This window comes from Nocardiopsis sp. iso_25, from assembly GCF_056173305.1.
Genome location: NZ_CM149667.1, coordinates 1,196,422 through 1,309,065 on the forward strand (window position 1 = coordinate 1,196,422; position 112,644 = coordinate 1,309,065).

Annotated in this window: 101 protein-coding genes, 1 tRNA gene, 3 rRNA genes, 1 pseudogene and 1 riboswitch (1 of these 107 only partly in view); of the genes and pseudogenes, 63 read left to right on the forward strand and 43 right to left on the reverse strand. The window is 70.6% G+C overall.

The features are described 5' to 3' along the window. Window positions 1-884: the 5' portion of a cell wall protein gene (locus tag AC0VX6_RS05415; RefSeq protein ID WP_475467549.1), read on the reverse strand. It extends 610 nt beyond the left edge of the window; the window shows 884 of its 1,494 coding nt (coding positions 1-884); the start codon lies at window positions 882-884; its stop codon lies off the left edge, out of view. A 248-nt stretch (window positions 885-1,132) separates the two neighbouring features. Between AC0VX6_RS05415 and AC0VX6_RS05420 the strand changes: the two genes are divergently transcribed. From AC0VX6_RS05420 to AC0VX6_RS05455, 8 genes are all read left to right on the forward strand, one after another. Then, window positions 1,133-2,260, forward strand: a complete 1,128-nt coding sequence (locus tag AC0VX6_RS05420; RefSeq protein ID WP_475467551.1) for a heme/hemin ABC transporter substrate-binding protein — start codon at window positions 1,133-1,135, stop codon at window positions 2,258-2,260. Continuing rightward, window positions 2,257-3,477: a FecCD family ABC transporter permease gene (locus tag AC0VX6_RS05425; RefSeq protein WP_475467553.1), complete on the forward strand. Its 1,221-nt coding sequence runs from the start codon at window positions 2,257-2,259 to the stop codon at window positions 3,475-3,477. The genes AC0VX6_RS05420 and AC0VX6_RS05425 overlap by 4 nt, the downstream gene beginning before the upstream one ends. Next, window positions 3,474-4,355 carry a heme ABC transporter ATP-binding protein gene (locus AC0VX6_RS05430; protein ID WP_475467555.1) on the forward strand — a complete coding sequence of 294 codons (882 nt, stop codon included), beginning with the start codon at window positions 3,474-3,476 and terminating at the stop codon, window positions 4,353-4,355. The genes AC0VX6_RS05425 and AC0VX6_RS05430 overlap by 4 nt, the downstream gene beginning before the upstream one ends. Window positions 4,356-4,396: 41 nt before the next feature. Then, window positions 4,397-5,206: a class E sortase gene (locus tag AC0VX6_RS05435; RefSeq protein WP_274976468.1), complete on the forward strand. Its 810-nt coding sequence runs from the start codon at window positions 4,397-4,399 to the stop codon at window positions 5,204-5,206. Window positions 5,207-5,215: 9 nt separating this feature from the next. Next, window positions 5,216-5,446 (forward strand): hypothetical protein, encoded by a 231-nt coding sequence (locus AC0VX6_RS05440; RefSeq protein WP_274976469.1) that lies wholly within the window; start codon window positions 5,216-5,218, stop codon window positions 5,444-5,446. 158 nt (window positions 5,447-5,604) lie between these two features. Next, on the forward strand, window positions 5,605-7,329 hold the full coding sequence (locus tag AC0VX6_RS05445) for a DEAD/DEAH box helicase (RefSeq protein ID WP_475467557.1): 1,725 nt from the start codon (window positions 5,605-5,607) through the stop codon (window positions 7,327-7,329). A 135-nt stretch (window positions 7,330-7,464) separates the two neighbouring features. Then, window positions 7,465-8,451 (forward strand): zinc metalloprotease, encoded by a 987-nt coding sequence (locus AC0VX6_RS05450; RefSeq protein ID WP_274978058.1) that lies wholly within the window; start codon window positions 7,465-7,467, stop codon window positions 8,449-8,451. Between the two features lie 88 nt (window positions 8,452-8,539). Beyond that, window positions 8,540-9,547 carry a tryptophan--tRNA ligase gene (locus tag AC0VX6_RS05455; RefSeq protein ID WP_274976471.1) on the forward strand — a complete coding sequence of 336 codons (1,008 nt, stop codon included), beginning with the start codon at window positions 8,540-8,542 and terminating at the stop codon, window positions 9,545-9,547. Between the two features lie 55 nt (window positions 9,548-9,602). On the opposite strand, the gene AC0VX6_RS05460 is transcribed toward AC0VX6_RS05455, so the two are convergent. Both AC0VX6_RS05460 and AC0VX6_RS05465 read right to left on the reverse strand, forming a co-directional pair. Then, window positions 9,603-10,172 (reverse strand): nicotinamidase, encoded by a 570-nt coding sequence (locus tag AC0VX6_RS05460; RefSeq protein WP_212641270.1) that lies wholly within the window; start codon window positions 10,170-10,172, stop codon window positions 9,603-9,605. A 133-nt stretch (window positions 10,173-10,305) separates the two neighbouring features. Further along, window positions 10,306-11,607 carry a nicotinate phosphoribosyltransferase gene (locus tag AC0VX6_RS05465; RefSeq protein WP_274976472.1) on the reverse strand — a complete coding sequence of 434 codons (1,302 nt, stop codon included), beginning with the start codon at window positions 11,605-11,607 and terminating at the stop codon, window positions 10,306-10,308. 133 nt (window positions 11,608-11,740) lie between these two features. On the opposite strand from AC0VX6_RS05465, the gene AC0VX6_RS05470 reads away from it, so the two are divergent. The 11 genes from AC0VX6_RS05470 to AC0VX6_RS05520 all read left to right on the forward strand — a co-directional run bounded on the left by AC0VX6_RS05470 (window position 11,741) and on the right by AC0VX6_RS05520 (window position 26,445). Continuing rightward, the gene (locus AC0VX6_RS05470) at window positions 11,741-12,175 is read left to right on the forward strand and encodes a M67 family metallopeptidase (protein WP_017567443.1); all 435 of its coding nucleotides are present in this window, start codon (window positions 11,741-11,743) and stop codon (window positions 12,173-12,175) included. A 95-nt stretch (window positions 12,176-12,270) separates the two neighbouring features. After that, window positions 12,271-12,549, forward strand: coding sequence for a MoaD family protein (locus AC0VX6_RS05475; RefSeq protein WP_274976473.1), 279 nt, complete (start codon window positions 12,271-12,273; stop codon window positions 12,547-12,549). 7 nt (window positions 12,550-12,556) lie between these two features. After that, complete coding sequence (locus AC0VX6_RS05480) at window positions 12,557-13,504, forward strand: PLP-dependent cysteine synthase family protein (protein ID WP_274976474.1); 948 nt, start codon at window positions 12,557-12,559, stop codon at window positions 13,502-13,504. Between the two features lie 347 nt (window positions 13,505-13,851). Then, window positions 13,852-14,604 (forward strand): MBL fold metallo-hydrolase, encoded by a 753-nt coding sequence (locus AC0VX6_RS05485; protein ID WP_274976475.1) that lies wholly within the window; start codon window positions 13,852-13,854, stop codon window positions 14,602-14,604. Window positions 14,605-14,678: 74 nt separating this feature from the next. Next, window positions 14,679-15,398, forward strand: coding sequence for a ribonuclease PH (gene rph / locus AC0VX6_RS05490; RefSeq protein WP_274976476.1), 720 nt, complete (start codon window positions 14,679-14,681; stop codon window positions 15,396-15,398). A 56-nt stretch (window positions 15,399-15,454) separates the two neighbouring features. Beyond that, complete coding sequence (gene rdgB / locus AC0VX6_RS05495; RefSeq protein WP_274976477.1) at window positions 15,455-16,060, forward strand: RdgB/HAM1 family non-canonical purine NTP pyrophosphatase; 606 nt, start codon at window positions 15,455-15,457, stop codon at window positions 16,058-16,060. Between the two features lie 688 nt (window positions 16,061-16,748). Further along, window positions 16,749-18,281, forward strand: a 16S ribosomal RNA gene (locus AC0VX6_RS05500). A gap of 318 nt (window positions 18,282-18,599) precedes the next feature. After that, a 23S ribosomal RNA gene (locus AC0VX6_RS05505) occupies window positions 18,600-21,697 on the forward strand. Between the two features lie 103 nt (window positions 21,698-21,800). Next, window positions 21,801-21,916 (forward strand): 5S ribosomal RNA (gene rrf / locus AC0VX6_RS05510). Together the 16S, 23S and 5S rRNA genes form the textbook arrangement of a ribosomal RNA operon. 315 nt (window positions 21,917-22,231) lie before the next feature. Then, window positions 22,232-22,870, forward strand: a complete 639-nt coding sequence (locus tag AC0VX6_RS05515) for a class I SAM-dependent methyltransferase (RefSeq protein ID WP_475467561.1) — start codon at window positions 22,232-22,234, stop codon at window positions 22,868-22,870. 215 nt (window positions 22,871-23,085) lie between these two features. Further along, window positions 23,086-26,445, forward strand: a complete 3,360-nt coding sequence (locus AC0VX6_RS05520) for a transglycosylase domain-containing protein (protein ID WP_475469264.1) — start codon at window positions 23,086-23,088, stop codon at window positions 26,443-26,445. 205 nt (window positions 26,446-26,650) lie between these two features. Here the strand turns inward: AC0VX6_RS05520 and AC0VX6_RS05525 are convergent, their stop codons facing one another. From AC0VX6_RS05525 to AC0VX6_RS05535, 3 genes are all read right to left on the reverse strand, one after another. Continuing rightward, window positions 26,651-27,736, reverse strand: a complete 1,086-nt coding sequence (locus AC0VX6_RS05525) for a glucosidase family protein (RefSeq protein ID WP_475467563.1) — start codon at window positions 27,734-27,736, stop codon at window positions 26,651-26,653. Then, window positions 27,736-28,398, reverse strand: coding sequence for a class I SAM-dependent methyltransferase (locus AC0VX6_RS05530; protein ID WP_475469266.1), 663 nt, complete (start codon window positions 28,396-28,398; stop codon window positions 27,736-27,738). The genes AC0VX6_RS05525 and AC0VX6_RS05530 overlap by 1 nt, the downstream gene beginning before the upstream one ends. Window positions 28,399-28,566: 168 nt before the next feature. After that, window positions 28,567-29,940 (reverse strand): glycosyltransferase family 4 protein, encoded by a 1,374-nt coding sequence (locus AC0VX6_RS05535; protein WP_475467564.1) that lies wholly within the window; start codon window positions 29,938-29,940, stop codon window positions 28,567-28,569. A gap of 480 nt (window positions 29,941-30,420) precedes the next feature. Between AC0VX6_RS05535 and AC0VX6_RS05540 the strand changes: the two genes are divergently transcribed. Then, complete coding sequence (locus tag AC0VX6_RS05540) at window positions 30,421-31,032, forward strand: TetR family transcriptional regulator (protein ID WP_274976482.1); 612 nt, start codon at window positions 30,421-30,423, stop codon at window positions 31,030-31,032. A gap of 34 nt (window positions 31,033-31,066) precedes the next feature. Here the strand turns inward: AC0VX6_RS05540 and AC0VX6_RS05545 are convergent, their stop codons facing one another. Both AC0VX6_RS05545 and nadA read right to left on the reverse strand, forming a co-directional pair. Further along, window positions 31,067-32,521 carry an RNA polymerase sigma factor gene (locus AC0VX6_RS05545; protein WP_475467566.1) on the reverse strand — a complete coding sequence of 485 codons (1,455 nt, stop codon included), beginning with the start codon at window positions 32,519-32,521 and terminating at the stop codon, window positions 31,067-31,069. Between the two features lie 133 nt (window positions 32,522-32,654). Then, window positions 32,655-33,653: a quinolinate synthase NadA gene (nadA, locus tag AC0VX6_RS05550; protein ID WP_212641259.1), complete on the reverse strand. Its 999-nt coding sequence runs from the start codon at window positions 33,651-33,653 to the stop codon at window positions 32,655-32,657. A 139-nt stretch (window positions 33,654-33,792) separates the two neighbouring features. Between nadA and AC0VX6_RS05555 the strand changes: the two genes are divergently transcribed. The 6 genes from AC0VX6_RS05555 to AC0VX6_RS05580 all read left to right on the forward strand — a co-directional run bounded on the left by AC0VX6_RS05555 (window position 33,793) and on the right by AC0VX6_RS05580 (window position 39,197). Next, window positions 33,793-34,524 (forward strand): NUDIX hydrolase, encoded by a 732-nt coding sequence (locus AC0VX6_RS05555; RefSeq protein WP_047869876.1) that lies wholly within the window; start codon window positions 33,793-33,795, stop codon window positions 34,522-34,524. 145 nt (window positions 34,525-34,669) lie between these two features. After that, entirely contained in the window at window positions 34,670-35,341 is a 672-nt protein-coding gene (locus AC0VX6_RS05560) for an HAD family hydrolase (protein ID WP_475467568.1), read from the forward strand. Window positions 35,342-35,532: 191 nt separating this feature from the next. Beyond that, a complete protein-coding gene (locus AC0VX6_RS05565) occupies window positions 35,533-36,642 on the forward strand; it encodes an ABC transporter ATP-binding protein (RefSeq protein ID WP_274978060.1) in 1,110 nt (369 codons plus the stop codon). Next, window positions 36,639-37,532 (forward strand): ABC transporter permease, encoded by an 894-nt coding sequence (locus AC0VX6_RS05570; protein WP_274978061.1) that lies wholly within the window; start codon window positions 36,639-36,641, stop codon window positions 37,530-37,532. The genes AC0VX6_RS05565 and AC0VX6_RS05570 overlap by 4 nt, the downstream gene beginning before the upstream one ends. 2 nt (window positions 37,533-37,534) lie before the next feature. After that, on the forward strand, window positions 37,535-38,212 hold the full coding sequence (locus tag AC0VX6_RS05575) for an ABC transporter permease (RefSeq protein ID WP_274976485.1): 678 nt from the start codon (window positions 37,535-37,537) through the stop codon (window positions 38,210-38,212). A gap of 82 nt (window positions 38,213-38,294) precedes the next feature. Beyond that, entirely contained in the window at window positions 38,295-39,197 is a 903-nt protein-coding gene (locus AC0VX6_RS05580; protein WP_475467571.1) for an ABC transporter substrate-binding protein, read from the forward strand. Between the two features lie 151 nt (window positions 39,198-39,348). Here the strand turns inward: AC0VX6_RS05580 and AC0VX6_RS05585 are convergent, their stop codons facing one another. Together AC0VX6_RS05585 and sppA are read right to left on the reverse strand one after the other, a co-directional pair. Further along, window positions 39,349-39,807: a flavin reductase family protein gene (locus AC0VX6_RS05585; RefSeq protein WP_274978062.1), complete on the reverse strand. Its 459-nt coding sequence runs from the start codon at window positions 39,805-39,807 to the stop codon at window positions 39,349-39,351. 14 nt (window positions 39,808-39,821) lie between these two features. Continuing rightward, window positions 39,822-41,510: a signal peptide peptidase SppA gene (gene sppA / locus AC0VX6_RS05590; RefSeq protein ID WP_274976487.1), complete on the reverse strand. Its 1,689-nt coding sequence runs from the start codon at window positions 41,508-41,510 to the stop codon at window positions 39,822-39,824. Window positions 41,511-41,635: 125 nt separating this feature from the next. Between sppA and AC0VX6_RS05595 the strand changes: the two genes are divergently transcribed. The 4 genes from AC0VX6_RS05595 (at window position 41,636) to AC0VX6_RS05610 (ending at window position 46,771) form a co-directional block, all read left to right on the forward strand. Further along, complete coding sequence (locus AC0VX6_RS05595) at window positions 41,636-42,304, forward strand: hypothetical protein (protein WP_274976488.1); 669 nt, start codon at window positions 41,636-41,638, stop codon at window positions 42,302-42,304. A 153-nt stretch (window positions 42,305-42,457) separates the two neighbouring features. Continuing rightward, window positions 42,458-43,786, forward strand: a complete 1,329-nt coding sequence (locus AC0VX6_RS05600) for a M16 family metallopeptidase (RefSeq protein WP_274976489.1) — start codon at window positions 42,458-42,460, stop codon at window positions 43,784-43,786. A 42-nt stretch (window positions 43,787-43,828) separates the two neighbouring features. After that, window positions 43,829-45,262 (forward strand): M16 family metallopeptidase, encoded by a 1,434-nt coding sequence (locus AC0VX6_RS05605; protein ID WP_475467574.1) that lies wholly within the window; start codon window positions 43,829-43,831, stop codon window positions 45,260-45,262. A gap of 252 nt (window positions 45,263-45,514) precedes the next feature. Then, complete coding sequence (locus AC0VX6_RS05610) at window positions 45,515-46,771, forward strand: serine/threonine-protein kinase (protein WP_475467575.1); 1,257 nt, start codon at window positions 45,515-45,517, stop codon at window positions 46,769-46,771. 133 nt (window positions 46,772-46,904) lie between these two features. On the opposite strand, the gene AC0VX6_RS05615 is transcribed toward AC0VX6_RS05610, so the two are convergent. Then, a tRNA-Leu gene (locus AC0VX6_RS05615) sits at window positions 46,905-46,979 on the reverse strand. A gap of 91 nt (window positions 46,980-47,070) precedes the next feature. After that, the gene (gene bcp, locus AC0VX6_RS05620) at window positions 47,071-47,553 is read right to left on the reverse strand and encodes a thioredoxin-dependent thiol peroxidase (protein ID WP_274976492.1); all 483 of its coding nucleotides are present in this window, start codon (window positions 47,551-47,553) and stop codon (window positions 47,071-47,073) included. Between the two features lie 310 nt (window positions 47,554-47,863). Between bcp and AC0VX6_RS05625 the strand changes: the two genes are divergently transcribed. Next, window positions 47,864-48,982 (forward strand): CDP-alcohol phosphatidyltransferase family protein, encoded by a 1,119-nt coding sequence (locus tag AC0VX6_RS05625; protein WP_248773773.1) that lies wholly within the window; start codon window positions 47,864-47,866, stop codon window positions 48,980-48,982. Window positions 48,983-48,997: 15 nt separating this feature from the next. Beyond that, the gene (locus tag AC0VX6_RS05630) at window positions 48,998-49,396 is read left to right on the forward strand and encodes a DUF3618 domain-containing protein (protein WP_013151464.1); all 399 of its coding nucleotides are present in this window, start codon (window positions 48,998-49,000) and stop codon (window positions 49,394-49,396) included. A 117-nt stretch (window positions 49,397-49,513) separates the two neighbouring features. Here the strand turns inward: AC0VX6_RS05630 and AC0VX6_RS05635 are convergent, their stop codons facing one another. Further along, entirely contained in the window at window positions 49,514-50,740 is a 1,227-nt protein-coding gene (locus tag AC0VX6_RS05635; protein WP_475467577.1) for an amino acid deaminase/aldolase, read from the reverse strand. Between the two features lie 178 nt (window positions 50,741-50,918). Here AC0VX6_RS05635 and purU point away from each other — a divergent pair, with 178 nt between their 5' ends. The 8 genes from purU (at window position 50,919) to AC0VX6_RS05675 (ending at window position 55,194) form a co-directional block, all read left to right on the forward strand. Next, complete coding sequence (gene purU, locus AC0VX6_RS05640; protein WP_274976494.1) at window positions 50,919-51,806, forward strand: formyltetrahydrofolate deformylase; 888 nt, start codon at window positions 50,919-50,921, stop codon at window positions 51,804-51,806. A gap of 355 nt (window positions 51,807-52,161) precedes the next feature. Then, entirely contained in the window at window positions 52,162-52,632 is a 471-nt protein-coding gene (locus AC0VX6_RS05645) for an Asp23/Gls24 family envelope stress response protein (protein WP_212641247.1), read from the forward strand. Beyond that, window positions 52,632-52,952 (forward strand): hypothetical protein, encoded by a 321-nt coding sequence (locus AC0VX6_RS05650; RefSeq protein WP_274976495.1) that lies wholly within the window; start codon window positions 52,632-52,634, stop codon window positions 52,950-52,952. Before AC0VX6_RS05645 ends, AC0VX6_RS05650 begins: the two co-directional genes overlap by 1 nt. A gap of 37 nt (window positions 52,953-52,989) precedes the next feature. Beyond that, a complete protein-coding gene (locus tag AC0VX6_RS05655) occupies window positions 52,990-53,163 on the forward strand; it encodes a hypothetical protein (RefSeq protein ID WP_212641245.1) in 174 nt (57 codons plus the stop codon). A 17-nt stretch (window positions 53,164-53,180) separates the two neighbouring features. Beyond that, complete coding sequence (locus AC0VX6_RS05660; protein ID WP_274976496.1) at window positions 53,181-53,549, forward strand: Asp23/Gls24 family envelope stress response protein; 369 nt, start codon at window positions 53,181-53,183, stop codon at window positions 53,547-53,549. 1 nt (window position 53,550) lies between these two features. After that, window positions 53,551-54,156 carry a DUF6286 domain-containing protein gene (locus AC0VX6_RS05665; RefSeq protein ID WP_248773778.1) on the forward strand — a complete coding sequence of 202 codons (606 nt, stop codon included), beginning with the start codon at window positions 53,551-53,553 and terminating at the stop codon, window positions 54,154-54,156. A 2-nt stretch (window positions 54,157-54,158) separates the two neighbouring features. Continuing rightward, window positions 54,159-54,749 carry an alkaline shock response membrane anchor protein AmaP gene (locus AC0VX6_RS05670; protein ID WP_475467581.1) on the forward strand — a complete coding sequence of 197 codons (591 nt, stop codon included), beginning with the start codon at window positions 54,159-54,161 and terminating at the stop codon, window positions 54,747-54,749. Window positions 54,750-54,792: 43 nt separating this feature from the next. After that, on the forward strand, window positions 54,793-55,194 hold the full coding sequence (locus tag AC0VX6_RS05675) for a VOC family protein (protein WP_274976498.1): 402 nt from the start codon (window positions 54,793-54,795) through the stop codon (window positions 55,192-55,194). A 39-nt stretch (window positions 55,195-55,233) separates the two neighbouring features. On the opposite strand, the gene AC0VX6_RS05680 is transcribed toward AC0VX6_RS05675, so the two are convergent. Continuing rightward, entirely contained in the window at window positions 55,234-56,490 is a 1,257-nt protein-coding gene (locus tag AC0VX6_RS05680; RefSeq protein WP_274976499.1) for a metal-dependent hydrolase family protein, read from the reverse strand. A 120-nt stretch (window positions 56,491-56,610) separates the two neighbouring features. Between AC0VX6_RS05680 and AC0VX6_RS05685 the strand changes: the two genes are divergently transcribed. The 3 genes from AC0VX6_RS05685 (at window position 56,611) to AC0VX6_RS05695 (ending at window position 59,477) form a co-directional block, all read left to right on the forward strand. Then, window positions 56,611-57,444 carry a MurR/RpiR family transcriptional regulator gene (locus tag AC0VX6_RS05685; protein ID WP_248773784.1) on the forward strand — a complete coding sequence of 278 codons (834 nt, stop codon included), beginning with the start codon at window positions 56,611-56,613 and terminating at the stop codon, window positions 57,442-57,444. A gap of 187 nt (window positions 57,445-57,631) precedes the next feature. Next, on the forward strand, window positions 57,632-59,062 hold the full coding sequence (locus tag AC0VX6_RS05690) for a sodium:solute symporter family protein (RefSeq protein WP_274976500.1): 1,431 nt from the start codon (window positions 57,632-57,634) through the stop codon (window positions 59,060-59,062). A 130-nt stretch (window positions 59,063-59,192) separates the two neighbouring features. Next, window positions 59,193-59,477 carry a hypothetical protein gene (locus AC0VX6_RS05695; RefSeq protein WP_274976501.1) on the forward strand — a complete coding sequence of 95 codons (285 nt, stop codon included), beginning with the start codon at window positions 59,193-59,195 and terminating at the stop codon, window positions 59,475-59,477. 179 nt (window positions 59,478-59,656) lie between these two features. Here AC0VX6_RS05695 and AC0VX6_RS05700 read toward each other — a convergent pair whose 3' ends face one another. From AC0VX6_RS05700 to AC0VX6_RS05725, 6 genes and pseudogenes are all read right to left on the reverse strand, one after another. Continuing rightward, window positions 59,657-60,295, reverse strand: a complete 639-nt coding sequence (locus AC0VX6_RS05700; RefSeq protein WP_274976502.1) for a restriction endonuclease subunit S — start codon at window positions 60,293-60,295, stop codon at window positions 59,657-59,659. Further along, window positions 60,283-61,950, reverse strand: coding sequence for an N-6 DNA methylase (locus tag AC0VX6_RS05705; protein ID WP_475467585.1), 1,668 nt, complete (start codon window positions 61,948-61,950; stop codon window positions 60,283-60,285). Before AC0VX6_RS05705 ends, AC0VX6_RS05700 begins: the two co-directional genes overlap by 13 nt. A gap of 11 nt (window positions 61,951-61,961) precedes the next feature. After that, complete coding sequence (locus AC0VX6_RS05710; RefSeq protein WP_274976504.1) at window positions 61,962-62,612, reverse strand: hypothetical protein; 651 nt, start codon at window positions 62,610-62,612, stop codon at window positions 61,962-61,964. Between the two features lie 274 nt (window positions 62,613-62,886). Beyond that, window positions 62,887-62,997 (reverse strand): annotated as a pseudogene (locus AC0VX6_RS05715) (L-serine ammonia-lyase, iron-sulfur-dependent, subunit alpha); the annotation flags it as partial. A gap of 960 nt (window positions 62,998-63,957) precedes the next feature. After that, window positions 63,958-64,149: a DUF397 domain-containing protein gene (locus tag AC0VX6_RS05720; protein WP_475467587.1), complete on the reverse strand. Its 192-nt coding sequence runs from the start codon at window positions 64,147-64,149 to the stop codon at window positions 63,958-63,960. Beyond that, window positions 64,146-64,949: a helix-turn-helix domain-containing protein gene (locus AC0VX6_RS05725; protein ID WP_475467589.1), complete on the reverse strand. Its 804-nt coding sequence runs from the start codon at window positions 64,947-64,949 to the stop codon at window positions 64,146-64,148. Before AC0VX6_RS05725 ends, AC0VX6_RS05720 begins: the two co-directional genes overlap by 4 nt. Window positions 64,950-65,790: 841 nt before the next feature. On the opposite strand from AC0VX6_RS05725, the gene AC0VX6_RS05730 reads away from it, so the two are divergent. Both AC0VX6_RS05730 and AC0VX6_RS05735 read left to right on the forward strand, forming a co-directional pair. Beyond that, window positions 65,791-66,051 (forward strand): hypothetical protein, encoded by a 261-nt coding sequence (locus AC0VX6_RS05730; protein WP_475467591.1) that lies wholly within the window; start codon window positions 65,791-65,793, stop codon window positions 66,049-66,051. Between the two features lie 133 nt (window positions 66,052-66,184). Beyond that, window positions 66,185-66,373: a helix-turn-helix domain-containing protein gene (locus AC0VX6_RS05735; RefSeq protein ID WP_475467593.1), complete on the forward strand. Its 189-nt coding sequence runs from the start codon at window positions 66,185-66,187 to the stop codon at window positions 66,371-66,373. Window positions 66,374-67,304: 931 nt separating this feature from the next. Here AC0VX6_RS05735 and AC0VX6_RS05740 read toward each other — a convergent pair. The 6 genes from AC0VX6_RS05740 to gcvT all read right to left on the reverse strand — a co-directional run bounded on the left by AC0VX6_RS05740 (window position 67,305) and on the right by gcvT (window position 74,946). Next, window positions 67,305-68,825, reverse strand: coding sequence for a hypothetical protein (locus AC0VX6_RS05740; protein ID WP_475467595.1), 1,521 nt, complete (start codon window positions 68,823-68,825; stop codon window positions 67,305-67,307). Continuing rightward, window positions 68,822-70,513 (reverse strand): recombinase family protein, encoded by a 1,692-nt coding sequence (locus AC0VX6_RS05745; protein ID WP_475467597.1) that lies wholly within the window; start codon window positions 70,511-70,513, stop codon window positions 68,822-68,824. Before AC0VX6_RS05745 ends, AC0VX6_RS05740 begins: the two co-directional genes overlap by 4 nt. A gap of 15 nt (window positions 70,514-70,528) precedes the next feature. Beyond that, window positions 70,529-71,941: an L-serine ammonia-lyase gene (locus AC0VX6_RS05750; protein ID WP_475467599.1), complete on the reverse strand. Its 1,413-nt coding sequence runs from the start codon at window positions 71,939-71,941 to the stop codon at window positions 70,529-70,531. 77 nt (window positions 71,942-72,018) lie between these two features. Beyond that, window positions 72,019-73,287 (reverse strand): serine hydroxymethyltransferase, encoded by a 1,269-nt coding sequence (gene glyA, locus AC0VX6_RS05755; RefSeq protein WP_475467601.1) that lies wholly within the window; start codon window positions 73,285-73,287, stop codon window positions 72,019-72,021. 7 nt (window positions 73,288-73,294) lie between these two features. Then, on the reverse strand, window positions 73,295-73,675 hold the full coding sequence (gene gcvH / locus AC0VX6_RS05760; RefSeq protein WP_274976507.1) for a glycine cleavage system protein GcvH: 381 nt from the start codon (window positions 73,673-73,675) through the stop codon (window positions 73,295-73,297). Window positions 73,676-73,833: 158 nt separating this feature from the next. Next, the gene (gene gcvT, locus AC0VX6_RS05765) at window positions 73,834-74,946 is read right to left on the reverse strand and encodes a glycine cleavage system aminomethyltransferase GcvT (protein WP_274976508.1); all 1,113 of its coding nucleotides are present in this window, start codon (window positions 74,944-74,946) and stop codon (window positions 73,834-73,836) included. A gap of 144 nt (window positions 74,947-75,090) precedes the next feature. Beyond that, window positions 75,091-75,192: riboswitch (glycine riboswitch) on the reverse strand. Between the two features lie 225 nt (window positions 75,193-75,417). Here gcvT and AC0VX6_RS05770 point away from each other — a divergent pair. Beyond that, window positions 75,418-76,347: a penicillin-binding transpeptidase domain-containing protein gene (locus AC0VX6_RS05770; RefSeq protein ID WP_475467604.1), complete on the forward strand. Its 930-nt coding sequence runs from the start codon at window positions 75,418-75,420 to the stop codon at window positions 76,345-76,347. 290 nt (window positions 76,348-76,637) lie between these two features. Here AC0VX6_RS05770 and AC0VX6_RS05775 read toward each other — a convergent pair whose 3' ends face one another. Together AC0VX6_RS05775 and AC0VX6_RS05780 are read right to left on the reverse strand one after the other, a co-directional pair. After that, a complete protein-coding gene (locus AC0VX6_RS05775; protein ID WP_274976510.1) occupies window positions 76,638-77,693 on the reverse strand; it encodes a 3-deoxy-7-phosphoheptulonate synthase in 1,056 nt (351 codons plus the stop codon). Between the two features lie 232 nt (window positions 77,694-77,925). Beyond that, the gene (locus AC0VX6_RS05780) at window positions 77,926-79,644 is read right to left on the reverse strand and encodes an AMP-binding protein (protein WP_475467606.1); all 1,719 of its coding nucleotides are present in this window, start codon (window positions 79,642-79,644) and stop codon (window positions 77,926-77,928) included. 237 nt (window positions 79,645-79,881) lie between these two features. Between AC0VX6_RS05780 and AC0VX6_RS05785 the strand changes: the two genes are divergently transcribed. Both AC0VX6_RS05785 and pip read left to right on the forward strand, forming a co-directional pair. Next, window positions 79,882-80,763 carry a DUF4429 domain-containing protein gene (locus AC0VX6_RS05785; protein ID WP_475467608.1) on the forward strand — a complete coding sequence of 294 codons (882 nt, stop codon included), beginning with the start codon at window positions 79,882-79,884 and terminating at the stop codon, window positions 80,761-80,763. 185 nt (window positions 80,764-80,948) lie between these two features. Then, window positions 80,949-81,905 (forward strand): prolyl aminopeptidase, encoded by a 957-nt coding sequence (pip, locus tag AC0VX6_RS05790; protein WP_274976513.1) that lies wholly within the window; start codon window positions 80,949-80,951, stop codon window positions 81,903-81,905. A gap of 185 nt (window positions 81,906-82,090) precedes the next feature. Here pip and AC0VX6_RS05795 read toward each other — a convergent pair whose 3' ends face one another. Continuing rightward, entirely contained in the window at window positions 82,091-82,225 is a 135-nt protein-coding gene (locus tag AC0VX6_RS05795; protein WP_274976514.1) for a hypothetical protein, read from the reverse strand. Window positions 82,226-82,565: 340 nt separating this feature from the next. Between AC0VX6_RS05795 and AC0VX6_RS05800 the strand changes: the two genes are divergently transcribed. Then, entirely contained in the window at window positions 82,566-82,757 is a 192-nt protein-coding gene (locus AC0VX6_RS05800; RefSeq protein ID WP_475467610.1) for a ferredoxin, read from the forward strand. Here the strand turns inward: AC0VX6_RS05800 and AC0VX6_RS05805 are convergent. Together AC0VX6_RS05805 and AC0VX6_RS05810 are read right to left on the reverse strand one after the other, a co-directional pair. Then, window positions 82,741-84,012: an NAD(P)/FAD-dependent oxidoreductase gene (locus AC0VX6_RS05805; RefSeq protein WP_475467612.1), complete on the reverse strand. Its 1,272-nt coding sequence runs from the start codon at window positions 84,010-84,012 to the stop codon at window positions 82,741-82,743. The two genes, AC0VX6_RS05800 and AC0VX6_RS05805, sit on opposite strands and share 17 nt — an antisense overlap. A 43-nt stretch (window positions 84,013-84,055) precedes the next feature. Beyond that, window positions 84,056-85,018: an asparaginase gene (locus AC0VX6_RS05810; protein ID WP_274976517.1), complete on the reverse strand. Its 963-nt coding sequence runs from the start codon at window positions 85,016-85,018 to the stop codon at window positions 84,056-84,058. Between the two features lie 305 nt (window positions 85,019-85,323). Here AC0VX6_RS05810 and AC0VX6_RS05815 point away from each other — a divergent pair, with 305 nt between their 5' ends. Continuing rightward, window positions 85,324-86,343, forward strand: a complete 1,020-nt coding sequence (locus AC0VX6_RS05815) for a 3'-5' exonuclease (RefSeq protein ID WP_475467614.1) — start codon at window positions 85,324-85,326, stop codon at window positions 86,341-86,343. Here the strand turns inward: AC0VX6_RS05815 and AC0VX6_RS05820 are convergent. The 3 genes from AC0VX6_RS05820 to AC0VX6_RS05830 form a co-directional block, all read right to left on the reverse strand. Next, window positions 86,324-86,587 (reverse strand): hypothetical protein, encoded by a 264-nt coding sequence (locus AC0VX6_RS05820; protein WP_274976519.1) that lies wholly within the window; start codon window positions 86,585-86,587, stop codon window positions 86,324-86,326. The two genes, AC0VX6_RS05815 and AC0VX6_RS05820, sit on opposite strands and share 20 nt — an antisense overlap. Before the next feature lie 153 nt (window positions 86,588-86,740). Then, the gene (locus AC0VX6_RS05825; RefSeq protein ID WP_475467616.1) at window positions 86,741-87,400 is read right to left on the reverse strand and encodes a TetR/AcrR family transcriptional regulator; all 660 of its coding nucleotides are present in this window, start codon (window positions 87,398-87,400) and stop codon (window positions 86,741-86,743) included. Window positions 87,401-87,547: 147 nt separating this feature from the next. After that, the gene (locus AC0VX6_RS05830) at window positions 87,548-88,429 is read right to left on the reverse strand and encodes an alpha/beta fold hydrolase (protein WP_475467618.1); all 882 of its coding nucleotides are present in this window, start codon (window positions 88,427-88,429) and stop codon (window positions 87,548-87,550) included. 107 nt (window positions 88,430-88,536) lie between these two features. Here AC0VX6_RS05830 and AC0VX6_RS05835 point away from each other — a divergent pair, with 107 nt between their 5' ends. Next, entirely contained in the window at window positions 88,537-89,040 is a 504-nt protein-coding gene (locus AC0VX6_RS05835) for a CGNR zinc finger domain-containing protein (RefSeq protein ID WP_475467620.1), read from the forward strand. A gap of 18 nt (window positions 89,041-89,058) precedes the next feature. On the opposite strand, the gene AC0VX6_RS05840 is transcribed toward AC0VX6_RS05835, so the two are convergent. Further along, window positions 89,059-89,766 (reverse strand): biliverdin-producing heme oxygenase, encoded by a 708-nt coding sequence (locus AC0VX6_RS05840; protein ID WP_274976522.1) that lies wholly within the window; start codon window positions 89,764-89,766, stop codon window positions 89,059-89,061. A 586-nt stretch (window positions 89,767-90,352) separates the two neighbouring features. Between AC0VX6_RS05840 and AC0VX6_RS05845 the strand changes: the two genes are divergently transcribed. From AC0VX6_RS05845 to AC0VX6_RS05875, 7 genes are all read left to right on the forward strand, one after another. Beyond that, entirely contained in the window at window positions 90,353-91,618 is a 1,266-nt protein-coding gene (locus AC0VX6_RS05845) for a PP2C family protein-serine/threonine phosphatase (RefSeq protein ID WP_274976523.1), read from the forward strand. 26 nt (window positions 91,619-91,644) lie between these two features. Continuing rightward, a complete protein-coding gene (locus AC0VX6_RS05850; RefSeq protein WP_475467623.1) occupies window positions 91,645-93,570 on the forward strand; it encodes a sensor histidine kinase in 1,926 nt (641 codons plus the stop codon). A gap of 28 nt (window positions 93,571-93,598) precedes the next feature. Next, window positions 93,599-94,033, forward strand: a complete 435-nt coding sequence (locus AC0VX6_RS05855; RefSeq protein WP_013151498.1) for a response regulator — start codon at window positions 93,599-93,601, stop codon at window positions 94,031-94,033. A gap of 226 nt (window positions 94,034-94,259) precedes the next feature. Continuing rightward, window positions 94,260-94,787, forward strand: a complete 528-nt coding sequence (locus tag AC0VX6_RS05860) for a low molecular weight protein-tyrosine-phosphatase (protein ID WP_274976524.1) — start codon at window positions 94,260-94,262, stop codon at window positions 94,785-94,787. A gap of 23 nt (window positions 94,788-94,810) precedes the next feature. Beyond that, complete coding sequence (locus tag AC0VX6_RS05865; RefSeq protein ID WP_475467625.1) at window positions 94,811-95,737, forward strand: fructosamine kinase family protein; 927 nt, start codon at window positions 94,811-94,813, stop codon at window positions 95,735-95,737. A gap of 264 nt (window positions 95,738-96,001) precedes the next feature. Next, a complete protein-coding gene (locus tag AC0VX6_RS05870; protein WP_475467627.1) occupies window positions 96,002-96,694 on the forward strand; it encodes a haloacid dehalogenase type II in 693 nt (230 codons plus the stop codon). 495 nt (window positions 96,695-97,189) lie between these two features. After that, complete coding sequence (locus AC0VX6_RS05875) at window positions 97,190-97,567, forward strand: VOC family protein (RefSeq protein WP_013151502.1); 378 nt, start codon at window positions 97,190-97,192, stop codon at window positions 97,565-97,567. A gap of 248 nt (window positions 97,568-97,815) precedes the next feature. Here the strand turns inward: AC0VX6_RS05875 and AC0VX6_RS05880 are convergent, their stop codons facing one another. Beyond that, window positions 97,816-98,748 carry a zinc-binding dehydrogenase gene (locus AC0VX6_RS05880; protein ID WP_475467629.1) on the reverse strand — a complete coding sequence of 311 codons (933 nt, stop codon included), beginning with the start codon at window positions 98,746-98,748 and terminating at the stop codon, window positions 97,816-97,818. Between the two features lie 148 nt (window positions 98,749-98,896). Between AC0VX6_RS05880 and AC0VX6_RS05885 the strand changes: the two genes are divergently transcribed. The 4 genes from AC0VX6_RS05885 to AC0VX6_RS05900 all read left to right on the forward strand — a co-directional run bounded on the left by AC0VX6_RS05885 (window position 98,897) and on the right by AC0VX6_RS05900 (window position 104,238). Continuing rightward, window positions 98,897-99,538, forward strand: coding sequence for a TetR/AcrR family transcriptional regulator (locus AC0VX6_RS05885; protein ID WP_274976528.1), 642 nt, complete (start codon window positions 98,897-98,899; stop codon window positions 99,536-99,538). 79 nt (window positions 99,539-99,617) lie between these two features. Continuing rightward, window positions 99,618-100,709, forward strand: coding sequence for a Gfo/Idh/MocA family oxidoreductase (locus AC0VX6_RS05890; RefSeq protein WP_475467632.1), 1,092 nt, complete (start codon window positions 99,618-99,620; stop codon window positions 100,707-100,709). Between the two features lie 158 nt (window positions 100,710-100,867). Continuing rightward, entirely contained in the window at window positions 100,868-102,235 is a 1,368-nt protein-coding gene (locus AC0VX6_RS05895; protein ID WP_274976530.1) for a four-carbon acid sugar kinase family protein, read from the forward strand. 1,277 nt (window positions 102,236-103,512) lie between these two features. Next, the gene (locus tag AC0VX6_RS05900) at window positions 103,513-104,238 is read left to right on the forward strand and encodes an Atu4866 domain-containing protein (RefSeq protein ID WP_475467634.1); all 726 of its coding nucleotides are present in this window, start codon (window positions 103,513-103,515) and stop codon (window positions 104,236-104,238) included. A 95-nt stretch (window positions 104,239-104,333) separates the two neighbouring features. On the opposite strand, the gene AC0VX6_RS05905 is transcribed toward AC0VX6_RS05900, so the two are convergent. Beyond that, entirely contained in the window at window positions 104,334-105,563 is a 1,230-nt protein-coding gene (locus AC0VX6_RS05905; RefSeq protein ID WP_475467636.1) for a serine hydrolase domain-containing protein, read from the reverse strand. Window positions 105,564-105,607: 44 nt separating this feature from the next. After that, the gene (locus AC0VX6_RS05910; RefSeq protein WP_475467637.1) at window positions 105,608-106,273 is read right to left on the reverse strand and encodes a DUF4097 family beta strand repeat-containing protein; all 666 of its coding nucleotides are present in this window, start codon (window positions 106,271-106,273) and stop codon (window positions 105,608-105,610) included. A gap of 244 nt (window positions 106,274-106,517) precedes the next feature. On the opposite strand from AC0VX6_RS05910, the gene AC0VX6_RS05915 reads away from it, so the two are divergent. Next, complete coding sequence (locus AC0VX6_RS05915; RefSeq protein ID WP_475467639.1) at window positions 106,518-107,273, forward strand: GbsR/MarR family transcriptional regulator; 756 nt, start codon at window positions 106,518-106,520, stop codon at window positions 107,271-107,273. 206 nt (window positions 107,274-107,479) lie between these two features. Here the strand turns inward: AC0VX6_RS05915 and AC0VX6_RS05920 are convergent, their stop codons facing one another. The 5 genes from AC0VX6_RS05920 to AC0VX6_RS05940 all read right to left on the reverse strand — a co-directional run bounded on the left by AC0VX6_RS05920 (window position 107,480) and on the right by AC0VX6_RS05940 (window position 112,588). Further along, window positions 107,480-108,379, reverse strand: coding sequence for an alpha/beta fold hydrolase (locus tag AC0VX6_RS05920; protein ID WP_274976535.1), 900 nt, complete (start codon window positions 108,377-108,379; stop codon window positions 107,480-107,482). 91 nt (window positions 108,380-108,470) lie between these two features. Then, entirely contained in the window at window positions 108,471-108,896 is a 426-nt protein-coding gene (locus tag AC0VX6_RS05925) for a DUF4873 domain-containing protein (protein ID WP_274976536.1), read from the reverse strand. Next, the gene (locus AC0VX6_RS05930; protein ID WP_475467641.1) at window positions 108,880-110,439 is read right to left on the reverse strand and encodes a flavin-containing monooxygenase; all 1,560 of its coding nucleotides are present in this window, start codon (window positions 110,437-110,439) and stop codon (window positions 108,880-108,882) included. The genes AC0VX6_RS05925 and AC0VX6_RS05930 overlap by 17 nt, the downstream gene beginning before the upstream one ends. A 368-nt stretch (window positions 110,440-110,807) precedes the next feature. Continuing rightward, window positions 110,808-111,719 carry an AurF N-oxygenase family protein gene (locus AC0VX6_RS05935; RefSeq protein ID WP_274976538.1) on the reverse strand — a complete coding sequence of 304 codons (912 nt, stop codon included), beginning with the start codon at window positions 111,717-111,719 and terminating at the stop codon, window positions 110,808-110,810. 14 nt (window positions 111,720-111,733) lie between these two features. Beyond that, window positions 111,734-112,588: an SDR family NAD(P)-dependent oxidoreductase gene (locus AC0VX6_RS05940; protein WP_475467643.1), complete on the reverse strand. Its 855-nt coding sequence runs from the start codon at window positions 112,586-112,588 to the stop codon at window positions 111,734-111,736. Between the last annotated feature and the right edge of the window lie 56 nt (window positions 112,589-112,644).

Here is a 112,644-nt window from a genome sequence, read left to right on the forward strand (position 1 = left end):
CCGGAGCCGGTGACCGTGACGGTCTCGCCCGCGGGGTCGAGTCCGCTGGTCTTGGAGACGCTCAGGGTCGGGTCGCCCGGCTCACGGGGCACGGGGGCCGCGGGTGCGGCGGGCACGGCGGCCTGCGGCCGGCTCTGCGGGCCGGTGCGGGGCCCGGTCCGCGGCGCGGGGGCCGAGAAGGCCACCGGGACCTTGCCCACGACCGCGTCGGGGGCCGGTGCCGAGGGCAGGGCCACCGGGGCGCTCCTGCCCGGTCCGGCGAGGACCTCCGCAGCTCCGGGGGAGGCGTCCCCGTCCCGGGCGCCGTCGGCCGCACCCGCCGGGTGGGCGTCGGTCGCGCCGGTCGTCTCCGCCGGGGCGCGGTCCTCCCGGGGGGACTCCGTGCCCGCGTCGGGCCCCGGAGCCGGGGGAGCGCCCCCGGCGGGGTCCTCGCCGTCCGGCTCGGTGCCGCTCTCCACCAGGCGCACCTCGAAGGGGGCGTCGGAGGCGTCCAGGCCGGCGTCGGCGGCGAACCCGGTGCCGGTGCCCAGGCTGAGGCTGAAGGTGCCGCGCTCGTCGACCTCGACGGTCACCGCGTTCGCGGTGTCGGCGACCGGTTCGCCCTCCGCCTCCGGGACGGCCCAGGTGGCGGCCTCCAGCAGGGAACCGGGCTCGTGGCCGATCCCGGAGACGGTGACGGTGTCGCCCCCGGGGTCCAGGCCCCGGGTCCGGTCCACGGTGGTGACGCGTGGACGGACGGGTTCCTGGTCGGGGGAGGGGCCGGGCACGGGCTGGGCGAGCGCCGCCGCCGGGGCGGACAGCACCAGCGCGGCGGTGACGGCCAGGGGCGGGACGAGCCCGCGGCGCCGCCCGTTCCTCGGGCGGAGGGATAGCGCTGCTTGCATCGGGGGCCTTCGCGTTCGTGCGGGTTCGGTCGGGGTCCACCACCCGCGTGAGGGAAACTTCGGTGAGGTTATGCTTGCCTTGGCGAAGTGAGCCTTACCTAACCTGAAGTTCGCGCCGGAACAGTTGAACACCGAACCATCGGGCTTGTCAAGATGATGACGAGGTGTCATAAAAAGCGTTGACGCATCCCGCTCTCCCGGCGACAGCGCCCGTGCCCCCGGCACACGGAACCCCGAAAGCGACCGCCATGCCCCACACCGTCCCCCGACCCCTCCCGCGCGAACGCTCCCGTCCCACCGCCCCGCGCGTCCGCCCCACAGCTCCCCGCGCCCTCGCCGCCGCCTGCGCGCTCGTGCTCGCCCTGGCCGGGTGCACCGGCGTCGCCCCCGCAAACGGGGACCCCGCCGCCTCCGGCGACGCGCCCGGTATCCCCGACCTCGCCGAGAACCGCCTCCAGATCCTGGAGGAACCCGCGGAGCCCCGACTGCCCGTGACCGTCGACTCGGTGGTCCTGGACCCCTACCGCACCAGCTCCGACCCCCTGGAGTACGAGCGGGTCGAGGTCACCGACACCAGCCGAGTCCTCCCGCTCACCGGCAGCCTCGCCGAGATCGTCTTCACCCTGGGCCTGGGCGACAACGTCGTCGGCCGCGACGTCGGCGCCACCTTCGAGGAGGCCGCCCACCTGCCCACGGTCAGCGAGGCGCACGAGGTCTCCGCCGAGAGCGTGCTGTCCCTGGAGCCCACGGTGGTCCTCGCCGACACCCAGACCGGACCGCCCGAGGCCATCGAGCAGATCCAGAACTCCGGCGTCCCCGTCGTCATCGTGGAGGAGGCCTGGTCCATCGACGAGATGTACCCGCGCTTCGAGCGCGTGGCCGAGGCCCTCGGCGTCCCGGCCGCCGGCACGGCCCTGGCCGAACGCACGCGCGAGCAGATGGCCGAGGTCCGCGCCGACTCCACCGCGGTCAGCGGCGATCCCCTCGTCGCCTTCCTCTACCTGCGCGGCACCGCCGGGGTCTACCTCCTGGGCGGACCCGGCTCGGGCGCCGACGCCATGCTGACCGAGCTCGGCGCCCGCGACGCCGGGGTCGAGATGGGCCTGACCACACCCTTCACCCCCATCACCACCGAGGCCCTCATCGCCGCCCAGCCCGACGTGCTCCTGGTGATGACCAAGGGGCTGGAGTCGGTCGGCGGGATCGAGGGGCTCGTCCAGATCCCCGGCGTCGCCCAGACCCCGGCCGGAGCCGCGCGCGCCGTCGTCGACTTCGAGGACGGCGTCCTGCTCAACTTCGGCCCCCGCACCCCGCAGGTCGTCGCGGCCCTCGCCGACGAACTCGCCGCCGTCAGCGCGGGGGAGGTGGGACGGTGACCGCTCCCGGCAGGCCCGCGGACGACGGCACGCCCTCCCCCGGGCCGGGCGGAACCAGTGCCTCCGAACCCGCTCCTCCCGCAGCACCGTCAGGCGCATCGTTCACCCGGGCCACCCCGCAGGCCCCTTCCGGAGCAGCCGCCGCCACGACCGCACCGGCCGCCCCGCGGAACCGGCGCGCCCTGCGCCGTCTGCGCGCCGTGCTCCTGTTCGCCTCGCTCGCCGGCGGCCTCGTCGTGGTCGGGATCGTCGCCGCCGGGGCCGGGGCCTACCCCATCCCGCCCGGCCAGGTCGCCGGCTCGCTCCTGCACGCCCTCGGCCTGGAGGCGGGCACCCTGCCCGACCGGATCGGCCACACCGTCCTGTGGGACGTGCGCCTGCCCCGCGTCGTCCTGGCCGTCATGGTCGGCGCCGCCCTGGGCGCGGCGGGCGCCATGATGCAGGGCGTCTTCGGCAACCCCCTGGCCGAACCCGGCGTCATCGGCGTCTCCTCCGGTGCGGCCGTCGGCGCGATCGCCGTCATCTTCACCGGCCTGACCGTCCTCGGCCACTGGACGATCATCGCCTCCTCCTTCGTGTTCGGCCTGGCCACCACCCTGTTCGTGTACGTGTTCGCGCGCTCGCGCGGACGCACCGAGGTCGTCACCCTGCTGCTCACCGGGATCGCCGTCAACGCGATCGCGGGTGCGGCCATCGGCCTGATGACCAACTTCTCCCAGGACGCCGAGATCCAGACCATCACCTTCTGGCAGCTCGGCAGCGTCTCCACCGCCACCTGGGCCAAGGTCGTCGCCATCGCCCCGTGCCTGCTGCTCGGCCTGTCCGCCATCCCCTTCCACGCGCGCCGCCTGGACCTGCTCGCCCTCGGGGAGGGGCCCGCCCGCCACCTGGGCGTGGACGTGGAGCGCACCCGCCTGGTCCTGATCTGCGCCATGGCCCTGCTCACCTCGGCCGCCGTCGCCTTCGCCGGGATCGTCTCCTTCGTGGGCCTGGTCGTTCCGCACATCATCCGCATGGTCACCGGGCCCGGGCACCGGGTCCTGCTGCCCGCCAGCGCCCTGGGCGGCGGCCTGCTCCTGCTCGCCGCCGACCTGCTCGCCCGCACCGTCGCGGCCCCCGCCGAGATCCCCCTGGGCGTGGTCACCGCGGCCCTGGGCGGGCCGTTCTTCTTCTACCTGCTGTACCGCACCCGTGCCCGGCAAGGAGGCTGGTCGTGAGCGCCCTCGTCCGACTGCGGCGGCGGGTCGTCGCCGCCGCCTCCCCGCTGTACGGGCCGCCCGCTCGCCCCGTCCCCGTCCCGCACGGAGAGGAGATCCTCCGGGCCGAGGGCATCACCGTCCGCCGGGGCGGCCGCGCCCTGCTCGACGGGGTCGACCTCACCGTGCGGGCCGGGGAGCTGCTGGCCCTGGTCGGGCCCAACGGGGCGGGCAAGTCCACACTGCTCGCCGCCCTGTCGGGGGACGTCACCGGGGCGCCCGGCCGGGGGGAGGCCGATGCCGGGACCGTCCGCGTCCACGGCCGCCCGCTCACCGACTGGACGCCCCCCGAACTGGCGCTGCGCCGCGCGGTCCTGCCCCAGGAGGCGTCGGTCAGCTTCCCGTTCCCCGTCGCCGACATCGTGTCCATGGGCCGTGCCCCCTGGGCGGGGCTGGCCGCCGCGGCCGAGGACGAAGTCCTCACCGCCGCCGCGATGGAGAGCACGGGCGTGTCCGACCTGGCCGAACGGCGCTTCCCCACCCTCTCGGGGGGCGAACGCGCGCGGGTGATGCTCGCCCGCGTCCTGGCCCAGGACACCCAGCTGCTCCTGCTGGACGAGCCGACCGCAGCCCTGGACATCCGGCACCAGGAACTCGTACTGGATCTGGCTTCCCAACTCGCGGAGCTCGGCGGTGCGGTTATCGTGGTCCTGCACGATTTGGGGCTTGCGGCAGCCTACGCCCATCGTGTGGCGATACTCTCCCGAGGGCGGGTCGCCGCTCAGGGCTCCCCCGCCGACGTGTTCACCGCGTCGCTGCTCAGCTCCGTCTACCAGCACGAGGTCGAAGTCCTACCGCACCCGCGTACCGGAGTCCCGCTGGTCGTCCCCCTCAGATAGGGGACGGGTGCACACGGAAGCGTCCACAGGAGTAGGTCGTATTGGTGTCCACAACTGAACGGCAGTTCCACGAGGGTTCCCCCCGGCCCGGACGCGGGGAGGGGCGTGGACGTCGGGCCTCCGGCGGCCGACGGCGCCGCCGCCCCAAGCCCAGGGCCACCCCCGGCGACGTCGTGCGCGGCATCGTCCGGTTCTTCGGCGAGATCATGCTGACCGCCGGTCTGCTCATGCTCTTCTACGCCGGATACGAGGTGTACGGCTCCCAGTGGGAGACCGACCGCGAACAGCAGGACCTGGCCCAGGGGCTGGAGGAGGCCTGGTCCGCCGAACAGGCGGCCGCGCAGGCCGGTCCGGACTCCGAGCCCCTGCCGGGCAGCGCCGACAGCCGCCTGTACGTGCCGAGCCTCGACCTGGACTGGGTGGTGGTCAACGGCACCACGCAGGACGACATCCGCTACAGCCCGGGCCACTACACCGAGTACCCCAGCGCCCCCGGCGGCGAGGGCAACTACGCCGTGGCCGCCCACCGCACCCCCGGCCTGTTCTGGGACCTGGACCTGCTCCGGAACGGCGACGTCATGGTGCTGGAGGACGGGGAGAACTTCTACACCTACGAGGTCTTCCGCGACGAGACGGTCCTGCCCACCGACGTGTGGGTGATCGAGCCGGACCCGTTCGACGACGCCACCGACGAGGAGCCGGGCAGGTCCCTGCTCACCCTCACCACGTGCGCGCCCAAGCTGAACAACACGCACCGCCTCATCGTCTGGGCGGAGCTGGTGGAGACCACGCCCAAGTCCGAGGGGATGCCCGACTCGATCGCGCACATGGCTCCCCAGGCCAGCGAGTAAGGAACGCGAATGTACGGTCTGATCTGGCGTGTCCTGCCCGGTCCGTGGGTCTCCAAGCTCATCCTGGCGCTCGGACTGGTGGTGGGCGCCGCCCTGCTGCTGTGGTTCTTCGCCTTCCCGGCGATCTCGCCGCACATGCCCTTCAACGACGGCGCCGTCGACGTGGAGGGCTCCCAGACCGGGAGCGGCGCGGAGCCCGGGGGCGGCGGGGAAGCGGGGACGGACGGGGCGTCCGGGTAGTCCGGGACGTGTGTGGACGACGGGGCGACCGGCGGGAACCGGCGGCCTTCCGGGCGGCCGGGACACGCCGTGTGCGCGGCGCCACTGGCCTGCCTCCCGGAACGGTCCACGGTGCCCGCTAACCTCGTGGGGGTGATTAACGGGGGACGGTTCGCAGCATGACGGTGACGCAGACCACGACGGAGGACCGGCTCAGAGGCCTCCGCGCATGGCAGCGGGAGGCGTTCGAGGAGTACTTCCGCCGGGAACCGCGGGACTTCCTCGCCGTGGCAACCCCCGGTGCGGGCAAGACCACCTTCGCCCTCACCCTGGCCAGCGAACTCCTCCAGCGGCACACGGTGCGCGCCATCACCATCGTGTGCCCCACCGACCACCTCAAGAAGCAGTGGGCCGAGGCGGCCGCCCGGTTCGGCATCGCCATCGACCCCGACTTCCGCAACGGGCAGGGCGCCCTGGGCCGCCAGTACGTCGGCGTGGCCGTCACCTACGCCCAGGTCGCCGCCCACCCGATGCTGCACCGCAACCGGACCGAGGCGCGCAAGACCCTCGTCATCTTCGACGAGGTGCACCACGCCGGGGACGCCCTGTCCTGGGGCGACGCGGCCCGCGAGGCCTTCGACCCGGCGGGGCGCCGCCTCTCCCTGACCGGAACCCCGTTCCGGTCCGACATCAACCCCATCCCCTTCGTCGACTACGTCCAGGACGGCGCCGGGGTCCGCCGCTGCTCCTGGGACTACAGCTACGGGTACGGGCCCGCCCTGTCCGACGGGGTCGTGCGCCCCGTCATCTTCATGGCCTACTCCGGCGAGATGCGCTGGCGCACCCGCGCGGGCGACGAGCTCGCCGCCAGGCTGGGCGAACCCCTCACCCAGGACGCGCTCTCCCAGGCGTGGCGGGCCGCCCTGGACCCCAAGGGCGACTGGATCAAGCGGGTGCTCCAGGCCGCCGACCGCCGCCTGACCGAGGTCCGCAAGACCCACCCCGACGCGGGGGCCCTGGTCATCGCCAGCGACCACGAGAACGCCCGCGCCTACTCGCGCATCCTGCGCCAGATCACCGGCAAGGGCGCCACGGTCATCCTGTCCGACGACCCCGGGGCCTCCAAGAAGATCTCCCGGTTCGCCGCGGGCGACGACCGCTGGATGGTCGCGGTGCGCATGGTCTCCGAGGGAGTGGACGTACCCCGGCTGATGGTGGGCGTGTACGCCACCTCCACCAGCACGGCGCTGTTCTTCGCCCAGGCCATCGGCCGTTTCGTGCGCGTGCGCCAGCGCGGCGAGGTCGCCTCGGTCTTCCTGCCCTCCGTGCCCACCCTGCTGGAGTACGCGGGCGAGATGGAGCGCGAGCGCGACCACGTGCTCGACCGGACCCCGGGGGAGGGCGACGAGTACCCGGAGGAGGACCTGCTCCGGGAGGCCAACAAGAAGCGGGACACCCCCGACGCCGGGGAGGAACTGCCCTTCGAGACCATGGAGTCGGCGGCGGAGTTCGACCGCGCCCTCTACGACGGGGCCGAGTACGGCGGCGCTCCGGGCTCCACGGAGGAGGAGGACTTCCTGGGCCTGCCCGGTCTGCTCGACCCGCAGCAGGTCTCCCAGCTCCTGCGCAAGCGCAAGGCCGACCTCAAGGCGAGCGAGGTCAAGGCCCGCAAGGTGGAGGAGCCCGCCGAGGAGGACGGGCCCACCCACCAGGTCCTGGCCGACCTGCGCCGCGAGCTGAGCGGCCTCGTGGGCGCCTGGCACCACCGCACCGGCAAGCCGCACGGGGTGATCCACAACGAGCTGCGCCGCGCCTGCGGCGGGCCGCCCGTCGCGCAGGCCACCCCGGCGCAGATCCGCGAGCGGATCGCCAAGATCCGCGTCTGGGCCGTCGGCGGGCGGTAGACCACCCGAAACGGGCAAACACTTCGCAAGCTCGCGCATGTCCCATAAGCCCTTCGTGTCCGCTTCATTACCTTGTGTGAGATGAGTGGACACAGCCCTCGCGGCGGCTCAGCCGCGCTCTGCACCGGACTTCTGATGTGCGGGTTCGCCCTGGCCGGAATGGTCACGGTCACGGCGCCCGGCACCGTAGCGACCGACTCCCCGCGCGCCCAGTCGGCGCAGGGGGAGTCCGAACCGCTGGAGCCCTGCCTGCCAGGCGCCGCCAGGGTCACCGACCCGGACGCGGCCGGTCGGCCCACCGGCGGCAGCGAGGTGACGCCGCGTCAGGCGGCCCTGTACGAACAGCAGCTCCAGGAGGCACTCGTGCCCCTGCGGGGGCAGGAGCTCCAGCCGCCCCACACCGTCCCGGTCGTGGTGCACGTCATCTCCGCCGAGGACGGCCGCGGCGAGGTCAGCGACGAACGCGTCCAAAGGCAGATCGACGTCCTCAACGCCGCCTACGGCGGCGACACCGCCGCGGACCCGGCCCAGGCCGCCGAGGCGGCCCGCCGGGCGGGGGGCGCGGGCGCCGCCGCACCCATCGACACCGGCTTCCGCTTCGAGCTCAGCGAGGTCACCCGCACCACCAACGACGAGTGGTTCACCAGCTTCGCCGAACACCGCGACACCGTCCACGCCGAACTGCGCCGGGGTGACGCGGAGACCCTCAACATCTACACCTCGAACCTGGGCACCGGCCTGCTCGGCTACTCCTCCTTCCCCCAGGACTACGAGGACGCGCCCGAACAGGACGGCGTGGTGATCTCCCACGACACCCTGCCCGGCGGCGACCGCGACCGGTTCAACCTCGGCCACACCGGTACCCACGAGGTGGGCCACTGGCTCGGGCTCTTCCACACCTTCCAGAACGGCTGCTCCTCGCCAGGCGACTACGTGGACGACACCGCCTACGAGCGCGAGGCCGCCTCCGGCTGCCCCGAGGGCCGCGACACCTGCCCCGAGCAGGAGGGCGAGGACCCCGTCACCAACTTCATGAACTACAGCGACGACGCCTGCATGACCCACTTCACCGAGGGCCAGGCCGCGCGCATGGTCGAGCACTGGGCGGCCTTCCGCGCCTGACGCGGCGGCGGTCCCGGGCGCGGGCCGCCTCCCGCCGGGCGCGTGGCCGGGGCCGTGCGCGGGCCCGGCCGCCGCTAGGCTTGGCCCCATGGCAGCGAACACGTACCTGACCGGGATCAAGCCCACCGGCGACTTCCACCTGGGCAACTACATCGGCGCGATCAAGCCCGCCCTGAGCGCGGCCACGGCCTACGACACCTACTACTTCATCGCCGACTACCACGCGCTCAACACCATCAAGGACGCCGACGAGCTCCGCCACAGCATCCGGTCAGGCGCTGCCACCTGGCTCGCGTGCGGGCTCGACCCCGAGCGGACGATCGTCTACCAGCAGTCCCGGGTGCCCGAGACCTTCGAGCTCACCACCGTCCTGAGCGCCCTGACCCCCAAGGGCCTCATGAACCGCGCGCACGCCTACAAGGCCGCCCGCGACCGCAACAACGAGGCCGGGATCACCGACCTGGACGCCGGGATCAACATGGGGCTGTACAACTACCCCATCCTCATGGCCGCCGACATCCTCGTCATGGAGGGCACCCACGTCCCCGTGGGCCGCGACCAGTCCCAGCACATCGAGTACACCGCCGACATCGCCGGGTACTTCAACCACCGCTTCGGCGGGGCCTACAGCTTCCCCGTCCCCAAGGGCGTCATCGACGACAGCGACGCGAGCATCCTGCCCGGCGTCGACGGCCGCAAGATGAGCAAGTCCTACGACAACCACATCCCGCTCTTCCTGCCGGAGAACAAGCTCAAGAAGGCCGTGCGCCGCATCCCCACCGACTCCACGCCGGTCGAGGATCCCAAGGACCCCGACAGCTCGGTGCCCTTCCAGCTGCTCACGCACTTCGCCGACGCCCAGAAGGTCTCCGAGGTGCGCAAGCGCCTGGAGGCGGGCGGCATGGGCTGGGGCGACCTCAAGAACGAGCTGTTCGAGGCGATCAACGCCGAGCTGGGCCCCAAGCGGGAGCGCTACGAGGAGCTGATGGCCGACCCGTCCCGGATCGACGCCGTCCTGGCTGCCGGGTCCGAGCGCGCCCGCGAGCGCGCCCGCGCCACCCTGGAGCGCGTGCGCGCCGCCGTCGGCGTCGTCTGACACGCGGGGGCGGCGTCGCGCGCCGCCGCCCCTGCCCTCTGCCCCGGACGGGGCCTCAGCCGACCAGCGGCTCGCCCTCCAGCTCCACGCCCGCCTCGCGCAGCCGCTCCAGCGCCGCGTCCACGGTCGGGCGCGACACCCCGGCGGTCAGACCGAGCAGCACCCGCGTGCGCAGACCCTCGGCCACCGCGTCCAGGGCGGTCGCCTTCACGCAGTGGTCCATGGCGATGCCCACCACGTCCACCTCGTCCACGCCGCGCTCGCGCAGCCACGAACCCAGCGTGACCCCGCCCTCCCCGGTCACGCCCTCGAAACCGCTGTAGGCGGCCGTGTAGTGCCCCTTGTCGAAGACCTCCTCGGCCAGCGAGGCGTCGAAGCCGGGGTGGAACTCCACCCCGGGCGTGCCCGCCTCGCAGTGGCGCGGCCAGCTGTCCACGAAGTCGGGCTCCTCCGAGAAGTGCTTCCCCGGGTCGATGTGGAAGTCGCGCGTGGCCACCACGTGGTCGTAGTCGCTCGCACGGGCGTACTCGGTGACGGCGGCCGCGGTGCTGGCCCCGCCCGCCACCCCCAGGTTCCCTCCCTCACAGAAGTCCTTCTGCACGTCCACCACGATGAGCGCCCTCACAGCGGCACCCCTTTCCTTGTCGTCGGATCCGCCCTGGTCCGTGCACCACCGCCGGTCCGACCCGCGCCGACCCCCGTGTCGGAGGTCACCCGGACGGCCGTCCGCCGGTGCGCGGGCCCTCACGCGACATCCTCTAGTGGAACACCGTCGGCAGCGCGGCCTCGCCGCGCGACATCCGCAGGGCTTCCTCGGGCAGCTCCGCCACCGCCGCCCGGTGCCGCTCCCGGGCCTCGTGCACGCTCTCGTGGCCCACCACCGTGCCGTCGGCGACCAGGGGCCGCAGCAGCGGGCGCGTTCCCACCTGCGGGGACGGAGGGTGGGGGTAGACGTCCTCGGACACGGCCGTCCCCTTGTCGTCCAGCCGCCGCGACGCCCACTTGCGCCCGCCCCGGCTCGGCTTGCCCACCGAGCGCTTGGCCACCGGCTCCAGCGGTGCGTCCTCCTCCAGGCCGCGCGCCCGCGCCACCAGCTTGTACACCAGGGACACCGTCGGCGCGCCCGAACCGGTCACCAGGGAGGTGCCCACCCCGTAGCCGTCCACCGGCGCCACCGCCAGGGCCTGGATGGAGTGCTCGTCCAGGTCCCCGGTCACCACGATGCGGGTGTCCGTCGCGCCCAGGGAGTCCAGCTGCGCCCGCACGCGCCCGGCGTGGGCGGCCAGGTCGCCCGAGTCGATCCGCACCGCGCCCAGCCCGGGCCCGGCCAGCTCCACGGCGGTGCGCACCGCGCGCTCCACGTCGTAGGTGTCCACCAGCAGGGTCGTCCCCTCGCCCAGGGACTCCAGCTGCGCCTTGAACGCGTGCCGCTCGCTGTCGTGCAGCAGCGTGAACGCGTGCGCGGCCGTTCCGCCGGTGGGCACGCCGTGGGAGCGCCCGGCCTCCAGGTTGGAGGAGGTGGCGAACCCCGCGACGTAGGCGGCGCGGGCCGCGGCGACCGCGGACCGCTCGTGCGTGCGCCGCGAACCCATCTCGATCAGCGGCCGACCGCCCGCCGCCACCGCCATCCGCGTCGCGGCCGAGGCGATCGCGCTGTCGTGGTTGTACACCGACAGCGCCAGCGTCTCCAGGAGCACGGCATCGGCGAAGGAGCCCTCCACCACCAGGATCGGCGAGCCGGGGAAGTACACCTCGCCCTCGCCGTAACCCCACACGTTGCCCGAGAACCGGTAGTCGGCCAGCCACTCCACGGTGCGCTCGTCCACGACCCCGTTGTCGGACAGGAAGTCGAGTTCCTCCGTGCCGAACCGGAACCGCTCCAGCAGCTCCAGGAAGCGGCCCGTTCCGGCCACGACCCCGTACCTGCGCCCCTCCGGCAGCCGTCGGGCGAACATCTCGAACACCGAGTGACGGGCGGCGGCGCCGCTGTGCAGCGCCCCCTGGAGCATCGTCAGTTCGTAGTGGTCGGTGAGCAGCGCGCTGCTGCTGTCCTCGCTCATGCGCACGAGCCTAATCCGTGCCGGGTGGGACGGACGAGGTCGCCCCCACCAGCACCGGGCCGCCGCGGCCTCGGCGTTCGCCAACAATACCCATTTGGTTGGTAGGGAACCGGATGTAGGTACCCTGGTGAGCATGCTGAGGATTGATCGCGCGATCTACGACAGGATCGTCGCACACGCCCGCCGCGACCACCCGGACGAGGCGTGCGGCGTCGTGGCCGGACCCGAGGGCTCCGACAGCCCCGAACGCCTCGTCGAGATGGTCAACGCCGAACGGTCGCCGACCTTCTACCGGTTCGACTCCCTCGAACAGCTCAAGGTCTGGCGGGAGATGGACGACCGCGACGAGGAACCCGTCGTGATCTACCACTCCCACACCGCGACCGAGGCCTACCCCTCGCGCACCGACGTCTCCTACGCGTCCGAGCCGGGCGCCCACTACGTGCTCGTGTCCACGCGCGAGCCCGACACCGTCGAGTTCCGCTCCTACCGGATCGTCGACGGCCAGGTCACCGAGGAACCGGTGGAGGTCACCGGGCCCGGCGACGGCGCCGCGACCGCCCCTTAGGTTCCACACCACACCGGGCGGCGCCCAGGAATGGGCACCGCGCGCCCCCTGTTGGCAATGAACGCACACCAACGACCGCTAACGGAGAAACCCTCATGGCCATCGAGGTCCGCATTCCGACCATCCTGCGCAACCTGACCGACGACGCCAAGGTCGTCGAGGGGTCCGGCGACACCCTCGGCAAGCTGTTCGCCGACCTGGACAGCCGCTACCCCGGCATCGCCGAGCGCCTGGTGGCCGACGGCAAGCTGCGCCGCTTCGTCAACGTCTACCTCAACGACGAGGACGTGCGCTTCGTCGGCGGTCTGGAGGCCGAGCTCTCCGACGGCGACAACGTGACGATCCTGCCGGCTGTGGCCGGCGGAAGCCGCTAGGCCGCACATGCGCTACGACTCCCTGCTCGACTCCCTCGGCGGCACGCCGCTCGTCGGCCTGCCCCGGCTCTCGCCCTCGCCGCAGGTCCGGCTCTGGGCGAAACTGGAGGACCGCAACCCCACCGGCTCGATCAAGGACCGCGCCGCGTTCTTCATGATCGAACAGGCCGAGAAGGACGGGCTGCTCTCCCCGGGGTGCACCATCCTGGAGCCGACGTCGGGGAACACCGGCATCTCGCTGGCCATGGTCGCCAAGCTGCGCGGCTACCGCATGGTCTGCGTCATGCCGGAGAACACCTCCGCCGAGCGCAAGCAGCTGCTGGCCATGTGGGGCGCCGAGGTCCACTTCTCCGAAGCCGCGGGCGGCTCCAACGAGGCCGTCCGCGTCGCCAAGGAGATGGCCGCGGCCCACCCCGACTGGGTGATGCTCTACCAGTACGGCAACCCGGCCAACGCCCGGGCCCACTACGAGACCACCGGGCCCGAGATCCTCGCCGACCTGCCGGGGATCACCCACTTCGTGGCGGGGCTGGGCACCACCGGCACCCTCATGGGCGTGGGCCGCTACCTGCGGGAACACCGGCCCGGCGTGCAGATCGTGGCGGCCGAGCCCCGGTACGGCGAGCTGGTGTACGGGCTGCGCAACCTCGACGAGGGGTTCGTGCCCGAGCTCTACGACGAGTCCGTGCTCACCACCCGCTTCTCCGTGCCCTCCGAAGCCGCCCTCAGGCGGACCCGGGAACTCCTGGACAAGGAGGGCATCTTCGCGGGAGTCTCCACCGGCGGCGCCCTGCACGCCGCGCTGGGCATGGCCCGCAAGGCCGAGAAGGCGGGGGAGAGCGCCGACATCGCGTTCGTCATCGCCGACGCCGGGTGGAAGTACCTGTCCACCGGCGCCTACGAGGGCACGCTGGAGGAGGCAGAGGAACGCCTCGACGGCCAGCTCTGGGCCTAGGCTCCGGAGCCTGGACGACCCGTCCGGTGCCCGTCGCGACGCGTACGGGAGCGGCGGTCCGGGCCCTGCGGAGGCCGGCACCTTCGGGTGCCGGCCTCCGCGCCGTTCTGAACACCGTGGAAACACGCCTCGAACAAACAAGACATACGTCGTCAAGCGGTGTGAAAAATTCACACGTGATCGAGGTCGCGTGAGACGCGGGCCACATTTTGTACCACCCGGGCGGGCATTGGGGTACACCCGTAACAACGGGACATCCGCAGAACCAGCCGCCATCCGCACTCCGCACAGACTCTCGACGGGAGTGCCACGGACGCCGCGCGGCCCATCGAGAAGGCGACGACGACGTGCGACTCACGATTATCGGGTCCTCGGGGAGCTTCCCCGGGCCGGACAGCCCGGCTTCCTCCTACATGCTCGAAGCGGACGGCTACCGCCTCCTGCTCGACATGGGCAACGGCGCGCTCGGAACTCTCCAGCGGCACGTCGACATCTACTCCGTCGACGCCGTCTACCTGAGCCACCTGCACGCCGACCACTGCTTCGACCTGTGCTCGTACTGGGTGGCCAGGGCCTACCACCCGGGCGGCGCCAAACCCCGCATCCCGGTCTACGGGCCCGGGGGCGTGGCCCGGCGGATGGCCGAGGCCTACGGTCTGGAGCCCGACCCGGGCATGACCGAGGTGTTCGAGTTCCACGAGCTCTCCCCCGGCCCGTTCCGGATCGGCCCCTTCCAGGCCCGTGTCGACCACGTCAACCACCCGGTGGAGGCCTTCGGCATCCGCCTGGAGCACGGTGGCGCGTCCATGGCCTACTCCGGTGACACCGGGGTGTGCGACTCCCTGGTGGACCTGGCCGCCGACACCGACCTGTTCCTGTGCGAGGCCGCCTTCCAGGACCACCTCGACCACCCCAAGGACATGCATCTGACGGGCAGCGAGGCGGGCGAACACGCCAGCCGGGCCCGCGCCCGCAGCCTGCTGCTGACCCATCTGGTGCCGTGGAACGACGACGACGTCACCCTCACCGAGGCGCGCTCCACCTACGCCGGGCCCATCGGTCTGGCCCGCAGCGGCCAGGTGCACACGGTCGGCGGCTGACTGGGGACGGGGGTCGGCCGCGCGGTTGCGCACTCCAGCACCGCGGGGCACTCCACGGATATACGCTCTTGTCCATGGCCCGACCTGACGGACGCGTTCCGACCCAACTCCGCCCTGTGACCATCACCCGCAACTGGCTCCGCCACGCGGAAGGCTCCGTACTCGTCGAGTTCGGGGACACCCGCGTGCTGTGCGCCGCCAGCGTCGAGGACGGCGTCCCGCGCTGGCGCCGGGGCACCGGAGAGGGGTGGGTCACCGCCGAGTACGCGATGCTCCCCCGCTCCACCGACACCCGGGGCTCCCGCGAGTCGGTCCGCGGCAAGATCGGCGGCCGCACCCACGAGATCTCCCGCCTGGTCGGCCGCTCCCTGCGCGCCGTCGTGGACTTCAAGGCGATGGGCGAGCACACCATCACGCTGGACTGCGACGTGCTCCAGGCCGACGGCGGCACCCGCACCGCCGCGATCACCGGCGCCTACGTGGCGCTCGCCGACGCGATGAAGTGGCTGCGCAAGCGCCGCAAGCTCAAGAACAACCCGCTGACGGGCTCCCTGGCCGCGGTCAGCGTTGGCGTGGTCCAGGGCCAGCCCCGGCTGGACCTGAACTACCTGGAGGACTCGGTCGCCGACACCGACATGAACGTCGTCATCACCGGCGACGGCAGGTTCATCGAGGTGCAGGGCACCGCCGAGGGCGCCCCCTTCGACCGGGACCTGCTCAACCAACTGCTCGACCTCGCGGTCTCCGGCTGCGGGGAACTGACCGCGATCCAGAAGAAGGCACTGTCGGAGTGACCGCCACCCCACGGGCCGGTGCCCGTACCGGCGGTGCGCCCCGGGGAGGGGGAACCGTGAAGATCGTCCTGGCCACGCGCAACGCGAAGAAGGTCCCGGAGATGCGGGCCATCCTGGCCGACGCCGGAGTGGAGGCCGAGGTGCTCTCCCTCGACGCCTTCCCGGACGCGCCGGAGGTGCCCGAGACCGAGGCGACCTTCCTGGGCAACGCGCTGCTCAAGGCGCGGGCCATCGCCGGGCACACCGGGCTGCCCGCCGTCGCCGACGACTCCGGCATCGCCGTGGACGAACTGCGCGGGATGCCCGGAGTGCTGTCCGCGCGCTGGGCCGGCCGCTTCGGCGCGGGCGACCAGGACCGGGCCAACCTGGACCTGGTCCTGGACCAGATGGCCGACACCCCGGCCGAGCGCAGGGGCGCCGCGTTCGTGTGCGCGGCGGTGCTGGTGATGCCGGACGGGACCGAGGCCGTCGCCGAGGGCGTGCTGCGCGGCCGTCTGGTGCGCGAGCGCCGCGGGGAGAACGGCTTCGGGTACGACCCGGTGTTCGTCCCCGAGGGGGAGAGCCGCACCACGGCGGAGCTGTCCCCTGAGGAGAAGAACGCGATCAGCCACCGCGGGATCGCCTTCCGCAAGCTCGCCCGGGAGCTGGCGGACATCCTCTGAGGCCCCCGGACGTGTTCGGGGGGCCGCGTCGGCCCCCGTCCCCGGGGCGGTCCCGCCCCGGGGACGGAAAATCTCGACCTCCCATGTTTGGGCCCGCTGGCCACGGGAAGGGTCAGTGACAGACGACAAGCAAGCCGACGAACGACCAGGCCCCGGGCTGGAGTCCCCTCCGAGCTCAGGCGGATTTGACGCCGCCGCTGAGGTTGCCTAAAATCGATCGGGTCGCTGCGGGACGGCGAGACACCCCACGGGGTCGACTCGGAACCGGGCCGCTGTTCTGACCTCCTCTCCAGGGCTTCGATGGTTCGAGCATGTGCTCGGGGCGTGTAGGCTCGGGGAGTTGCCTCGAAAGAGGAACCGGTCTTCTTGATCCGGTGCAATTTCGCAAAAACCGCCGATTTGGCGGGGCGCGGAACACCTGATAAAGTAAAGACACAACAAAGCGGAAACGCACAACGCCTTCGGCGGAAAAGCTCACAGCAGCTTGTACGCGAAGAGCGGTTGTTTCTTGAGAACTCAACAGCGCGTGTTTGATTTTCTTTAAGCCATGTTTGTTTTGGCCCCGTCACACAGAACCATTCCGGTTCGTGTGCGGAGGTTCCTTTGATTAGCCGGGGTAACCCGGTTGGTCAGGATTACTTCTAGGTTTACCCGCCCAGGCCTCACGGCCGGGTCGGGTTGAGTGACCTTTATGGAGAGTTTGATCCTGGCTCAGGACGAACGCTGGCGGCGTGCTTAACACATGCAAGTCGAGCGGTAAGGCCCTTCGGGGTACACGAGCGGCGAACGGGTGAGTAACACGTGAGCAACCTGCCCCTGACTCCGGGATAAGCGGTGGAAACGCCGTCTAATACCGGATACGACCCGCCACCTCATGGTGGAGGGTGGAAAGTTTTTCGGTCAGGGATGGGCTCGCGGCCTATCAGCTTGTTGGTGGGGTAACGGCCTACCAAGGCGATTACGGGTAGCCGGCCTGAGAGGGCGACCGGCCACACTGGGACTGAGACACGGCCCAGACTCCTGCGGGAGGCAGCAGTGGGGAATATTGCGCAATGGGCGAAAGCCTGACGCAGCGACGCCGCGTGGGGGATGACGGCCTTCGGGTTGTAAACCTCTTTTACCACCAACGCAGGCTCGAAGTTCTCTTCGGGTTGACGGTAGGTGGGGAATAAGGACCGGCTAACTACGTGCCAGCAGCCGCGGTAATACGTAGGGTCCGAGCGTTGTCCGGAATTATTGGGCGTAAAGAGCTCGTAGGCGGCGTGTCGCGTCTGCTGTGAAAGACCGGGGCTTAACTCCGGTTCTGCAGTGGATACGGGCATGCTAGAGGTAGGTAGGGGAGACTGGAATTCCTGGTGTAGCGGTGAAATGCGCAGATATCAGGAGGAACACCGGTGGCGAAGGCGGGTCTCTGGGCCTTACCTGACGCTGAGGAGCGAAAGCATGGGGAGCGAACAGGATTAGATACCCTGGTAGTCCATGCCGTAAACGTTGGGCGCTAGGTGTGGGGACTTTCCACGGTTTCCGCGCCGTAGCTAACGCATTAAGCGCCCCGCCTGGGGAGTACGGCCGCAAGGCTAAAACTCAAAGGAATTGACGGGGGCCCGCACAAGCGGCGGAGCATGTTGCTTAATTCGACGCAACGCGAAGAACCTTACCAAGGTTTGACATCACCCGTGGACTCGCAGAGATGTGAGGTCATTTAGTTGGCGGGTGACAGGTGGTGCATGGCTGTCGTCAGCTCGTGTCGTGAGATGTTGGGTTAAGTCCCGCAACGAGCGCAACCCTTGTTCCATGTTGCCAGCACGTAATGGTGGGGACTCATGGGAGACTGCCGGGGTCAACTCGGAGGAAGGTGGGGATGACGTCAAGTCATCATGCCCCTTATGTCTTGGGCTGCAAACATGCTACAATGGCCGGTACAATGGGCGTGCGATACCGTAAGGTGGAGCGAATCCCTAAAAGCCGGTCTCAGTTCGGATTGGGGTCTGCAACTCGACCCCATGAAGGTGGAGTCGCTAGTAATCGCGGATCAGCAACGCCGCGGTGAATACGTTCCCGGGCCTTGTACACACCGCCCGTCACGTCATGAAAGTCGGCAACACCCGAAACTTGCGGCCTAACCCCTTGTGGGAGGGAGTGAGTGAAGGTGGGGCTGGCGATTGGGACGAAGTCGTAACAAGGTAGCCGTACCGGAAGGTGCGGCTGGATCACCTCCTTTCTAAGGAGTCTTTGCAGGTCGGCATTACTTCTACAGCCGGCCGGACTCGAAAGTGGACCTGGTGCTGCGTGCAGTATCCAGGATGGCTCAAAGACAAATTGAACTTGACCTCGGGCGACTAGAAGCGTCCGGGGGCGCGCTGTTGGGTGTCTGAGGAAACAACCTCTGCTCCGTTGTGGAGTGGGTGTTGGTTCCCGCGGACCGCCTCTGAGAACTCTCGGTTCCTTGCCGTTGTGGCTGGGGATGTGAGTGGTGTTGGGGTATGCGGTTGGTGTTTTGATTTGTGAATAGTGTGCGCGAGCATCTTATTATCTGTAGTGGCCAAGTGATAGTGGCACACGGTGGATGCCTTGGCACCAGGCGCCGATGAAGGACGTGGGAGGCCGCGATAGGCCACGGGGAGCTGTCAACCGAGCTGTGATCCGTGGGTGTCCGAATGGGGAAACCTAGCCCGAGTTGTGTCGGGTTGCCGCCATCTGAATGTATAGGGTGGTTGGTGGTGACGCGGGGAAGTGAAACATCTCAGTACCCGTAGGAAGAGTAAACAACAGTGATTCTCCTAGTAGTGGTGAGCGAACGGGGAAGAGGCTAAACCGTAGGCGTGTGATAGACGGCAGTCGTTGCGTTTGCGGGGTTGTGGGATGCGTCTGTCTGGGTCTGCCGACCTGGAGCGCTGAGTGGTTCTTGTAGCTGAAGCCGTTGGGAAGCGGTACCGGAGTGGGTGAGAGTCCCGTAGGTGTAGGAAGAACCTAGGTGTTGGATGTATTCCCGAGTAGCGCGGAGCCCGTGAAAGTCCGTGTGAATCTGGCAGGACCACCTGCTAAGCCAAAATACGTCCTGGTGACCGATAGTGCACTAGTACCGTGAGGGAAAGGTGAAAAGTGCCCCGGTGAGGGGTCGTGAAATAGTACCTGAAACCGTGTGCTGTCAAGCCGTCAGAGCTGAACTTCGTGTTTGGTGATGGCGTGCCTTTTGAAGAATGAGCCTGCGAGTCATGGTGTGTGGCGAGGTTAACCCGGGTGGGGTAGCCGTAGGGAAACCGAGTCTGAATAGGGCGATTTGAGTCGCATGCTGTGGACCCGAAGCGGAGTGATCTACCCATGTCCAGGGTGAAGCGGGGGTAAGACCTCGTGGAGGCCCGAACCCACCAGGGTTGAAAACCTGGGGGATGAGGTGTGGGTAGGGGTGAAAGGCCAATCAAACTCCGTGATAGCTGGTTCTCCCCGAAATGCATTTAGGTGCAGCGTCGCGTGTTTCTTGCTGGAGGTAGAGCTACTGTTTGGCTGATGGGCCCGACAAGGTTACTGACGTCAGACAAACTCCGAATGCCGGTTAAGTGAAGCGTGGCAGTGAGACTGCGGGGGATAAGCTTCGTAGTCGAGAGGGAAACAGCCCAGATCATCAGCTAAGGCCCCTAAGCGTGTGCTAAGTGGGAAAGGTTGTGGAGTTGCTGAGACAACCAGGAGGTTGGCTTAGAAGCAGCCATCCTTTAAAGAGTGCGTAATAGCTCACTGGTCAAGTGGTTCTGCGCCGATAATGTAGCGGGGCTAAAGCACACCGCCGAAGCTGTGAAGCTCAAGACTAGTTTCTTGGGTTGGTAGGGGAGCGTCGTGCGTCCGGTGAAGCTGCCGAGTGATCGTGTGGTGGAGGGCGTGCGAGTGAGAATGCAGGCATGAGTAGCGAAAGCAACGTGAGAAACGTTGCCGCCGATTGACTAAGGGTTCCTGGGGCAGGTTAATCCGCCCAGGGTGAGTCTGGACCTAAGGCGAGGCCGACAGGCGTAGTCGATGGATAACGGGTTGATATTCCCGTACCCGTGCACGAGCGTCCAGTACTGAATCAGGTGATGCTAACCACGCTGGTGGTCTTGGGTCCCTTCGGGGAGCTTTGACTTACTGGTCTGGGAACCGAGCTTGTAGTAGGTAAGTGATGGGGTGACGCAGGAGGGTAGCTCTACCCGGCGGTGGTTATCCGGGGGTAAGCGTGTAGGCTGAGAGGTTGGCAAATCCGCCTCTCATGTGAGCTGAGACGTGATGCCGAGCCGTTTTTGGTGAAGTGAGTGATCCCATGCTGTCGAGAAAAGCCTCTAGCGAGTTCGTGTGTGGCCAGTACCCTAAACCGACGCAGGTGGTCAGGTAGAGAATACCGAGGCGTTCGGGTGAACCATGGTTAAGGAACTCGGCAAATTGTCCCCGTAACTTTGGGAGAAGGGGAGCCCTGTCTGGTGACGGATCTTGCATCCTGAGCTGGGTGGGGTCGCAGATAGCGGGGGGAAGCGACTGTTTATTAAAAACACAGGTCCGTGCGAAGTCGTAAGACGCTGTATACGGACTGACGCCTGCCCGGTGCTGGAACGTTAAGAGGACTGGTTAGTGGGGGTTCGCCCTTGCGAAGCTGGGAATCTAAGCGCCAGTAAACGGCGGTGGTAACTATAACCATCCTAAGGTAGCGAAATTCCTTGTCGGGTAAGTTCCGACCTGCACGAATGGCGTAACGACTTCCCCACTGTCTCAACCATGGGCCCGGTGAAATTGCACTACGAGTAAAGATGCTCGTTTCGCGCAGCAGGACGGAAAGACCCCGGGACCTTCACTATAGCTTGACATTGGTGTTTGGGATGGTTTGTGTAGGATAGGTGGGAGCCGGTGAAGCTGTCACGCTAGTGGCGGTGGAGGCGTTGGTGAAATACCACTCTGACTGTTTCGGGCATCTAACTTTGGACCGTGATCCGGTTCGGGGACAGTGTCTGGTGGGTAGTTTAACTGGGGCGGTTGCCTCCCAAAGAGTAACGGAGGCGCCCAAAGGTTCCCTCAGCCTGGTTGGTAATCAGGTGTTGAGTGTAAGTGCACAAGGGAGCTTGACTGTGAGACGGACGTGTCGAGCAGGAGCGAAAGCTGGGACTAGTGATCCGGCACCGGCGTGTGGAAGCGGTGTCGCTCAACGGCTAAAAGGTACCCCGGGGATAACAGGCTGATCTTCCCCAAGAGTCCATATCGACGGGATGGTTTGGCACCTCGATGTCGGCTCGTCGCATCCTGGGGCTGGAGTTGGTCCCAAGGGTTGGGCTGTTCGCCCATTAAAGCGGCACGCGAGCTGGGTTTAGAACGTCGTGAGACAGTTCGGTCCCTATCCGCTGTGCGCGTTGGAGACTTGAGAAGGGCTGTCCCTAGTACGAGAGGACCGGGACGGACGAACCTCTGGTGTGCCAGTTGTCCTGCCAAGGGCATGGCTGGTTGGCTACGTTCGGGAGGGATAACCGCTGAAAGCATCTAAGCGGGAAGCTTGCTTCGAGATGAGGTCTCCTGCCTCCTTGAGGGGGTAAGGCTCCCTATAGACGATGGGGTTGATAGGCCGGGTGTGGAAGCCTTGTGAGGGGTGGAGCTGACCGGTACTAATAGGCCGAGGGCTTGTCCGCTGCAGATAATTGGATGTTCGCGCACACTTTTCACGGAGTTTACTGCTCACTGTGATTCCCTGCCCTGTGGGGTGGGTGGAGTTGGGTGGGTGGTGTGTGGTTTCCGTGGTGGTTATTGCTGGAGGGTCACACCCGGTCTCTTTCCGAACCCGGTCGTTAAGTCTCTTTGCGCTGATGGTACTGCCCTGTGGTGGGGTGGGAGAGTAGGTCGCTGCCACGGTTTTTCTTGAAGGAGGGGTGGGGTTGCCTGTTAGGGGCGGCCTCACCTCTCTTTTTTTGTGGGGGTGGGGTGCCTGTTAGGGCGGGTCCGCCCCTTTTTTTGTGTGGGGGTTTGTGCGTTTGTGAACGTTGGGGTGGGTGTGCGGGGGTGTGGGTGCCTGGGTGGGCCCCCCTGTTTCCAGTCAACCGGATGCGGGCGTGTCGGTGCCAGGGCCTGTTGCGTGCTGTGGACAACCAGCCGCCCCCTCGAAGACGCGGTAGTTCGCCCGCGCTGTCCACTGTCCGTTCCTGTTTTCGCCGGTGGGACAATTTCCGCATGACGAAGACGATCCCCTCAGCGCTTCTGGCCGCCGCGGAGGCCGCGAAGGGCTTCATGCCCACGGACGAGGGCACCGCCCTCTTCGAGACCGCCGTCGACTACGCCCGGGTCGGGCCGATCGTGGAGATCGGCACCTACTGCGGTAAGTCCACGATCTTCCTCGGCGCGGCCGCCCGTGCCACCGGGGTCAAGGTCCTCACGATCGACCACCACCGGGGCTCGGAGGAGCACCAGGAGGGTTGGGAGTACCACGACGCGTCCCTGGTGGACGAGGCGACGAGCAGGTTCGACACTCTTCCGTGCTTCCGGCGCACGATCACCCGAGCGGGCCTGGACGACGAGGTGATCGCGCTCGTGGGCCGGTCCACCGATGTCGCGGCTGTCTGGGGCACCCCGCTCGGCATGGTCTTCATCGACGGCGGCCACAGCGAGGAGGCCGCCCAGAACGACTACGCTGGTTGGAGTCCGCACGTCGCCCCCGGCGGGGCCCTCGTCATCCACGACGTGTTCCCCAACCCCGAGGACGGCGGCCGACCGCCCTACAACATCTACCGGAAGGCCCTCGACTCGGGGGAGTTCGAGGAGATGCGAGCGGTGGGCTCCCTGCGGGTGCTCGAACGCACCCGGGGGAAGTGAGCGGACTAACAGTCTTTCCGATACACAACTGCCCGGGGTAAGCCTTGGGTAAGAAGTGACAGTACGCTTACCTGCTCGGACTTGACATGGTTACGGGCGGGTATCGTGGCCTTGAGGGCTGAGCGATGGCGGCGTTATTCCCCGAATTACCGCTTCGGTCCTGACTCGAACTGAACGATCCCGGGCACTTGCGCGTCCAACACCAGGACGGCAGGGTGCCGGACGTGATTTGCCATGGGGGCGGGGAACTGAGCGAGAGCACACACGGCGAAAGCGGGGCGGGTGGACAGCGTCCCAAGGACACGCCGGACAACAGGAACACCTCTGCCGAAGAGCTGTCCAACAAGCACACTCCCGAGGGTGGAGTACCCACCAGCGAGGGGAACCAACCCACTCATGACACTCCTGGAGGAGAGGAAAGCGTAGGAGAGCAGCCCGAACCGGAGTTCATCAACCCGGTCACCTTCAAGACCAGCGGTACCTTCCTGCGTGACAAGGTCGCCCAGAGCCTCGCGGAACAGGGTTTCGGTTCCGACGACACCGGCGACGACGCAGCGGAGGAGACCTCCGGCGTCCCCGCCGACGCGCACGGTTCCGACGCCTCCCCCGCAGCCGGCTCCCCCGCCTCGGCCGACCGCGCGGGTGCGGAGGAGTCCGACGCGCGTGAGGACGGCGTCCGGGGGGACGGACGGTCCTCCCAGGCGGCCTCGCCCTCCGCGGCCGACGACACGTCCGTCGACCAGGACGGTAAGGCCGGCGCCGACGAGCCCCCATCGCCGGTGTCCGACCGGACCGAGCCCATCTCGCTCGACTCCGTCCGCGCGGCCGCCTCCGCGGAGGCGGCGCAGACGTCCGACGACGCCTCCGGGAACGCCGACACCAAGGGGGGCGGGACAGACCTCTGGAGTCCCCGCGGGCAGGAGCACACGGGAGTTCCCAAGAGCCCCGTGGCCGGTACCGTGACCGACGTCCAGGACTTCGAGGACGGTTCCGCCGGAGCCGCCGCGTCCGCTGTGCCCGCCGCTCCGGACGCCGTCGCTCCGGACCGTGACGGAGAGCAGAGGATCGACGAGTCCTCCGCGGCCGAGACGGCGTCCCTGTGGCCCGAGCCGCGTCGCCTCTCCTCCTACGTGACCGAGTCGCCCTCCGAGGGGCAGGACCGGGGCGCCCGCCCCGGTGCCACCGCGGCCGGTGCCGCGGCGGCGGCCGGAGCGGCGGGTGCCGCGGGAGCGGGCGCCGCCCACTCCGGGGCGCACGGCGGCCCCACCGGCCTTGGTGACACCACCAGTTCCAGCAACTCCGGCGGCCCCAGCGGTCCCACCGGCCCTGGCGGCCCCAAGGGCCCGGCTGGCCCCGGCGGTACCGGGCCCGGCGGCCCCAAGGGCCCGGGTGACCCCAAGGCCCGGGGCAAGAAGAACGGCGCCGGTCAGAAGGCCAAGAAGCCCCTCTGGTGGAGGATCCTGCGGGTCTTCCTCATCGTCACCGGCGTGTTCTTCATCATCGGGTGCGGTGTCTTCGCCTTCTTCTACAGCACCGTGGAGGTCCCGGACGCGGCCAAGGCCGACGTCCTGGAGGAGGGTTCCACCTTCTACTTCGCCGACGGCGAGAGCGAGTTCGCCTACCGGGGCACCCACCGGGAGATCCTGTCCTACGACGAGATGACCTCGGGCGGCGAACACGTCGTCGAGGCGGTCATCTCCGCGGAGGACCGCGGTTTCTGGACCGAGCCCGGAGTGTCCGTGAGCGGCACCGCCCGCGCGGTGTGGTCCACCGTCACCGGCCAGCAGGTCCAGGGCGGTTCCACCATCACCCAGCAGATGGTGCGCAACTACTACGAGGGCATCTCCCGGGACGTGTCCATCACCCGCAAGGTGCGGGAGATCATCATCGCCCTCAAGGTCGATCGGAGCGAGTCGAAGGAGTGGGTGATGGAGCAGTACCTCAACACCATCTACTTCGGTCGCAACGCCTACGGAGTCCAGGCCGCCTCGCAGGCGTACTACCACAAGGACGTCCAGGACCTGGAGCCCGCCGAGGCCGCGTTCCTCGCCGCCGCCATCCAGCAGCCCACCCCCTTCGGTGAGGCCGACGTGGAGACCACTCCCTCGATGGAGCGGCGCTGGGAGTACGTCGTCAACGGCATGGTCACCACGGAGGCCATCACCCAGGCCGAGGCCGACGCGATGGAGTTCCCGGCTCCCGAGCCCGAGCGGCCGAGCGAGGGCACGGACCTGAGCGGCTACAAGGGCTACATGCTCCAGGAGGCCATGAACGAGCTGGAGCGGCTCGGCTACACCGAGGACCAGATCAACCGCCAGGGCTACAGGATCGTCACCACGTTCGACCAGGACATGATGGACGCCGCCTACGCCGCTGTGGAGGAGATGGTCCCGCCCGAGGACCGGCCCGAGGGCGTCAACGTCGGTCTGACCACCATTGACCCGGCGACGGGCGAGGTCCTGGCCTTCTACGGCGGGCACGACTACTGGGAGAACCAGTACGACAGCTCCTTCCTCGGCGCCGCGCAGACCGGTTCGGCGTTCAAGCCCTACGTGCTCGCCACCGCACTGGAGCAGGGCTACAGCCTCAACTCCACGGTGGACGGGCGCGGTCCGCGCACCATCGCGGGCTCGCGCATCCAGAACGCGGGCAACTCGCCGGGCGGCGTCATGACGCTCACGCAGGCCACCCAGGTCTCCAACAACCTCGGCTTCATCGAGCTGGCCCAGGAGGTCGGTTTCGAGAACGTGCGCGACACCGTCTACGCCGCGGGGTGGCCCGAGGGGAGCGTGCCCGACAGCCAGCTGGTTCCGGTCATGCCGCTGGGCGCCTCCAGTGCCCGCACGGTCGACCAGGCCAGCGGGTACGCCACCTTCGCCAACGGCGGCGTGCACGTCGAGACGCACGTGGTGCGGGAGATCATCGACTCCGAGGGCGAGAACGTGCGCCCGGAGGTGGAGAGCAACAGGGCCCTGGAGGAGGCGACCGCGGCCGACGTCACCTACGCCCTCCAGCAGGTGGTCAACGGCGGTACCGGTACGGCGGCGCGGCTGGCCAACCACCCCACCGCGGGCAAGACCGGTACCACCGACGGCAGCGTCGCGGCCTGGTTCGTCGGCTACACCCCGCAGCTGTCCACGGCGGTGGGGATCTACAGCGGCAACAACGAGAGCTTCAGTATCCCGGGATACGGCTCCCTGTCGGGCGGTACGCTCCCGGCGTCGCTGTGGAACCGGTACATGGGCACCGCGATGGAGGGTTACGAGCCTGGTTCGTTCCCGAGTCCGGCCTTCAGCGGCACCACCGAGAACTGGGCTCCGGACGTGTCCACCGAGCAGCCCCAGCAGCCGCAGCAGCCGGAGGCGCCCGCGGAGCCGGAGACGCCGGCCGAGCCGGAGGAGCCCACCACGCCCGAGACGCCCGTGGAGCCGGAGGAGCCCACCACGCCCGAGTGGCCGGAGATCCCCGGCCCGGGGACCGAACCGGGCCCCGGTGATGGCGGCGGCGGAGAGGAAGGCGGCGGCGGTGGCGGCGGTGGTGAGAGCCCGCCGGCCAGACGCGACGACCTCTGGTGAGGTCCGGTTCCGGTGGTGACCGGAGCCGGTGAGAACGGGGGAGGGCCCGGCGGCGCGCCGCCGGGCCCTCCCCCCGTGTTCCGGGTCCTCCGTGTCGGGCCCGCGCCGGTCGGCGGAGCGGGCCCTGTCGGCCCGAACCGGTCTCGGCCCGCGGGGGCGAACGCCCATCGGGGGCTGGATGTGGCGCGGGTCCGGGGTAGGCCTCCTAGTCGGAGGGGCCACCGTCCCAGGTGTGCAGGAAGACCCGCGAGCCCGGCGTGGTCCCGGTGAGCGCGTCCGCCGCCAGGATCACGGCGGCCGACGTCCACGTGCTGCGCTCCACCGGCCAGCGCACCTGCTCGGCGAACTGGTAGCCCGTCCAGTACACGCCGTCGTCGGCGTCGCGCAGGTGCTGCACGTCCCGCAGGAGGCGCACGCCCGCGTCCACGTCGCCGACGGCGGCCAGGGCCAGCACCAGCTCCGAGGTCTCCGCCGCGGTCACCCACGGCTGGTCGCTCACGCAGCGCACGCCCAGCCCGGGCACCACGAAGCGGTCCCAGCGCTCGGCGATGCGCTCCTTGGCGGCGGCCCCGCGCACGGCGCCGCCCAGGACGGGGTAGAACCAGTCCATCGAGAAGCGGCCCCGGTCGGCGAACAGGTCCTCGTGCCCGTTGATGAGCACCGCGAGGCGGTCGGCGGCGGCCGTCCACGCGGGGCGGGAGCGGCCCAGGCGCGCGGCCAGGGCGGCGCCGCAGCGCAGCGCGTGGTGCGCGCTCGCGCACACCGTCAGCAGGGCGTGGTCCCCCGGGGCGCCGTTCTCCGAGCGGGCCCACAGGATCTCGCCGTGCTCACCGCGCAGGGCCAGGACGAACTCCAGGCCCTCCTCGACCACCGGCCACATCCGCTCGGCGAACGCGGTGTCGCCGGTGACGAGCAGGTGGTGGAACAGGCCCACCGCGGGGTAGGCGGCGTGGTTGGCCTCGCGCAGCGGCGTCACCGGGACGCCCTGGCGGAACTTGGCGGGCCACCCTCCCCCGGGCGCGCGGCTGTCGGCCAGCCACAGGTAGGCGCGCCGGGCCGCCTCGGCGTGTCCGGGCGCGCTGCGGCCGGTCACGGTCAGGGCCATGGCGCACTCCACGTGGTCCCACACGTCGGTGTGCCCGCCGGGGAACCACGGGATGGCCCCGCTGTCCTCCTGGCAGCGTGCGAGGTAGGAGGCGGAGCGGTGCAGCTGCTCGGCGTTGAGCACGCCGGGCAGGCTCAGAGCGTCGTGGAGGGCCGTTCCGGTCGTGGGTGCGGGGGTGACGGACATCAGGCGTCGTGCGGTTTGCGCACGTACACGACCACGCTCTTGCCGATGACCGGGTTGAGCAGGCGCTCGGCGACGCGGGTCACGGCGGGGGCCTTGAGCATGTCCCACACCAGCATGTCGTGGTAGGCCTTGGCGAGCGGGTGGTCGTCCCGGTCGGTGCCCACCGCGCACTTGATCCACCAGTAGGGGGCGTGCAGGGCGTGCGCGTGGTGGTGCGGGCCGACCTCGAAGCCGGTGGCCTTGAGCTTGGCCTCCAGCTCGGCGCGTGTGTAGATGCGGATGTGCCCGCCCTCGTTGGTGTGGTACTCCTCCGACAGGGCCCAGCACAGGCGCTCGGGCAGGAAGCTGGGCACGGTCACCGCGGCGATGCCGCCGGGCCGCAGCACCCGGAAGAGCTCGGCCATCGCGGCGGTGTCGTGCGGGATGTGCTCGAAGATCTCGGCCGCGACCACGCGGTCGAAGCTGGCGTCGTCGAAGGGCATGTCCAGGGCGTCGCCCTTGACGGTCTCGGCCCTGGCCTCCTCGGGAGCCTCGCCCTCGTGGCGCATCGCGGCGAACATGGTCTCGACCTCGGCGAGGTCGGCGACGTTCTGGTCGAAGGCCACGATGTCGGCGCCGCGTCGGTAGACCTCGAAGGCGTGGCGGCCGCCGCCGCAGCCCAGGTCGAGCACGCGGTCGCCCGGGCCGACGGGGAACAGGTTGAAGTCGACGGTGATCAGTGGAGGCTCCCTGGGGATCTGGCTCGGGGATCTGGTCTTGGGGCTCCGCGGCCGCGGGCGCGGGGCGGTGGGTCGCGCGGGGCCCGCGGGGCGGCGCGCTGTCCGGGCCGGTCAGGCGCCGTTGGCGGGGGCCCGATCGGGTGCCGGCGCGGACGCGGGCTCGGCGGGCCCGGGTTGCGCGCCGCCGTCGGCGGGGCGGTTGCCCCGCACGGCGTCGACGGTGGAGGCGTAGCGGCGCGCGGTCAGTTCGGCGACGGCCCTCCAGGTGAAGCGCTCCTGGACCCGGCGCCATGCGGCGGCGCCCATGCGTTCGCGTTCGGCGTCGTCGTCGAGCAGGGCGGCCAGCGCCTCGGCGAGCACCTCGGGGTCGCCCGGGGGCACCAGGCGCCCGGCGTCCCCGTCGGTGCCCACGACCTCGGGCAGTGCTCCGGCGCGGCTGGCCACCAGCGGCGTCGCGCAGGCCATGGCCTCCACGGCGGGCAGGGAGAACCCCTCGTAGAAGGACGGGACGACCGCCACCTGCGCGCTGGCGATGAGTTCGGCCAGGGCTGTGTCGTCGATGCCGCTGACGAACTCGACGCGGTCGCGCAGGCTCAGCTCGTCCACCAGCTGGTCGGTGGGGCCGCCGGGTTTGGGTCTGCTGACGACGGTCAGGGTGATGTCGCGTTCGGTGGCGAGTTTGGCCGCGGCGCGCAGCAGGACGGCCACGCCCTTGAGGGGGCTGTCGGCGCTGGCGGTGCACACGATGCGTCCCGGTACGCGCTCCAGCGCGGGGCGCGGGTGGAAGTGGCGGGTGTCCACGCCCAGCGGGGTGACCTCCATGGCGGCGGGGGAGACGCCGAACTCGCGGGCGATGTCGTCGGCGGAGGACTGGGAGGGCACCAGGATCGGGTCGAGTCGGCGGGCGACCCTGGCCTGCATGCCCACGAACCCGTACCAGCGGCGTTTGGTGAGCTTGTGCAGGCCCCGGGCCTCGGACAGTTCGATCCTGCGGTCCACGCTGATGGGGTGGTGGATGGTGGTGACCAGGGGCAGTCCGGCGGACCTGATGCCGAGCAGTCCCCAGCCCAGCGTCTGGTTGTCGTGGACGACGTCGAAGTCGTCCAGGCGGCGGCGCAGTTCGCGGTTGGCGCGCAGGGAGAAGGTGAGGGGCTCGGGGAACCCGGCGGTCCACATGGTGGCGACCTCCAGGGCGTCGATCCAGTCGCGCCACTCGCGCACGGGCGGTGCCTTGAAGGGGTGGGCGTCGTTGTACAGGTCCAGGGAGGGGACCTTCTCCAGGGTCACGCCCTCGTCCAGCACGGGGTAGGGCTGGCCGGAGAGGACGGTGACCTCGTGGCCCAGGGCGGCCAGTTCGCGTGAGAGGTGGCGGACGTACACGCCCTGTCCGCCGACGTGCTGCTTGCTGCGGTAGGACAGCAGGGCGACGCGCAGGGGGCGCTCGGCACGGGGCCGGGGGCTCGGTGTGGTGCCCGACTGGGTCAAGAGTCCACCTCTTCGTTGGGTCGCGGGCCCGGTCGCCGTGGGCGCGGACGCCGTCGGCCGGTGACAGGCGTGCGCGTGCCTATGTTACTCGGCAGTTGTGTTCGGACCGGCGTCGGGCCGGTTGGTAAGGGATCCTATGTCGGGTGCCCTGCGGCGGTGCTCCGGCGGGGCGCGTCGCCGTGTTCGGCGCGGCGGGCGTCCGGACGGTCGGAGGAGGGGTGGTGTTCATGCGCGGTACACAAATGAGAACAAATTCTACAAAGCCTGTCAGGCGATCCGAAAACCCCGGTCCGCTTTTCGTATTGCTACTGCTACGTCGGGCGATGAGGTGAGGATCATGGGCTTGACCGGCCGTCTTCGGGGGAATCGGTTGGATAACGTGTTCTCGTAACAGCCGCCGCCTCCGGGTGGGCGTCGGCGACGGGCTTCAGCGCCGCGGCGAGCGGGCAGCGCGCGGGCTGACGACGAAGGGGAGATCCTGTGCCGGTGCAGGCGGCGAGCGGAACGATGTCACGAAGTCAGACCCAGCGCCGCAAGCGCATCGTGCAGACCGCGGCCGCGCTGGCCGTGCGCGGTGGTGTGGAGGCCATGCAGATGCGTTCGGTGGCCGAGCGCGCGGGTGTCGCCCTCGGCACGCTCTACCGGTACTTCCCCTCCAAGATGGATCTGGTGGTGGCCGTGGTCACCGAGGAGCTGGACCTGCTGGAGGGCGGTATCGTGCGCCGTCCGCCCACCGCCGACACCCCCGCCGAACGCGCGGTCGACGTCCTGCTGCGGGCCACGCGCGGGCTGATGCGCGAGCCGGAGCTGGCCGACGCGCTGGTGCGCTCGCTCATCATGGCCGAGGTCAAGATCGAGCTCGACCTGCGCATCTCCGACCTGGTGTGGCGGGTGGCCACCGGCAACCTGGAGGGCGCCGAGGAGGAGGGCGGCACCGGGGTGGACCGCGACAGCACCGGCTACGTCCTGGTGGGCTCGCTGACCAGCGTGTGGATCTTCGAGCTGGTGGAGGTCCTCAAGGGGCGCCGTGACGTGGACGAGGTGGAGCGGCGGCTCCAGGCCGCGGCCGAGCGCCTGCTCGCCCCGTTCTGACCCGCCCTTCCCCCGCGTCGGCGGGGGACCGGCGTCAGCCACCGCCGAAGAGCAGGCCCAGCAGCCCGTCGAGCAGACCTTTGCCGCCCCCGTCGTCGTCCCCGTCCTCCTCGGGCGGGCCGCCGGGGGCGTCGTCGTCTCCGGACTCCTCCTCCCCGGGCGCGCCCGGAGCGCCGTCGGGCCCCTCGCCTCCGGAGGGCGGGCTCGCCTCCTGCGGGGGCGGTGCGGGCGTGGTCCGCTCCGGAGCCGGGTCGGGGGCCTGGTGCCCGCTGCCGCCGCCGTCCTCCTGCCGCTGCTCCGCCTCGGCCCCGGGTTCGGTGGGCTCCGTCGGCGCGGTCGGGGGCTCCGGGGTCGGTCCGGCCTCCGGTTTGGTGTCCGCGCTGGTCGCGTCGGTCTCCACCTGCGGGACCAGCGGTCCGCGCTCGGTCTCGTCGGGCCCGGCGCCGATCATCGTGGAGGGGCCGCCCACGGCGCTGGCCCAGCCCCACAGCGCGACCGCCAGTACCACGGTGGCGAGGCCGGAGACGGCGGCCGTCGGCCAGCGGCGGCGGGCGGTGCGCCGGTCGTCGGGACCGTCACCGGAGTCGTCGGGCACGGCAGGCGAACCGGGTCCGGCCAGCGGGGTGACCGCTTCGTCGCGCACCGGGTGGTCGCGCGTGGTCAGCCGGTCGCCTGGCAGGGCGCGGGGCGGCGCCTCGGGGCCGGGCTCGGCCGCCTCGTTCTCCTCCTCGGCCGCCCCGGCGGCGCGGGAGCGGTGCATCGGGTACCCCTCGCCGGTGAGGGGGTGCATCTGCGCGGCGATACGCTCGCGGGCCGCGGCCAGGTCGGGATCGGTGCAGGTGCGCACCACCGCCTCGCGAAGGCCGGGCGGCGGGCCGGGCGGGCGCAGCAGGGCCAGTGCCTGGGAGACGTCGTGCACCTGGGCGCGCCAGGCGGCGGTGCCCGGGCCGCCGGTGTCCCCGGCACCGCCGGAGGCTCCTGCCTCCCGGGAGGTTCGTGGGTCGGGGACGCGGTGGTCGCCGTCGCGGCCGTCCAGGTTCTCCGCGGCGCGGCGGATCGCCGAGCGCGTCAGCTCGCCGCAGATCTGGGGGTCCAGGCCCAGGACGCGCGCGACCGCGGAGGTGGGCAGGGCGTGCCGCAGGTTCAGCTCCACCAGTTCGCGGTGGCTGGCGGGCAGCCGGGAGAACATGCGGGCCACCGGCTCCTCGGCGGGCACCGTGGCCAGCCGGGTGTAGGGGCTCGCGTGGGCCAGGCCGCGGCGCTGGCAGGCCGAGCGGACCAGGGCGTACAGCCAGGAGCCGAGGTCGGCCGGGTCCGCGCGCCGCGAGTCGAGGACGACACCGGCGACGAGGCCGTCGTGCACGGCCTCGGCCGTCTGCCCGGTGTCCTCACCCAGTAGCGACCAGGCGTACCGGTACAGGGACGGGGCGAAGGCGTCGTAGAGCGCCTCGACCGTCGACGGTTCGCCTGGTTCGCTACCTCTGGTCACTTTTCTAACCCCCCGTTCCCCGCGACGGTAGCGAGGGGAGAGGCGACGCGTGGGTGAATCGTCTACCTGTGTCTTGAAGGTAAGTCTTCCGTAACCTCGGGGCCGGTTGCGGGACCCGACGGTCGCGGATCGGCTACTCTCCGCCGCGTGAGGGCGACCCGATGGCGATCATCCGCTCGACGGAGCGGCGGGCGCGCGCGGAGGTGTCGGCGTCGACCGTGATCTCGGTCGTGCCGAACCGCAGCGCGTTGAGCAGCTTGTCCGCGTCGATCATCTTCATGTAGTGGCACTCGGCGCGCGAGTTGACCGCCTCGAACTCCGTGTTCGGGTTGGCGTTGCGCAGCTGGTGCAGCATGCCGGTCTCGGTCGCGATGAGGACCTTCTTGGCGCTGGTGTTCTCCGCGGCGGTCAGCATCCCGCCGGTGGAGAGGACCTTGACGCGCTCCTGCGGGACGGCGCCGCTGCCCACGAGGTAGAGGGCGGAGGTGGCGCAGCCGCACTCGGGGTGGACGTAGACCTCGGCGTCGGGTTCGGCGGCGACCCGCTCGCGCAGGGTGTGCCCGTCGATTCCGGCGTGCACGTGGCACTCGCCCATCCACACGTGGATGTTGTCGCGGCCGGTGACCCGCTTGACGTGGGCGCCCAGGAACTGGTCCGGCAGGAAGAGGATCTCGCGGTCCTCGGGGATGGAGCGGATGACGTCCGCGGCGTTGGAGGAGGTGCAGCAGATGTCGGTCTCGGCCTTGACCGCCGCGGTGGTGTTGACGTAGGCGACCACGACCGCGTCGGGGTGCTCGGCCTTCCAGGCGCGCACGTCCTCGGCGGTGATGGTGTCGGCCAGCGAGCACCCGGCGGCGGGGTCGGGCAGCAGGACGGTCTTCTGGGGGGCGAGGATCTTGGCGGTCTCGGCCATGAAGTGCACGCCGCAGAAGACGATGGTGCTCGCGTCGACACCGGCGGCCAGGCGGGAGAGCGCCAGGGAGTCGCCGGTGTGGTGGGCGACGTCCTGGATTTCCGGGCGCTGGTAGTTGTGCGCGAGGATGACAGCGTCGCGCTCCTTCGCCAGGCGGTGGACCTCAGCGGCCCATTCCTGCCTGGTCATGGTGTCCGCCGTGGCGGTGACCGGTGCCATGTCCAACTACTTCCTTGAGGCTGTGGGCAACGCCGCGCGGGCGCCGTGCCGTGGAGGGTCGGTGCGGGCGGGGACAGGTTTTTGTCTGTCAGGCACAAACCTGGTGAAGCTTAACATGACGGGTAACGGAAGGGACAGGGTGGACATCCCTCAGGAAAACGGACAGGTCGCGGCGTCCGTCTGCTCCGCGTCCGACCACGCGGAGCTGTCGGTGCACGAGGCTCTCGCGGTCGTGCTCCAGATCCGCGCCGGAGAACTGTGCGTCCTGCTGTGGCGCAGGGCCCTGCCGCCCTGCGAGGGCGCCTGGGCGCTGCCCGGCGGCAGGCTCGGCCGGGGGGAGAACCTGGGCGCATCCATCCGGCGCCAGCTCGCCCAGAAGGTCGACGTGAGGGATCTGTCACACCTGGAGCAGCTGGAGACCCGCAGCGACCCCGACCGCGTCCCCCGGCGCCGCACCCTGGCCACCGCCTACGTGGGGCTGGTCCCCGCCGACGTGGACCCGGTCGTGCCCGGCGACACCGGCTGGCACCCGGCCGCCGACCTGCCGACCATGGCCTTCGACCACGCCTCCATCGTCCGCTCCGGACGCCAGCGGCTGCGCGCCAAGCTCAGCTACACCAACGTCGGGTTCGCCCTCGCCCCGCCGGAGTTCACGATGTCGGAGCTGTCCGGCTACTACCGGGCCGCGCTGGGCCACGACGTGGCCGCCACCAACCTGCGCCGCGTCCTGCTGCGCCGGGGCCAGATCGAGGAGACCGGCCGCTCGGTTCCCTCGGGCCGCTCCGGGGGCAGGCCCGCCGCGCTCTTCCGGTTCCGCGAGCGCGGCCTCCAGATCACCGACGCCTTCGCGGTGCTGCGCCCGCCCAGCTGAAGGCCAAGCGTGGGCCCGCCCGGTCCCGCCCCCGGGAACCCGTCCGCCCGGCCGGGCGGCCGGGAGCGCACCGCCCGCGCGGTTCGGGCCGCGGCCCCTTCCCCCGTCCGGGGGCCGTCGTCGGCGGCTTGTACACTCCCTGACCGTGGCAATTCGTACTGCGGTCTTCGACGTCGGCGAGACACTCGTCGACGAGACCCGGATCTTCGCGCGCTGGGCCGACCGCTTCGGCATCCCGCACATGGCCTTCTTCGGGACCATCGGCGGCGTGCTCGCCTCCGGAGGCACCCTCACCGACGGCTTCCGCCTGCTCGTGCCCGGGTTCGACCTCGCGGCCGAGAGCGCGCGCTGGCGCGCCGAGGACCCCGACGGCGAACGCGAGCACTTCGGCGAGGCCGACCTGTACCCCGACGTGCGCCCCGCCTTCGCGGCCATGCGCGCCTCCGGCATCTCCCTGGTCATCGCGGGCAACCAGCCGCCCGAGGCCGGACCCGCCCTGACCGCCATGGACCTGGGCGTGGACGGCATCGGCATCTCCGACGACTGGGGTGTCAAGAAGCCCGAACCCGCGTTCTTCGACCGGGTCCTGGCCCTGGTCCGGGCCGCCAGCCCCGGCACCGAACCCGGCGAGATCGTCTACGTCGGCGACCGCGTCGACAACGACGTCCTCCCCGCCCGCGCCGCCGGGATGCGCGCCGTCCTGCTGCGCCGGGGTATCTACGGCTACCGCCACGCCGCCGCCGAGGAGGCGGCCCGCGCCGACGCCGTCCTGGACGACCTCCACCAGCTCGCCGACTGGATCGGCCGTCAGAACTGAGGCGGCACGCCGAGGGGCCGGGTCGTGGGACCCGGCCCCTCGGCGCGCCCGCCGCCTTCGGTCCCGGTACGGTCACGGCCTCCACCCCACGGTTTGACCAGCGCGCCCGGGGGTAACGTGCGAACGGCCTGCCCCTCGCCACACCTCACCTTCCGGACCCTCCGGTTCCCCGAATGGAGACGACACCGCCGATGATCGCGTTCGAGGGCGCCGCCAAGCTCTATCCCGACGGCACGGTGGCCGTCGACCAGCTGGACCTGACCGTCGAGACCGGCCAGACCACGGTCTTCGTGGGTCCCTCCGGAAGCGGCAAGACCACGTCGCTGCGGATGATCAACCGCATGGTCGAACCGACGGGGGGCACCGTCCGCATCGACGGCGAGGACGTGCGCCAGCGCGACCCCGCGGCGCTGCGCCGCTCCATCGGCTACGTCATCCAGCAGGCCGGGCTCTTCCCGCACCGCACCGTGCGCGACAACATCGCCACCGTGCCCCTGCTGCTCGGCTGGGGCCGGGCCAAGGCCAGGGCGCGCGCCGCGGAGCTCATGGAACTGGTCGGTCTGGAGCCCGCCCAGGCCCGGCGCTACCCCCACCAGCTCTCCGGGGGCCAGCAGCAGCGCGTCGGCGTCGCCCGCGCACTGGCCGCCGACCCGCCCATCCTGCTGATGGACGAACCCTTCAGCGCCGTGGACCCCGTCGTGCGCGCCAGCCTCCAGGACGAGCTCCTGCGTCTGCAGAAGGAGCTGCACAAGACCATCGTCTTCGTCACCCACGACATCGACGAGGCCGTCCGGCTCGGTGACCGCATCGCCGTCTTCCGCCCCGGCGGGAGGCTCGCCCAGTACGACACCCCCCAGAACCTGCTGGCCGCGCCCGAGGACGCCTTCGTGGAGTCCTTCATCGGCTACGACCGGGGCGTGCGGCGCCTGTCCTTCTTCCCGGCCGACAGGCTCTCCCCGCGCCAGGACGCCGTCCTGGAAGAGAGCGTGCGCGCGGGCGCCGCGGCCGCCTCGCTCGGGGACGAGCCCTGGGCCCTGGTCGTCACCGGCGACCGCATGCCCCTGGGCTGGGCCAGCGCGCGGCAGCTGGCCGACGCGCCCGCGGACACCGCCCTGGGCTCGCTCGAACTCGCGCCCTTCGGCCACACCTTCGCCGTGGGCACCGACTCCCTGCGGGCCGCCCTGGACGCGGCGGTGCTCTCGCCCGCGGGCCGCGCGGTCGGCGTCGACGCCGACGGCCGGGTGGTCGGCGTGGTCTCGCAGGACGACCTGGGCGCCGCTCTGTGGTCGGTGACCGAGTGATCGCCGAGGCCGTCGCCGGGGTCTGGGGCGCCGGGTCCGCGGCCGGACCGTCCGGCACCGGGGCGCTCGCCGGGGCGTGGGACTGGGTCGTGCGCGTCGTGGACTGGGGCGTCGCGAACTGGAGCCACCCCGGCGACCCGGACCGGGGCGTCCTGCCCCGCCTGACCGAGCACATGCGGCTGTCCTACCTGTCCATCCTCATCGGACTGGCGGTCGCCCTGCCCCTGGGGCTGGCGTGCGCGCGCTGGAAGCGCCTGTACCCGCCGGTGCTGACGGGCGTGAACGTGCTCTACGCGGTGCCCTCCATCGCCCTGTTCTTCCTCATGCTGCCCTACACCGGGTTCAGCGACTGGACGGCCATCGTGCCGCTGGCCCTGTACACCCTGGTGATCCTGCTGCCCAACGTGGTGGACGGGCTGCGCCAGGTCCCCGACCACGTGCGCCAGGCCGCCGTCGCCATGGGCTTCGGCCCGCTGCGGCGCCTGCTGTACGTGGAGATGCCGGTGGCCGTGCCGGTGGTCATCGCCGGGCTGCGGGTGGCCTCGGTGGCCACCATCAGCATGGTCAGCGTCGCCTCGCTGGTGGGCCTGGGCGGTCTCGGCCGGCTCATCCTCAGCGAGGGCTTCCGGCGCCAGTTCGACGCGCCCATCGTGGTCGGCATCGTGCTCACCGTGGTCCTGGCGTTCGTCACCGACGCGGTGCTGGTGCTCGCCCAGCGCCTGCTCACCCCCTGGTCGCGCCGCGACGGCGCCGTGCCACGGCGCAGGCGCCGGGCGGTCGCGGCGGAGGCCGCCGCGGCGGACCCGGCGGCGGACCCGCGGGCCGCGACCCCAGCGGGGGGACGGTCGCCAGCGGACCCGGGCACCGGTGACACGGCGGGGGAGAGGTAACCATGGACATCCTCAACGACCTGGTCGCGTGGTTCGCCGACCCCGCCCAGTGGACCGGCGCCGCGGGCATCCCCGCGCGTCTGGGCGAACACGTCTACTACTCGCTGCTCGGACTGCTGCTGTCCGCCGCCGTCGCGGTCCCCCTGGGGCTGCTCACCGGGCACACCGGTGTGGGCGGCTTCCTGACCACCAGCCTCGCCAACTTCGCCCGCGCCCTGCCCACCATCGGCGTCCTGTTCCTCATCGTGCTGGCCGCCGGGATCGGGATCGTGCCCGTGCTGTGCGCGCTGGTGGCGCTGGCCGTGCCCCCGATCCTGGTCAACACCCACGAGGGCGTGCGCGGTGTGGAGCCCCGGCTCAGGGACGCCGCCGTCGGGATGGGCATGCGCGGCCACCAGGTGCTGCTGCGCCTCGAACTGCCCGTGGCCACGCCGCTCATCCTCATCGGCATGCGCACCGCCGCCGTCCAGGTGGTCGCGACCGCGACCATCGCCGCCTACGTGGGGGTCGGGGGGTTGGGCCGCTACATCGTGGACGGCCAGGCACGCCAGGACCTGACGATGATGCTCGGCGGATCGGTGCTGGTGGTGCTGCTCGCGGTCCTGACCACGCTCGTGTTCGCCGGACTGCGGCGGCTCCTGGTCGCCCCCGGTCTGCGCCTGGCCGCGCCGCAGGGCTAGGGCCGGACCGCGCCGCGGAGCCGGGCCACACCACAGAACCGGGCCGGGTCACAGGGCCAGGCCACCCCAGAGAGAAGGTTCCATGTACAAGAGAATCGCCCTGCCCCTGGCCGCGCTGCTCCTGACCGGGTGCGGCGCCAGCGACCCCTACACGGAGGAGGGCGGGGGTGAGTCCGGCGGCGGCTCCGGCGGCGCGGTCGTCATCGGCTCCGCCGACTTCCCCGAGTCCACCCTGCTCGCCGAGGTCTACGGCCGGGCCATGGAGGCCGAGGGCGTGGAGGTCGAGTACCAGCTCGGCATCGGCAGCCGCGAGGTCTACTACTCGCAGATCGAGTCCGGCAACCTGTCGGTGTTCCCCGAGTACAACGGCGCGATCCTGGCCTACCTCGACGAGAACGCGCCCACCGGCAGCAGCGAGGAGACCAACCAGAGGGTCACCGAGGCGCTGCCCGAGGGCCTGGAGATCCTGGACTCCTCCAGCGCGGAGAACAAGGACTCGGTCACCGTCACCAGCGAGGTCGCCGAGGAGCACGACCTGGCCAGCCTGGAGGACCTGGCCGACGTCGCGGGGGAGCTGACCCTGGGCGGGCCGCCGGAGTTCGAGACCCGCCAGCAGGGCGTGGTGGGCCTGGCCGACGTCTACGGGGTGGAGTTCGGCGAGTTCCGGTCCCTGGAGGTGGCGCTGCTGACCCAGGCGCTCCTGGACGGTGATATCCAGGCGGCCAACCTGTTCACCACCGACCCGCAGATCACCGCGAACGACTTCGTGATCCTGGAGGACCCGGAGAACCTGTTCGGCGCGCAGAACGTCACCCCGCTGGTCAACAGCGAGCAGGTGGACGAGACCGCCCGGGGTGCGCTGAACGCCGTCTCCGCCGCCCTGACCACCGAGGCCCTCACCCAGCTCAACGAGCGGGTGGTCATCGGCAACGAGAACGCCGCCGACGTCGCCCAGGAGTGGCTGGAGCAGGAGGGGCTGGCCTGAGCGGTCGGCTCCCGCCGGTCGCGGGAGAGCCGGGGCCGAGGCGGCGTCGGGTTCCGCGCGCCTCGGCCCCGCGGGGGCGAGCCGCCCACGCGCGCCCACCCCCCCGGGGCCCCGTCGTCCACCGCACCGGCCCGTCTGCTGAACCGGCCGCCTACTCCACCAGCCGGTACCGGCCGGAACGGCGGGCCAGGGCCGGGCCCTCGCCCCGGACCTCCGGCAGGTCGGTGACGTCGGCGAAGAAGACCACGTGGTCGCCGACCAGCACCCGCTGGCGCACGGAGCACTCCAGCGCTGCCAGGGCCTCGTCCAGCACGATCGCGCGGGTGCGCTCGCCCCGGTGGTGGGGCTGGTCCGTCACCAGCAGGCGCGCGCTGGGACGGCCCTCGGCGGAGAACCGCCCGGCCAGGGCCCGCTGGCCGCCCCCCAGCACGTTGACGGCGAAGGCGCCGACCTCCTCGATCACCTCGGCCATGTAGCCGCTGGCGTCCACGCTGACCGACACCACGGGCGGGTCGGCCGAGACCGACCCGAAGGCGCTGACGGTGGCCCCCACGTCGTCGCGGCCGTCGGCGACGGTCACCACCGTGACGCCCACGGGCAGCAGGGCCATCGCGTCCAGGTACGTCAACGGATCTCCCACAGCCCCGGCATCATCAGCGGGCCGCCGACCGGCAGCCCCATCGCCACGGCCACGTGCTCCAGGGGCCCCCAGGCGCTGACCACGGTCTGCGGGCCCGAGGCCCCCACGTCCTCGCTGGACTCGTGCTGGCGGATCCGGTCGAGCGGGTGCGCGCGGGGGAAGGGCCGCAGCGGAAGCGGCCCCGCACCGGCCTTCTCGCGGGCCAGCCGAACGGCGGTCTCCAGGCCGCCCACTTCGTCCACCAGACCGCGCTCGTGGGCGTCGCGGCCGGTCCACACCCGGCCCCGGGCCACCTCGTGCACCTGCTCGCGGGTCATCCCGCGCGCGGCGGCGACCTTGCCGGTGAAGTCCTCGTAGATCTCGTCCAGGAGGGCGTTGACCCGCTCCCACTCGGACTCGGTGAAGGGCCGGTCGGTGTCGAACATGCCCGCGTGCTCGCCGGTGCGCACGGAGTCGCTGGTCACGCCGTACTGCTCCTTCAGCGCACCCAGGACCGGTTTGCCGGTGATCACGCCGATGGAGCCGGTCAGCGTGCCCGGCTGTGCGACGACCGCGTCGGAGCCCAGGGTCACGTAGTAGCCGCCGGAGGCCGCGACGTCGCCCATCACGGACACCACGGGGATGCCCGCCTTGCTGGTCAGCTCGCTCTCACGGCGGATCGCGTCGGAGGCGGTGGGGGAGCCTCCCCGGCTGTCCACCCGGAACACGACCGCCTTGACCCGGGGGTCCTTGCGCGCGGCGCGGAAGGCCGCCGCCACGGTGTCCGAGCCCATGACGGTGCCGCCGCCCAGGGGCGAGCGCCGGGTCCGGCCCAGGCTGATCGTCCCGGTGGCCGAGATCAGCGCGATGTGGCCCCCGGTGTCGCGGGAGAGCTGCTGGGGGGCGGTGTGCCTGCGGTGGTAGCGGGTGACGAACTGCAACCGCGGTTCGCCGCTCAGCTCCTCGAACAGCCGTGCGTACACCTCGTCCCGGTGGGCGAGTCCGTCGACCAGCTTGTGCTCGACCGCCTCGCGGGCCAGGAACGGGCCCTTGGAGACGAGCGCGCGCACCTCCTCCTCGGGCAGCCCCCGGGCCCGGGAGACGGCTTCGACGACCTGGTCGCCCAGAGAGGTGACGATCCGGTCGCTGGCCTCGCGCTGGGCGGCGGTGTAACCGGTCTCGGTGACGCTGTTCATCGCGTTCTTGTACTCGTGGCGCGCGCCCACCTCGTAGGACACGTCCAGCTTGTCCAGGGCGCCCTTGACGAAGGTCGTGCGCATCATCAGGCCGGTCAGGCCGAGCACGCCGGTGGGCGCCATGACCACGCGCGAGAACGCGCAGGCCAGGTAGTAGGGCAGGTTCCCCTCGCCGGTCTCGCCGAAGGAGTCGGCCCAGGCCACCGCGGGCTTGCCCGCCGCACGGAAGTCGGCGACGGTGTCGCGCAGCTCCTGGACCTTGGCGAATCCCAGGGACCGGGCGTCCACCCGGACCAGGAGAGCCGCCACCCGCGGGTCGCGCGCGCCGCGGCGGATCCCCTCCAGGACGTCCAGGTACTGCTGCCTGCGCCGGTTCATGATCTGGCTGAACGGGTCCCCGGGGGCCTGGTCGGCGACCCCCTCCGTCAGGTCCAGCTCCAGCACCAGCGGCCCCTGGGGGCCCTGTCGGGTCTTCATGATCTTCGCGAGGTCCACCATGGGCCCAGCGTAGTGCTCCGGGGTGTGGAACGCCGTCCGGAACGTGCGGAATCGGGCGATGCGGTCGCCGGGCGCGCTAAGGTCAACGGTGGTTCGAGCACGGGATCCACGAGAGGGACGACGGCATGGCGGGCATCCACGGGCGACGGCGGCGGGCGCGCGCCGCACGCGTCGGCACGGGAACGGTCGCGGCTGCCGCGGCGCTGCTGCTCCTGTCGGCCTGCTCCGGAGGGAGCGAGGCCGAACTGCAGCTCGGCGAGAGCGGGACCCTGCCCGCGGCGGAGCCCCCGGCGCCGGAGGAGTTCGCCACCGAGAGCATCGAGGGCGTGTCCCTGCAGGTCCCCGAGGGCTGGCAGACCCAGAACGAGGGCGGTGTGCTCTGCGTGAGCCCGCCCGGACAGGAGCCCTGCGGGTACGGCTCCGTGCAGCTGACCCCCCACGCGGTCGAGAAGCACCCCCAGGGCTGGCCGGGCGAGGGCGAGGCGTTCAGCAAGGAGGGCGGCTGGGCGGCCGAGACCGGCAGCTGCCGCAGCCTCAACACCGCCGCCTCCGGGGGCATCGGCGTGGAGGGGGCCGAGCTCGCGGTCTCCGGTTTCACCGACCACGCCGACGGACTCACCTCGCACCACTCGGTGTGGAACGTGGCGTGCGTCAACGGCGACACCTTCGAGGTGCGCATGTGGTTCCTGCCGGTCAGCGACGTCCTGCTCTACGTGTGGTCGGCCGACTCCCAGTACTCCGCCGTCTACGACGAGATCGCCCTGTCCATGGACACCAGCGACTACCAGAGCTGACCGCCCGGAACCGACCGCCGCGGTTTCGGTTCGACCGATTACCCGAACGGGTGTCCCCGCGGTCCGATGAGGCCGTAGGGTCGTACTCGTTACGACGACGGCCGCCCGCGCGGGCGGCGCGGTCGCAGGCGACGTGAATCGGGGGCAGCACTGGTGACCACCATCGGAGCGGCGGGACGTGTCGTTCAGTACACGCTCGACAACGGATTGCGTCTGGTGACCGCTGCGGCCTCCACGGGCCAGGTCGCCTCCGTGAACCTGTGGTACGGCGTGGGGTCCCGGCACGAGGTCCCCGGGCGCACGGGGTTCGCGCACCTCTTCGAGCACCTGATGTTCCAGGGCAGCGGCGGCGTCGCCAAGGGCGAGCACTTCGAGGAGGTCGAGCGGCTCGGCGGCGACATCAACGCCTCCACCTCGACCGACCGCACCAACTACTACGAGACGGTCCCCGAGCACGCCCTGGACCGGATCCTGTGGCTGGAGGCCGACCGGCTGGCGACCCTGCGCGAGGGCATGACCCAGGAGGTCCTGGACAACCAGCGCGACGTCGTCAAGAACGAGCGCCGCCAGCGCTACGACAACCAGCCCTACGGCACCGCCCTGGAGCGCATCCTGCGCCTGGCCTACCCCGAGGGCCACCCCTACCACCACCCGACCATCGGCTCCATGGCCGACCTGGACGCCGCCGACCTCGACTACGTCAAGTCGTTCCACAAGGCCCACTACGGCCCGGACAACTGCGTGCTCACCGTGGTCAGCGACCTCGACCCCGAGGACGTCCGGGGCCGCGTGGAGAAGTTCTTCGGTCCCATCCCGGCCCGCGAGAGCCTCCCCGAGGCGCCCGACGCCGCCCTGGAGGCCCCGCTGGGCGGCCCGGTCCGCGACGCGGTCACCGAGACCGTGCCCGCCGCCGGGGTCTTCCTCGGGTTCCGCGTCGCCCCCTACGGCGAGCGCGGGTTCGACGTCATGCACCTGGCCTCGGCCGTCCTGGGCCAGGGGCAGGGCAGCCGCCTGTACCGCTCCCTGGTGGTGGACCGCCCCATCGCCGCCGACGACGGCGGCGGCGCGGCCGACATCCTGCCGTTCCGCTACACCGACAGCCTGATGCTGGTGAACATGCTCTCCCGCGAGGGCGTCAGCGGCGACGTGCTGGAGGAGGCCATGCGCGAGGAGATCGCCAAGCTGGCCGCCGGGATCACCGAGGAGGAGCTGGACCGGGCCCGCGCCGTCCTGGAGCGCGACCACCTCCAGTCCATCTCCAGCCCCTCCGGGCTCGCCGACAGCATCAGCAGCTGCACCCAGCTGTTCGACGACCCCGAGCTGGCCTACACCTGGCCCCGGCGCTGGGACGACATCACCGCCGAGGAGGTGCGGGCCGCCGCCGAGCGCGTGCTGGTCGACGACAACCTGCTCGTCGTCCGCTTCGACCCCGAGGAGTCCGAGGCCGCCGAGGCGGCCGGGGCCGACACCGTCGACGCCTGATCCGGGTTCCGTTACCGCAAGCCGCAGAAAGAGCCGCAGAGCATGCCGCAGACACGCCCGCCCGTCGCCCTCCACCGCCCCTGGGTCCGCTTCGCGGAGGGGGAGGGGCCACCCTCAACGGACGGCCTCTGGCCGCGGTTTCGCCCCAACCTCGGTGCCGTAGCGTCCTACACCTTTCCCAAGCCCCGCCGCCTCACCGTCGGCGGCGGCACGGTCGTCGCCGTCGACGTACCCGGCCAACAGCTCGTCTCCCTCCGCCTCGTGCACCCGCGCGGCGGCGCCGCCGAGCCGCTCGACGCCATGGGCGTCAGTGCTCTGACCAGCGAGGTCCTGGAGGACGGCCCCGGAGGCAACAGCTCCCTGGCGCCCGCCCTGGAGCGCCACGGCGCCGAATGGGTCTCCCGCGTCAACTGGGACGCCTTCATCACCGGCCTGGACGCCCCCGCGGGCCGCCTGCCCGAGGCGGTGCGCCTGTTCGCCGACGCGGTGCGCCGTCCCGCGCTCAACCCCGACGACGTCGTCCGCCGCCGCGACCAGCTGCTGGAGCGGTTCTGGCTGGAGGCGGCCTCGGCCGGAACCCTGGCCATGCGCAGCCTGGGCGGGCAGCTGTTCACCGGCCGTTACGCCACGCCGCTCGCGGGCGGCCCGGTCAAGCTGGCCGACGTCACCCCCGAGACCGTGGCGGCCTTCCACGCCGACTCCGTCGCCTCGGTGGCCGGGACCCTCGTGGTCGTCGGCGACCTCACCGGGATCGACCTGGAGGACCTGGGCAAGACCGTGTTCGGCGACGCCGCGGCCGTGCGCGCGCCCGAGCCGACCGAGCCCGCCCCGCCGCCCGGGGAGCTGCCCCGCGTCCTGATCGTGGACCGGCCCGGCTCCGTGCAGTCCGCACTGGTCATCGCGCACCGCGCCCCCTCCCGCTCGCAGGTGGACCTGCCGCGCGCCGAGGGCGTCAGCGAGGTCCTGGGCGGCATGTTCACCTCCCGGCTCAACCTGGAGCTGCGCGAGCGCCTGGGCTACACCTACGGCGCCGGGTCCCGTTTCGACCTGCGCCGCGACAGCGGGGTGTTCTTCATGTCCGCCCAGGTCGAGGCGGACACCACCGCCCACTCGGTCACCTCCTCGCTGGAGCAGGTCGCCAAGCTGCGCGAGTCGGGGGTCACCGAGGAGGAGCTGTCCGCCGTGCGCGACTCCAACACGGTGGGCCTGCCGGTCACCTACGCCACGGCGCGCGCCATGGCCGGGGCCCTGGTCGACATGGTGGTGCACGACCTGCCCGAGGACCACGTGGACCGCGTCCGGTCCGGTTACGAGAGGCTCACCAAGGAGTCCCTGGACAGCGCCGCCACCGAGTACCTGCGCCCCGAGGAGTCGGTTGTGGTGGTCGTCGGCGACGCCGAGCGCCTGCGCCAGCCGCTCACCGACACCGGGGTCGGCCCGGTCGAGGTGCGCACCCCGGACTCGCTCTGGACCTGAGGCCGACGGGTGCGCGGGCGGTCGGCCCGCGCACCCGCGCCGTCCCCGCCGACAGGCACGGGAGCCTCGGAGTGAGACCTACGTCACTGCATGCTCGGGTCGTCGCCGGACATAACGAAAGCGAACCTATGTGTCCGTGATGTGGCAACCACCAGCATGGATCCGGCGTCCTGCTGGTATAACGAGTGATCCGTGCACCTACGTGGTGACAGCGACCGCAATGCTCCCGCAGGAGGCCACCATGGCCGGTGAATGGACCCGTGGATAACCGTGTCCTCCCTAGAGAACCCCCACACGCAGCGCCCTGAGGCGTCGCCCTCCTCCGCACGGGCGGAGACGGCCGACACGGCCGAGCCCCGTCCCGAGGGGCGCCTGCTCAAGGGGCGCTACCAGTTGGTGTCGGAGATCGCCCGGGGCGGTGTCGGCACGGTCTGGCGCGCCACCGACCTGGTCATCGACCGCGAGGTGGCCGTCAAGGAGCTGCGCCTGCCCGCGGACCTGAGCCGTTCCGAGCGCGAGTCGCTCCTGCAGCGCACCACCCGCGAGGCCCGCGTCGCCGGACGCCTCACCCACCCCAGCCTGGTCACCGTCCTGGACGTCGTGGACGAGGACGACCGCCCCTGGATCGTCATGGAGCTGGTGGAGGCCTCCACCCTGGAGGAGCTCATCCAGGTGGGCGGCCCGCTGCCCTACCAGCGCGTGGCCGAGATCGGACTCCAGCTCATCGACGCGCTCAAGGTCGCGCACGCCGAGGGCATCGTGCACCGCGACGTCAAGCCCGACAACGTGATGATCAGCCAGGCGGGGCGGGTCGTGCTCACCGACTTCGGGCTGGCCGCCTGGAACGGCGAGTCGGCGCTGAGCGCGTCCGGGCGCATCATCGGCTCCCCGGCCTACATCCCGCCGGAGCGGGCCAAGGCGGGTCCGGTGGGACCCGAGTCCGACCTGTGGTCCCTGGGCGCCACCCTGTACGCGGCGGTGGAGGGGCACCCTCCCTACGACCGCAAGGGCTACATCAAGATCCTGCGCCAGGAGCAGCTGGACGAGCCCGCCGAGGCCGCGAGCGCGGGGCCGCTGGCGCCGGTGCTGGCCGGTCTGCTGCGGGTGGAGCCCTCGGAGCGGCTGACCGCCGAGAACGCCACCAAGATGCTGCGGATCGCGGCCCTGGCGCCGTGGGCGCCCGAGACGAGCCCGGAGACGGCCGCGCAGGGCACCGCCACGCCCGCCGAGCCCCGCCCCGAGGGCGAGGAGCGCGAGTCGGCCCGCGAGCACTTCAAGGCGGGCGCGCACGTGCTGGCGGAGTCCATCAACGAGCGGCTGCGCAACAGCCCCGAGGCGATGAACTCGATCATGACCTCGATCCGCGAGTCCACGGACACGCTGGGGCTGACCAGTTCGGGCAAGCACGCCGAGCGCAGCCGCCTGCCCGCTGTGGCCACCATCGCCGCGGTCTCCCTCGGCGTCCTGGTGCTGCTCGCGGTCATGCTCTGGGCGCTGCTCGGCCGTTAGCGCCGCCTCGCGAGCCGTTGGCCGACCGGCCGGGACCGCTGTCGGGGGGTTCGGGGGGTCGTCCCCCCGGTGGGGGTGGCGAGGCGTTCCGGTGAGCGGGCGCGGCCCGCGAACGCAGTTCCCCCGAGCCGAGTGGGGCCGGCGGGATTCGAACCCGCACTGTACAGCACCTAAAGCTGCCGTCTCCTGCCAGTTGGACTACGGCCCCTCGCGCACAACTGTACCGGTGCCGGGCGCGGGGCCCGGCACCGGCGGGCGCACGGGCCCGCCGCGGCCGGGGGCCGCCCCCGGCACCCGTGTCACAGGCCCAGTTCCCGCTTGATCCGGTCGACGTGTCCGGTGGCCTTCACGTTGTAGAAGGCCTTCTCCACCCGCCCGTCGGTGCCCACGACGACGGTGGAGCGGATGACGCCCTGCACGACGCGGCCGTAGTTCTTCTTCTCGCCGAAGGCGCCGTAGGCGCGCAGGGTGTCCTTGTCCGGGTCGCCCAGCAGCGGGAAGGTCAGCCCCTCCTTGTCGCGGAACCTGGCCAGCTTGTCGCTCGTGTCCGGGGACACGCCCAGGACGGTCAGGCCCGCGGAGTCGAAGTCGCGCAGGTTGTCGCGGAAGTCGCAGGCCTGCGTGGTGCACCCGGGGGTCATGGCCGCCGGGTAGAAGTACAGGACGACGCGCTTGCCGGTGGAGGCCAGCACCTCGCTCAGGGTGACGGGCTTGCCGTCGGCGTCGTCGAGGGTGAAGTCGGGCGCCTGGTCGCCGGGCTCCAGACGGATCGGGTCGCTCACGTGGTGTCCCCCTTGGGTTCGCGGGCGGGGCGCCGCCCCGCCGACTCTCGCCCTCACCCTAACCACCCCCGCCTTCCGGTGCCCCGGGAGTCGCCGCTTCGCGGGCTGTGCCAGGCTGGGGGTACGGTGTTCGGTTGCGATTCCGGTTCGGTTCGCCCGCATCCGGAGTGACCAGCGGCGCGATCACCTATTGTTGACCGCACTCGTCCTGTCGTTCGGCCCCGGCGACGTCCGCCGCACCGGAGACGCCGCGTCGGCGGCGCCCGGCGGGCCGGAACACACCCGCTTCGCTTGGAGAGTATTGGCGACGATGCCTGGATTCACACTCGACGAGGTCAGGGCCCGGACCCTCAAGGAGCGCGACTCCTGGTGGACGGTCTACCTCGTGGACCCCATCGCGGTCCGGCTCGTGCGCCTGGTGGCCAACCGCACCTCGATCACACCCAACCAGCTGACGGTGGTCGCGCTCTTCCTGGGGCTCGGCGCGGCCGTCTGCTTCTCGCTGGGCTACCGCCACTTCCTGGCGCTGGGCGCGCTGCTGTACCTGTTGTCCTTCCTGATGGACTGCACGGACGGCAAGCTGGCCCGGCTCACCGGCTCGGAGTCGCTGTTCGGTTCGTGGATGGACTACGTCTCCGACCGGTTCCGGGTGCTGGTGTGCGTGGTCGCCCTGATGGGCGGACAGTACGTCGTCGCCGAGAACGCCGAGGGCGACGGGCCGGTGTGGTTCGTGTGGCTGGCCCTGGTCGTGGTGTTCCTGGACATGCTGCGCTACCTCAACGCGCTCCAGGTGTACAAGGTCCGCAGGGAGATGCGCTCGCACCTGGCCGCCGCCCTGGAGAGGGCCCGCGCCACCCTGTCGATGCTGGAGCCGGAGGAGGACGACACCGGCTCGGCCACCGGCGCGGGCGGGCGGACGATGAGCGACGGCGGCGAGCAGGCGGTGCTGCGCCACGGCATCGGCGTGCTGGAGCAGATCCTGCACAGCCAGAACGAGCGCGAGGCCCGCAACCAGCGCTCGGCGGGCAAGCAGCCCGACCTCACCCTGCCCAAGGTGGACCTGCACCAGGAGTTCCGCAACCGCTTCCCGTGGTACCAGCGGTTCTGGTCGGCCCTCAACGCCAGACGGGTCAGAACGCACCTGGTGGGCGGCATCGAGTTCCAGATGTCGGTGTTCGTGATCGCGCCGCTGGCGGCCGCCGTGTTCGGCGCGCCGTCCCTTATCGGGTGGATCACCGCTGTGGCGGGTGTTTTGCTCCTCGCGTTCGAGATCGCCATCATCTATAAACTGTGGTTGTCCACGCGGGACTTCTTCCGCGTGGTCGACGGAATCGACAGCGCGCTGAGATTCTCCGGTCCGTCCGACGGCGCGGAGGAAGGGAGCCGGGACACCGGCTCGGACACGGGTTCTCAGACGACCCTGCGCTAGTGGAGAGAGGCACCCATGACGGGACGTGACACCGAACCGCGCCTGACCCCGGCGGACGTCGTCGCCGAGATCAACCGCGAACAGCGCCAGCTCGCCGAGACCCTGGACGAGTTGAGCGTGCAGGCCCGGCCCGCCAACATCGCCCGCAAGCAGATGGAGAGGGTCCGCGAACGCGGCGCCCGGATCGTGGACGAGGCGCGCGCCCTGGTGGTCGGGGGCGGCGCGGTGCGCGTGGAGAGCCACCCGGTGGAGCCCGAGGAGGGCAGCATCGTCGTCAAGGGCGACGGCCACGTCGTCACCACCTACCAGTCGCGCGGTCAGCTCCCCCCGGAGGCGCTGCTGCTCGCGGTCGGCGTCGGCGCGGTCGTCGCCGTGGGCGTGGTGGCCTGGGCGGTGCACCGCAGGAGGAAGTAGCGCCGGACCGGCGCACGTTCGGAGGGGTCCGCGTCAGCGGGCCCCTCCGTGTGTCGCGGGGGTGTCCGAGGCGGTGCCCGGTAGGGGCCGCGGCCGCGCGCGGGTTCCGGGCGGCGCCTAGAGGAAGGTCTGGCCCTCGCCCCGGTAGGTGGGCACGGCACCCGCGTACTCCCCGGTGTCGGAGTCCACCAGGTGCAGGGTGTCGAAGCGCTCGCACAGCTCTCCCGCCTTGGCGTGGCGCATCCACACCCGGTCGCCGACGGACAGGCCGTCGGCCGCGGCGCCGAGCAGGGGCGTCTGCACCTCGCCCGCGCCCTCGTTGACGCTGTAGGAGAGACCGGCGGGCAGGTGGGGGAGCGGGGCGCGGTGGGCGTTCACGGGGCCCGAGGCGGGGTAGCCGCCGCCGAGGGCGGTGGCCACGCCCGGCCCGGGGCGGCGCACGACGGGGAGCGCGAACAGGGCGGCGGGGCGCCCGCCGAAGGAGCGGTAGTGGTCGAACAGGTGCGGGTGGTAGAGCCCCGAGCCCGCCGCCAGCTCGGTCACGGCCTTCTCCCTGCCGGTGGTGTGCAGGCTGCCGGTGCCGCCGCCGTTGACGAAGCGCAGGTCGGCGACCTCCCTGACGGCGTGCACGATGGCGGCGCGGCGCTTGGCCAGCTCCACGGCCGAGCGGCGCTGGACGGCGCGCAGGAGGCGTCCGTAGAGCGGCCTGCCGGGCGGGGCGTCGCCCACCCCGGCGATCTGGCCCTCGTAGGCCATGATCCCGTCCAGCTCCAGTCCGGGTCGGGCCGCGACCGCGCGGGCGAACGCGGCGGCCTGGGCCGGGGTGCGCACGGGGGAGCGGTAGGTGCCCACGCGCAGGCGCGGTCCCACGGGCTGCCAGCTGGTGTCCACGTCCAGGCACACCCGGACCGGCGGGGCGTCGGGTCCGCGGGATTCGGCGGCCTCGGCGACGGCCGCGCCGATCAGGTCCAGGTGCGCGGTGTCGTCCACCATCAGGGTGACGGCGCGGGCGGCGCGGGGGTCGCGCACGAGTCTGGCCAGGGCCTGGCGGTCGACGGTGGGGTAGGCGACGAGGACGTCGTCGCTGAGGGGGCGGTCGCCGGTGGCCAGCCAGAGGGCCTCTGGCAGGGTGAAGGCCATGATCCCCGCGTAGCCGGGCAGGGCGAGGACGGTGCGCAGCAGTTCGCGGCTGCGCACGGACTTGCTGGCGATCCGGATGGGCCTGCCGTGGGCGCGGCGGGTCAGGTCGGCCGCGTTGGCGCGCAGGGCGGCGAGGTCGACGAGGGCGAAGGGGGCTTCGAGGCCGCGTGTGGCGGACTCGTACGTTTCGCGCAGACTTGTCATGTCCTGAGCATGCCAGAACATGAATGTCTTTCATATTCTCGACGCAAAAGGGGACGCGGTATCCCCGCGGCGGGCGGTCCGCGGGCGGCTTCGCGATAACCGGCCCCCGGTGTTGCGGGGGCGATACCCTGGGGTGTCACGGCTGATCAGCCGTCCGACCCCGGGAGTGGTTCTTTCCATGAGTGAGCGTGAGTACGTCCTGACCCTTTCGTGCCCCGACAGCCGGGGCATCGTCGCCGCTGTGGCCAACCTGCTGTCCGACCACGGTTGCAACATCACCGAGAGTCAGCAGTACGGCGACCACTACACGGGACGATTCTTCCTGCGGATGCAGTTCGTGGCCGAGCGGGGCGGCGACGGCGTGGCCGGGGAGGACGTCCTGCGCGGCGCCTTCGCGGCGCTGGCGGGGGACTTCGGCGGCGGGAACGGCGACGCGTTCGTGGAGTGGACCCTCAACCGCCGCGACGTGCGCCCGCGCATGATCGTGATGGTGTCCAAGTTCGGCCACTGCCTCAACGACCTGCTCTACCGCCAGCGCAGCGGCCTGCTGGACGCCGACATCGCCGCGGTGGTCTCCAACCACCCCGACCTGGAGTTCCTCGCCGACTCCTACGGCGTGGACTTCCACCACCTGCCGGTCACGGCCGGAAGCAAGAAGGAGCAGGAGGCGCGCCTGCTGGAGCTGGTCGACTCCTACGACGTGGACCTGGTGGTCCTGGCGCGCTACATGCAGGTGCTCTCCGAGCAGCTGTGCACCAAGATGTCCGGCCGGATCATCAACATCCACCACTCCTTCCTGCCCAGCTTCAAGGGAGCCCGGCCCTACCACCAGGCCCACGCGCGCGGCGTGAAGCTGATCGGCGCGACCGCCCACTACGTCACCGCCGACCTCGACGAGGGCCCGATCATCGAGCAGGAGGTGTCGCGGGTGGACCACACGCACAGCCCGGAGCAGCTCACGGCGATCGGCCGGGACCTGGAGTCGGTGGCGCTGGCGCGCGCGGTCAACTGGCACGCGCAGCGCCGCGTGCTCCTCAACGGGGACAAGACCGTCATCTTCGGCTGAACCGGACGCCCGCCGTGCGGCGGGGGTGCGGTCCGCGCACGGGGGCGCCTGCGGGCGCCCCCGTGCGTTTTCCTGGCCCGACCGGCTTCTCGACGCTGTTTTGGGTCGGAGATGGGACGCACGTTGCCCGTTCCGACCAGGAAAAATTACTCACAGTGCTTTGTCGGATACAGTGTGTATGTATATGGTGTGATCAGTTCGACATCCTTCCGGCCATGACACGGGCCCGGGTTTCGGTCCGGCCCTCTGGGAGGGCACATCCGCCGGGAAAGCGCGGGGAGCGGTCCGGGGGCGCCTTCGGCGCCGCGACCGCCCGTGCGGCCCGCACACTGCGTAGGGGGACCCAGTGACGGACATGAGGACCGAGACCAAGGTGCCGGGAGCCCGCGAGTCGGGCCGGACGAACCGGGGGGACTCCTCCCGCGAGGAGGGCGGGCGCACCCAGATCGCCGACGGCGTGGTCGCCAAGATCGCCGGCATGGCCGCGCGTGAGATCGGCGGCGTCCACGCCATGGGCGGCGGGACCGCGCGGGCGGTCGGCGCGGTCAGGGACGTCGTGACCCGGGGCGGCGACAGCGGCTCGGTCGCGCGGGGCGTCTCGGTCGAGGTGGGCGAGCGCCAGGCCGCCGTCGACATCGACCTCGTCGTCGAGTACGGCGCCGCCATCCAGGACCTGGCCGCGGCCGTGCGCCGCAACGTCACCTCGGCGGTGGAGCGCATGACCGGGCTGGAGGTCACCGAGATCAACATCCGGGTGGACGACATCCACCTGCCCGACGACGACCGCGGCGAGGACGACGGCGAGTCCGCGCCCCGGGTCCAGTGATGGCGGTCGCCGACGCGGACCCGGGCGAGGTCGCCCGGCGCCTGGCGGGGGAGGCCGAGCGCTTCCCGGACGTGGTGGAACTGTCCTCGGGGGGTTTCGGCACGCTGACCACGCCCGTCCCCGGTGGACGGGTCCTGGGGGTGGCGGTACGCGCCGACAGCGTCGAGGTCGGCGTCGTGGTCCGGTTCGGGCGGCCCCTGCCGGAGATCGCCGCCGAACTGCGCCGCGTCCTGACCCCGGTCGCCGGGGGCCGCACCGTCCACGTGTCGGTGGAGGACGTGGTCGCCGGTCTGCGGGACGGCGCCCGTACGGGTGGTTGAACAGGCAGCATCGGGTGCTGGACAAGAGGGGGAAGCCATGTGGCCCATCGTCGGACTGTCCTACGGGACGGTACTGGGTCTGGCCGCCGCGTTCGGCGGTTTCACGGCCTTCGCGCTGGTCCTGATCCTGGGGATCGCGGGGTTCGTCGCCGGTCGGGCGATGGAGGGCGAGATCGACCTCACCGCGATGTTCTCGCGGCGCTCTGCCTGAGACGTGAGGGAGCGGACGTGGCCGAAGTGCGGACCAGTACGGTTCCCCGACAGCGGGAACGCCCGGGCGACGAGGTCGCCCGGGAGCGGAGCGGGGCAGACCGCGACCCCGGCGGCCGCACCGTCATCGAACCCGGTGTGGTCGAGAAGGCGGCCGCGCGCGCGGTCCGCGAGGTCCCCGGCGCCCTCCCCGCCCGGTCGCGCACGGCGCGGGCCCGGGTGAGCGGCGAGGTCGTGCTGCTCAGGCTGCGGGTCGGCGTCCGCTACCCGCACTCGGTGCGCGAGGTCGCCGCACGGGTGCGCGGGCACGTCGGGCGGCGGATCGAGCGGATCACCGGCAAGCGGGTCCACCACATCGACATCGAGATCGCGGAGTTGGTGCGCTGACATGACCACCGTGGAAGAGGTGCTCGGACGCCCCGACCAGGGCGTCGACCGCCGGGCCAGGCGGGTGGCCGTCCACACGTTCCGTCCGCGGCGGTCCTGGCCCGCGGTGATCACGGGCCTCGTGATCCTCCTCGTGGCCGTCGTGGCCGCCGCCGAGGTGATCTCGGCCCTGGCGGGGAGCCCGCTGGGGCTGATCCCGGTCGGCGCGGCCAGCGGTTACGCGGCGACCACGACCTGGTCGATGCCGTCGGTGCAGATCGCCTCGGCGGTCCTGGCGCTGATCGGACTGGCCCTGATCGTGGCAGCCCTGGCCCCCGGGCGGGGGCGCTGGACGGCCCTGCGCACCGATGACCCCGCCCTGGTGGTGGGGCTGACCCGGCCCGCGCTGCGCCGGGCGGTGGCCGCCGCGGCCGAGGGCGTCAGCGGCGTCGAAGGCGTGCACGTGACGGTGCGCGGAAACAGGATCCGGGTGCACGCGCGCACCGGGATGCGAGGGTCGGCGGGACTGCCCGCCGAGGTGACCGCGGCCGTGGAGCGGCGGTTGGAGGAGCTGGCGCCGCTGCGCAGCATGCGGATCGCCACCCACGTGCGGTACGCGGAGGGTTGACCATGGCTGGTGACAGGTCGCGCAGGTCGGCGCGGGGGAACCGGTGGGGGCTGGCGGTCGTGGGGGCGGTGCTGCTCCTCGCGGGGCTGGCGTCGCTGGCCGCGGGGCGCGGCCTGTTCGGCGGGGGAGCGGCCGACAGCGTTCTGCTCGGTCCCGGGGTCCGGGAGGCGCTGGACCAGCAGTGGGTGCCCTACGCGGCGGTCGCGGTGGCCTTCGTCGCCGGTTTCCTGGCCCTGCGCTGGCTGATGTCCCAGGGGCTCAACGACACGGTGGGGCGCCTGGTCCTGGAGCGCGGGGAGCAGGGGCGGGTGGAGATGTCGGAGAACGTGGCCCGCGGTGCCCTGGAGCAGGAGGTCGCCGACTACCCGGGCGTGCGCCGCGCCCGCGCGCGGCTGACCGAGTCCGCCGAGGCGCCGCACCTGCGCCTGGCGCTGACCCTGGACGACGACGCCGACGTGGCCGGGGTGTGGCGGCGGGTGAGCTCGGAGGGGCTGGCGAACCTGCGCCGGGCGCTGGACCTGGAGCAGGTACCGGCCGTCGTGCGGATGTCGATGACGGCACCGGCCAAGAACCCGCGGCGCAGTCTGGCCTGAGCCGTTGCCGCCGATTGTCGGCATTCGCTGTTAGCTTCGCCACATGACTCGAATGACCTTCGTGAACTTGCCCGTCAAGAGCGTCGACGCCACCCGGGAGTTCTTCAGCGCGCTGGGCTTCGGCTACGACGAGGCCTTCTCCGGCGACAGGGCGCTGTGCATGGTCGTCAGCGACCAGTCGCGCGTCCTTTTCCTGTCCGAACCCTTCTTCGCGGAGTTCACGCCCTCGGGGACGGCCGACACCTCCGCGGGCGCGGAGGTGATCACCTGCCTGACCGCCGACAGCCGCGAGGACGTGGACCGGATCGCGGAGGCCGCCGCCGTGGCCGGGGCGACCCACGCCAGGACCACCGAGCACACCGGCATGTACTCGCGCTCCTTCGCCGACCCCGACGGCCACCTGTGGGAGTTCCTGTACATGGACGCGACCGCCACCATCTCCTGAGCGTCGGCGGGTGCGGGCCCCGGGCCCGCACCCGCCGCGTCAGCGCACGGCGTCGCGCTCGTGGCGGATCCGGCCGTCGCGCAGCACGGTGCGCACGCTCGTCTCCGGCGAGGCCAGGACCCCGATGTCGGCGAGCGGGTCGCCGTCGACCACGACGAGGTCGGCCCGCGCCCCGTCGCGCAGGGTGCCGACGACCCCCTCCAGCCCCAGCAGCCGGGCGGCGTTGACGGTGGCGGCGCGTAGCACGTCCGCGGCGGGCTGGACCCGGCCGCGGATGGCGAACTCCTGGCTCTGGCGGTCCTGCATGCCGCCGAGCAGGTCGCTGCCGAAGACCAGGTTCACCCCGGCCTCGTGGGCCATGCGCAGCGCGTCCAGCCCCCGGTCGAGCACGGTGTCCACCTTGGCCTGGCTGGCCGCGGGCAGCCCGTTGGCGGCCCCCTGCAGGGAGAGCTCCTGGTAGGTGACCAGGGTGGGCACCAGGTAGGCGTCGTGCTCCAGGAACAGCTCGATGCTGCTCTCGTCGATGAGGTTGCCGTGCTCGATGCAGCGCACGCCCAGGCGCAGCCCGCGGTTGACGGCGCGGGCGGTGTAGGCGTGGCCGGTCACGTAGCGGTTGGCCGCCTCGGCCTCCTCCACCACGGCCCGGATCTCGTCCTCGGAGGACTGGGTGGAGTCGATGCGGTCGGTGGGGGAGGCCACGCCGCCCGAGAGCATGATCTTGAGGTGGTGGGCTCCGGTGCGCAGCTGCTCGCGGGCCGCGCGGCGGAACTCCACGGGCCCGTCGCAGACGATGCCCGCGCCGGGGCAGCAGGCGTGGGTGTCGTTGCCCTGGCGGCCGGGCGCGCGGAAGTCGCCGTGGCCGCCGGTCTGCGACAGCGCCTTGCCGCCGAACATGAGCCGGGGGCCGTCGACGAGCCCCTCCTCGACCGCCCTGGCCAGCCCCCAGTCGCCCCCGGCGACGTCGCGGACGGTGGTGAAGCCGCGCCTGAGCATGTCGCCCAGGGACCGGCCCGCGTAGCTGGCGATGTAGGCGGGCGACTGGTCCATCGCGGCGCCGAGGTCGGCGCTGAAGGCGGTCGGGTGCACGTGGGCGTCGATCAGGCCCGGCATGAGGGTGGCCCCCGCCAGGTCCACGGTCGGCACCTGCGGTCCCACCTCGGGCGGGGTCCCCTGGCCGCTGCCCGCGACGAGGCCGTCCCGCACCAGGAGCCAGGAGCCGGGGGTCCTCGTGCCCGCCTCGGGGTCGAGCAACCCGGCGCCCGTGAAGAGGATGTGCGGTTCTGACTGGCGGGTCATGGATACCTCCGTCGGGGTTCGCGTTGTTGCAATATATGTTGCACCACCGGGAGGGGGCCACCCCGGGGGTGGTATCGCTTGGGGGTGCGGCGCGGTCCGGGGCGCCGGGACGGAGGGGTGATGGCGGACTGGATCGAGGCCGCGCTCGGCGGCGGACGCCTGGGCCGCGCGGCCGAGCGCGTGGTCAGGGTGCTGCGGGACGAGCCGAGGTTCGCCTCCTACGCGAGCACGGCCGAGCTCGCCGAGCGGGCGGGGGTCAACGTCGCCACGGTCGTGCGGGCCGCGCAGGCCCTCGGGTTCACCGGCTGGCCGGCCCTGCGCGTCGAGCTGCGCTCGCGCTACCTGGCCTCGCTCAGCGCCGGAGAGGTCCTGGCCGAGCACGCCGGGGCCGACGCCGACCCCGTGCGCGAGGCCTTCCGCGCCGACCGCGAGGGGCTGCGCGACCTGGAGCGGACCCTGGACCCCGCCCGGGTGCGCGCCCTGGCGGGCGCGGTGCACGGTGCGCGCCGGACGCGGGTGGTGGGTTCGGGCACCTTCGCGGCGCCGGGCGTTCAGCTCGCGCACGCCGCGGGGATCATGGGCTACGACGTGGAGCGCCTGGAGCTGGGCGGCACCGGCCTGGTCAGCGCGCTGGCGCGGATGGGCCCCGGCGACCTGCTGCTGGCGTGCGACCTGTGGCGGCTCCCGGTCGCGCTGCGCTCGGCGGCGCGGGTGGCCCGTGAGCGGTCGGTGCCGGTCGCGGTGATCACCGACCGCAGGGACTCCCCGCTGGCGGAGGGGGCGGCGCACGTGCTGCTGGTGCCCAGCGAGGGCGTGGGCATGTTCCCCTCGCTCACCCCGGTGATGGCGGTCGTCCACGCGGTGCTGGCCGAGCTGGCCCGCCTCGGAGGGGACGCGGTGCTGGCCGCCGTGCGCGACACGGAGCGCCTTTGGGAGAGCACGGAGCTCTTCTGAGCGACGCCGGGGCGAACGACCTGGGACGACGCGGTGACACCACTGTGACGTGATCAGGGTCACGTTCGATGCAATAAGTGTTGCACTTCACGCGGTGCGGCTGCTTACATGGCCCGGTCGGACCGCCTCCGCTGGCGGTCCCTCCCGTGCACGTCCCCCGAACCGAACCTCGCCGCGAAGGTGGCCCATGCAGACGACCCATCTCGTGATCCTCGCCGTGTACATCCTGGCCATGATCGGGATCGCCCTCTACTTCGTGCGCTCGGGCAGGCTGCGCGGCGGTGACGACTTCCTGTTCGCCGGACGCAGTCTTCCCCGCCCGGTCATGATCGCCACCATGCTGGTCACCTGGGTCGGCTCGGGCACCATCATCGGCGGCGCCAACTTCGCCTACACCTACGGCCCGACGGCCGGAATGATCTTCTTCGCGGGAACGCCCCTGGGCATCCTGGTCCTGCTCCTGGCGGCCCGCCGGATCCGCCGGGCGTCCCGGCACACCATCCCCGAACTGCTGGAGGTGCGCTTCGGCATCGGGGTGCGCACCGTCGCCGCGGTGGTCACCACCATCGCCTTCCTGGGGCTGACCGCCTCGCAGTTCGTCGGCGGCGGGTACGTCGTCAGCCTGGTCACGCCGCTGTCCGCCACCCAGGGCACCGTGCTCATCGCGGTCGTCGTGACGCTGCTGACCGCCACCGGAGGCCTGTTCTCGGTCGCCTACACCGACTTCGTCTCGGCCATCCTCATCCTGCTCAGCCTGTTCGTGTCGGTGCCGCTGGTGTTCGCCGCGATCGGCGGCCCCGGCGCCTACTGGGACGGCCTGCCCGAGCAGGCGACCACCTTCAGCGGCGGGCTCACCGCCCTGCAGCTCCTCGGCTACTTCCTCCCGCTCTTCCTGCTCCTGCTCGCCGACCAGAACATGTACCAGCGCCTGGCCGCGGCCAAGGACGAGCGCGAGGCGCGCGCCTCCACCCTGGGCATGTTCGTGGGCAGCTTCTTCGTCTTCGTGCCCGTCGTGCTGCTCGCCACCTGCGCCGCCATCCTCATGCCCGGCATCAACGGCGACATGGCGGTGCTCAGCCTGGCCTCCGAGGGCTACCTCCCGGTGGTGCTGGGCGGCCTGATCCTGGCAGGGGCGGTCGCCTTCGTCATCACGACCGGTTCCTCGTACATGCTCTCCTGCGCCTCCAACGTCGCCTACGACCTGTACGCCCGCTTCGCCGGGGACGACGCGGACGAGCGCCGCAAGCTCGTGGTCCAGCGCCTGTCGGTCCTGGGCATCGCGCTCGCGGGGCTGGCGCTGAGCCTGTTCTTCCCAACCGTGCTGGAGCTGCAGATGTACTCCTACACGGTGTACGGCGCCGCGATCACCCCGGTGGTCCTGTCGGTGCTGTTCTGGAAGCGCGCGACCACTGCGGGCGCCGTCGCGGCGCTGGTGGTCGGCGCGGCCACCACCATCGGCTGGCAGGTCGCCGGAACCCCGGGCGGCCTCAACGCGGTCATCGTCGCCCTGCCCGCCGCCCTGGTTGCGCTCGTCGTGGCCAGCCTGGTCACCAAGGCCCCCGACCCCGCGCGGGTGGCCGCGGCCGAGGCGCCCGCCTCCACCGGGACCGACGCCTGACACGCGAGGGGACCGCTCCCGACCGAGAGCGGTCCCGGTGCTCTCCCCACGCCCCGGCGGGCCAGGCGGCCCGCCGGGGCCCGTCTTTTCCGCCCACGGCAGCGCGGGAAAGCCGTTCTAGGATGGGCGCATGCCGGGGCGAAGACGCAGACGCGAACGCGAGGCGCGACGTGCCGAGGCCAGGACGGCACGGGAGGCGCGGGGCCGCTGGGAGGTGCTCTTCGAGACCACCGACGAGGCGGACTGGCACGCCTACCACCGGCGCGGGAGGGGGAAACCGGTCGGCCTCAGTGAGGAGGACCTGCGCGTCGACGTCCTGTGCGGGCGCGGTGCGCACCCCACCACCTACCGCCTCAGCGTGCTCGTGCCCGGCGGCCTCGACCGTGACGCCTACCTTCGCTCCTTCCGGCAGTGACGTTCACGGCCAGCCCGCCGCGACTCGTCTCCCTGTACTTGTCCATCATGTCGCGGCCCGTGTCGCGCATGGTCCGGATGGCCTTGGCGAATGCGACCGTTGACAGCAGCACGCCCCGGCCCCTCGAAGGGGCGAGGCCTGATCGACCGAGGTCCACGCTTACGAGGGCCTGCCGTTTATCACATGTCGATCGCTGAAGCGGGTACCCGGCCGGAGAACAGCATGGGGGCCAAGGCGTCATGTAGTTCGCTCGTGGTCCGGCTGATGTCGGCGTGCAGGCGGGCCTTGTCGTCCAAAGCGTGGAGAGAAGCCCCGATCGCCTGCTGAACCCCGAGAGGTGGCACCGCCGTAGGAAGTGATCGCAGTGTGTTCACCGTGAGCGACCTGACCGTGCTTCCAGAAGCGTGTCTGTCGATCCAGTGCTGGATCACGGGCAGGGTCAGATAGTGCACCAGATATACGGGGTCCATGCGGCCGGACGGTCGCACGCGAAGCAACTGGGTGCTGTACAGCCAGTCCTGCTGGTCCGAAGAGATACGGGCGAACCTGCCGAGTGTTCCGGTCCTTGTGCCGACGACATCCCCTGGGCGAAGCCGGTAGCGGTGTAGCCGCTCAGTTGTCACGTCGGCGACGCGGGCCAGGCCGGTTCCCGACACACGCCGATCGATGATGTCGCCGGGCCTGACCAACGGGGTCCCCCGCATGCCGAACTCGCCGGAAGGAAGGCTGGCGCCGGAGGGGCCCGCCTGGATTTCGCAGAGATCGCCCAAGCGGTGCTCGCTCCAGCCGACGGCCAACGGCCCGATCAGGGAATCCATCTCCGCGCCTCCCGGAGCACTCGACTGGTTCTGGTCTCGACCAGTGGGATCTGTGACTGTAGAGAGTCCAGACGTTGGATGAGTGACACGAGGGTTTCTGCTTGCTTGCCCTGGTCGGTCTGTGGTGCGCGGCCGGACACGTAGATCGGCGGGTGAAGCGAGTACTGCTTGTCGCGGATCTCCTTGATCGTCGCGACGTGGCTGATACTTGGTGCTTCGCCCTCGGAGCCGTCTCGTGCCCCGTCCCGCCATCCGTTGTAAGCGCGTTGGATTAGTGCGGTGTCCTCTTCCTGGAGGGTTCGGAACGTACGCGAGGTCATACGCCCGAGACCACCGGCGTCGATGAAGAGGATTTCCTCGCACCTGCCTGTGGGAGCTTTCAGCATCCATAGGGTCACGGGAATGGTGGTGCTTCGGAAGAGGTGGTCGGGCAGGGCGATGAGGCACTCCACCGCCCCGTCCTCGACCATGTTCGACCTGATGGCGGCTTCTTTGGCATTGGTGGAGAGTGATGCGCCGTTGGCCATCAGCACACCTGCCCTGCCGTTCGGAGAAAGACGGTCGATCACGTGCTGGAGCCAGCGGAAGTTCATGTTTCCGTTCGGTGGTCTCCCGTAGCGGAAACTCTCGCGGGTGGAGTCGCTGACAGGGGGGCCACTCATGTTGAACGGCGGATTGCCCAGGACGATATCCGCGGTGCCCCGCGCATCGCCACGATCCCAGGGGAAACCGGGGCGGTCGCCGAAATCGGCCTCTATGCCGTGGAGCAGCATGTTCATTCCGGCGATACCGAAGACCCGCTCGTTGGGAACGGCACCGCTGACGTGGGGGGTTCGCGGCGGGTCGATTTCCGCCCGTGCTCGTACGGCCTCGGTCAGGAACTCACCTGTCCGGCAGAAGGGGTCGTACACACTGTCAAAGGGGCCGTCGGATGCGAGGAGGTTCACCATCGTGCGCACCACGGACTCCGGGGTGCGCAGATCCGCGTGTGCGGATACCCATTCCCTTTCCAAGAAGGAGAGAGCGCTGTTGAAGGCGGTCAGCAGAACCTCCCGGTCTTTGCCCTGGGCGTCGATCGCGTCGACCCCTTGGACCGCTGTGGTGAAGGCGCCGGCTCCCAGCTTCCGCAGGGGACCGGAGACGAGGGGAGGGAGGAGGCCTCCGAAATCGGTCGCGAACACGGACCCGTCAACGATGCCGTGGCCGGTCTGTAGGCGTAGAAGGCCCCACTGATCGGCGCTTGAGGAACGGAGGAAGACGAGTGTCGCGATGAGGAGCGCGGAATCGACCGGCTCACACATTCCCCGAAGGTCGTTGAGCAAGCGGAAGACGGTCCTGTCGATATCGCCGACGCCGCTTGCGGACCCGTGCCGTGGCCTTGAACCGGGTCTCGGAGCGTCGGTCTCCATCCCGGCGCGTACGCGATCCGCGTAGGTGGTACCGGCGGGCTCGTGCGGCTGTCGGGCGTTGGCGGGCACAGCGCGTGAGGACAGCCAGTCGGTGACCTGGTCGAGGTCGAACAGTTCCCGTTCGGCGTCCGCCGGTTCGGGGAAGTCGGATCCGCGCTTGCGCCAGTTGGTGACCGCGGCGCGGCTGACCCCCGCGTACCGGGCGAGCTGGGCTCGCGAGACGAGTCTTGGAGCGTTCTCGGCCACGGTGCCCCCTCTCAGAAGCTCGGCGGAAGTTCGCCCCGGCACACCTGCTCTTTGACCAGGAGCACCTCGGGAACGCGGTCGAGGGGCTTGATGCCGGAGGCGGCCTCGGGGTTGACGTACGAGAGCACGAGGTAGAGCTTGGCGTGGTCCGCCTCCAGGTGGCGGTGGTGAATCGGCTCATGGTGCATGATGCGGTTGCGCAGCAGCCGCAGGGAGTAGAGCTGGTCCTGGAGGGTGCGGCGCGGCCCCCGGTATCCGGGGAACGCGCGGTGGAGGGCGGGGACCCACAGATCCCGGTCGTACCTGCGAGCGACCAGTGAGGACCAGAAGCCGAGGGACAGCTCGGTGACGACGTCGTCCGGAGTGGCCGAACGGCGGCACCGGGCCCGTGCCTGGCGCACGAGGCGCTGGCCCTCGTTGTCCAGCGGAGCCCTGTTCCACCAGTCCTCCTGCCCGAAGTGGGCGCTCAGACTGTCGTGAACGGAGTTGCGCAGGGCGAGTTCGAACGTGTGGAGCGGACCGTAGAAGGCCGCGGAGGCCATGACGTTCCAGTGGTACAGGTTGACGGCTCGGGCCACATCGCCCCCGCTGTGGCGGAGGTAGGGCGCGAGGCGGGGCGAGGAGTACACGGAGACCATCCATTCCGGGATGCCGGTGCTCACGATGACCTTCGTTCTATCTCGGCTGAGGGCGTGAGAGGACAGCGGGCGAGGGCGTTTGGTATCGTTGGCTCCGTAAGCCCCGGGTTCGCCTCTGCTCAGCACGCCACCCGGGGCACGGCTTTTTCCGGGGCGTTACTGCCCAAGCCCCGTTGACCGGCCCATCGCGAACTGGGCCGCGCGCACCCGTCTTCCATTGACAAAGGTACACACGGCAGCCCCGCCGTGCAAGCGCACTCCAGTGCGCGATTTTGTTAACGCCCTCCGAGGTGGTTCCTCAGCACTCGATGACGTTGACGGCCAGGCCGCCGCGCGAGGTCTCTTTGTACTTGTCCATCATGTCGCGGCCCGTGTCGCGCATGGTCCGGATGACCTTAGCGAGTGCAACGGTTAACAACGGGGATCACTCTAGAGGCTCCGGGGGGACAGGCAAACCCCAACCTAGGTCTAACCTCCGATAACCCTCACTTATCGGAGGTTAGGGGTTGGTCAACGGGGTCAAAACAGTACATACAGCCCATAGAGGGGCATAGGGGTCTGCATAACTATGCATGCGCCTGTTGAGGAGGGGCTTCCAGTAAGGCCCCCTCACTGTCAGGCCCTCTGTGCGGCCCTCAATGCCCCTCAGGCGTGGCAACAGGGCCCCCCTCTAGTAAGGCCCCTGTCCTCTGCAAGGCGCTCTGTGTGAGTGCTGCTCTGTTGCTCCTGTGTGCTGCACAGGTGCTCACTCTGCTCTGTGGCTCTTCCCTTCTGCTGACTCCTGTTGAGTCAGAGCTCCGCCTCACAAGCCCTGTTGACCTTGCTGCCTTGAGTGCTTCCACTCGACAGCCACGCTCTGACATGGCTTCTCGGAGACCCATCTGTCCGTGTTCACTCCTCAGGAGAAGGACAGGTACAAGAAGCCCTGTCCATGCAGGAAGCAAGCGCCTTCAAGGAGAACACCACACGTTCTAAAAGGCCCTTGGAAGAGTCTTCTTTGCTCTGCTGTATCGGAGAGGTGAACCAGAAGATGACAGTCTCATGCTGAGATATAGGAGTCATGAAGAGAGAGTGAAGGCGCAGAGGGAAGAGGGGTATCTAATAAGGCCCCATTACATACCTGGGGTAATACCCATAGAAGAACTTATCAGACCCCGCCGGGGGTTGGGCTCTCTCTCCTCATACGGGTCTGGGGCTTTCCATGTCAAGCGTGGCATGTATGCCCTGACCTGGTGATGCACGACTAAGTTTGCCTGTAAAAAGTGACATGGAAGTAGCGCTTTGATGGTATCCAAATACCAAAAAAGCCCGTCATGGCATGTAAACCATGAAGGGCCTTCTTGGATGATGGCTTGGGTTGCTAAAGGTACTAGAGGCTATCGCACTTGAGATCCTTGAGGAAGGAAGTCCACTCGGAAGACTTGAAACTCAGATGCCCAAGCCCTCTATTCTGGGTGTCGCGGACGCGTATCTCAGAAGCGGACTCAGCAACCTCGACACAGTTGGCGTCATTGCCGCCGCTGTAGCTGCTTTTGTGCCAAGGGCCGACAGGATTGCTCATGAGAGCGCCTCTCTTGTTTTCTTGATCTGCTCATATGACGCTGTGGGGGAGAGCGCTTCGGCCTGCAATCCGCTGAACACAGTAGCGAGCTTGTTGACCTCTGCCCCGCTGATCACGTTCTGGCCTCCCCAGTGCTCCGAGTGCCCCACGAGCCGACCATCACTCAGGTTCATGATGCGGAACGAGCCGCTGAGGCCCGGATGCTGCGGGGCGTACTCAGGCATCAACGATACTCGTATGCGGTGGTTGTCGAACATGCTCAACAGGTGGTCTAGCTGGGCCTTCATGATCTCCTCGGACCCAATGACCCGCTGTACCGTGATGTCGTCCAAGACGAACCACAGCAACGTCTCAGGCTTCAGCTCTGCCAGACGCTCAGCCCGCGCCTCGGCAAGCTCGCTGATCTTCTTGTCACTGTCCCACTTGCGATGGTTGCGCAGGATGGCATGAGCGTAACCGGGGGCTTGCAGCAGTCCGGGGATCAGAACCATCTGATACTCACGGATCTCTACGGCCTGACGCTCTAGGCGTACGAAGTCACGCCACTCACCAGGAATCTCCTTCGTATTGGTGATGTCCAACCAGAGCTGTTCCAAGACGCTTCCTGTAGAGAGCGCTGTGTCCAACTCGGCAGCTTGAGCACGGTTTGGCTTCCTTGTGGCTCTCTCGAAACCACTGACCAAGCCATTCTCAAAAGACACCTTCTCAGCAAGCTTGAGCTGGGTAAACCCTGATAGATCCCGCAACCTGCGAAGCTCCCTGCCCCAGGGTTCCCACTCCTTGAAAACCTTCTCTGGCATGCCCACATCGTTGCACGGCTCTTCTACAAGATCCACGAGTTTAGCGGAAATTCTCGGGTCTTGTAGGAGTTCCAGCAGGTCAAGGGATGTGGAGGCATCTTGTACTCATGTAGAGGACAGGAGAGGGGTGGGTGTGGAGAAATCTGCAAATCTCGCAAAACAGGTCATATCCGGCGAGAAGCGACGACAGCAGTGGTACACGCTTCGGCAGTTGCAGAAGGGTCTTGGTTCACGGCAAGTGGCTGCGACAGTGCAAGCCCCAGATCTCCAAGCCCTCATGTTGGGTAACCCCGGGGCGTGGAAGGCCGGAGAGGCCCCACAGCTTCACGTGTCCGTGCGAGAGGCTGAGGCCCCCTTGGTGGTCAGTGTCCGGGATGACGGTTGTTACACGTGGCACCGTGCGGACGGGGGAGAGTGCGCCTGTCCCGTGGCCTCCCTGTCCCGCTCTGTCGAGCTGGTCATTCAAACGGTGAACACCTTATGAGAGCAGACAGACAGAGAGCCTTAGAAGGGCTCTACAAGGCCCTCAAGAAGAACAGGGTTCCCGGTTCCAGGTTGGAAATCGACTCCAGCCCTGTGGTCTACACACACAACACATGTACCCGTATCCGGGAAGACTGTTTCTTCATCAAGAAGACCATGCCCAACGGGCATGTGTTGGAGACTGCATCTCTCGGAACTGCACATCAGGACATAGCGGTATCCCTCATTCGTTCCATGTCCTTTGCTGTGAACTTCGCCTAATCGCCCGGGGGTGAGCACCAACGGACGAACAGAGGCGACCCTTAAATGAGGTGAACACATGAGGCCGGAAGATCCCCGAGAGACACAGCTCTTGTGGTTGCGCGCTGAACTGTTGAAGCGCGGTATTGGAAGCTACATCATTCCGGCTGATCAGTATTACGGGCCAACCCTGCACTGTGATGCGAGCGTGGAAGGTGTCACGGTGAACATGTGCGGATGGAACTACCTGTTCCTTGACCATTCAAGGGATTGGGTGAAGCTCCCTGCTAATCGTCCTGGTGACTGTGCAGAGCAGATCATCCGTGATCTCTCTCCGCTTGCCTCTACAGACCTTATCGCCCGGTTCAGTGAAGGGTGAAATATGAAGCGATTTGCAGGCAGGGTGAGATCCATCTTCCATAGCTGGTCTTGTCCGGTGCCCGGATGTGCCTTCGCTTCTGTCAACCCCATGAAACACCCGTGCCCCCTCAAGGCCATTAGTTAGAGGAGAAATGAAAAAGCGTATCGACAGGGAAGGGCCGCTTCTCCCGTGTGAAGTTGCGGCCTTGTTCAGGGTGGATACCAAGACAGTGGTGAGGTGGGCAAACAAACAGAAGATACCGAGCTTCAAAACCCCGGGAGGGCACAGGAGGTTTCCCCGTAAGGAGGTCTACAAGCTGCTCACAGAGGCGAGTGGTTAAAGAGATGGACCCAGGAAGCGACTTCCCGAGGAAGCTTCCTTGCCTGTACTCTGACCCCGACGACCGCAAAAGAACGGCCCCGGTAGGCGCGCCAACGCCAGTCCGGGGCCTGACTCTCAACCTGCTATCACCAGGAAGAAGAGCTATGAGCGACCTTATCAGTCGTGCGCTGTCCGCGTTCGCGGCAACGCTGCTTGCCCTTGCCTACCCGGGCGTCTCTGTAGAGGCCCTGACAGCCTCTCAGGAGGTTTCCGAGAGGGAAGACCTTCCCCCGGCCTTCCCAACGCCTCAGGGGGCCTCTGAGTGCCCCTCTTGCGCTCCCCGGAAGAGGTCTACCCGGGTACGTGGCTAATCCCGGCCTGTGAGGGCTCCCTACGCCTTCGGCTCTGCTGAGTGGTGGGAAGCGCACAACGCTTCCAAGCATCCCCGGGCGTTCATCATCAACGACCGGCCTTATCGGCAATACGTCTCATAACCTCATGACATGAGAGAGGCCCTGACAGTTGGCGCTGTCAGGGCCTATTTTTATATGCTTTGAAGAAGAAATCAACGGACTGATTGTCTTTGAATCATCGACGACGGGTGCGTCTCCAGCCCGCAGGACGCCACTGTTGCATCCCGCGATATGCGGTTACCTCTTGTTCGCGATATAGGGCGAGGCGCTTCCTGAATGTAGAATTGGAACGAAAAGACACTTTGATATCTCTTTTGTCATGGGTCCTCAGAGATTCTTTGATGAAAAGAATGTCACTTGCTTCAATGACGGTTATTATTAAGCTTCTCTTTCTTTCATTGTAGATTCGGATTCCACTATCCCATGCTTCAAAGTCCTTGTGCTCTCCGTGCTCGAATCCAGCCTCTTCGAGCACATCTCTTATGAGTTGTATCTTGAGTTCTGCTTCGGGGCTTAATTTTTTCCGTTTTCTTCTTTTCAAGTGTCTTCTTTCCGTGATCTCCAGAGAATTCGGTCTCTTTCGACCTGTTCTTGATTGCGTGCCAGGTCATCAAATACTCCTGCCTCTGTGGCTAGCATGTCAAGGTACTTAATCCCCACATCCTTGCACCTGCAGAGATCTCCACCCTTGGGGCCTGCCTTCTGGTCAACCTCTGCCAGTCCGAAGGCTGTAAGGCGCTTGAGTGCGGACCTGGTTGTTCCTGTGCTGTATCCGGTGTGCTTGGCTGCTTGGCTGACTGAGACCCATCCTCGGGGAAGTCGCGCCCAGATTTCAGCAGGTCGGCCCTGTAGGGCCTTCCTGGAAGTAAAGACAGGATGTTTCAAGATGTGTTCGTTAACTAGTACAGACTTATTTACTGTCCCCCCATGTATTGAGTCTGTACTAGATTCAGAACACTTCTCAAGGTTCAACTTGTAGACTCTGGCACTGGCTCCCCCCTTCGGGGAACCTTGGAAAACCCACTTATCCGCCTTGAGGCGGTCAACAGACTTCCTTGTGGTCTCCAGTGACTTCCCGGCCTCTAGCCGCAAGTCACGAAGACTGGCCAAGGGCTCAAGGGTGTTGTGTCGGATACCTAGCCTTGTGATGCTCCGTAGGACATCCCGGTCTGTTGGGCCTGTGCGTCCCTTCCACGACCACGTCTCAACGTGGTCCATGAATCTCCTGAGGGAGTTTTCAACGTGATTGGGGTCAAGCTCCGCTAGGGCGTTCGCCTCTGCGGTCTCCCACGTGTCCCTGCGCCACTTGTAAGCGGCAGCTTCGCCTTTGGTGTCTCGAATCTCCTGTGGCTTAGCTCCCCCCGCGTTCGCGGGGTTGAGCATGTCATCAATGAACATGTCCACCGTGAGGCCGGAACGGGCATAGGAACCTGCTAGCGCCATGCCCATGCGGCCCCGGGAAGTTTCCCCGTTGGGAGTCCGGTACTTGCCTTCGACATCTCCGTATCGGAGTACCCTTATCCACTTCTCAGAGAGCCCCTGAGGCTCTTTTGTGCCCGGTTTGGTGTCATCGGTTGGCCCTAGTCTTTCTAGGGCCTCAGAAACGCTCTCAGGCTCAATCAGGGATGTGGGGAGCCCTGAGCGATGAGGAGACAACGGGGGACGTGTCCCACTCTTCCCCCGGATGGCTTGCTTCGGGATTCCCGGATAGTTGAGAGAGACCTGTTCAGAGAAGACCTCTGCTGAGATGTCCTCAGGAAGACGAACCCACAGGTGTTGGTGCCCCGGCCTGCCAGAAGCGCAGAGAACGGTGGTAGCTCCCAGATTTTCAGCCCACGCCTTGACCTTGTGGCCTTCCGTGACCAGTTCGGGCGTGTCCAAGTCTAGGGCCACAAGCCCGGGTTTGGGCTCAACAGCGAAAGCTTGGCCAGACTCGACAGCTTCCGGAAGAGGTACCCAAGCGCCTTTAGTGTTGTCCTGGTTGATAAGAAGGGCCTTGCCCCCCGTGCGCACTACAGCACGCGCGAGAGACAAGACCTGTCCGGTTTCGAGTGTCACTCTTCGTCGGCTCCAATGGGTCCATGTGCCTGGGGGCTTTTCGTTCGCCTCTCGTCAGCCTGCTGCTGTTGCTCTTCTGGTGGGTCCTGGAAGTTGATCTCTTCCACAGGGACACCTGCAAGGCGAGTGACTCCCCAACTCGCGAGTTCTACTCGAAGCGCCCACTCTTCGGCCTCAGGGCTTCCGGGATCAATCCCCGTTGCTTGGGTGTAAAGCTCCTCCAGGTCGCCGCCTGAGAATTGGAACTCAGGTTCCGGCTTGCTTGTCTGGAAGGTGTCCCGGAACCACACTTTGAGACTGTGCTTCCGAAGAAAAGCACCTTTTTCCTGGTAGGTCATGGCGTTCCAGGAGTCTCCGACAGTCACGCCGGTACCTACGAATCTGACTTCCTCGGGACGAGTGGGAAGGGCTTCGATTGCTTCTCGTCGCTCTTCCAGCTCTTCGATCTGCTTGCGCGCGGCTTCCGCTGCTCGGGAACCGGGCTTGAGGGTAGTCATGTTGCCGACAAGATTTTCCAGAGCCTCGTCAACACTGGCGATGTCTCGCGAGTAGTCGACACCGGGGACGACGATTCGTTCCTTCTTCTCAAGGTCTCCGACCAGGGAGAGAACGTAGTCGGAGACAGCCTTCTCGATGGTCTCGGACTTGACCATCCTGTTGGCGCAACGTCCTTCGGGGAGGGAGTAGGAAGAGCATCGGTAGTAGGGGCGTGTCCCGCTCTGGAAGTGATGTAGGGGGCGGGAACAGACACCGCACATGGCGACCTGTGCGAGCATCGAGCCGCCCTTTCGGTTCTGCGTCTTCTTGCGGCTCGCCTGGTCCAAGCACTCTTGAAGGTCGTTCCAGCGGGAAGGGACGATCAGGGGTTCCGCCTTCTGGACGACCATGCCGGTCTGTGCGTTACGTGTGGTCTCTCCAGAGTGGGTCTCGTACTCTCCGAGTAGGGCGCGGCTCCGAAGGACCTTGATGATCTGCGACGTGGTCCACTTGGCTCCCTTCGGCTCCTTGCCCATGCGGATACGGTGGGCGTCTGATGAGGTGGGGACTCCGCGCCCGATGAAGTCGTCCCTGATTCGGGCGACGGCTTCATGGTCGTCAACGACCCGACGAACCAGCTCCAGGACCCGGGAAGCGGTATCTGTCTCGCTCTCGGTGTCCTTGACGAGATACCAGCCGTAGACCTCGTTCCGAACTTCCTTGACCGGGCGGTACCCGTAGGGCGGGATACCGCCCTTCCACCGGCCGCTCTGGATGACGGCGTTGATCCCGTCCTGTGTCCGTCCCTTGATGGTCTTCAACTCGAACTCAGCGAAGGCCGCGAGGATCTTCGCGAGGAGCTGACCCATGTCCGAGGTCAGATCGATCTTGTCATCCAGGAAGACGAGTTCGACCTCGTTCTGTTCAGCCCACTCCAGGAAGTCAACGAAGCCTTTGAGGCTTCGTGCCAACCGGTCGAGCTTCCAGAAGGTCAGTACGTCGAAGTCCTCTGGGCGCTTCAGCCACTCGCCCAACTCCGGACGCTCCCACGGTGGGACGTCCCCGGACACATCCACGTCCACGGCCTGCCCCACGACGACGGCATCGTTCAGGTCCGACCACGCCTGTCCCTTGGAGAGTTGGCGCTCAACCGAGGTGGACTCGTCACGGTGTTTGGACAGCCGGGCGACCTTGACAACCCTCTTGACCACGCATGTCCTTGTCTGTCAGCACTCGATGACGTTCACGGCCAGCCCGCCGCGACTCGTCTCCTTGTACTTATCAGACATGTCGCGGCCTGTGGTGCGAACCGTCTCGATCACCTTGTCCAGCGACACGAAGTGGCTGCCGTCGCCGCGCAGCGCGATGCGCGCGGCGCTGATCGCCTTGACCGAGGCCAGCGCGTTGCGCTCGATGCACGGCACCTGCACCAGGCCGCCGATGGGGTCGCAGGTCAGCCCCAGGTTGTGCTCCATGGCGATCTCGGCGGCGTTCTCCACCTGCGCGGGGGTGCCGCCCAGCACCTCGGCCAGCCCGGCGGCGGCCATCGAGGAGGCCGAGCCCACCTCGCCCTGGCAACCCACCTCGGCGCCCGAGATCGACGCGTTCTGCTTGAACAGGATGCCCACGGCCCCCGCGGTCAGCAGGAACCGCACCACGCCCTCGTCGCCCGCGCCCGGGCTGAAGTGCAGGTAGTAGTGCAGCACGGCGGGCACGATGCCCGCGGCCCCGTTGGTCGGCGCGGTCACCACGCGGCCGCCCGCGGCGTTCTCCTCGTTCACGGCCAGCGCGTAGAGCGTGATCCAGTCGCTGCCGCGCATGGGGTCGGAGTCCACCCCCGTCGGCGCCAGCAGGCCCGACTCGTCGCAGTTGCCGCCCAGCTGCCGGTACAGGCGGTGCGCCCTCCGGGGCACCTTCAGCCCGCCGGGCAGGCTGCCCTCGGTGGTCACCCCGCGGCGAACGCACTGGCGCATCGCCTCCCACAGCACGAGCAGCTCGGCGCGGATCCGCTCGGGGGAGCGCCCGAAGGCCTGCTCGTTGGCGAGCATTACCGCGCTGATCGACATCCCGGTGTCGGCGCAGATGCCCAGCAGCTCCTCGGCGCTGGAGAAGGGGTGGGGCACCCGGGTGTCGTCGGCCTTGATCCGGTCCGCGCCCGCCGCGCGCTCGTCCACGACGAACCCGCCGCCCACCGAGTAGTACACCTTCGCCCCCAGTTCGGCGCCGGAGGCGTCCAGCGCCACGAACCGCATCCCGTTGGGGTGGTCGGGCAGGCTCTCCCTGCGGCGGAAGTCCACGTCCACGGCCGGGTCGAAGGCCACCGGCGGCCCCTCGGGCCCGCCCAGGTACAGGGTCCGCTCCCGGCGCACCCGCTCCACCAGCTCGGGCACCGCGTCCACGTCCACGTGCTCGGGGGTGTGCCCCATCAGTCCCAGGACCACCGCCCGGTCGCTGCCGTGCCCCTTGCCGGTGAGCGCCAGGGAGCCGTACAGCTCCGCGCGCACGCGGGCCGTGCCGTCGAGCAGGCCCTCCTCGCGGAGTCCGGCCACGAACGTGCGAGCGGCCTTCATCGGCCCGACCGTGTGTGAACTGGACGGTCCGATTCCGATCTTGAACAGGTCGAACACGCTGATGGCCATGGCTGTCCTCCTCGTCGAGTACAGGGCCTGGGCATGTGGACGCCGTGCGGGGCCGCCCGGCCCCGCACGGCAAGGCTCTACAGGTTCGGGTAGAGCGGGTACCTGGCGGTCAGCGCCCGGACCCGGCCGCGCAGCGCGGCCTCGTCGAACTCCGGCTTGAGCGCCTCGGCGATGACGTCCGCGACCTCGGCGAAGTCCTCGTCGCCGAAACCGCGGGTGGCCAGCGCCGGGGTGCCGATCCGCAGGCCGGAGGTGACCATCGGCGGACGCGGGTCGTTGGGCACCGCGTTGCGGTTGACCGTGATCCCGATCGAGTGCAGGCGGTCCTCGGCCTCCTGGCCGTTGAGCTCGGAGTTGACCAGGTCCACCAGGACCAGGTGCACGTCCGTGCCACCCGAGAGCACCTTCACGCCGACCTCGGCCGCGTCCGGCCGCGTCAGCCGCTCGGCGAGCAGCCGGGCGCCCGAGACCGTGCGGCGCTGGCGGTCGGCGAACTCCTCGCCCGCGGCGACCTTGAGGGCCACCGCCTTGGCCGCGATCACGTGCTCCAGCGGCCCGCCCTGCATGCCGGGGAACACCGCGGAGTTGATCTTCTTGCCCAGCTCGGCCTTGGCCAGGATCATGCCGCCGCGCGGGCCGCCCAGGGTCTTGTGCGTGGTCGTGGTGACCACGTCGGCGTGCGGCACCGGGTTGGGGTGCAGCCCCGCCGCGACCAGACCGGCGAAGTGCGCCATGTCCACCATCAGGAGCGCGCCGACCGAGTCCGCGATCTTGCGGAAGCGGGCGAAGTCCAACTGGCGCGGGTAGGCCGACCACCCGGCGACGATCATCTTGGGCCGGTGCTCCTCGGCGAGCGCCTCGACCTCGTCGTAGTCGACGGTGCCGTCCTCGTCGCGCACGTGGTAGGCCACCGCGTTGAGGATCTTGCCGGAGTAGTTGATCTTCATGCCGTGGGTCAGGTGGCCGCCGTGGGCCAGGTCCAGGCCCAGGATGGTGTCACCCGGCTTGAGCAGCGCGAAGTACACGGCCGTGTTGGCCTGCGCACCCGAGTGCGGCTGCACGTTCGCGTGCTCGGCGCCGAACAGCGCCTTGGCGCGGTCGATGGCGAGCTGCTCGACGACGTCGACGTGCTCGCACCCGCCGTAGTAGCGGCGGCCCGGGTACCCTTCCGCGTACTTGTTGGTCAGGACAGTGCCCTGCGCCTCGATCACCGCCTGGGGGGCGAAGTTCTCCGAGGCGATCATCTCCAGGGTGTCGCGCTGGCGCGCCAGCTCCGCGTCGACCGCGGCCGCCACCTCGGGGTCCAGTTCGCCCAGCGTCTGGTTGAGCGTGTTGTCAGTAGCCATCGGGGGCCTACTCCTCGCCTTCGGTCAGCTTGGTGTACTCCTCGGCGGAGAGAAGGTCGGAGGGCTCCTCGGAGATCCGGGCCCTGAACAGCCAACCGTCCTCGAAGGGCGAGGAGTTGATGGTCTCGGGCTCGTTCTCCAGGGCCGCGTTGACCTCGGTGACCTCACCGCTCACCGGCGAGTAGACGTCGCTGACGGACTTGGTGGACTCCACCTCGCCGCACGGCTCGTCCGCGGTCACCTCGCTGCCGACCTCGGGCACCTCGACGTAGACGATGTCGCCCAGGGACTCGGCGGCGAACGAGGTGATCCCGACGGTGGCGATCCCGTCCTCGACCACGACCCACTCGTGTTTGGCGGTGTAACCCAGCTCCGTGGGAACGCTCACTTCAACTCTCCTTGGAGGTGTTCCATTTTCCTGCCGCGCGCCCGTACGGCTGCCCGGCCCGGCCTACGCCCGGTCGCGCCCCGTGCGTGCGGGTCCCCTGTGGGGGGATCCCGCCGTGCTGGGGCGTACGGGCCTTCGGGGTGTGAAGGCCCCTGCTGCTACGACTGCCGCTTGTAGAACGGCAGCTCGACCACGTCGACGTCCTCGCCCCGTCCGCGCACGTCCACGGTGAACGCGCCGGTCGAGGTGTCGAGGTCGCCGTCCACGTAGGCCATGGCGATGGGGCGGCCCAGGGTGGGTGAGGGCGCGCCGCTGGTGATGGTTCCGACGGAGGTGCCGTCGCGCAGGACCTCCTGGCCCTGGCGCAGCGGGCGGCGCCCGCGCGCGACGAGGCCGATGAGGCGGCGGGGACGGGAGGAGCGGGAGGCCTCCTCCAGGGCCGCGCGGCCCACGAAGTCGCCCTTGTCGAACTTCACGACCCGGCCCAGACCGGCGTCGAAGGGGGTGAGGTCGGCGGTCAGCTCCTGCCCGTACAGCGGCATCCCGGCCTCCATGCGCAGGGTGTCGCGCGCGGAGAGCCCGGCGGGGACGAGGCCGTGCCGCTCGCCCTCGGCCATGAGGGCCTCCCACACCTCGGGGGCCCGGTCCGCGGGGCTGACGAAGATCTCGAAGCCGTCCTCGCCGGTGTAGCCGGTGCGGGCGAGCAGGACGGGCTCACCGGCGACGGTGTGCTCGTACCCGGCGTAGTAGCGGATGCCGTCCAGATCGGCGTCGGTCAGCGGCGCCAGGACGTCGACGGCGCGGGGCCCCTGGACGGCGATCAGCGCGTACTCGGCCGACTCGTCGCGGACCTCGACGTCGAAGCCGGCGGCCCGCTCGGCCAGGGCCGGGGCGACCACCGCGGTGTTGGCGGCGTTGGCCACGACGAGGTACTCGTCCTCGCGCAGCCGGTAGACGATGAGGTCGTCCAGGACACCGCCGTCCTCGGCGGTGATCATGGAGTAGCGGGCGCGCCCCACCTTGACCTGGGACAGGTGGCCGACCAGCGCGTGGTCGAGGGCCTGGGCGGCCTGCGGGCCGGTCAGCCGGATCTCGCCCATGTGGGAGAGGTCGAACAGGCCCGCGGCCTCGCGCACCGCCCGGTGCTCGGCGGTCTCGCTGCCGTAGCGCAGCGGCATGAGCCATCCGGCGAAGTCGACGAGGGTGGCGCCGGCCTTCTCGTGGACCTCGCGCAGCGCTGTCGCGCGCGGCGCGGATGCGGCATCTGACATGGGCACTCCCGAGAGGATGGGCGTCGTGACGTGCGTGGCGTTGCCATCCTCCCCCTCTGTCATCTGTGCCTGAGAGCTTCGCCGCGCGCTCGGCGCGGCTTGCACCTTCGGCGAGGGACGGCTGTCCCTGCTTTCCAGAGTGGTCTCGCCCGTACGGTCCGCTGTGCCTGAGAGGTTGTCTTCGGGGAGGGATTGCTCCTTCGGCGGCCCGCGCTGGATACGCGGGCACTCTCCCGTACGGGGTCAGCAACACGTTCAGCCTAGCAGCGGCCGTGAACGGCGCCCAAGGGTGCCCGGTGCCGGGCGGGAGCGCCGGCGGGGCACCCGTGAGCGGCGCCGTCCGAGCCGTGCGCGCCGTGTCCGCCCCGGACGCCGGGCTCCTCCGGTGTCCGACACTCCGGCCGCCTCCACCCTGGGGCGGGAGGGCGGGGATTAGCGTGTTCGGGGAGTACCGACCGGGGAGGGAGACGGATGCGGACCGACACCGGGAGGGCGGCGCGCGCCGCGCGCTCGCTCGCGGCCGGATGCGTCCTGTCCCTGGCCGCGGGCACGGGGTGCGCCGGGGCCGTGGACGGAGCGCGGGGGCCGGACGGGCGGGCCCGGGAGGGGGCGGAGACCGGGCCCCCGCCCCTGACGCGGGGCGACCTGGCCGCCGTCGAGCGCGAGGACCTGGAGGCGGTGTTCGCCGACGCGGGGGTGGAGGGCGCCTTCGTGCTCCACGACGTGATGGAGCGGGAGGCGACCGTGGTGGGGCCGGAGCTGGCGGGCGAGCGCGCGGTCCCGGCGTCCACCTTCGACCTCGTCAGCACCCTGGTGGGGCTCCAGACGGGCGCGGTCGGGGACGTGGACGAGGTGGTGTCCCACGGGGGCGGACCCCAGCCCGTCGACCGGAGGGAGCGGGACACGGCCCTGCGCCAGGCGCTGCCCGCCTCGAACGTCCCCGTCTACCGGGAGCTGGCCCGCCGGATCGGGCACGGGCCGATGGCGGCCTGGGTGGACCGGCTGGACTACGGCAACCGTTCGGTGGGCGACGCGCAGGCGCTGGACCGGTTCTGGCTGGAGGGGCCGCTGGAGATCTCCGCGGTGGAGCAGACCGACTTCCTGGCGAGGCTGGCCCGCGACGAACTGCCCGTGGACGACGCGCACCAGGAGGCGGTGCGCGAACTCGCCGTTCTGGAGGAGGGCGACGGCTACGACCTCCACGCGAAGGCCGGGCGGGAGGCGGAGGCCGGTTCCGCGCCGGGCTGGTGGGTCGGCTGGGTCGAGAGCGGCGAGGACCTGTACACGTTCGCGCTGCGCGTCGAGCCGGAGGGGGACCAGGACGCCGAGCTGAGCGAGTCCCTGGGGCGGGAGATGCTCGTGGAGCTGGAGGTCCTGCCCGAGGAGGAGCGCACCGTCTGAACACCGTGTGGTCCCCGCGACGCGCGTCGGCCCGCCCCCTTCGCGGGAGCGGGCCGAGCGCGTCGTCCGGGAGTGGTTGGGGAGTGTTCCGCGGAGGCTTTCGGATCAGCGGGCGGCCGCCCGGGCCATCTCTCGCGAGACGGTTCGCGCGGGTCAGCCCGGTTGGCTTCTCAAGCGGAACCGGCGCGGCGAGAGGCAGCCCGGTGGTCGCGGAAGTACCGGAGCCGAAGGCCCTCCGTTGAGGGTGGCGGAGGCGACGGGCGGGACCGGAATGATCCGAGGAACGCGGCCTAGGCCTTGCGGCGCTGGCGCACGGCCTCGGCCAGCTGGGTCAGCACCTCGCCGGTGGTCTCCCAGCCCATGCACTTGTCGGTGATCGACTGGCCGTAGGTCAGGGCGGCGGGGTCGCCCAGCTTCTGGGCCCCCTCGACGATGAAGCTCTCCAGCATCACGCCGATGACGCCCTTCTGGCCCTCGGCGACCTGGGCGGCGATCGCGGCGGCCACACCGGGCTGGCGGGTGTGGTCCTTGCCGCTGTTGGCGTGGCTGGCGTCGATCATCAGGCGGCGGGGCAGCCCGGCGCCCTCGATGACGTCCAGGGCGGCGTCGACCGACCCGGCGTCGAAGTTGGGGCCGCTGCGGCCGCCGCGCAGGATGACGTGGCAGTCCGGGTTGCCCTCGGTGACGACCACCGAACCGGCGCCGGTGGGGTCGATGCCGAAGAAGGTGTGCGAGGCGGCGGCGGCGCCGACCGCGTCCACGGCCACCTGGACGTCGCCGTCGGTGCCGTTCTTGAAGCCCACGGGCGTGCTCAGACCGCTGCTCAGCTGGCGGTGCACCTGGCTCTCGGTGGTGCGCGCCCCGATCGCGCCCCAGGAGACGACGTCGGCGATGTACTGCGGGGTGATGGGGTCGAGGAACTCGGTCCCGGCGGGCAGGCCGAGCGCGTTGATGTCCAGCAGCAGCTTGCGCGCGGTGCGCAGGCCGCGGTGCACGTCGTAGGTGTCGTCCAGGCCGGGGTCGTTGATCAGGCCCTTCCAGCCGACGGTGGTGCGCGGCTTCTCGAAGTACACGCGCATCACGACGCACAGCTCCTCGCGCAGGGAGGGCACGAGCTCCTTCAGGCGGCGGGCGTAGTCCATGGCGGACTCGGTGTCGTGCACCGAGCAGGGGCCCACGACGACCAGCAGGCGGTCGTCGTCACCGTCCAGCACCCGCTTGACCTCGGCGCGGGACTCCTCGACCAGGGCGCTGCGCTCGGCGCCCAACGGGAGCTCGGCCAGCAGGTCCCGGGGCGCGATGAGCGGCTTGTAACTGGCCACCCGGGTGTCGTTGGTGCTCGGCATGGTGTTCCCCTCGGGTCCCGTCTGTCGTGTTTTCCGCTGTCGCCACGAAAACCGTCTTATGAAAACAGTAGCGCGGACGGTTCGGCGCTCCGCTGCCGCGTCGGCCGGTACGGTTCACGTGACAGAAAACACCACACCGGTTTCGGGCGCCGAAAAGCGTCTCATTTCGTGAGACGAAATTCTTCCGGTGCCCGCTGCCATTTCCGTCGGGGCGGCTCCGGATCCGGGCCTGTCACCCCTCGGCCCCCGGGAGGTCCTCCTCCCAGTACTCGCGCGGGTTGCGCGCCCCGTCGGTGACCGTGCCGCGCTCTGCCTCGGCCCGACGCAGCTGCACGCGACGGATCTTACCGGAGACGGTCTTGGGCAGCTCACCGAACTCCAGGCGGCGCACCCTCTGGTGCGGTGACAGGCGCTCGCGCGCGTGGGCCAGGATCGACCGCGCGGTCTCGGCGTCGGGGGCCACCCCCTCGGCCAGGGCCACGTACGCCTTGGCCACCGCCAGCCGCAGCGGGTCGGGGGAGGGAACGACGGCCGCCTCGACCACGTATTCGTGCTCGACCAGAACGCTTTCGAGTTCGAATGGTGAGATGCGGTAATCTGAGGCCTTGAACACATCGTCGGATCGGCCGATATAGGTAATGTAACCGTTCGAATCCCGGCTGGCGATGTCACCGGTGCGGTAGCGGTCCCCGCGGACCACCTCGCGGCTGAGGCCGGGGTTGTCGGCGTAGCCTTTCATCACCCCCACCGGCTCCCGGGACAGGTCCACGCAGATCTGCCCGGTGTCGGCGGGCTCGTCGGTGGCCTGGTCCGTCAGCACCACGTCGTAGCCCGGCAGCTCGCGCCCCATCGACCCGCGCACCACCCGCTGACCGGGGCCGTTGCCCAGCAGCATGGTCGTCTCGGTCTGCCCGAACCCGTCGCGCACGGTCACGCCCCACGCCTCGCGCACGCGGTCCACCACCTCGGGGTTGAGCGGCTCCCCGGCGGCCACCGCCTCGCGAAGCCCCACGTCCCACGCGGCGGGACCGGCCTGCGCCAGCGTCCGCCACACCGTCGGCGGCGCGCACAGCGTGTCCACACCGCAGCGCACGACCGCGTCCAGCAGCCCCGCCGCGTCGAAGCGCTCCTGGTTGACGACCAGTACCGTCGCCTCGGCGTTCCACGGGGCGAACACGCTCCCGTAGGCGTGCTTGGCCCACCCCGGCTCGGACACGTTGAGGTGGACGTCGCCCGGCCGCACGCCCAGCCAGTACATGGTCGACAGGTGCCCCACCGGGTACGAGCGCTGGGTGTGCACGACCAGCTTGGGCAGGGCGGCGGTGCCGGAGGTGAAGTAGAGCAGCAGGGGGTCGTCGGGGTGGGTGGGGTGTGGCGGGTGGAAGTCCAGGCCGGCGTGCTCGGAGTCGGCGTAGTTCAGCCACCCCTCCATGTAGCCCGTGCAGATCCGCGTCCAGTGCCCCCGCAGCGGGGCGAACTTCTCGGTCTCGGCGGCCGAGCACACCACGTGCGCGATCTCGCCGCGCTCCAGTCGGTCAAGCAGGTCGCCCTCGGACAGGGAGGTGGGTGTCGGGCAGACCACGGCACCGAGCTTGGTCGCGGCGAGCAGGGTCTCCCACAGCTCCACCTGGTTGCCCAGCATCAGCAGGATCCTGTCGCCCGGGTGCACGCCCTGGTTGTTCAGCCAGTTGGCCACCTGACCGGAGCGCTCCGACATCCGCCGGTAGGTGTACCTGGCCTGGCCGCCGTCCTCCTCCACGATCCACAACGCCGTCCGGTCCGGACGGCGCCCGGCGACCTCGTCGAAGTAGTCCAGCGCCCAGTTGAACCGGTCCGACCGGGGCCAGGTGAACTCCCGGTGCGCCCTCTCCTGGTCCTCGCGCAGGTCCAGGAGCAGGTCCCTGGCGGCGCGGAACCCGGCCGCGCCCTCGGCTGCCGTCTCTCTCGACATGTGGCGACCTCCGGTTCGTGGACAGGGCGCCGACCGCACTGTCCGCCGGTCCCGCCCGGGTGGGGCGGTGCAACGGGTGTGCCCCGCTGGTCCTACCCGGGATGCGCCGCCGTGACGCTTGGGGCCCGCCGTCCGGACGTGCCCTTGACCTCGGGGGACGGTTCGGGCGCCCGGACCGGGGCGGTGGCCGCATACGGCCCCGCGCGGCGGGCCCCGCTGGCTCTAGGATGTGTGGACATGGAGGAACTTCGCGGACACCACGGAACCTGGCGGATCGACGACGAGACGATCCGTATCCGCTTCGACTCCGGCCGCAAGGTGCCCACCCTGTTCCGGTCGCTGGGGAGCTGCGCGGTTCCGCTGGCCGCCGTCCGCGAGGTCGACTTCGACCGGGGCACCCGCAAGCACGGGTGGCGGATGCGGCTCCGGCTGGTGGAGGACACCGACCCCTACGCGCTCCTGGGCGTCCCCGGCCGGGACGCGCTCACCCCGATGCTGATCACCGGTCCGCACGACGGAGAGCTGCTCGCCGAGTACTACTCCGAGCAGATCGCCTCCTCGGCCCGTTTCGCCCGTGAGACCAGCACCGGGGAGATCGATCCGCGCGAGGTCTCCCTGGGCCTGGTGGGCCGCGTCCCCCTCCAGGTGCGCACCGCCGAGGGCACGGCCTCCTTCGACGGCACCCGCGTGCGCCTCCAGTGGGACAACTGGCTGGCCAGCACGGCCAAGCAGAAGGAGAAGTCCCGCGACTACCAGCTCTCCGAGATCGAGTCCGTGCACTGGTACCCGCCGGTCGACGTCACCGAGGGCTACCTGCGCATCGTGCTGCGCGGGGTGACCATCCCCGAGGCCACGGCGCTGGACCACGACTTCTTCACGCTGGCCTCGCACGGGTCCAAGGGCAGCGAGGAGACCCTGCTGATGGCCGCCACCGTCAACGCCCACGCCGCGGCGGCCGAGGAGCCCCGGCAGGAGCGCGCCGCGCTCGGCGCGGCGGACGGGGACGGCAGCGAGGCGATCTTCGCCAAGATCCGCGAGCTCGGGCGGCTGCACGCCGAGGGCCTGCTCACCGACGACGAGTTCAGCGCCAAGAAGGCCCAGCTGCTCGACCGCCTCTGACCGCGTCCCGCCTCTGGCGGCGTCCCGCGTGTGTTCGCGCCCGGTGGACGCCCGGGACGCCGTACCCTCTCCTCGTCGTTCTCCGTCAGGCGTCCGCCGGACACCTCCGTCCGCGGCGCCCGACTCCGCCGGGGTCCCCGGGGAGGCACCACGTCCACGAACACGTCCACGAAAGGCCTCACGCTTTGCGTACCTTGTACCCGCCCATCGAGCCGTACGACTCGGGGATGCTCGACGTCGGCGACGGACACCGCGTCTACTGGGAGCTGTGCGGCAACCCCGCGGGCAAGCCCGTGGTGTTCCTGCACGGCGGTCCCGGCGGCGGATGCGTGCCCGACCACCGCAGGCTCTTCGACCCGGAGCGGTACCGGATCCTGCTGTTCGACCAGCGCAACTGCGGCCGCTCCACACCGCACGCCAGCCAGATGGACACCGACCTGTCCACCAACACCACCTGGACGCTGGTGCGGGACATGGAGCGGCTGCGCGAGATGATCGGCGCGGAGTCCTGGCAGGTCTTCGGCGGGTCCTGGGGCAGCTGCCTGGCGCTGGCCTACGCCCAGCGCCACCCCGACCGCGTCAGCGAGCTGGTCGTGCGCGGCATCTTCACCCTGCGCGAGAGCGAGCTGCGCTGGTTCTACCAGGAGGGCGCCTCCCAGCTCTTCCCGGACCTGTGGGAGTCCTACCTGGAGCCCATCCCCGAGGAGGAGCGCGGCGACCTCATCGCCGCCTACGCGCGCCGCCTGAACTCGCCCGACCGGGAGGAGCGCCTGGCCGCCGCGCGCTCGTGGAGCGTGTGGGAGGGGTCCACGGTGACCCTGCTGCCCAACCACGAACTGCGCGAGCACCACGCGGACGAGGACTACGCGCTGGCCTTCGCGCGGATCGAGAACCACTACTTCGTCAACCGCGGGTTCCTGGAGCCCGACCAGCTCATCGACGGCGCGGAGGCGATCCGGCACATCCCCGGCGTGATCGTGCAGGGCCGCTACGACGTGTGCACCCCGGCCCGCACCGCCTACGACCTGCACAAGGCCTGGCCGGAGGCGGACTTCCACATCGTGGACGACGCCGGGCACGCGTTCAGTGAGCCGGGCATCCTGGACCTCCTGATCGAGGCGACCGACCGCTTCGCGAAGTAGGCGGTCCGGTCCCGGGACGGGGGACCGCCCCGGGTCCGCGGGCGGGACGCGGGGGGTGGAGCCCCCGCCCCCCGCGTGCCCCGACCGGTCCGGCCGGGGTGCGGACGCGGCGGGGGCCGGGCGAGGCGTTCAGCGGGAGCGGGGCGGCGGGGACGTGCGCCCGCCGCCCTCCCCAGTAGCCGCGCTCAGGAGCAGCCCATCCCGGCCTGGCCGCCGATCTCGGACAGGCCCAGTTCGTCCAGCCGCTGGAGGCCCCGGTGGCGGGACGCGGCCCCGACCGGCCGACCTGCCTCGGTGGTCCCGCCTGTCCCGGTCGGCACTCCCGCTCCGCCTGCCCCGCTGAACCCGGGGGCACGGGGGTCCTGTCCGGTTCCGGTAGGGGGCGGCCTCCGCCGCCGACCCACGGCTCTCGGGATTCCCGGTGGTCTCGTCCCCCCTCACCCGTGTGCCCTTTCCCAGACGGCACCGGACGGCCCGGTGCGGTCGGCAGTGGGACAGCGTGTGCGCACCGGCGGTTCACACGACATCCGTTCTACGGACGAAAGAGAAGTTGCGGACATGCGCCGGTGCGCCGGTACAAGCCCGCGCGAGCCCGTACAGCACGCACGTCCCGGCTAGAGTCGGGGGTCACACCCCTTCCGCGCGAGGAGTCCGGCGACGATGCGAGTCGAGGTCGACTACGACCAGTGCGAGAGCAACGCCCTGTGCATGGCCGCCGCACCGGAGGTCTTCGAGGTCCGCGACGACGACTTCCTCTACCTGCTCACCGGGGAACCCGCCGCCGGGTCGCACGAACGCGTCCGCCGGGCCGAGCGCCTGTGCCCCAAGAGGGCCATCACCGTGCGGGAGTGACCCCCGCCGCCGCCAGAGCCTCGTCCCACGTCGTCGGCTTCTCCAGCAGACCCCGGTAGCGCATGGTCCTGGGCGTGGAGCGCAGCCCCATCACACCGGTGAGCATTCCGCCCCGGCCGAGGAAGGCCACGAACTTTCGGTCCTCCGGGGAGCCGTGCACGAAGGTGACCTGATCGGCGGGCGCGCCCTGTCCCAGCAGCTGGACCTTCATCTTGTATTGGTCGGACCAGAAGTAGGGCACCGGAGTGAAGGGCGTGCGCCCGCTTTCGCCCGCCAGCAGGTTGTGCGCCGCGGCCTCGCCCTGCTCGCCCGCGTTGGTCCAGTGCTCCAGGCGGATCCGCCCGCCGTAGCGCGGGTGCGGCCAGTTCGCCAGGTCGCCGACCCCGTACACGTTCGGCACCGAGGCCGCGGAGTACTCGTCGCACGCCACCGAGCCGTCGGCCAGCAGCTCCACCCCGGACCCGCGCAGCCACTCGGTGTTCAGGTGCACGCCGATCCCCGCGACCACGAGGGAGGCCTCCACCGCCGAGCCGTCGGCGAGCCGGACCCGCTCCACCCGGTCCCGGCCCTCGAAACCGGCCACGCCCACGCCCAGGCGCACGTCGACGCCGTTCTCCCGGTGCAGCTCCGTGAGGACCTCGCCGATCCGCGGATCCACGACCCGGGTCAGCGGTGTGGGCGCCGCCTCCACCAGGGTCACGTCCATGCCCGCCGCGCGGGCGCTGGCCGCCACCTCGGCGCCGACGAAACCGGCCCCGACCACCACCAGCCGGCCGCCGGAGTCGAACTCCGACCGCACCGCCTCGGCGTCGTCCAGGGTGCGCAGCACGTACACGCCCGCCAGGTCGGTGGCGGGACGGCGCGCACGCGCGCCCGTGGCGATCACCAGGCCGTCGTAGCGCACTGTCGAGGCGGCGCCGCCCGGCCCGGACACGCTCACCTCACGGGCGGCGGTGTCCAGCCCCACGGCCCGGCTGCCCGGACGGAAGTCCAGGTCCAGCGCGTCCACGGCCTCGTCCTCGCGCAAGCGCAGCGCCCGGTGGCCCACCAGCCAGCCCGGGCCGCCGCCCGCGGGATCCATGCCCACCCCGGTCAGGACCTCCTTGGACAGCGGAGGCCGCGAGTAGGGCCGGTGCGCCTCCTCGCCCAGGAGCGTCAGCCGCCCCTCGTACCCGCGTTCGCGCAGCGCCTCGGCCGTGTGCAGCCCGGCCATCCCCGCGCCGACGACGACGATGTCGTTGAGGGTGTCCCGCACGGTGGTGTCCCTTCCGGTGGTGGTTCCCCGAGGACGGGGTTCGTCAGAGTGGGCGGACCTCGCCGACGGGGGCGCCACCTCCGAGGACGTCCACGCGCAACCGGTCCTGGACGGGGGAGACGTCCACACCGAGGGTCCGCAGCGCGTCGAGTGCGACCAGCGTACGCGCCCGCTCCTCGGCGTCCCCGTCGCTGATCTTGACGGCGACGGTCTCGCCGGTGGCGGCGCTGAGCACGAGCACCCCGTCGGCGCCGACCTTGGCCACCAGGCCGGGCATCCGCCTCATGAGGTCGGTGTCGGTCCGGTCGCTGCCCGCCACGTACAGCGGGTGGGCGCTCATCGCCTCGACCACGGCCCGTTCCGGTCCGCCCTCGGGGGCGGTGCGCATGCGCCACAGGCCGCGGGCCAGACCGGTCAGGGAGACCGCCATCTGGGGCGCCCCGCAGCCGTCCACGGCGGTGTGCGCGACCGGCTCCTCGCACAGCTCCTCGATGGTCTCGCGGACCAGGACCTGGAAGGGGTGTTCGGCTTCCAGGTAGTCCCCGGTGCTCCACCCCCGGGCGACGCAGGCGGCGAGCATGCCCGCGTGCTTGCCGGAGCAGTTCATCAGCACGCGCTCGGGCTCGCGTCCGGCGCGCACGAACGCGGCGCGCGCGTCCTTGCCGCCGGGGGCGGCCGGGGGGCAGCCCAGGGCGTCGGCGGTGAGCCCGGCCGCGGCCAGGATGCGCTCGGTCTCGGCGGTGTGCGCCTCCTCACCGGAGTGGCTGCCCGCGGCGATGGCCAGCGAGGGCCCCTCCAGGCGCGCGCCCGCCCGCAGCATCGCCAGCGCCTGGAAGGGCTTGGCGGAGGAGCGCGGGAACATGGGCTGGTGCACGGGGCCGCGCGCGTAGGCGATCCGGCCGTCCGCGGCCAGTCCGACGACCGCGCCGTAGTGGACGCTCTCCAGCATTCCGGACCGGACGACCTGTGCCAGGGGGACGTACTCGGGCAGCGGGCTCTGGGGCATGCGGGCTTCTCCTCGCCGTTGAGGTCGGGGCAGGGTGCGCGTGGAGTGTCCGCCTGTGGGTGGACACGAATGAGAACGTTACATAACTCCCCTTTCTTCCGGTCGCCCCGCGGTCGCGGAACCGGCGCGGCCGGAGCCGGCCCGCGGCCCGGGGGGACCGGCCGGAGCGGTCGGCCGCCCCGCCGCCGGGAACGGCCCACCACGTGCACGGGGTCCGCTGTCGGACGCGGGGAGTAAGGTCGTTGCCGGTACGCGGCGAGGCGGGACAGCCGTTCGGCACGAGGGACGAAGGAGTGGGGCACACGATGGGAACGCTGCGGATGGGCGCGCTGACCCGGCGCAGGGTCGGCATGCGGGCGGCGGACCTGGAGTACGCGGTGCTCGACATGGAGACCACCGGCCTCGAACCGCGCGAGGGCGCGCGCATCGTGGAGATCGCCGTGGTGCGCGTGCGCGGCGACGGCAAGTTCGTGGAGGAGTTCAGCACCCTGGTCGACCCGCGCGGGCCGGTGGGCGGCCGGGAGTTCCACGGCATCGGCGAGGGCGACACCGTGGGCGCCCCGACCGCGGCCCAGGTGGTGCCCAGACTCACCGAACTGCTCTCCGGGGCGGTCGTGGTCGGCCACAACCTCGACTTCGAACAGCGCTTCCTCGCCTCGGAGCTGGTGCCCGCCGGGCTGCCCACGGGCCAGGCCGGGCTGTGCACGCTGCGCGCGCTGCGCTCACAGGTGGAGCTGGAGCGGTACTCGCTGCCCAAGGCCTCCCACCGGCTCAGCGGCGACTGGCCGACCGGACAGCACACCGCGCTGGGCGACGCCCGTGCCTGCGCCAAGCTGCTCGCGGAGATGCTCGCCAACGCCCCCGGCGAACTGCGTTACGGCGGTCCCGCGCCCAAGCGGCTCGCGGTGCCGGACCCGGTCCCAGGCCCGGGCGGCGCGGCGGGGTCCGTCCGCTGGAAGCCGCGCACGGCGTCGGTGCCCGGCGGGCTGCCTCCGCTGAGCCCCTGGCGGGCGCGGTGGCGGCCCCACGAGCTCGACCCGCTGCTGTGCGGCGGGGCCTTCGGCGCCACGGACCGCGCCATCGCTGAGATGGCCGCGCACCGCGACACCCGTTTCCGCGAGCGGCTGGCCGCGGCCGCCGCGGTGACGGGCGGACTCGCGGCCACCGCCGCGGGCGGCCTGCTGCTGCGCATGGCCGGCGGCGCGAGCACGCGCGTCCCCGGTCATCCGGCCGGACGCGGCGACGGCTCCCCGGCGCGGCTGCTCGGCCGGATCGGCCGGTCCGCGTTCGGGGACCGGCCGGGGTTCACAGACCGGAGAGCGTGAGGAAGAACGCCACGATCAGCGCGCTTCCGCCGAGGGTGGTGAGCAGCGCCTTGCCCGGTTCGGTGAGCCGGGCCGACACCAGTCTCACGCGGGGGCGCACCATCTCCGGGCTCCGCGCGGCGGCCACGGAGCCGCCGCGGCCGGGGCGGGGCGACGGGATCCGCCCGGGGACGTAGCTGGGGACCTTGTCGAACATGGCGACCGCCACCAGGACGGCGCCGAGGAGGATCAGCACGAGGGACACGTCGGAGAGGGCCTCACACTCGGTCGAAGGGGCGACCGCCCGAGGGGCGGTCGGGGCCACCGATTCTGACCGATGTCGCCGTACCGTTGCGACTTGATATCGCCTAGCCAACGTTGTGGCGCAGGTTATGGGCCAGCCCTTATGGCTACGTGTTCACGAGTCGCGACTCCGGGTGTTCCTCGCGGCGGTTTGCGGAAGAACGGTGTCCACGGTTTCGGTCGCCACACCGAGGGCGCGGAGCACGAACCGTGTGACCAGGGCGTGGGTCTCGTCGAGGTCGATCTCCCCGCTGACGAGGGGCAGGCGCTGGGAGCCGACCATCGACAGGGCCAGCCGGGAGACGGGCTCGGCGGGCAGGGGGTCGAACTCGCCCGCGGCGGTGCCCTCCTCCAGGATCTCGGTCAGCAGGCGCTGCATGGGCGCCACGTGGGCGGCGAGCGCCTGGTAGGCGTCCGGGCCGAGACTGGCCCCGAGTTCGGCGGCGGGCGGGTGCGGATGCGCCATGATGCCCTCCAACTGGAGGCGGACGAACGCCGAGAGCCGCCGCGCCGCCGAGACGCCCGAGGGGAGTTCGCGCCGGTACCGCTCCACGAACGCGCTGTTGACCTGCTCGGTGAAGGCCAGGAGCAGCGCGGGCTTGTCGGGGAAGTAGTTGTACAGGGCGGTACGGGTGATCCCCGCGGAGTTGGCCACGTCGGTCATGGAGATGCGGTCGATCCCCTGGGTCCGGATCAGCTCGTCGACGGCGTCCATGATGCGATCCCGTGTGCGGGCACGGTGGGCGGCGATGGTCGGCGCCGTGATCTTGGGCATCCTCCTATGGTGTCACGCCCGGGGACGGTCCGGGGTGGTGTCCGGTGACCGTGCGCGACGGCGGTGACGGGGCGGCCTGAGGGGCGGAGTGGGCCCGGGCGCGCTCAGACCGGCGCCTGCGGGCCACCGGCTCCGCCCGCGCGGGCGTCATTCCCGGGGCGCCGTCAGCGTACGGGTCAGGAAGTCCCGGACGTGGTCGGCGGTGCCGTCCAGGTGGCTCTCCAGGAGGAAGTGGCCGCCTCCGGGGACCAGGCGGATCTCGGCGTCCGGCAGGTCGCGGGCGAAGGCCCGCGCGCCGTCGGGGCCGAAGATGCGGTCCTCCGCCCCCCACACGGCCAGGAGCGGGACGCGGCTCTCCCGGAAGTAGGCGTGCACCCGCGGGTAGAGGGGCGGGTTGGTGGCGTAGTCGCGGAAGAGGGCGAGCTGGACGAGGTCGTTGCCGGGGCGGCTGATGTCGCGGTGGTCGGCCGTCCAGGTGTCGGGGTCGACCAGTTCGGGGCGGTCCACCCCGTGCAGGTACTGCCAGCGGATCGCGTCGAGGCCGAGGGCGCCGCGGACCGCCGGTTCCGTCGCGGGCCCCGGGTCCTTCGCGTAGGCCCACACGGGCGCCCAGAACTCTGGGACGAAGCCTTCCTCGTAGGCGTTGCCGTTCTGGGTGACCACCGCGGTGACCGCGTCCGGGTCGCGCAGCGCGAGCCGCCACCCGATGGGCGCGCCGTAGTCCTGCACGTACACGGCGTACCCGGTGACGCCGAGCCCGGCCAGGAGCGCCTCCGTGACGTCGGTGAGCGCGTCGAACGTGTACGCGAACGCGTCGGCGGGCGGCGCGTCGGAGCGGCCGAAGCCGAGGTGGTCGGGGGCGATGACGCGGAACCGGTCGGCCAGCCGCGGGATCAGTCGGCGGAACATGCGCGAGCTGGTGGGGAACCCGTGCAGGAGCACCAGGACGGGCGCGTGGCGGGGCCCCGCCTCCCGGTAGAAGACGCGGTGTCCGCGGACGGTGGCGTACTGGTGGCGGATCTCCGTCATGACTAACCCTCCAAGGCAACTTTGATGGTTATCGCTGTCCCCAGTGGAGCGGATGCGGGGTAACCTGTCAAGTCGATGAAGAGGGTTAGTCCGGGAGGTGGGCCGACATGATCGACGAGGAAGCGCTGCTCGAAGCGCTGAACAGCACTCCGGTGGTGGACGGACGGCAGCGGGACCTGTGGGCCGATGACGCCGTGCCGCGGCGGTGGGCGCGCGAGCACGGCGGTTCCGACGACGCGTCGGCGATCGGCTGGCTGCGGGCGGCGAGGGACGCGCTCCAGGCCGCCACGCGCGGCCCCGTGCCCGAGGCGCGGATACGGCGGATGCTCGACGGGGTCTCCCGCGTCCCCGACGTCGACGGGTCGGACCTGCGGTGGCCCCTCCAGGCGCCGCCCGAGCGGATGCTCGCGGTGGAACTGGTGCTCGCCTGGTACGACGTCCAGGAGCGCAGGCCCGGGCGGCTGCGCCCCTGCGGCAACGACGAGTGCCGCCTCTTCCTCCTCGACCGCAGCCGCGCCAACACCGCCCGCTGGTGCTCGATGAGGACCTGCGGCAACCGCCTGAAGGCCCGCCGCCACCAGGAGCGCGCCCGCCGGGCCCCGGAGGCCTGACGGGCGCGCGGCCGGGGCTCAGGCGGCGTCGGCGTCCGCTCCGGCCCCCGGCGCGTACATCCGGCCCAGGTCGGCGAACACCTCGGTGTTGAGCTGGTAGGCCAGCCGGGTCTCGGCCACCAGGCGGGCGGCCGCTGCCTCGCCCAGGTCCAGGGAGTCGAGCCGCTCCCGGTAACCGGTGCGGAAGCGGGGCAGGCTGCCCAGCGCGTCGAAGACGTAGAAGGAGACGCCGGCCGCGTCGGTCAGGCCGTAGGTGCTGGCGGCCGTGCGGCGGATGAACTGCCCGCCGGACACGTCGCCCATGTAGCGGGTGTAGTGGTGCGCGACGAACCCCTCCGGGTGGTCGGCCATCTGCTCGATGCGCGCCGCGTAGGTGCGGGTGGCCGGGGTGGGGGCGATCCTGTCGCGCCAGTCGGCGCCGAGCAGGTGCTCCAGGTCGCGGACCAGCGCGGGGACCCGCTCCAGTTCCGGGTAGTGGAACCTCCCGGCGACGGGGTCCCCCGCCAGGCGCCGGCCGGTCTCCTCCAGCGCGACGTAGGCGAAGTAGTGCTGGGCGACCATGCCGGTGTACCCGTCCAGGGAGAGCGTGCCGTCCATGAGGGCCCGGGTGAACCCGTGGTCCTCGGCGGCCTGGTGGTCGCTCCAGGTCGCCGCGCGCAGGCGTTCGGAGAACGTCTGGGGGGTGTCGGGGGCGGTCGTCGCGGGAACCTCGGCCGTTGCGCTCATCGGTGCTCTTCCGCCTTCCGTCCGGCACGTTTATGACATCATGTCATTTAGACGGAGGCCGCTGTCAAGGGGGATATGACACCTTGTCATGAAAATCTGTCGGCGCGCCGGTGGCCGCCGCACCCCTCTCCTCCGGCGGGTCCGCCGCCCCGGCCCTTGTCCCCGGGGCCGTCTTCCCGCTCCCGGATGAGCCTCCCGCAGGGGCGCCGACCTCTCCGGAGAGGTCTCGGGTACGCTCGAAGAAATCCAGCGCGTGTCCCCCGTCACACCCTGCATGTGCTCGTGCATGGGCATATGCCCGTTCCGTCCGCACGTCGGAGCGGAGCGTCAGCGGGTTCCCCACCGCGGGCCAACAGGCCCTCACACAGGGAGAACAGGACTGTGATCCCGGTCTCCGGCGTCGGATGTGTCTCGTCACGGCCGCTGGTCAACAGGTCACCGGGGCGATTATCGTTTGGGTGTCGTGCGGTCCGGACCGCAGGGAGAACCCGGGGCGCTCCCCGGGGATCACACGGCGCGACACGGCACCCACGAACCGGCAGACCAAGGGCGATGAGTGGATACCAGGAGAACAGGGCACGATCCCGTGACGGTGATCGGCGGGGAGGCGGCACGGGCCGTCTCCGCCGACGGCGCTGCCTCGCACGACGGGGCCTTCCTGGGCGACGACACCGTCCCGAACGAGCGGGTGGAGGCTGCTGTCGAACCGGTTGACGTCCTACTCATAGAAGACGACCCCGGGGACGCCTTCCTCGCCGAGGAGCTGCTCGACGAGACGGCCCTGCCCACGCACATCACCTGGGTCCCCACACTCGCCGAGGCGCGCCGGCACCTGGAGGACTTCCGGGGCTGCGTGCTGCTCGACCTCAACCTCCCCGACGCCCACGGGCTGGACCTGCTCCGCGAGGTCCTGGAGGGCGCGCCCGCGGCCGCCGTCGTCGTCCTCACCGGACTCGACGACGAGCACGAGGGCGTCGCCGCCGTGGCCGCGGGCGCCCAGGACTACCTCGTCAAGGGCCAGGTCGACGGCTCCCTGCTCGGTCGCAGCCTGCGCTACTCCCTGGAGCGCCGCCGCGCCGACGAGAACGCCCGCCAGCTGCGCGAGGCCCGCATGAGCGCCCGCGAGAACATGCGCCTCGAACGCGGACTCCTGCCCCAGGTCCTGCTCCAGCGCTCGCCCCTGGAACACCTGGCCTACTACCGCCCCGGCCGCAAGCGCGCCCTGGTCGGCGGGGACTTCTACGACGCGGTCGAGAAGGACGGCACGACCCACGTCATCATCGGCGACGTCAGCGGGCACGGCCCCGACGAGGCCGCGCTCGGAGTCAGCCTGCGCATCGCCTGGCGCGCCCTCATCATGGGCGGCGTCGACGAGGACAAGGTGCTGACCAACCTGGAGGACATCCTGGTCACCGAGCGGGCCCAGGAGGAGATGTACGCCACCCTGTGCATGGCCAGCCTGGACACCGGCGACGACCGGGTCAGGCTCCGCGTTCTGGGCCACCCGCCGCCCATGGTCCTGCGCGACGGCGCCGTCGAGGAGACCCGCGTCACCCCGCAGCCGCCCCTGGGGGTCTTCCCCGTCGAACAGACCGACACCGACACGGTGGTGCTCCCCACCGGGGCGACCATGCTCTTCTACACCGACGGCCTCGTGGACGCCTACGACGGCGCCCCGCCCGCCCGCCTGGAGGTCGCGGGCCTGCGCCGGATGGTCTCCGGCGTGCTGGAACGGGGCACCTCCCTGGCCGGGCTGCCCGAAAGCCTGGTGGACGAGGCCGAGCGCAGCAACGGCGGACCGCTCCAGGACGACGTGGCGATGCTGCTCATCACACACGGAGAACCCGAGTGAGACCCGTGACCGGAGAGGGGACGGCCATGGAGACCGAGGAATCCGGGCCCGCCCCGGACACCGGCGTGCACGGCGGGGCCTCGACCGGCGGCACGCACTTCGTCAACGGCACCAACCGCGAGGGGAAGCGCTCGCCCCACCAGTCGTGGAGCCTGCGGCGGCGCGTCACGAGCCTGCTGGCCGTGGTCGCCGTCGTCCTGGTCGTGGCGGTGTCCGTCATCACCCTGGCGGCGTTCCAGGCCCGCGAGTCCCTGGCGCTCCAGGTCGACTCCCTGACGCCCGCCGTGAGCGCGGTCGAGCAGACGCACTCGGCCTACCTCACCCAGGACCACGCCCTGCGCGGCTACATCCTCACCCAGGACCGCGAGTTCCTCCAGCCCTACGTCGAGAGCCAGCTGACGCTGACGGAGAACCAGGCCGTCCTGGCCCAGCTGGCCGAGGACAACCCCGAGGTGGCCACCAACGTCGACGACCTGCTCACCGCGGGCCGGGTGTGGACCGAGGAGTTCGCCGAGCCCGCCCTGGAGCAGGTCAGCAGCGGCCAGGAGGTCACCCAGGAGGAGCTGCGGCGCGGCCGGGTCCTCTTCCTGGAGCTCAGCCGGATCAGCGACGCCACCACCAGCCAGTTGGAGGCGGAGATCAAGGAGGCCCGCGAGGGCCTGACCCTGGCCACCCAGCAGGTCGTGGCCCTGCTGGTCCTGGTCGGCCTGGTCGTGGTGTTCCTGTCCGTGTTCCTGTGGGTGATGCTCCAGCAGTGGGTCCTGCGCCCCCTGGAGGAACTCGCCGGGCACATGCGCCAGGTGTCGGAGGGCTACTACGCCCACCGGATCTCCCTGCACGGCCCGCCGGAGATCGTCCGGCTCGGCCGGGACGTGGACGCCATGCGCGAGCGCATCGTGCAGGACCTGGACGAGGTCGCCTCCGCGCGGCGCAAGCTCCAGGAGCAGTCCGTCCTCATGGAGAACCAGACCGAGGAGCTGCGCCGCTCCAACCTGGAGCTGGAGCAGTTCGCCTACGTCGCCTCCCACGACCTCCAGGAGCCGCTGCGCAAGGTGGCGAGCTTCTGCCAGCTGCTCCAGCGGCGCTACCACGGGCAGCTGGACGAGCGCGCCGACTCCTACATCGACTTCGCGGTCGAGGGCGCCAAGCGCATGCAGACCCTCATCAACGACCTGCTGGCCTTCTCCCAGGTCGGCCGGGTCAGGAACTTCGCGCCGGTCGCCCTCGACGACGCGCTGGACGACGCCCTGAGCAGCCTGTCCACCCGCCTGGAGGAGGCCGACGCCGAGGTCACCCGGGACCCGATGCCGACCGTGCAGGGGGACCGAACCCTGCTCACCCAGGTGTTCTTCAACCTCGTGGGCAACGCCGTGAAGTTCCGCGGCGAGGAGGACCCCCGGGTCCACATCAGCGTCGAACGGCGCGGTGACGAGTGGGTGTTCTGCTGCTCCGACAACGGGATCGGAATCGAACCGCAGTACGCGGAGCGCATCTTCGTGATCTTCCAGCGGTTGCATACCAGGGACAAGTACACGGGGACCGGCATCGGCCTGGCGATGTGCAAGAAGATCGTGGAGTTCCACGGGGGTCGGATCTGGCTGGAAACCGGCTCCCAGGGTTCCGGGGAAACCGAAACCTCAGGTGACCGGGACTCTGGTCGGACCGGAACGCGCATATGCTGGTCCTTGCCCGCCGACCCCGCGGAGGACGAGGACCCGGCCCCCGAGAGGGGAACCGCCGAGCCCCTCGCCGCCGATAGCGGGGAGGAGGGCACCGAGGACGCCGAGACCACCCCCGAGGACTCGGCTCCGACGGCCGCACGACAGCCCACGGGTACGGACAACCCTGGGGAGGACGGCGCCGAACCGGACGACAGGCCCGGCGGCGCCCGCTCCGCCCAGCCCGACACCGGTGGCGGTACGGTTCCCCCCGGTCACGGGGCGGGACCCTGAGCAGGGGTCTGGAAGCTTGAGCGAGGTCATGTTGGTGCATCCCATCGAGGTGCTGCTGGTCGAGGACGACCCCGGCGACGTCCTGATGACCAGGGAGGCGTTCGAGGAACACAAGCTGGGCAACCGCCTGCACGTGGTCTCCGACGGTGTCGAGGCGCTGCGCTTCCTGCGCCGCGAGGAGGAGTTCGCCGACGCGCCCCGCCCCCACCTGATCCTGCTCGACCTCAACCTGCCCCGCAAGGACGGCAGGGAGGTGCTGGAGGAGGTCAAGAACGACGAGGACCTCGCGCACATCCCCGTCGTGGTGCTCACCACCTCCGAGGCGGAGGAGGACGTGCTGCGCAGCTACCGCCTGCACGCCAACGCCTACGTCCCCAAGCCGGTGGACTTCGACCAGTTCATACGGGTGGTCCGGCAGATCGACGACTTCTTCGTCAGCGTGGTGCGCCTGCCCAAGGGGTAGGCGGCGCGCCCGCTCCAGGCGGTGAGTGCGTCGCAGGGGCCGCTCGCGGGGTTTTCCACAGCCGCGCGCGGGGGCTACCGTGGCGCGCCCGCGCGCGGTTCCATGGATACAGGGGGGCCACCCACCCCTCCCGCTTCGCGCTGCCCCGCGTGACGCCCCGCCCCGCCCGGCGAACGCGCGGGAGCCGCAACACGTGGCCGCAACGGTTTTTCGTTACGGTAAGGGCATGAGCTTGCCGGAACCGCGTGACCCCGCTGGTCCCTACCGCGTCAGTGTGGTGTGCCTGGGCAACATCTGCCGCTCGCCCATGGCGGAGAAGATCCTCGCCGCCGACCTCGAACGCGCCGGGATGAGCGATCTCGTGGCGGTGGACAGCTTCGGCACGGGCGACTGGCACGTGGGCGGCGGCATGGACCCGCGCGCGGCCTCCACCCTGCGCGTGCACGGCTACCTCACCAGCCACACCGCCCGCCAGTTCGCCCACGACGTCCTCGCCGACCGGGACCTCGTCCTCGCCATGGACCTGGACAACGTCGACGAGATCCGGCGCGTCGTCGACGAGTACGGTGAGGAGTACGGGTTCGACATGTCGCGGGTCCGCCTCTTCCGCTCCTTCGCGCCCGGCACCGGCCCCAACCCGGAGGTCCCCGACCCCTACTACGGCGGCGACGACGGGTTCACCGCCGTACTCAACATGGTGGAGTCCGCGGCCAAGGGCCTCACCGGAGAACTCGTCACCCGGTTGAGGCGGTAGCGCGGGTGAGGGGGGAGCGGATCGTGCGGGACTTCGGAGGCGACGGCGGCGACGGGCCCGGGGAGGGCCGCCGCAGGGACCCGGTCGACGGAACCATGGCCGAACGCCTCACCGTCCTGCTCGACCGCGACGTCAGGCGGGCCGCCCGCGCGGGCAGCAGCCACGACTGGGACATCTACTACGCCGAACTCACCGACGGCACCCGCCTGTTCGTCAAGTCCCTGGTGCGCGGAGCCCCGCCCAGCGGGGTGCTGACCGCCGAGGCGCGCGGCCTGGACTGGCTGGGCCGGACCTTCGGCTCACCCGCCGTCGACGTCGTGGCCTGGGACGACCGCATCCTCGTCCTGCCGTGGATCGAGGAGCGCGAACCCACCGTCCAGGCCGCCGAACGCCTCGGCCGCCAACTCGCCGGGATGCACCTGACCGGCGCCGACCGCTTCGGCGCCGCCTGGCCCGGCTACATCGGCCCCCTGACGATGGACAACACCCCCTCCCGGGACTGGCCGCGCTTCTACGCCGAGCAGCGGCTGCGCCCCTACCTGCGCCAGGCCCTGGACCAGGGCTCCCTCACCCCGTCCGACGGCCGGGTGGTCGAGAAGGTGGTCGACGCCGTCGCCGACCTCGCCGGAGAGCCCGAGGAGCCCGCGCGCGTCCACGGCGACCTGTGGAGCGGCAACGTCCTCTGGCGGGCGCAGGACGCGGTGGTCATCGACCCGGCCGCGCACGGCGGGCACCGCGAGGCCGACCTGGCCATGCTGGCCCTGTTCGGCCTGCCCCACCTGGAACGGGTCCGCGACGCTTACAACGAGGTGGCGCCGCTGGCCTCCGGGTGGCGGTCACGGGTCGCCCTGCACCAGCTGCACCCGCTGCTGGTCCACGTGTGCCTGTTCGGCGCCGCCTACCGCACCACGACCCTGGAGGCCGCGCGCACCGCCCTGCGCGGCGGCTGACGGCGCTGGTCCCTCCGGGCGGTGACTGGCCGTGCCGGTCGTCTCGGTCCCGGGTGGCCTGGCCGTGCCGGTCGGCCTGGACAGTGGTTGACCGTGCAGACCGTCCGGTGCCGCCGGAACCGGGGAGTCGCTGACCCCTCCGGCGGGGCCGCTGGGGGACGCGCACTATGCTCACCACTTGCCCGGCGGATCGCTGAACCCTCCTGCAACTGAGCCCCCACACATCCCGGGTGGCGCAGCGGAGGAACCTAGGGAGCGCTTCTCGTGACTTCACCCTCCGACATGGACGTGATCGTCTTCGACGTTCTCGGAACCATGGTCGACGAGCCCGGCGGTATCGGGCGCGGCATCCGAACACTGCTCCCGGACATCGACGACGCGAGGACGCGCGAGCTCGTCGAGGTGTGGAACAGGCATGTCGACGAGCAGCAGCAGGAGATCCTTGCGGGCCGCCGCCCCTACGCCAAAAGCACGGTGCTCAACCTCGAAGCGGCCACACGCGTCGCGGCCGGGGCCGACGTCGACGACGAGGACGCGATCCGCTCGCTGGCGGCCTCCGCACGGCGGTTGGCGCCGTGGCCGGACTCCGCCTCCGCGCTGGACCGGATCGCCTCGTACTTCCCGGTGGTCGGCCTGTCGAACGCCAGTCACCCGGCGCTCACACGCATCAGCGCGCACGCCGGGCTCCGCTGGCACCAGGTTCTCTCCGCCGAGGAGGCGCACAGCTACAAACCCCATCCCGACGTGTACCGGCTCGCGATCGCGAATGCGGACTGCCCGCCCGACCGCCTGCTCATGGTCGCCGCCCATGCCTGGGACCTCCGGGGCGCGCAGGCCCTGGGCATGAAGACCGCCTACGTCCAACGTCCCGTCGGGGATCCCCCGCTCGCGACGGACCGCTTCGACCTGGTCGTGAAGAGCCTCGACGAGCTGGCCATAAGCCTCAACGCGATCTGACGACCCGAGAACGCCGCCCCTGGATCCAACGCCGCCCCTGGAACCAAGGGTGTGGATTCCGGAGCCTGAGTTCTTGAATCGGAGGTCGAGGACCTGGAATCCGAAGCCTGGGATCGAGGGTCTGGGCTCCGGGTTCTGGGATCTCGAACCCGGAACCCAAGGGTCTGGGCTCCGGCGCCCGAAGCTCCGAACCGAGAGTCGAGTGTCCGGTCTCCCAAGCCTGGTGTCCCAAACCTGGATTCGAGGCTGTAGAAGCCGAAGCCTGGAACCTCGGACGGAGAGCCCGGAGAGCCCTGGAGAGCGGAGCCAGTGACCCGCGTCCGGCGGCCTGGCCCGGTCCTGTTCGGCCAGGTAGACCCGGTCGGGCAGTTCCCGGAAATTCCCTCGCTCCCGCTCGCCTCACCCGGTACGGTCTCGGAGTGCTGCCGCCGCGGAGTCCACGAGACCCGCGCCTGGCCACCCCGTCAGTTCCCACGAGGAGAGCAGGTTTCGTCCATGGCATGTCGTATCAGTGAGCTCGTGCTCTCCTGCCGCGACCCCGAGGTGCTGGCGCGGTTCTGGTGCGAGGTCCTGGACTTCGTCGTGCTCGACCGCGAGGAGGGCTGCATCGAGATCGGGCCGCGCGAGGGGTTCGGCGGCCTGCAGCCGACGATCATCCTCAGCCGCACCGAGGAGCCGGAGAGGGCGAAGCCCCGGCTGCACATCGACGTCAACGCCACCGACCGCGACCAGGACGCCGAACTCGAACGCCTTCTCGCCGCCGGGGCCGTGTTCGCTGACATCGGTCAGAGCGGGGAGGAGCCCTGGCACGTCCTCGCCGACCCCGAGGGCAACGAGTTCTGCCTGCTCAGGGCCCGCCTCGACCGGCTCTGACGGCCTCCGTGGGCACCGGCGGCCAGTCCGTCCCGTGGTCACGACCGGTAACGGCGCCCACTGCGCCTACCGCGCCCGCTGTGTCCACCGCGCGCACTGTGTCCACTGAGTCCACTGGGCCCACCGCGCATCGGCCGGGCCGGGCCGCCGGAGGCTCGCCCTCCTGACGCCTACCGCCGAGGTCATCGGGGAGAGCGCCCGGCGGTCGCCGTGTGCGCCGGACACGGGCGGCGGCACGCGGTGCGCCCTCACCCGGCGGTGAGCTCCAGAACGGCCTTGCCCCGCAGGCGGCGTTCGAGGAGGGCGGCCACGGCCTCGTCGGCCCGGTCCCACGAACCCCGCCAGGAGATCCCCGGATCGAGGTCCCCGGAGGCGACCCGACCGGCCAGCCAACCCAGGTCCCCGGCCGGAGCCACGCCGTCCTGGAGGTGGAAAGTGGTGATGGAGCGGCCGTGCCGCCCGTCGTCCACGAGGAACGCGTCGAGTGGGAAGTGCTCGGGCCGCCCGGTCACGTGTCCGACGGCCACCAGGGTTCCCCCGGTGTCCAGCCTGTCGAAGGCCGCGACCAGCTGAGGGCCTCCGACACAGTCCACGACCCCGTCGAACAGGTAGTCGGGTTCCCCGGGTTCCGACACCACCTCGTGGGCGCCCAGGCCGCGCAGCTCGGCGCCGTGGGTCCGGGGTTGGCCGGTGCAGGCGGTCACGTGCGCGCCGCCCATGCGGGCGAGTTGGACCGCGTACCGTCCCACGCCACCGGTGGCCCCGGTGACCAGGACCCTTCTGCCGAGGAGGAACCCCACTTCGCGCAGGGCGCGCAGAGCACTGGTGGCCGCCACCGGGACGGTGCTGAGGGCTCCGTGGTCCGCGCCCTCCGGGGCGGCCCCCAGGAAGGCCGTGTCGACGGCGCGCAGTTCGGCCCAGCCCCCCGCCATACCCAGGGTGACCACCGCGGTTCCGACGGCGGGGCCGGATCCGTCGGCGGCGGGGCGTTCCACGAATCCCGCGGCGTCCCACCCCGGCACGGTCCCGTCGGGCAGGCGGGAGACGGTGTCCACCTCGCCGAAGTTGAGCGAAGCGGCCGTGACGCGGACCAGTGCCTGGTGCGGGGCCGCAACCGGTTCGGGGGCCTCTCCGAGGCGCAGGTGGCGGGGTGCGGTGGGGTCGACGACCAGGGCGCGCATGTCAGGGCTCCTTCACGGGACGGGGTGGACGGGATCAGAATATGGCACTCAGGGGCGTTAGGCGTCAAGAGGCCAAAGCTCCCAAGGGGCTAAAGTAACCAAGGAGCTATGGGCGTCGAGTGGCGGTCCGTCTCGGTACACTGCGGCCATGGCCAGCATCCGTCCCAACGCCCCCTCCTCCGAGGAGTCCCTGCGCGAGCGCAAGAAGCGCCGCACCCGCCGGTCCCTGGTCGACACCGCGCTGGAGCGTTTCACCCGGGCGGGGTACGACCAGGTCACGCTGGACGAGGTCTGCGCGGCGGCGGAGGTCTCCAAGCGCACCTTCTTCCGCTACTTCGCGAGCAAGGAGGAACTGGCCGCGGCTCCGTTGCAGGACCTGTGGGAGGAGTTCCTGCGGGTGCTGGAGGAGAGGGGACCCGACGGCCGTCCCCTGGTGGAGACGGCCCGCGACGCGATCCTCGAAGCCGCGGAACACGTGGCCGACCCGGAGTGGACGCACGCTGCCCGGCTCAGCCTCGGCCTGGCCGGGAACACCCCGGCGATCAGCGCCCACAACCTCCAGTTCTGCGAGCGCACCACGGTCCGGGCCCTGGCCGTGCTGGGGGTCGGCGACCACGGCGACCCGCGCTCGCGGCTCGCCCTGGACATGGCCGCCTCCGCGGCCCGGCACGCGCTGGAAGGCTGGGCCGCCGCGCCGGGGACCCCCACGGTCCCCGACCTGCTCGCCCGGTACCGCCGGGCCTTCGACGCACTGCCCGGCGGCCTCACGGTGTCCGCCCCCGAGCGCTGACGGCGCCCGGATACCGCGAGGCGACGGCACGTGCCGCCCGTCACCAGCGGGCTGGGGCGCCACGCTCTAGATTGGTGGCATGGCTGACGCATCCGAGGCACAGAGCACACCCGAACACGACGGCCCCGAACTGCACGTCGCCCTCATCGGTTACGGCAAGGGCGGCGAGGTCTTCCACGCGCCGCTGATCGACGCGGTTCCGGGACTGCGCCTGTCCGCGGTGGTCACGGGCAACCCGGACCGCCGCCGGGCCGCCGAGGCGCGCTACCCCGGCGTCACCGTGTACCCGAACGTCGCCGAACTGTGGGCCGACGCCGAGCGTTACGAGATCGCGGTCGTCACCACGCCCAACGACACCCACGCCCCGCTCGCCCAGGCCGCCCTGGAGGCGGGCCTGGCGGTGGTGGTGGACAAGCCCTTCGCGCTCACCGCTCTCCAGGCCAGGGAGCTCGCCGACCTCGCGGACAAGCTGGGCCGGGTGCTCACCGTGTACCAGAACCGCCGCTGGGACGCCGACTTCCTCACCCTGTGGGGCCTCATCGAGGAGGGGAGTCTGGGCCGCGTGCACCGGTTCGAGTCGCGGTTCGAGCGCTGGCGTCCCCAGGTCAAGGGCACCTGGCGCGAGAGCGGCGGGGTCGAGGCCGGGGCCGGACTGCTCTACGACCTGGGCCCGCACCTGATCGACCAGGCGGTCAACCTGTTCGGCCCCGTCTCCTCTGTCTACGCCGAGATCGACGCCCGGCGCGAGGGCGTCAACGCCGACGACGACGTCTTCCTGGCCCTCGACCACGCCCGGGGCACGCGTTCCCACCTGTGGATGAGCGCGCTCACCGCCCAGGGCGGGCCGCGCTTCCGGGTGCTGGGGGACGAGGGGGCCTTCACCAGCCACGGCATGGACGGCCAGGAGGCCCGGCTGACGGCGGGGGAGCGGGCCGACGCCGCCGACTGGGGCGTGGTCCCCGAGGTGGACTGGGGCGTGCTCGGGGTGGACGGCCACACCCGGCCGGTGCCCAGCGCGCGCGGCGCCTACCCGGAGTTCTACGCCGGGGTGCGCGACGCGGTCGGCGAGGGCGAGCCCCTGCCGGTGGATCCGCACGAGGTGATCCACGGACTGGAGGTCATCGAGGCGGCCCGGCGCAGCGCCCGGACGCGGTCGGTGGTCGACGTCTGATTCCCGACTCCCCGGGGAGGCCCGGGGCGCCTCCGTGCTCGGGCCTCCTGGCGTTCTGGGAGGCCCGAGCGCTCCCCGGACCGCCCGCATGGGCCTATGTTGGAAGGACTCACCCCAGTTCGCCCCGGGGTTTCGCCGAACGCCGAAGGAGACGCGCCGTGGCCCAGGTCCTCGTGGTCGCCGACGAACTCACCGGTGCCAACGCCACCGGTGCCCGGTTCGCCCGTACCGGGATGCGTGTGGCCACGGTGACTCCCGAGCACGTGAGCCGGGTCGTGGGGGACTACGACGTGGTCGTGGCCAACCTGGACAGTCGCCATGTCCCTCCCGAGCACGCCGCCGACCTGGTCACGGACGTGGTCGAGGCCGTGTGGCCGGTGGGGCTGGTGGTCAAGCGGACCGACTCCACGCTGCGCGGTAACATCGGTGCCGAGCTGGAGGCCACCTACGACGCCGTGCGCGAGCGCGTGCCCGCCGGAACGCGGGTGCGGGTGCTGTTCGTTCCGGCCTTCCCGAGTTCGGGGCGCATCACCGAGGACGGGCTGCAGTTTCTCAACGGGTTGCCGCTGGAGCGCACCGAGCTGGCCGAGGACCCGCTGTGCCCGATGACCACCAGTTCCGTCGCCGACATCCTCGCCGCCCAGACCGACCTTCCGGTGCGCCACGTGCCCGTGCGGCAGGTAACCCAGACGATGCTCACCGCCGAACTGCTCGCCGGTGACGAGCCCGTGGTCGTGTGCGATGCGAGCACCGAGCAGCACCTGACCGACATCGCCGAGGCAGCGGCCGCCGCGCACCACGACACGGGGATCGTGTGGCTGGCGGCCGATCCCGGGCCCACGGGGGCGCTGCTGGCCTACGCGCTGCGGTTGAGAGGCCAGGCGGGTTCGCGCGGGCCGCTGCTGGGGGTGGTGGGCAGCACCACCGAGCTGACCCGGCGGCAGCTGGCCACCGTCGCGCGCACGGGCGCGGTGCGGTTCGTGGACCTGGACGCGGTGGAGTTCAGCGTGGGGGAGCGCGCGGACGAGGTCGCCGAGCGGACCGCGCGGGAGCTGTCCGAGCAGTTGACCTCGTCGGGTTTTCCGGAACTGTGCGTGCTGCGGGTGGTGACGCCCTCCGACAGGGTGCGCGAGCTGCCCGCCCAGGTCCGCGCGGAACTGCCCGGCCGGATCGCGCGGCTGGTGTCGGACGTGGTCAACGAGGTCGCGGACACCACGGGGGCGCACGCGCTGCCCAGCGGGCTGTACCTGACCGGCGGGGACCTGGTGGCGAGTCTGCTGGACGAGCTGGACGTGCACGCGTTCGACGTGGGGGGCGAGATCGTTCCGCTGACGGTGCACGGGCACCTGAGCGGGGGGCCGCTGGACGGAACGCCGGTGGTGGCCAAGGGAGGGCTGGTCGGGGACGACATCACCCTGGTCGAGTGCCTGACGAAGCTCCGCCGGGCGGTGCAGACCCGGTTGCACCAGGTGCACTCGGAGGTGTCGGAGCACGTGGTGCCGACGCTGCTGCGCGACACGGTCTGACTCGGTCCGTTTCCCAGCACACGGCGGCGGGGTCCTGGTGACGGAAGTGGTGGAAGGCCGTCACCAGGGTCCCGCGCTGTCGCCTGCGGTGCTTCTGGGGTGTTCCTGCCAGGGATTTCCGCCGAGGTGAGTGGCTGAAGAGCTGGTGGGGGCGGGAGAGGCGGACGCGGGGATGGTCCCGACCCCAGCGGGGCCGCCTGATGGTACACACCGTGCTCCCTTCGGAACCGGACCCGAAACCGCCACCTCGGGAACGTGAATGAGCCATGCGGACCCGCTATGAGGACGACCAGCCTGCCGATCCCTGAAAGAACGCCCGTTCCTGCCTTCGAAGTCATGCGACTGCTACTCCATCCGGCCGTCGCTTCAATGGCGGTGGGAATCCCGCCCATGTCGGCCTCTTCTCCCTCCGACCGAGCGTGCTTCGACGGGATGCGACCGGTTTCCGTGCGCCCTAGCAGTACTCCCGATGCGGAAAATACGCATGTATATCTTTATCTCGACTTGATGAGGTCGTCAGCTAGCCTGCCGAAGGCGGTCTTGGCACGAAGCGATCGGCGCAGATTCGATTCAGGGGACCTCGATCGCTGTCCTGTGAATTACCGGGAAGCGGGGCACGGAGGGCTCTCACTGTTCGATGGCGCATTTCTCTCGGTTGCACCGCCGCTGTCATTTCGTATAGCAGCAGAGTGAGGTTTTATGAAGTCGTGGCGCTCTCTTGCCGCCGCCGGTTTCGTGGCAGGCGCTGCCGCGATCGTCCTTCCGCTGACCGCGGGAACCGCGTCCGCCGCGGAGGACGATTGGAACGTAGTCGGCGGCGCGCCCGGAACGATGGACGAATGCGTCGTCGAGGCCAAGGAGTACCTGGCTGAGCCGTACGTGGACTACACCGAGTGGAAGTGCGAGACCAGTGACGGCTCCTGGACGCTCTTCGCGCGCTAGCCGCGCCGGTCCGTGAGCGGCCGCTCTCTCGTGAAAGCCTCTGCTGCGATACGCCCTCGCGGTAGAGGCTTCTCATTTCCTCCAGTATTTCCCGGGCACTCGCGCGGGGAGTGCCGCCGGTGTGGATCGTGGAGGCGTCCTCGCTGAACGTCACGCCGCGGATGCGCTGGCCGGAGTCCTCGACCGCGCAGTGGCCGCGGACCGGGGCGGCCAGCTCGGCGGGCGTGCAGCCAGGGTGTGCCGCACCCCGGTGGAACGCGGCCTGGTCACCCGGCCCTCCAGCACCGAGGGTGGAGAGCGTTCCCGAGACGCACACATCCCTTCGGAAGTGAGCCATGAGCACCGAGTTCTTCGACGAGGACCTGCTGGGGACCATCGCCGCCGAGCCGCACCGCCCGCTGCTGTTCGTCAACGCCGCCGTGTACACGTTCGACCCGCTGATCGGCGGCCTGACCGGCGCAGACCTTCTCCTGGACGGGAAGGAGATCGCCGGGGTCGGCACCGGCCTGCACACGGCCGCCGAGGACGACGGCGCGGTCGTCGTGGACTGCACGGGGCTGACCGTCGTCCCGGGCGTGGTCGAGAACGACACCGTCGCCGGACTGCGCAGGCGCCCCTCCGACCGGGTCGGCACGCTGGCCCCCGGAAACCCGGCGACCTTCGTCGTGATCGCGGGGCACCACCCCGGGGCCACCGCGTTGGAGCAGGTGATCTGGCGTCCTGAACGGGCCGCCGCGGTCGTCATCGACGGCGAGTTCGCCCTGTTCAACGGCCGACGCCTGGTCGAGCCGCGGACCGAGCGGTTCCCCGGACCGGCGCGGACACCGGCGGACAGTCCGTACCTGGGGATGTGGATCGACGAGACGGGCTTCATCCACCAGGAACCGACCGTCGACGGCCGCTACGACGAGACGCGCGGCGGACGCCCCCACGCCTACCAGGGGTCGTTCTGGATCGAGGGGGACCGCATCGTCTACCGCGACGACCTGGGCTTCTGGGCCTACGGCCGTTTCACCGACGATGTACTCCACCACGCGGGCTACGTCTTCCGCCGCCGGTGAGCGCGCCCGCCGGACACGGGCCTCCCCCCCGCAGGGCAGCGGGGAGAGGCCGTGTACCGCCCACCGGCGGGGCCGTCGCCGCGACGGCCCCGGCCTCAGTCGTCGATCGCCTGGTAGAGCGTGGTCCAGAAGTCGTGGATCAGCCGCGCCGAGTCCGGGACGGACATCCCAACCTGGGTGAGCACGATTCCGGTGAGCCGGTTCTCCGGGTCGGCGTAGGCCGAGGTACCGGCTCCGCCGTCCCAGCCGAACTGGCCGACCGGCGCGTAGTCACCGCGGTAGGTCCGCACCGCCATCCCGAAACCCCAGCCGCCGTGCTGTCCCTGGCCGAACGACACGTGGACGTTCTCGGTGGCCATGGCGTTCCGGGCGGCCTGCTGATCGGGTGTGAGGCGGTTGGTGGTCATCAGCTGGACGGCGGGCCGGGACAGGATCCGCTCGCTTCCGTGCATCCCCTGGTTCAGCAGCATCCGGAAGTAGGCGTGGTAGTCGTCCACGGTGGAGACCAGCCCGCCGCCACCGCCCTGGAACGCCGGAGGCCGGCTGTGCCTTCCCCCCTCAGCCGGGTCCCACACGTGGAACTCCCCGGTCCGCGGGTCGGGGGCGTACAGGGGCGGCAGCCTGTCCATCCCGTCGGCGGGCACGTGGAAACCGGTGTCCCTCATGCCCAGGGGCTCGAAGACGCGTTCGCGCAGGAACGCCTCGAACGACTGCCCGGTGACCCTGGAGACGAGCACGCCGAGCAGGTCGTTGCTGATGTGGTACTGCCACTGCTCGCCGGGCTGGTGCATCAGCGGAAGCGTGCCCAGGCGGCGCATCCACTCGTCCGGCTCGGGCATCGGCTCCGGCAGGTCGGGCGTGAGCCCCTGCCCGAAGACGGCGTTCATGATCGGGGTGCCCAGCGCGCTCCGGTCGATGCCGAGCCCGAACGTGGAGGTCAGCACGTCCCGTACGGTGATCGGCCGCCGCGCCGGCACGGTGTCGTCCAGCGGGCCGTCGATCCGCCTCAGCACCTGTCGGTCGGCGAGTTCGGGCAGCCACCGCTCCACCAGGTCCTCCAGCCGCAGCCTGCACTCGTCGAGCAGGACCATCGCCGCCGCCATCGAGACCGGCTTGGACGTCGAGGCCATCCGGAAGATCGTGTCCCGGCGCATCGGCGCGCCGCCGTCGTGGCGCATCGTCCCGAGCGCTTCGACGTGCGTCTCACCGCCCCGGCTGACCAGGGTGACGAGTCCGGGAATCCTCCCGCTCTCGACGTGGCGTGCCAGCACGTCGCGCATTCTGTGCAGTCCCGCCCTGGAGAAGCGGCCGTTGTCGTTTTCCATCGTGGATCTCCGTGAGTCGTCAGGTGGTCGGGGGACACGGCTGTTCAGAGGCTGCGGGCGGTGATGTCGCCGTAGGAGGTGGTGGCGTGGATGTCGAGGGTGGTGGCTCCGTCGTTCTTGAGGGCGTTGTGGATGCGGCCGTAGGGGGTGCCCGCGTTCAGGGCGGCGGAGGTGCCGGGGGCGGCGCTGACGGTGATGTCGCCGGATTCGGTGCGCAGTTCGACGGTGCCGTGGGTGGCCCGGGTGATGTCGATGTCGCCCTTGTGGACGCTGATCCGGGCGGGGCCGTTCAGGTGGCCGATGGTGATGTCGCCGTCCAGGACGGTGAGGTGGGCGTTGGTGGTCTCGTCGAGCTTGACGGGGCCCTGGGCGGCTTCGACGGTGACGTTTCCGAGGCGGCCGACGCCGCGCAGTTCGGCGCTGGCGGCCTTGGTCTGGAGGTGGGAGCCGGTGGGCAGCTGGATGGTGATCTCGATGGAGCCGGAGGGGCCGGAGGCCCGGTTCTCGGGGGTGGGGGCCTGGATGTGCAGGATGCCGTCGTCGTAGGTGACGGTGGTGTGCTGGGCGGCCCTGACGTCGCGGTTCTTGGCGGGGTCGGCGGGTTGGATCTGGACGGTGGTGTCGGTGCGGTCGGCGGCGATGAGCTGGATGCGTGCGGCGGGGATGTCCAGGACGGTGGTGATGGGGGCGGGGGTGGGGAGGGTGTGCATCGTGTTTCTCCTTCTCCTGCAGCGGCGCTGGCGCGGCCCGCTGTTTCTGATGTTGGAAAAGCTACGTTGCATTCATAGTTGTGGCAACAGCCAAGCTGCGAGCAATCCCCGTATTTACAGGTAATATCTGGGAAATTGTTGCAATGGTTCTAGATCTAATGCAACAGGCTGTGCCCCGAGCGTTGCAATGGATGGAAAGTGAACGCTAGGGTGGGCGCACCCAAGCACCCTGGAGGAGACCGCGATGCCCGGAGGCAGGCTCACCCAGCCCGAACGCCAACAGATCGAGCTGGGGTTGACCCGGGGCCTGGCCTACGCGCGGATCGCCAAGGACCTGGACCGCCCGACCTCGACCGTCACGCGCGAGGTGGCACGCAACGGCGGCCCCACGGGCTACCGCGCAGACCTGGCCCACCGCGCCACCCAGCACCGCACCCGCCGCCGCACCAAGGCCGCGACCCGTGCGGCACAGGCGCCCCCGCAGGCCTACGGACGCGACGCCGAGGCCGTGCGCGAGTACGAGGAGGCGTTCGCCGCCGTCTTCATGCAGTCGGGCCTGCCCAAGATGACGTCCCGGGTCCTGGTCTCCCTCTACACCACCGACACGGGCAGCCTCACCGCGGCCGAACTCGTCCAGCGCCTCCAGGTCAGCCCGGCCTCGGTCTCCAAGGCCATCACGTTCCTGGAGGGCCAGGGCCTGGTGCGCCGCGAACGCGACGAACGCCGCCGCGAGCGCTACGTCGTCGACGACGACGTCTGGTACCAGTCGATGCTGGCCAACGCCCGGGCCGAGGCCCACCTCGTCGAAGCCGCACGTCAGGGCGTCCAGGTGCTGGGGCCCGGGACCCCGGCCGCCGTGCGCCTGGAGAACATCGCCCGCTTCGTCGACTTCGTCCGCGAGAGCATCATCCGCGCCTCGGAGCAGGCCCGCGAGGTTCTGCACACCAAACCCGAGACCGTCCTGAACGCCACCGACGAGCCGTCCCCGGAACCCCGGTAGGCAGCCGCTTCGGCGGTCACGCCACGGGCGGCCACCTCCCCGGTCCGCCGCCCGGGAACACGCGATGAGCCCGGCGCACACGGGGACGCGGGTCCCGGGCCGCCCCGGTCCGCGCGGCCCGGCGTGCGTGTTCCCGCGCCTTCGGGGTCTTCGCACGCCAACGCCCCCGGCGGGGAAGCCGGGGGCGCGTGGGTGCGGAGCCGGGGTCAGGCGGCCCGTGTCCGCGGCTCCAGGTGCTCGGCGGCGAGCCCGTCCACCGCCTCGGCCAGGGCCTTCGGGTACTCCAGCGGTCCCATGTGGCCGGCGCCGGGGATCTCCCGCACCTCCCGGCAGTCCTTCAGCAGCGACGCGATGTGGTGCGCGTGCCAGGGCGGGGTCAGCTTGTCGTCGGTCCCCACCATCACCACCGCGGGCACCGAGATCTGCCGGGCGGTCTCCTCCGCCTCCAACGTGCAGATCACCCGTCCCCACGCGCCCCGGGACACACCACCGCACGCGTGGACCATCCTCATGCACAGCCGCACCATGCGCGGATCGGCCCTCCTGCCCATCACCATGGACTTCAGGACCGCCGTGGTGAGGGCGTTGCGCGGACCCAGCGGTACCGGGGCCCTGAGGAAGAGCTGCGCCCCCAGCGCGCCCAGCGGGCCGGGCAGCGGGATCGCGGTCGACCGCATCGGCAGTTCCCTGCACCCGGTGTTGGTGAGCAGCACCGCGGCGGCCCTCTCCCGGAACACCGTGTGCGCACCGGCCGACATGATGGTCATCCCGCCCATGCTGTGCCCGGCCACCACGGCCTTCCCGCCCTCGGGCACGGTCGCCTCCAGGACCGCGCACAGGTCCTCGGCCAGCTTCCGCGCGCCGTACCCCGCCCTGGTCAGCGGCGCCCGGGTGCGCCCGTGGCCGCGCTGGTCGTAGAGCACCACCCGCAGGGACGGGTCCAGTTCGCGCACCACCGGCCCCCACGAGGCGAGCGAGGTCGCCCAGCAGTGCGCGAGGACCACGGTCGGCCCGTCCTCCGGGCCGCGCACCTCGACGTGCAGCAGTGTGCCGTCGTCGGAGCGCGCCTGGAGTTCTCGGACCTGACCCACGTGTCGGGTTGCCATCGGGGATACCTCTCGCTTCGGGGGAAGGCCGCGCCGGAGCCGGAAGGGGCCGCTCCGGGTCGGCGCGGGCCCGGGGCGTGTGCGGACGCGTTCAGTCGTCGGACGCGTCGATGTCCACGTGGGGCACGGCGAAGGGCGGTGAACCGGCCCCGTTGACCGGATGGCCGCCCCACAGGTTGGGTTCGTCCAGAACCCCGGTGCCCTCGAAACCGTCGGGGGTGCGCACCACGACCGTACGCACGCCCTCGCGGAAGGCCTCGGTCACCTCCGGGCTGGGGGACAGCCGCCCCCGCCAACGGTAGTCACCGGTGAGGGGGGAGAAGTGGCCCGCCAGGTGGGCCTGGACCCGCACGGCGACGCCCTCGTCCGCCGCGACCCCGGCGTCTGCGGCACCTGCCGCACCCTTCGCGCCGGACGACGGCCCCGACGGCTCCGCCCGCCGCGCGCCGCCGGTCACGGGCAGCACGACCGTCACCGTGCCCCGGTACTCCTCCTCCCCGTCACCGAACCCGCTCATACCGCTTCCCTTCCGGAGCCGCTTCGGCGCGCACCGCGTGCCGCCGGGCGCCGCCGCGGGAGCGGTCCACCCGCAGGTCGTAGTTGTGGGGGTCGAACCAGCGCGTGCGCAGCGCGAACTCCCAGGTGAAGGTCGGCCACAGCGTGGTGTTGCGACCCTGGTCGTTGAGGTACCAGCTGTCGCAGCCGCCGGTCACCCAGACCGTGCCCTCCATGGCCCTGGCGACCATCTCGTTGTAGTCGTGCTGGGCCTTCGGGCGCACGTCCATGCGGTCCAGACCGTTGCGGCACAGGTACTTCAGCGCCTGCATCGTGTACCGGATCTGGGCCTCGATCATGAACAGCTGCGAGGTGTGCCCCAGTCCGGTGTTGGGCCCCGCCAGCACGAAGGCGTTGGGGAACCCGGCCACGGTGGTGCCGCGGAAGGCCTGCACGTCCGTGCCCCAGTGGTCGGAGAGCGAGCGCCCCTCGGCGTCGAAGATCCGCCGCGCCACGGGCGGGTCGCTCACGTGGAACCCGGTGCCGAGGATGATCGTGTCCACCTCGTGCTCGGTCTCGCGGCCCGAGGCGTCGCGGGTGACCACGGCGCGGGGGCGCACCTCCGCGATGCCGTCGGTGACCACGTCCACGTTGGGCCGGGCCAGCGCCGGATAGTAGTCGTTGGACATCAGGATGCGCTTGCAGCCCGCCCGGAAGTCCGGCGTGAGCTTGGCCCGCAGCCCGGGGTCCTTCACGCTGCGGCGGATGTTGGCCCGGCCCAGCCCCTCCACGACCGAGAGCAGTCTGGGGTTCTTGGCGAAACCGAGGATGTAGGTCTCCCGGCCCCAGTAGATGCTCTTGCGGGCGATCTGCTGGGTGAGCGGCACGTTGCGGTACAGCCAGCGCTCCAGCCGGGTGATGTCGCGGTCGTGCCGGAACATCACCCACGGGGCCGTGCGCTGGAACAGCGTCAGCCTCCCGGCCTGGGGCTGGATCCTGGGCACGAACTGGATCGCGGACGCCCCGGTGCCGATCACCGCGATCCTGCGGCCGGTGAGGTCGTGGTCGTGGTCCCAGTCCGCCGAGTGGAACATCGTCCCCTCGAAGGTGTCCAGGCCCTTGATGTCGGGATAGGAGGGGTCCGCGAGCGGTCCCGCCGCGCTGACGAGGAACTGGGCGGTGACGGTCCCCCGGCTGGTCTCGATCCGCCACCGGTTGCCCTCGAGCTCCCAGTGCGCGGACCTCATGTCGTGGTCGGTGCGGACGTGCTCCCGCACCCCGTACTCCCCGGCGACCCGCTCCATGTAGTCGTGGATCTCGGGTTGGGGGGAGAAGCTGCGGCTCCAGTGCGGGTTGGGCGCGAAGGAGAACGAGTACAGGTGGGAGGGGACGTCGCAGGCGGCGCCCGGGTAGGAGTTGTCGCGCCAGGTGCCGCCGACCCCGCCGGCGCGTTCCAGAACCACGAAGTCCTTCAGACCGGCCTGCTTGAGGCGGACGGCCATCCCGATCCCGGCGAAGCCGGAGCCGATGACGGCCACCCGGAAGTGGGGTGGTGCTTCGGTCACGTCTTGGTCCCTTCGTGCGGACCGGCCCGGACGTGTCGCCGTCCGGATCGGCGGGTGTGTCCCCCGGGGGCGCGGCGCGTTTCGCCCCCGGGGGAGTTGCCACCCCGTGAGGCGCGGCGTGTTCCGCCTCCGGGGAGAGGGCTCCCGGGGACGTGGCGCGTTTCGCCCCCCGGGAGGCGGGTCCACCGCCGGAGGACGCGGCGCGTCTCGTCCTCCGGCGATGGGGTCTGGGGCCCGCAGGCCGCGGTGCTTCCGGACCGGAGTCCGCGGCCTGCGGGTTCGGGGGCGGACGGGGAGCGGGCCCGTTCCCCCCGAGGGGACCCGGCTGCGGGGCGCCGACAGGAGAGGCGTCCGGAGCCGGGGAGGGGTCAGCCGAGCAGTCCGGCCCTCTTCCAGAAGTAGCGGCCCAGGCCGGTGATGGCGCCGGCGGTGTCCAGGGTGCTCACGACCTTGCGGGCGGCCCAGGTCTTGGTACCGATCCAGTGGGGGTTGTTCCGGGCGACCCGGGAGGCCTCGCGGGGGTCGAGTCCGACCTGCGCGTACACCTTGGGGTTGATCAGCCGGGTGGCCGAGTAGTAGGTGACCAGGCCGAGGATGATCCGGCTGTAGGCCCGGTTGAGCGGGCCGCGCGTGGCCCAGTCGCGCTGGAACTCCTCGCGGGCGTAGCGCATGTGCCGCGCCTCCTCCACCACGTGGATGCGCGAGACCGAGCGCACCAGCGGCAGGATCTGCTCGTCGGGCACCGCCTCGCGCTGGAGCTGGTCGAGGACCTCCTCGACGAACAGCGCCCCGGCGAAGATCAGCGGGCCGTGCGCGATGGTCTTGAAGAGGTTGCCGAGGTGGAAGGCGACGGGGTCGAGCTTGTGCGTCCGCCAGCCGAGCTTGCCCACCATCTTGGCGAACATCACGGTGTGGCGGCACTCGTCGGCGATCTCGGTGTAGGCGTACTGGACGTGGTTGGTGCTGGGGTCGTGGTGGTAGGCGTGGCGGACCAGCATCTGCATGAGGATGGTCTCGAACCAGATGCCGATGGTGGCGACGCTGGCGATCTCCAGCCGGGAGAGCTCCTTGCGCTGCTCCTCGGTGAGCCGGTCCCACAGGTAGGTGCCGTACAGCGACAGGCGCTCGGGGCGGATCGCCCACATGTCCTCGTCCACGGGGGCGTCCCAGTCGATCTCGACGAGCGGGTCGAAGGAGGCCTTGGCCGAGCCGCGCAGCAGGCGCTTGGCGATGTCCTCGCGGTCGGTGATCTTGGGCTTCGCGGTGATCTCAGCGGTCATCTGTTTGTTCCTCCTCAGGACGCGTCCGGCCGGACCAGGGGGTTGGCGTGCCGCGAGTGGAGTCCCCGGGCGATCTCCGCCTCCCCGAAGGCGCCGTCCGACAGGAGCAGGCCCACCTGGAGCGACACGATCTGTTCGGTGGTGCCGGGGAAGTGCCGGAACAGGTGGAGCCCGGCGGTGCCGAGCGCGGTGGAGGCGGTGTCGCGGCGGGCGTACCTGGCCCCGGCCGCGCGGACCACCGCCATGACGGTGTCGCGTTCGCTCTCGGCGGGGACGAGGCCGTCGAGGGCCACCCCGGTGGCCCGGGAGCTGTTGTGGATCGGGGTGTCGACGTAGCCGGGGTGGACGGTGGTGACGCCGATGTGCGAGCCGTACTCGGCGCGCAGGCAGTCGGCGTAGGCGGTCAGCGCCCTCTTGGAGACCGTGTAGGCCCCGGCGAAGGGCAGCGACAGGTTGGCCAGGAGCGAGGCGGTGATGAGGACGCGTCCCCTGCTGCGCAGCAGCGCGGGCATCGCGGCCGCGGTGACCCGCCAGGTGCCCAGCAGGTTGACCTCCAGCGCCTGGTGGACGTGGACGTCCGGGGCCCGGCCGATGTCCACGGCCGGTCCGACGCCCGCGTAGTGGATCAGCAGGTCCAGGCGGCCGTCGAGCCGGTCCAGGGCCTCGGCGACGCCCTCGCGCACCTGCGCGTCGTCGGTGATGTCGCAGCCGACGACTCCGGGGGCGGGCTTGCGGTCGATGCCGACCACGTTCACGCCGAGGTGGCGGAGGACGGCCGCCGTGGCACTGCCGAAAGCGCCGGAGGCACCGGTGACGAGGGCGTTCTGACCGGGCAGTCGTCGCAGGTGACGCGGCAGGGGGGTCCTCATGTGATCTCCTCCACAGTTCCTGCCGGAACGTTACAACGGGCATTGTCACAATGCAA

What these genes read in the sequence shown, in the direction of transcription:
- AC0VX6_RS05815 (WP_475467614.1), top strand. Translation starts at nt 85,324, where the DNA reads ATGGGAACGCTGCGGATGGGCGCGCTGACCCGGCGCAGGGTCGGCATG.
- AC0VX6_RS05780 (WP_475467606.1), bottom strand. Translation starts at nt 79,644, where the DNA reads ATGTCGAGAGAGACGGCAGCCGAGGGCGCGGCCGGGTTCCGCGCCGCC.
- AC0VX6_RS05565 (WP_274978060.1), top strand. Translation starts at nt 35,533, where the DNA reads ATGATCGCGTTCGAGGGCGCCGCCAAGCTCTATCCCGACGGCACGGTG.
- AC0VX6_RS05825 (WP_475467616.1), bottom strand. Translation starts at nt 87,400, where the DNA reads ATGCCCAAGATCACGGCGCCGACCATCGCCGCCCACCGTGCCCGCACA.
- AC0VX6_RS05875 (WP_013151502.1), top strand. Translation starts at nt 97,190, where the DNA reads ATGGCATGTCGTATCAGTGAGCTCGTGCTCTCCTGCCGCGACCCCGAG.
- AC0VX6_RS05885 (WP_274976528.1), top strand. Translation starts at nt 98,897, where the DNA reads ATGGCCAGCATCCGTCCCAACGCCCCCTCCTCCGAGGAGTCCCTGCGC.
- AC0VX6_RS05625 (WP_248773773.1), top strand. Translation starts at nt 47,864, where the DNA reads ATGCCTGGATTCACACTCGACGAGGTCAGGGCCCGGACCCTCAAGGAG.
- AC0VX6_RS05515 (WP_475467561.1), top strand. Translation starts at nt 22,232, where the DNA reads ATGACGAAGACGATCCCCTCAGCGCTTCTGGCCGCCGCGGAGGCCGCG.
- AC0VX6_RS05680 (WP_274976499.1), bottom strand. Translation starts at nt 56,490, where the DNA reads ATGACCCGCCAGTCAGAACCGCACATCCTCTTCACGGGCGCCGGGTTG.
- AC0VX6_RS05920 (WP_274976535.1), bottom strand. Translation starts at nt 108,379, where the DNA reads ATGGCAACCCGACACGTGGGTCAGGTCCGAGAACTCCAGGCGCGCTCC.
- AC0VX6_RS05445 (WP_475467557.1), top strand. Translation starts at nt 5,605, where the DNA reads ATGACGGTGACGCAGACCACGACGGAGGACCGGCTCAGAGGCCTCCGC.
- nadA (WP_212641259.1), bottom strand. Translation starts at nt 33,653, where the DNA reads ATGGCACCGGTCACCGCCACGGCGGACACCATGACCAGGCAGGAATGG.
- AC0VX6_RS05940 (WP_475467643.1), bottom strand. Translation starts at nt 112,588, where the DNA reads ATGAGGACCCCCCTGCCGCGTCACCTGCGACGACTGCCCGGTCAGAAC.
- AC0VX6_RS05455 (WP_274976471.1), top strand. Translation starts at nt 8,540, where the DNA reads ATGGCAGCGAACACGTACCTGACCGGGATCAAGCCCACCGGCGACTTC.
- AC0VX6_RS05835 (WP_475467620.1), top strand. Translation starts at nt 88,537, where the DNA reads ATGATCGACGAGGAAGCGCTGCTCGAAGCGCTGAACAGCACTCCGGTG.
- AC0VX6_RS05880 (WP_475467629.1), bottom strand. Translation starts at nt 98,748, where the DNA reads ATGCGCGCCCTGGTCGTCGACCCCACCGCACCCCGCCACCTGCGCCTC.
- AC0VX6_RS05850 (WP_475467623.1), top strand. Translation starts at nt 91,645, where the DNA reads ATGGAGACCGAGGAATCCGGGCCCGCCCCGGACACCGGCGTGCACGGC.
- AC0VX6_RS05935 (WP_274976538.1), bottom strand. Translation starts at nt 111,719, where the DNA reads ATGACCGCTGAGATCACCGCGAAGCCCAAGATCACCGACCGCGAGGAC.
- AC0VX6_RS05770 (WP_475467604.1), top strand. Translation starts at nt 75,418, where the DNA reads ATGCGGACCGACACCGGGAGGGCGGCGCGCGCCGCGCGCTCGCTCGCG.
- AC0VX6_RS05750 (WP_475467599.1), bottom strand. Translation starts at nt 71,941, where the DNA reads ATGGCCATCAGCGTGTTCGACCTGTTCAAGATCGGAATCGGACCGTCC.
- AC0VX6_RS05810 (WP_274976517.1), bottom strand. Translation starts at nt 85,018, where the DNA reads ATGCCCCAGAGCCCGCTGCCCGAGTACGTCCCCCTGGCACAGGTCGTC.
- AC0VX6_RS05630 (WP_013151464.1), top strand. Translation starts at nt 48,998, where the DNA reads ATGACGGGACGTGACACCGAACCGCGCCTGACCCCGGCGGACGTCGTC.
- AC0VX6_RS05720 (WP_475467587.1), bottom strand. Translation starts at nt 64,149, where the DNA reads ATGAGCAATCCTGTCGGCCCTTGGCACAAAAGCAGCTACAGCGGCGGC.
- AC0VX6_RS05925 (WP_274976536.1), bottom strand. Translation starts at nt 108,896, where the DNA reads ATGAGCGGGTTCGGTGACGGGGAGGAGGAGTACCGGGGCACGGTGACG.
- gcvT (WP_274976508.1), bottom strand. Translation starts at nt 74,946, where the DNA reads ATGTCAGATGCCGCATCCGCGCCGCGCGCGACAGCGCTGCGCGAGGTC.
- AC0VX6_RS05695 (WP_274976501.1), top strand. Translation starts at nt 59,193, where the DNA reads ATGCCGGGGCGAAGACGCAGACGCGAACGCGAGGCGCGACGTGCCGAG.
- AC0VX6_RS05645 (WP_212641247.1), top strand. Translation starts at nt 52,162, where the DNA reads ATGAGGACCGAGACCAAGGTGCCGGGAGCCCGCGAGTCGGGCCGGACG.
- rph (WP_274976476.1), top strand. Translation starts at nt 14,679, where the DNA reads ATGGCCCGACCTGACGGACGCGTTCCGACCCAACTCCGCCCTGTGACC.
- AC0VX6_RS05585 (WP_274978062.1), bottom strand. Translation starts at nt 39,807, where the DNA reads ATGGCCCTGCTGCCCGTGGGCGTCACGGTGGTGACCGTCGCCGACGGC.
- sppA (WP_274976487.1), bottom strand. Translation starts at nt 41,510, where the DNA reads ATGGTGGACCTCGCGAAGATCATGAAGACCCGACAGGGCCCCCAGGGG.
- AC0VX6_RS05475 (WP_274976473.1), top strand. Translation starts at nt 12,271, where the DNA reads ATGGCCATCGAGGTCCGCATTCCGACCATCCTGCGCAACCTGACCGAC.
- AC0VX6_RS05855 (WP_013151498.1), top strand. Translation starts at nt 93,599, where the DNA reads ATGTTGGTGCATCCCATCGAGGTGCTGCTGGTCGAGGACGACCCCGGC.
- AC0VX6_RS05575 (WP_274976485.1), top strand. Translation starts at nt 37,535, where the DNA reads ATGGACATCCTCAACGACCTGGTCGCGTGGTTCGCCGACCCCGCCCAG.
- AC0VX6_RS05685 (WP_248773784.1), top strand. Translation starts at nt 56,611, where the DNA reads ATGGCGGACTGGATCGAGGCCGCGCTCGGCGGCGGACGCCTGGGCCGC.
- AC0VX6_RS05915 (WP_475467639.1), top strand. Translation starts at nt 106,518, where the DNA reads ATGCCCGGAGGCAGGCTCACCCAGCCCGAACGCCAACAGATCGAGCTG.
- AC0VX6_RS05785 (WP_475467608.1), top strand. Translation starts at nt 79,882, where the DNA reads ATGGAGGAACTTCGCGGACACCACGGAACCTGGCGGATCGACGACGAG.
- AC0VX6_RS05900 (WP_475467634.1), top strand. Translation starts at nt 103,513, where the DNA reads ATGAGCACCGAGTTCTTCGACGAGGACCTGCTGGGGACCATCGCCGCC.
- AC0VX6_RS05700 (WP_274976502.1), bottom strand. Translation starts at nt 60,295, where the DNA reads ATGGATTCCCTGATCGGGCCGTTGGCCGTCGGCTGGAGCGAGCACCGC.
- AC0VX6_RS05470 (WP_017567443.1), top strand. Translation starts at nt 11,741, where the DNA reads ATGCTGAGGATTGATCGCGCGATCTACGACAGGATCGTCGCACACGCC.
- AC0VX6_RS05725 (WP_475467589.1), bottom strand. Translation starts at nt 64,949, where the DNA reads ATGCCAGAGAAGGTTTTCAAGGAGTGGGAACCCTGGGGCAGGGAGCTT.
- AC0VX6_RS05670 (WP_475467581.1), top strand. Translation starts at nt 54,159, where the DNA reads ATGGCTGGTGACAGGTCGCGCAGGTCGGCGCGGGGGAACCGGTGGGGG.
- AC0VX6_RS05650 (WP_274976495.1), top strand. Translation starts at nt 52,632, where the DNA reads ATGGCGGTCGCCGACGCGGACCCGGGCGAGGTCGCCCGGCGCCTGGCG.
- AC0VX6_RS05525 (WP_475467563.1), bottom strand. Translation starts at nt 27,736, where the DNA reads ATGTCCGTCACCCCCGCACCCACGACCGGAACGGCCCTCCACGACGCT.
- AC0VX6_RS05465 (WP_274976472.1), bottom strand. Translation starts at nt 11,607, where the DNA reads ATGAGCGAGGACAGCAGCAGCGCGCTGCTCACCGACCACTACGAACTG.
- AC0VX6_RS05775 (WP_274976510.1), bottom strand. Translation starts at nt 77,693, where the DNA reads ATGCCGAGCACCAACGACACCCGGGTGGCCAGTTACAAGCCGCTCATC.
- AC0VX6_RS05440 (WP_274976469.1), top strand. Translation starts at nt 5,216, where the DNA reads ATGTACGGTCTGATCTGGCGTGTCCTGCCCGGTCCGTGGGTCTCCAAG.
- AC0VX6_RS05595 (WP_274976488.1), top strand. Translation starts at nt 41,636, where the DNA reads ATGGCGGGCATCCACGGGCGACGGCGGCGGGCGCGCGCCGCACGCGTC.
- AC0VX6_RS05580 (WP_475467571.1), top strand. Translation starts at nt 38,295, where the DNA reads ATGTACAAGAGAATCGCCCTGCCCCTGGCCGCGCTGCTCCTGACCGGG.
- AC0VX6_RS05830 (WP_475467618.1), bottom strand. Translation starts at nt 88,429, where the DNA reads ATGACGGAGATCCGCCACCAGTACGCCACCGTCCGCGGACACCGCGTC.
- AC0VX6_RS05655 (WP_212641245.1), top strand. Translation starts at nt 52,990, where the DNA reads ATGTGGCCCATCGTCGGACTGTCCTACGGGACGGTACTGGGTCTGGCC.
- AC0VX6_RS05910 (WP_475467637.1), bottom strand. Translation starts at nt 106,273, where the DNA reads ATGCACACCCTCCCCACCCCCGCCCCCATCACCACCGTCCTGGACATC.
- AC0VX6_RS05605 (WP_475467574.1), top strand. Translation starts at nt 43,829, where the DNA reads ATGCCGCAGACACGCCCGCCCGTCGCCCTCCACCGCCCCTGGGTCCGC.
- AC0VX6_RS05665 (WP_248773778.1), top strand. Translation starts at nt 53,551, where the DNA reads ATGACCACCGTGGAAGAGGTGCTCGGACGCCCCGACCAGGGCGTCGAC.
- AC0VX6_RS05480 (WP_274976474.1), top strand. Translation starts at nt 12,557, where the DNA reads ATGCGCTACGACTCCCTGCTCGACTCCCTCGGCGGCACGCCGCTCGTC.
- AC0VX6_RS05840 (WP_274976522.1), bottom strand. Translation starts at nt 89,766, where the DNA reads ATGAGCGCAACGGCCGAGGTTCCCGCGACGACCGCCCCCGACACCCCC.
- AC0VX6_RS05635 (WP_475467577.1), bottom strand. Translation starts at nt 50,740, where the DNA reads ATGACAAGTCTGCGCGAAACGTACGAGTCCGCCACACGCGGCCTCGAA.
- AC0VX6_RS05420 (WP_475467551.1), top strand. Translation starts at nt 1,133, where the DNA reads ATGCCCCACACCGTCCCCCGACCCCTCCCGCGCGAACGCTCCCGTCCC.
- AC0VX6_RS05905 (WP_475467636.1), bottom strand. Translation starts at nt 105,563, where the DNA reads ATGGAAAACGACAACGGCCGCTTCTCCAGGGCGGGACTGCACAGAATG.
- purU (WP_274976494.1), top strand. Translation starts at nt 50,919, where the DNA reads ATGAGTGAGCGTGAGTACGTCCTGACCCTTTCGTGCCCCGACAGCCGG.
- glyA (WP_475467601.1), bottom strand. Translation starts at nt 73,287, where the DNA reads ATGGCTACTGACAACACGCTCAACCAGACGCTGGGCGAACTGGACCCC.
- AC0VX6_RS05735 (WP_475467593.1), top strand. Translation starts at nt 66,185, where the DNA reads ATGAAAAAGCGTATCGACAGGGAAGGGCCGCTTCTCCCGTGTGAAGTT.
- AC0VX6_RS05860 (WP_274976524.1), top strand. Translation starts at nt 94,260, where the DNA reads ATGAGCTTGCCGGAACCGCGTGACCCCGCTGGTCCCTACCGCGTCAGT.
- AC0VX6_RS05450 (WP_274978058.1), top strand. Translation starts at nt 7,465, where the DNA reads ATGTGCGGGTTCGCCCTGGCCGGAATGGTCACGGTCACGGCGCCCGGC.
- AC0VX6_RS05690 (WP_274976500.1), top strand. Translation starts at nt 57,632, where the DNA reads ATGCAGACGACCCATCTCGTGATCCTCGCCGTGTACATCCTGGCCATG.
- AC0VX6_RS05800 (WP_475467610.1), top strand. Translation starts at nt 82,566, where the DNA reads ATGCGAGTCGAGGTCGACTACGACCAGTGCGAGAGCAACGCCCTGTGC.
- AC0VX6_RS05675 (WP_274976498.1), top strand. Translation starts at nt 54,793, where the DNA reads ATGACTCGAATGACCTTCGTGAACTTGCCCGTCAAGAGCGTCGACGCC.
- AC0VX6_RS05610 (WP_475467575.1), top strand. Translation starts at nt 45,515, where the DNA reads ATGGACCCGTGGATAACCGTGTCCTCCCTAGAGAACCCCCACACGCAG.
- AC0VX6_RS05890 (WP_475467632.1), top strand. Translation starts at nt 99,618, where the DNA reads ATGGCTGACGCATCCGAGGCACAGAGCACACCCGAACACGACGGCCCC.